105 protein-coding genes, 1 pseudogene and 2 CRISPR repeat arrays (1 of these 108 cut by a window edge) are annotated in these 111,526 nt (G+C 66.7%); of the genes and pseudogenes, 49 read left to right on the top strand and 57 right to left on the bottom strand.

Features of this window, described 5'->3' with window-relative positions; translation table 11 throughout:
• The 4 genes from A9G05_RS10055 to eat all read right to left on the bottom strand — a co-directional run.
• On the bottom strand, nt 1-720 hold the 5' portion of the coding sequence (locus tag A9G05_RS10055) for an ATPase domain-containing protein (RefSeq protein WP_069560836.1). The gene continues 714 nt to the left of window position 1, outside the view; the window shows 720 of its 1,434 coding nt (coding positions 1-720); it begins with the start codon at nt 718-720; its stop codon lies beyond the left edge, outside the window.
• 458 nt (nt 721-1,178) lie between these two features.
• Nucleotides 1,179-1,997, bottom strand: coding sequence for an ethanolamine ammonia-lyase subunit EutC (eutC, locus tag A9G05_RS10045; protein ID WP_069560834.1), 819 nt, complete (start codon nt 1,995-1,997; stop codon nt 1,179-1,181).
• 11 nt (nt 1,998-2,008) lie between these two features.
• Nucleotides 2,009-3,403: an ethanolamine ammonia-lyase subunit EutB gene (locus A9G05_RS10040; RefSeq protein ID WP_069560833.1), complete on the bottom strand. Its 1,395-nt coding sequence runs from the start codon at nt 3,401-3,403 to the stop codon at nt 2,009-2,011.
• A 49-nt stretch (nt 3,404-3,452) separates the two neighbouring features.
• Nucleotides 3,453-4,820, bottom strand: a complete 1,368-nt coding sequence (gene eat, locus A9G05_RS10035; RefSeq protein ID WP_069560832.1) for an ethanolamine permease — start codon at nt 4,818-4,820, stop codon at nt 3,453-3,455.
• Between the two features lie 354 nt (nt 4,821-5,174).
• Between eat and A9G05_RS10030 the strand changes: the two genes are divergently transcribed.
• The gene (locus A9G05_RS10030) at nt 5,175-6,227 is read left to right on the top strand and encodes an AraC family transcriptional regulator (protein ID WP_069560831.1); all 1,053 of its coding nucleotides are present in this window, start codon (nt 5,175-5,177) and stop codon (nt 6,225-6,227) included.
• A 523-nt stretch (nt 6,228-6,750) separates the two neighbouring features.
• Here the strand turns inward: A9G05_RS10030 and A9G05_RS10025 are convergent.
• Complete coding sequence (locus tag A9G05_RS10025) at nt 6,751-8,271, bottom strand: aldehyde dehydrogenase family protein (RefSeq protein ID WP_069560830.1); 1,521 nt, start codon at nt 8,269-8,271, stop codon at nt 6,751-6,753.
• Nucleotides 8,272-8,594: 323 nt separating this feature from the next.
• Between A9G05_RS10025 and A9G05_RS10020 the strand changes: the two genes are divergently transcribed.
• Nucleotides 8,595-10,499 (top strand): sigma-54-dependent Fis family transcriptional regulator, encoded by a 1,905-nt coding sequence (locus tag A9G05_RS10020; RefSeq protein ID WP_069560829.1) that lies wholly within the window; start codon nt 8,595-8,597, stop codon nt 10,497-10,499.
• A gap of 215 nt (nt 10,500-10,714) precedes the next feature.
• Here the strand turns inward: A9G05_RS10020 and phnX are convergent, their stop codons facing one another.
• The 3 genes from phnX to A9G05_RS10005 form a co-directional block, all read right to left on the bottom strand.
• Nucleotides 10,715-11,542 (bottom strand): phosphonoacetaldehyde hydrolase, encoded by an 828-nt coding sequence (phnX, locus tag A9G05_RS10015; protein ID WP_069560828.1) that lies wholly within the window; start codon nt 11,540-11,542, stop codon nt 10,715-10,717.
• Between the two features lie 19 nt (nt 11,543-11,561).
• The gene (locus tag A9G05_RS10010) at nt 11,562-12,887 is read right to left on the bottom strand and encodes an MFS transporter (protein WP_069560827.1); all 1,326 of its coding nucleotides are present in this window, start codon (nt 12,885-12,887) and stop codon (nt 11,562-11,564) included.
• 187 nt (nt 12,888-13,074) lie between these two features.
• Nucleotides 13,075-14,244, bottom strand: a complete 1,170-nt coding sequence (locus A9G05_RS10005) for a 2-aminoethylphosphonate--pyruvate transaminase (RefSeq protein WP_069560826.1) — start codon at nt 14,242-14,244, stop codon at nt 13,075-13,077.
• A 120-nt stretch (nt 14,245-14,364) separates the two neighbouring features.
• Between A9G05_RS10005 and A9G05_RS10000 the strand changes: the two genes are divergently transcribed.
• The 10 genes from A9G05_RS10000 to A9G05_RS09965 all read left to right on the top strand — a co-directional run bounded on the left by A9G05_RS10000 (nt 14,365) and on the right by A9G05_RS09965 (nt 26,087).
• Nucleotides 14,365-15,231: a LysR substrate-binding domain-containing protein gene (locus A9G05_RS10000; RefSeq protein ID WP_069560825.1), complete on the top strand. Its 867-nt coding sequence runs from the start codon at nt 14,365-14,367 to the stop codon at nt 15,229-15,231.
• A 49-nt stretch (nt 15,232-15,280) separates the two neighbouring features.
• Nucleotides 15,281-15,799 carry a hypothetical protein gene (locus A9G05_RS27180; RefSeq protein ID WP_139131116.1) on the top strand — a complete coding sequence of 173 codons (519 nt, stop codon included), beginning with the start codon at nt 15,281-15,283 and terminating at the stop codon, nt 15,797-15,799.
• Nucleotides 15,796-16,038 (top strand): hypothetical protein, encoded by a 243-nt coding sequence (locus tag A9G05_RS09995; RefSeq protein ID WP_069560824.1) that lies wholly within the window; start codon nt 15,796-15,798, stop codon nt 16,036-16,038. The genes A9G05_RS27180 and A9G05_RS09995 overlap by 4 nt, the downstream gene beginning before the upstream one ends.
• Nucleotides 16,039-16,310: 272 nt before the next feature.
• Nucleotides 16,311-17,123 (top strand): hypothetical protein, encoded by an 813-nt coding sequence (locus A9G05_RS27175; protein WP_139131115.1) that lies wholly within the window; start codon nt 16,311-16,313, stop codon nt 17,121-17,123.
• A gap of 15 nt (nt 17,124-17,138) precedes the next feature.
• Complete coding sequence (locus tag A9G05_RS09990) at nt 17,139-17,459, top strand: hypothetical protein (RefSeq protein ID WP_069560823.1); 321 nt, start codon at nt 17,139-17,141, stop codon at nt 17,457-17,459.
• Nucleotides 17,460-17,756: 297 nt separating this feature from the next.
• Complete coding sequence (locus A9G05_RS09985; protein ID WP_069560822.1) at nt 17,757-18,974, top strand: glycosyltransferase family 4 protein; 1,218 nt, start codon at nt 17,757-17,759, stop codon at nt 18,972-18,974.
• 113 nt (nt 18,975-19,087) lie between these two features.
• A complete protein-coding gene (locus A9G05_RS28060; protein WP_171902707.1) occupies nt 19,088-23,644 on the top strand; it encodes a calcium-binding protein in 4,557 nt (1,518 codons plus the stop codon).
• A gap of 179 nt (nt 23,645-23,823) precedes the next feature.
• Nucleotides 23,824-25,176, top strand: coding sequence for a UDP-N-acetylmuramate:L-alanyl-gamma-D-glutamyl-meso-diaminopimelate ligase (mpl, locus tag A9G05_RS09975; protein ID WP_069560820.1), 1,353 nt, complete (start codon nt 23,824-23,826; stop codon nt 25,174-25,176).
• Between the two features lies 1 nt (nt 25,177).
• Nucleotides 25,178-25,807, top strand: a complete 630-nt coding sequence (gene ubiX, locus A9G05_RS09970; RefSeq protein WP_044410813.1) for a flavin prenyltransferase UbiX — start codon at nt 25,178-25,180, stop codon at nt 25,805-25,807.
• Nucleotides 25,800-26,087 carry a YceK/YidQ family lipoprotein gene (locus A9G05_RS09965; protein ID WP_069560819.1) on the top strand — a complete coding sequence of 96 codons (288 nt, stop codon included), beginning with the start codon at nt 25,800-25,802 and terminating at the stop codon, nt 26,085-26,087. Before ubiX ends, A9G05_RS09965 begins: the two co-directional genes overlap by 8 nt.
• A 70-nt stretch (nt 26,088-26,157) precedes the next feature.
• Here A9G05_RS09965 and A9G05_RS09960 read toward each other — a convergent pair whose 3' ends face one another.
• From A9G05_RS09960 to A9G05_RS09930, 7 genes are all read right to left on the bottom strand, one after another.
• Entirely contained in the window at nt 26,158-26,625 is a 468-nt protein-coding gene (locus tag A9G05_RS09960; protein WP_069560818.1) for a YbaK/EbsC family protein, read from the bottom strand.
• A 22-nt stretch (nt 26,626-26,647) separates the two neighbouring features.
• Complete coding sequence (locus tag A9G05_RS09955; RefSeq protein WP_069560817.1) at nt 26,648-27,514, bottom strand: MBL fold metallo-hydrolase; 867 nt, start codon at nt 27,512-27,514, stop codon at nt 26,648-26,650.
• Between the two features lie 57 nt (nt 27,515-27,571).
• Nucleotides 27,572-28,183 (bottom strand): class I SAM-dependent methyltransferase, encoded by a 612-nt coding sequence (locus tag A9G05_RS09950; RefSeq protein ID WP_069560816.1) that lies wholly within the window; start codon nt 28,181-28,183, stop codon nt 27,572-27,574.
• Between the two features lie 91 nt (nt 28,184-28,274).
• A complete protein-coding gene (locus A9G05_RS09945) occupies nt 28,275-28,916 on the bottom strand; it encodes an oxidoreductase (RefSeq protein ID WP_069560815.1) in 642 nt (213 codons plus the stop codon).
• A gap of 32 nt (nt 28,917-28,948) precedes the next feature.
• Nucleotides 28,949-30,673: a C13 family peptidase gene (locus A9G05_RS09940; protein WP_069560814.1), complete on the bottom strand. Its 1,725-nt coding sequence runs from the start codon at nt 30,671-30,673 to the stop codon at nt 28,949-28,951.
• Between the two features lie 85 nt (nt 30,674-30,758).
• A complete protein-coding gene (locus tag A9G05_RS09935; RefSeq protein ID WP_021221502.1) occupies nt 30,759-30,971 on the bottom strand; it encodes a TM2 domain-containing protein in 213 nt (70 codons plus the stop codon).
• A gap of 120 nt (nt 30,972-31,091) precedes the next feature.
• The gene (locus A9G05_RS09930) at nt 31,092-31,547 is read right to left on the bottom strand and encodes a MaoC family dehydratase (protein WP_044410793.1); all 456 of its coding nucleotides are present in this window, start codon (nt 31,545-31,547) and stop codon (nt 31,092-31,094) included.
• 232 nt (nt 31,548-31,779) lie between these two features.
• Between A9G05_RS09930 and A9G05_RS09925 the strand changes: the two genes are divergently transcribed.
• The 3 genes from A9G05_RS09925 to A9G05_RS09915 are packed head-to-tail and all read left to right on the top strand — an operon-like array spanning nt 31,780 to nt 33,459.
• Nucleotides 31,780-32,142, top strand: coding sequence for a CidA/LrgA family protein (locus tag A9G05_RS09925; protein WP_069560813.1), 363 nt, complete (start codon nt 31,780-31,782; stop codon nt 32,140-32,142).
• 2 nt (nt 32,143-32,144) lie between these two features.
• Entirely contained in the window at nt 32,145-32,855 is a 711-nt protein-coding gene (locus A9G05_RS09920; protein ID WP_139131117.1) for an LrgB family protein, read from the top strand.
• A gap of 10 nt (nt 32,856-32,865) precedes the next feature.
• Nucleotides 32,866-33,459 (top strand): LON peptidase substrate-binding domain-containing protein, encoded by a 594-nt coding sequence (locus tag A9G05_RS09915; RefSeq protein ID WP_069560811.1) that lies wholly within the window; start codon nt 32,866-32,868, stop codon nt 33,457-33,459.
• 44 nt (nt 33,460-33,503) lie between these two features.
• On the opposite strand, the gene A9G05_RS09910 is transcribed toward A9G05_RS09915, so the two are convergent.
• Nucleotides 33,504-34,823 (bottom strand): bifunctional DedA family/phosphatase PAP2 family protein, encoded by a 1,320-nt coding sequence (locus tag A9G05_RS09910; protein ID WP_069560810.1) that lies wholly within the window; start codon nt 34,821-34,823, stop codon nt 33,504-33,506.
• Entirely contained in the window at nt 34,820-35,530 is a 711-nt protein-coding gene (locus tag A9G05_RS09905; protein WP_069560809.1) for a DNA-3-methyladenine glycosylase, read from the bottom strand. Before A9G05_RS09905 ends, A9G05_RS09910 begins: the two co-directional genes overlap by 4 nt.
• 113 nt (nt 35,531-35,643) lie before the next feature.
• Between A9G05_RS09905 and A9G05_RS09900 the strand changes: the two genes are divergently transcribed.
• Nucleotides 35,644-36,504: a class I SAM-dependent methyltransferase gene (locus A9G05_RS09900; RefSeq protein WP_069560808.1), complete on the top strand. Its 861-nt coding sequence runs from the start codon at nt 35,644-35,646 to the stop codon at nt 36,502-36,504.
• Between the two features lie 18 nt (nt 36,505-36,522).
• On the opposite strand, the gene A9G05_RS09895 is transcribed toward A9G05_RS09900, so the two are convergent.
• On the bottom strand, nt 36,523-37,746 hold the full coding sequence (locus A9G05_RS09895; RefSeq protein WP_069560807.1) for an alpha/beta fold hydrolase: 1,224 nt from the start codon (nt 37,744-37,746) through the stop codon (nt 36,523-36,525).
• Between the two features lie 299 nt (nt 37,747-38,045).
• Between A9G05_RS09895 and A9G05_RS09890 the strand changes: the two genes are divergently transcribed.
• The 11 genes from A9G05_RS09890 (at nt 38,046) to lipB (ending at nt 48,153) form a co-directional block, all read left to right on the top strand.
• Nucleotides 38,046-39,311: a glutamate-5-semialdehyde dehydrogenase gene (locus A9G05_RS09890; RefSeq protein ID WP_069560806.1), complete on the top strand. Its 1,266-nt coding sequence runs from the start codon at nt 38,046-38,048 to the stop codon at nt 39,309-39,311.
• Entirely contained in the window at nt 39,311-39,955 is a 645-nt protein-coding gene (nadD, locus tag A9G05_RS09885; protein ID WP_069560805.1) for a nicotinate-nucleotide adenylyltransferase, read from the top strand. Before A9G05_RS09890 ends, nadD begins: the two co-directional genes overlap by 1 nt.
• A gap of 22 nt (nt 39,956-39,977) precedes the next feature.
• Nucleotides 39,978-40,331, top strand: a complete 354-nt coding sequence (gene rsfS, locus A9G05_RS09880) for a ribosome silencing factor (protein ID WP_044410769.1) — start codon at nt 39,978-39,980, stop codon at nt 40,329-40,331.
• Between the two features lie 12 nt (nt 40,332-40,343).
• A complete protein-coding gene (gene rlmH / locus A9G05_RS09875) occupies nt 40,344-40,811 on the top strand; it encodes a 23S rRNA (pseudouridine(1915)-N(3))-methyltransferase RlmH (RefSeq protein WP_044410767.1) in 468 nt (155 codons plus the stop codon).
• A gap of 9 nt (nt 40,812-40,820) precedes the next feature.
• On the top strand, nt 40,821-42,722 hold the full coding sequence (gene mrdA, locus A9G05_RS09870) for a penicillin-binding protein 2 (protein ID WP_069560804.1): 1,902 nt from the start codon (nt 40,821-40,823) through the stop codon (nt 42,720-42,722).
• 38 nt (nt 42,723-42,760) lie between these two features.
• Nucleotides 42,761-43,864: a rod shape-determining protein RodA gene (gene rodA, locus A9G05_RS09865; RefSeq protein ID WP_170832283.1), complete on the top strand. Its 1,104-nt coding sequence runs from the start codon at nt 42,761-42,763 to the stop codon at nt 43,862-43,864.
• A 14-nt stretch (nt 43,865-43,878) separates the two neighbouring features.
• Nucleotides 43,879-44,889, top strand: coding sequence for a lytic murein transglycosylase B (gene mltB, locus A9G05_RS09860; RefSeq protein ID WP_069560802.1), 1,011 nt, complete (start codon nt 43,879-43,881; stop codon nt 44,887-44,889).
• Between the two features lie 3 nt (nt 44,890-44,892).
• Entirely contained in the window at nt 44,893-45,903 is a 1,011-nt protein-coding gene (locus A9G05_RS09855) for a septal ring lytic transglycosylase RlpA family protein (RefSeq protein ID WP_069560801.1), read from the top strand.
• A gap of 96 nt (nt 45,904-45,999) precedes the next feature.
• The gene (locus A9G05_RS09850) at nt 46,000-47,163 is read left to right on the top strand and encodes a D-alanyl-D-alanine carboxypeptidase family protein (protein WP_069560800.1); all 1,164 of its coding nucleotides are present in this window, start codon (nt 46,000-46,002) and stop codon (nt 47,161-47,163) included.
• Nucleotides 47,164-47,251: 88 nt separating this feature from the next.
• A complete protein-coding gene (locus A9G05_RS09845) occupies nt 47,252-47,530 on the top strand; it encodes a DUF493 domain-containing protein (protein ID WP_044410750.1) in 279 nt (92 codons plus the stop codon).
• Nucleotides 47,530-48,153 (top strand): lipoyl(octanoyl) transferase LipB, encoded by a 624-nt coding sequence (gene lipB, locus A9G05_RS09840; protein ID WP_083265565.1) that lies wholly within the window; start codon nt 47,530-47,532, stop codon nt 48,151-48,153. The genes A9G05_RS09845 and lipB overlap by 1 nt, the downstream gene beginning before the upstream one ends.
• A 67-nt stretch (nt 48,154-48,220) precedes the next feature.
• Here the strand turns inward: lipB and lipA are convergent, their stop codons facing one another.
• The 6 genes from lipA to leuS form a co-directional block, all read right to left on the bottom strand.
• Nucleotides 48,221-49,273 (bottom strand): lipoyl synthase, encoded by a 1,053-nt coding sequence (lipA, locus tag A9G05_RS09835; protein WP_069560799.1) that lies wholly within the window; start codon nt 49,271-49,273, stop codon nt 48,221-48,223.
• Nucleotides 49,274-49,397: 124 nt separating this feature from the next.
• Nucleotides 49,398-50,720, bottom strand: a complete 1,323-nt coding sequence (locus A9G05_RS09830; RefSeq protein ID WP_069560798.1) for a lytic murein transglycosylase — start codon at nt 50,718-50,720, stop codon at nt 49,398-49,400.
• 57 nt (nt 50,721-50,777) lie between these two features.
• Nucleotides 50,778-50,930 (bottom strand): alternative ribosome rescue factor ArfA, encoded by a 153-nt coding sequence (gene arfA, locus A9G05_RS09825; RefSeq protein ID WP_044410741.1) that lies wholly within the window; start codon nt 50,928-50,930, stop codon nt 50,778-50,780.
• A gap of 75 nt (nt 50,931-51,005) precedes the next feature.
• Entirely contained in the window at nt 51,006-52,043 is a 1,038-nt protein-coding gene (gene holA / locus A9G05_RS09820; RefSeq protein WP_069560797.1) for a DNA polymerase III subunit delta, read from the bottom strand.
• Nucleotides 52,044-52,089: 46 nt separating this feature from the next.
• Nucleotides 52,090-52,701: an LPS assembly lipoprotein LptE gene (gene lptE, locus A9G05_RS09815; protein ID WP_069560796.1), complete on the bottom strand. Its 612-nt coding sequence runs from the start codon at nt 52,699-52,701 to the stop codon at nt 52,090-52,092.
• Nucleotides 52,702-52,756: 55 nt separating this feature from the next.
• Nucleotides 52,757-55,378 (bottom strand): leucine--tRNA ligase, encoded by a 2,622-nt coding sequence (gene leuS, locus A9G05_RS09810; protein ID WP_069560795.1) that lies wholly within the window; start codon nt 55,376-55,378, stop codon nt 52,757-52,759.
• Between the two features lie 231 nt (nt 55,379-55,609).
• On the opposite strand from leuS, the gene A9G05_RS09800 reads away from it, so the two are divergent.
• Nucleotides 55,610-56,050: a hypothetical protein gene (locus A9G05_RS09800; RefSeq protein WP_069560793.1), complete on the top strand. Its 441-nt coding sequence runs from the start codon at nt 55,610-55,612 to the stop codon at nt 56,048-56,050.
• Nucleotides 56,051-56,075: 25 nt separating this feature from the next.
• Nucleotides 56,076-56,858, top strand: a complete 783-nt coding sequence (locus tag A9G05_RS09795; RefSeq protein ID WP_069560792.1) for a YdcF family protein — start codon at nt 56,076-56,078, stop codon at nt 56,856-56,858.
• A gap of 6 nt (nt 56,859-56,864) precedes the next feature.
• On the opposite strand, the gene lnt is transcribed toward A9G05_RS09795, so the two are convergent.
• From lnt to miaB, 5 genes are all read right to left on the bottom strand, one after another.
• The gene (gene lnt / locus A9G05_RS09790) at nt 56,865-58,385 is read right to left on the bottom strand and encodes an apolipoprotein N-acyltransferase (RefSeq protein ID WP_069560791.1); all 1,521 of its coding nucleotides are present in this window, start codon (nt 58,383-58,385) and stop codon (nt 56,865-56,867) included.
• A 93-nt stretch (nt 58,386-58,478) separates the two neighbouring features.
• Nucleotides 58,479-59,318 (bottom strand): HlyC/CorC family transporter, encoded by an 840-nt coding sequence (locus tag A9G05_RS09785; protein ID WP_069560790.1) that lies wholly within the window; start codon nt 59,316-59,318, stop codon nt 58,479-58,481.
• A gap of 19 nt (nt 59,319-59,337) precedes the next feature.
• The gene (gene ybeY / locus A9G05_RS09780; protein ID WP_069560789.1) at nt 59,338-59,796 is read right to left on the bottom strand and encodes an rRNA maturation RNase YbeY; all 459 of its coding nucleotides are present in this window, start codon (nt 59,794-59,796) and stop codon (nt 59,338-59,340) included.
• Complete coding sequence (locus tag A9G05_RS09775; RefSeq protein WP_069560788.1) at nt 59,789-60,808, bottom strand: PhoH family protein; 1,020 nt, start codon at nt 60,806-60,808, stop codon at nt 59,789-59,791. Before A9G05_RS09775 ends, ybeY begins: the two co-directional genes overlap by 8 nt.
• An 87-nt stretch (nt 60,809-60,895) precedes the next feature.
• The gene (gene miaB, locus A9G05_RS09770; protein ID WP_044410879.1) at nt 60,896-62,236 is read right to left on the bottom strand and encodes a tRNA (N6-isopentenyl adenosine(37)-C2)-methylthiotransferase MiaB; all 1,341 of its coding nucleotides are present in this window, start codon (nt 62,234-62,236) and stop codon (nt 60,896-60,898) included.
• A gap of 128 nt (nt 62,237-62,364) precedes the next feature.
• Between miaB and A9G05_RS09765 the strand changes: the two genes are divergently transcribed.
• Entirely contained in the window at nt 62,365-62,697 is a 333-nt protein-coding gene (locus A9G05_RS09765) for a DUF1820 family protein (protein ID WP_069560787.1), read from the top strand.
• Between the two features lie 12 nt (nt 62,698-62,709).
• On the opposite strand, the gene A9G05_RS09760 is transcribed toward A9G05_RS09765, so the two are convergent.
• The 4 genes from A9G05_RS09760 to A9G05_RS09745 form a co-directional block, all read right to left on the bottom strand.
• A complete protein-coding gene (locus A9G05_RS09760; RefSeq protein ID WP_044410710.1) occupies nt 62,710-63,258 on the bottom strand; it encodes a tetratricopeptide repeat protein in 549 nt (182 codons plus the stop codon).
• 174 nt (nt 63,259-63,432) lie between these two features.
• Nucleotides 63,433-64,722, bottom strand: a complete 1,290-nt coding sequence (gene hemL / locus A9G05_RS09755; RefSeq protein ID WP_069560786.1) for a glutamate-1-semialdehyde 2,1-aminomutase — start codon at nt 64,720-64,722, stop codon at nt 63,433-63,435.
• Between the two features lie 32 nt (nt 64,723-64,754).
• The gene (gene thiE / locus A9G05_RS09750) at nt 64,755-65,384 is read right to left on the bottom strand and encodes a thiamine phosphate synthase (RefSeq protein WP_069560785.1); all 630 of its coding nucleotides are present in this window, start codon (nt 65,382-65,384) and stop codon (nt 64,755-64,757) included.
• Nucleotides 65,381-66,178 (bottom strand): hydroxymethylpyrimidine/phosphomethylpyrimidine kinase, encoded by a 798-nt coding sequence (locus A9G05_RS09745; protein ID WP_069560784.1) that lies wholly within the window; start codon nt 66,176-66,178, stop codon nt 65,381-65,383. The genes thiE and A9G05_RS09745 overlap by 4 nt, the downstream gene beginning before the upstream one ends.
• Nucleotides 66,179-66,442: 264 nt before the next feature.
• Between A9G05_RS09745 and A9G05_RS09740 the strand changes: the two genes are divergently transcribed.
• The 3 genes from A9G05_RS09740 to A9G05_RS09730 all read left to right on the top strand — a co-directional run bounded on the left by A9G05_RS09740 (nt 66,443) and on the right by A9G05_RS09730 (nt 71,396).
• A complete protein-coding gene (locus A9G05_RS09740) occupies nt 66,443-68,833 on the top strand; it encodes a hybrid sensor histidine kinase/response regulator (protein WP_069560840.1) in 2,391 nt (796 codons plus the stop codon).
• A 105-nt stretch (nt 68,834-68,938) separates the two neighbouring features.
• Nucleotides 68,939-69,577, top strand: coding sequence for a TetR/AcrR family transcriptional regulator (locus A9G05_RS09735; RefSeq protein ID WP_069560783.1), 639 nt, complete (start codon nt 68,939-68,941; stop codon nt 69,575-69,577).
• Between the two features lie 169 nt (nt 69,578-69,746).
• On the top strand, nt 69,747-71,396 hold the full coding sequence (locus A9G05_RS09730) for an acyl-CoA dehydrogenase family protein (RefSeq protein WP_069560782.1): 1,650 nt from the start codon (nt 69,747-69,749) through the stop codon (nt 71,394-71,396).
• An 83-nt stretch (nt 71,397-71,479) separates the two neighbouring features.
• A CRISPR array of direct repeats spans nt 71,480-71,875; the repeat unit is 28 nt; unit sequence GTGTTCCCCACGGGTGTGGGGATGAACC.
• A gap of 91 nt (nt 71,876-71,966) precedes the next feature.
• On the opposite strand, the gene A9G05_RS09725 is transcribed toward A9G05_RS09730, so the two are convergent.
• Both A9G05_RS09725 and A9G05_RS27615 read right to left on the bottom strand, forming a co-directional pair.
• On the bottom strand, nt 71,967-73,118 hold the full coding sequence (locus tag A9G05_RS09725; protein WP_069560781.1) for an MFS transporter: 1,152 nt from the start codon (nt 73,116-73,118) through the stop codon (nt 71,967-71,969).
• 118 nt (nt 73,119-73,236) lie between these two features.
• The gene (locus A9G05_RS27615) at nt 73,237-73,380 is read right to left on the bottom strand and encodes a hypothetical protein (protein ID WP_160158606.1); all 144 of its coding nucleotides are present in this window, start codon (nt 73,378-73,380) and stop codon (nt 73,237-73,239) included.
• Nucleotides 73,381-73,525: 145 nt separating this feature from the next.
• Here A9G05_RS27615 and A9G05_RS09720 point away from each other — a divergent pair, with 145 nt between their 5' ends.
• The 8 genes from A9G05_RS09720 (at nt 73,526) to cas2e (ending at nt 82,055) form a co-directional block, all read left to right on the top strand.
• Nucleotides 73,526-76,213, top strand: coding sequence for a CRISPR-associated helicase/endonuclease Cas3 (locus tag A9G05_RS09720; protein ID WP_069560780.1), 2,688 nt, complete (start codon nt 73,526-73,528; stop codon nt 76,211-76,213).
• Nucleotides 76,210-77,763 carry a type I-E CRISPR-associated protein Cse1/CasA gene (gene casA / locus A9G05_RS09715; RefSeq protein ID WP_069560779.1) on the top strand — a complete coding sequence of 518 codons (1,554 nt, stop codon included), beginning with the start codon at nt 76,210-76,212 and terminating at the stop codon, nt 77,761-77,763. The genes A9G05_RS09720 and casA overlap by 4 nt, the downstream gene beginning before the upstream one ends.
• On the top strand, nt 77,760-78,281 hold the full coding sequence (gene casB / locus A9G05_RS09710) for a type I-E CRISPR-associated protein Cse2/CasB (RefSeq protein WP_069560778.1): 522 nt from the start codon (nt 77,760-77,762) through the stop codon (nt 78,279-78,281). The genes casA and casB overlap by 4 nt, the downstream gene beginning before the upstream one ends.
• A gap of 14 nt (nt 78,282-78,295) precedes the next feature.
• Nucleotides 78,296-79,429: a type I-E CRISPR-associated protein Cas7/Cse4/CasC gene (gene cas7e / locus A9G05_RS09705; protein ID WP_069560777.1), complete on the top strand. Its 1,134-nt coding sequence runs from the start codon at nt 78,296-78,298 to the stop codon at nt 79,427-79,429.
• Between the two features lie 2 nt (nt 79,430-79,431).
• Entirely contained in the window at nt 79,432-80,103 is a 672-nt protein-coding gene (cas5e, locus tag A9G05_RS09700; RefSeq protein WP_069560776.1) for a type I-E CRISPR-associated protein Cas5/CasD, read from the top strand.
• Nucleotides 80,078-80,689 (top strand): type I-E CRISPR-associated protein Cas6/Cse3/CasE, encoded by a 612-nt coding sequence (gene cas6e, locus A9G05_RS09695; protein WP_069560775.1) that lies wholly within the window; start codon nt 80,078-80,080, stop codon nt 80,687-80,689. Before cas5e ends, cas6e begins: the two co-directional genes overlap by 26 nt.
• Nucleotides 80,690-80,877: 188 nt before the next feature.
• The gene (gene cas1e / locus A9G05_RS09690) at nt 80,878-81,747 is read left to right on the top strand and encodes a type I-E CRISPR-associated endonuclease Cas1e (protein ID WP_256548335.1); all 870 of its coding nucleotides are present in this window, start codon (nt 80,878-80,880) and stop codon (nt 81,745-81,747) included.
• A complete protein-coding gene (gene cas2e, locus A9G05_RS09685) occupies nt 81,747-82,055 on the top strand; it encodes a type I-E CRISPR-associated endoribonuclease Cas2e (RefSeq protein WP_069560773.1) in 309 nt (102 codons plus the stop codon). Before cas1e ends, cas2e begins: the two co-directional genes overlap by 1 nt.
• Before the next feature lie 56 nt (nt 82,056-82,111).
• Nucleotides 82,112-82,628: direct repeats of the CRISPR family, unit length 29 nt; unit sequence GTGTTCCCCACGGGCGTGGGGATGAACCG.
• A 7-nt stretch (nt 82,629-82,635) separates the two neighbouring features.
• On the opposite strand, the gene A9G05_RS09680 is transcribed toward cas2e, so the two are convergent.
• Nucleotides 82,636-83,364 carry a hypothetical protein gene (locus tag A9G05_RS09680; RefSeq protein ID WP_069560772.1) on the bottom strand — a complete coding sequence of 243 codons (729 nt, stop codon included), beginning with the start codon at nt 83,362-83,364 and terminating at the stop codon, nt 82,636-82,638.
• A 123-nt stretch (nt 83,365-83,487) separates the two neighbouring features.
• Between A9G05_RS09680 and amn the strand changes: the two genes are divergently transcribed.
• Nucleotides 83,488-84,960 carry an AMP nucleosidase gene (gene amn / locus A9G05_RS09675; protein WP_371850559.1) on the top strand — a complete coding sequence of 491 codons (1,473 nt, stop codon included), beginning with the start codon at nt 83,488-83,490 and terminating at the stop codon, nt 84,958-84,960.
• Between the two features lie 148 nt (nt 84,961-85,108).
• On the top strand, nt 85,109-85,918 hold the full coding sequence (locus A9G05_RS28305; RefSeq protein WP_069560770.1) for a hypothetical protein: 810 nt from the start codon (nt 85,109-85,111) through the stop codon (nt 85,916-85,918).
• Nucleotides 85,919-85,978: 60 nt separating this feature from the next.
• Here the strand turns inward: A9G05_RS28305 and A9G05_RS09665 are convergent, their stop codons facing one another.
• Entirely contained in the window at nt 85,979-87,061 is a 1,083-nt protein-coding gene (locus A9G05_RS09665) for an MBL fold metallo-hydrolase (RefSeq protein ID WP_069560769.1), read from the bottom strand.
• A gap of 145 nt (nt 87,062-87,206) precedes the next feature.
• Between A9G05_RS09665 and A9G05_RS09660 the strand changes: the two genes are divergently transcribed.
• A complete protein-coding gene (locus A9G05_RS09660; RefSeq protein ID WP_171902708.1) occupies nt 87,207-87,776 on the top strand; it encodes a pseudouridine synthase in 570 nt (189 codons plus the stop codon).
• A 32-nt stretch (nt 87,777-87,808) separates the two neighbouring features.
• On the opposite strand, the gene A9G05_RS09655 is transcribed toward A9G05_RS09660, so the two are convergent.
• The 6 genes from A9G05_RS09655 to A9G05_RS09630 all read right to left on the bottom strand — a co-directional run bounded on the left by A9G05_RS09655 (nt 87,809) and on the right by A9G05_RS09630 (nt 91,331).
• Nucleotides 87,809-88,201, bottom strand: a complete 393-nt coding sequence (locus A9G05_RS09655) for a globin (RefSeq protein WP_044410677.1) — start codon at nt 88,199-88,201, stop codon at nt 87,809-87,811.
• 78 nt (nt 88,202-88,279) lie between these two features.
• A complete protein-coding gene (locus A9G05_RS09650; RefSeq protein ID WP_069560767.1) occupies nt 88,280-88,483 on the bottom strand; it encodes a DUF2788 domain-containing protein in 204 nt (67 codons plus the stop codon).
• A 191-nt stretch (nt 88,484-88,674) separates the two neighbouring features.
• On the bottom strand, nt 88,675-89,154 hold the full coding sequence (locus A9G05_RS09645; protein WP_069560766.1) for an Lrp/AsnC family transcriptional regulator: 480 nt from the start codon (nt 89,152-89,154) through the stop codon (nt 88,675-88,677).
• Between the two features lie 368 nt (nt 89,155-89,522).
• Nucleotides 89,523-90,410 carry a cation diffusion facilitator family transporter gene (locus tag A9G05_RS09640; protein WP_069560765.1) on the bottom strand — a complete coding sequence of 296 codons (888 nt, stop codon included), beginning with the start codon at nt 90,408-90,410 and terminating at the stop codon, nt 89,523-89,525.
• Nucleotides 90,407-90,910, bottom strand: a complete 504-nt coding sequence (locus tag A9G05_RS09635; RefSeq protein WP_069560839.1) for a DinB family protein — start codon at nt 90,908-90,910, stop codon at nt 90,407-90,409. The genes A9G05_RS09640 and A9G05_RS09635 overlap by 4 nt, the downstream gene beginning before the upstream one ends.
• Nucleotide 90,911: 1 nt before the next feature.
• Nucleotides 90,912-91,331 (bottom strand): polyribonucleotide nucleotidyltransferase, encoded by a 420-nt coding sequence (locus A9G05_RS09630; RefSeq protein ID WP_069560764.1) that lies wholly within the window; start codon nt 91,329-91,331, stop codon nt 90,912-90,914.
• 186 nt (nt 91,332-91,517) lie between these two features.
• Here A9G05_RS09630 and hrpB point away from each other — a divergent pair, with 186 nt between their 5' ends.
• Together hrpB and A9G05_RS09620 are read left to right on the top strand one after the other, a co-directional pair.
• Nucleotides 91,518-94,034 carry an ATP-dependent helicase HrpB gene (gene hrpB, locus A9G05_RS09625; protein ID WP_069560763.1) on the top strand — a complete coding sequence of 839 codons (2,517 nt, stop codon included), beginning with the start codon at nt 91,518-91,520 and terminating at the stop codon, nt 94,032-94,034.
• A 264-nt stretch (nt 94,035-94,298) separates the two neighbouring features.
• Entirely contained in the window at nt 94,299-95,060 is a 762-nt protein-coding gene (locus tag A9G05_RS09620) for an ABC transporter substrate-binding protein (protein ID WP_069560762.1), read from the top strand.
• A 4-nt stretch (nt 95,061-95,064) separates the two neighbouring features.
• On the opposite strand, the gene A9G05_RS09615 is transcribed toward A9G05_RS09620, so the two are convergent.
• From A9G05_RS09615 to A9G05_RS09600, 4 genes are all read right to left on the bottom strand, one after another.
• Complete coding sequence (locus tag A9G05_RS09615) at nt 95,065-95,484, bottom strand: VOC family protein (RefSeq protein WP_069560761.1); 420 nt, start codon at nt 95,482-95,484, stop codon at nt 95,065-95,067.
• A gap of 174 nt (nt 95,485-95,658) precedes the next feature.
• The gene (locus A9G05_RS09610; protein ID WP_069560760.1) at nt 95,659-96,321 is read right to left on the bottom strand and encodes a hypothetical protein; all 663 of its coding nucleotides are present in this window, start codon (nt 96,319-96,321) and stop codon (nt 95,659-95,661) included.
• Between the two features lie 57 nt (nt 96,322-96,378).
• Nucleotides 96,379-96,894 carry a metal-dependent hydrolase gene (locus tag A9G05_RS09605; protein WP_069560759.1) on the bottom strand — a complete coding sequence of 172 codons (516 nt, stop codon included), beginning with the start codon at nt 96,892-96,894 and terminating at the stop codon, nt 96,379-96,381.
• On the bottom strand, nt 96,891-97,445 hold the full coding sequence (locus A9G05_RS09600) for a cysteine hydrolase family protein (protein ID WP_069560758.1): 555 nt from the start codon (nt 97,443-97,445) through the stop codon (nt 96,891-96,893). The genes A9G05_RS09605 and A9G05_RS09600 overlap by 4 nt, the downstream gene beginning before the upstream one ends.
• Before the next feature lie 161 nt (nt 97,446-97,606).
• On the opposite strand from A9G05_RS09600, the gene A9G05_RS09595 reads away from it, so the two are divergent.
• On the top strand, nt 97,607-98,080 hold the full coding sequence (locus tag A9G05_RS09595) for an NYN domain-containing protein (protein ID WP_069560757.1): 474 nt from the start codon (nt 97,607-97,609) through the stop codon (nt 98,078-98,080).
• Here A9G05_RS09595 and A9G05_RS09590 read toward each other — a convergent pair.
• Nucleotides 98,044-98,562 (bottom strand): Lrp/AsnC family transcriptional regulator, encoded by a 519-nt coding sequence (locus tag A9G05_RS09590; RefSeq protein ID WP_069560756.1) that lies wholly within the window; start codon nt 98,560-98,562, stop codon nt 98,044-98,046. The genes A9G05_RS09595 and A9G05_RS09590 overlap by 37 nt on opposite strands.
• 157 nt (nt 98,563-98,719) lie before the next feature.
• Between A9G05_RS09590 and yedA the strand changes: the two genes are divergently transcribed.
• Nucleotides 98,720-99,616 carry a drug/metabolite exporter YedA gene (gene yedA, locus A9G05_RS09585; protein ID WP_069560755.1) on the top strand — a complete coding sequence of 299 codons (897 nt, stop codon included), beginning with the start codon at nt 98,720-98,722 and terminating at the stop codon, nt 99,614-99,616.
• A gap of 89 nt (nt 99,617-99,705) precedes the next feature.
• Nucleotides 99,706-101,022 carry a DEAD/DEAH box helicase gene (locus tag A9G05_RS09580; protein ID WP_069560754.1) on the top strand — a complete coding sequence of 439 codons (1,317 nt, stop codon included), beginning with the start codon at nt 99,706-99,708 and terminating at the stop codon, nt 101,020-101,022.
• A gap of 569 nt (nt 101,023-101,591) precedes the next feature.
• Here the strand turns inward: A9G05_RS09580 and A9G05_RS09575 are convergent.
• The 9 genes and pseudogenes from A9G05_RS09575 to A9G05_RS09550 all read right to left on the bottom strand — a co-directional run.
• Nucleotides 101,592-102,059 (bottom strand): PAS domain-containing protein, encoded by a 468-nt coding sequence (locus A9G05_RS09575; protein ID WP_069560753.1) that lies wholly within the window; start codon nt 102,057-102,059, stop codon nt 101,592-101,594.
• A gap of 3 nt (nt 102,060-102,062) precedes the next feature.
• Nucleotides 102,063-103,070, bottom strand: coding sequence for a response regulator (locus A9G05_RS09570; protein ID WP_069560752.1), 1,008 nt, complete (start codon nt 103,068-103,070; stop codon nt 102,063-102,065).
• Nucleotides 103,071-103,169: 99 nt separating this feature from the next.
• Nucleotides 103,170-103,781 (bottom strand): N-acetyltransferase, encoded by a 612-nt coding sequence (locus A9G05_RS09565; RefSeq protein WP_069560751.1) that lies wholly within the window; start codon nt 103,779-103,781, stop codon nt 103,170-103,172.
• 65 nt (nt 103,782-103,846) lie between these two features.
• Nucleotides 103,847-105,082: a TIGR03862 family flavoprotein gene (locus A9G05_RS09560; protein ID WP_069560750.1), complete on the bottom strand. Its 1,236-nt coding sequence runs from the start codon at nt 105,080-105,082 to the stop codon at nt 103,847-103,849.
• A gap of 309 nt (nt 105,083-105,391) precedes the next feature.
• Nucleotides 105,392-105,799 (bottom strand): lysozyme inhibitor LprI family protein, encoded by a 408-nt coding sequence (locus A9G05_RS26480; RefSeq protein WP_083272533.1) that lies wholly within the window; start codon nt 105,797-105,799, stop codon nt 105,392-105,394.
• 984 nt (nt 105,800-106,783) lie between these two features.
• Nucleotides 106,784-107,491, bottom strand: coding sequence for a hypothetical protein (locus tag A9G05_RS27110; protein WP_139131113.1), 708 nt, complete (start codon nt 107,489-107,491; stop codon nt 106,784-106,786).
• A gap of 142 nt (nt 107,492-107,633) precedes the next feature.
• Nucleotides 107,634-108,464 carry a M48 family metallopeptidase gene (locus A9G05_RS26475; protein ID WP_083265563.1) on the bottom strand — a complete coding sequence of 277 codons (831 nt, stop codon included), beginning with the start codon at nt 108,462-108,464 and terminating at the stop codon, nt 107,634-107,636.
• Nucleotides 108,448-111,150: a hypothetical protein gene (locus tag A9G05_RS27810; protein WP_069560749.1), complete on the bottom strand. Its 2,703-nt coding sequence runs from the start codon at nt 111,148-111,150 to the stop codon at nt 108,448-108,450. Before A9G05_RS27810 ends, A9G05_RS26475 begins: the two co-directional genes overlap by 17 nt.
• A gap of 35 nt (nt 111,151-111,185) precedes the next feature.
• A pseudogene (locus A9G05_RS09550) lies at nt 111,186-111,526 on the bottom strand (DUF2345 domain-containing protein); the annotation flags it as partial.

Genomic DNA, 111,526 nt, shown 5'->3' with positions numbered 1-111,526 from the left:
CCGTGGCGTGGCGTCCTCGGGCAGGGTCGGGCGGCTGTAGAGGGATTCCAGGCGCGGGTAGACCACCAGGCCGCTCTCGGTGATCTCGCATTCGTGCGGGCCGGACAGGGAGCCGCTGCCGCGGGTCTTGCGCAGGTGGATGCGACGCACCGAGCGGTTGCCCACCAGCTCCTCGCCCAGTTCGATGACGCCGTCGACCATGGTGTGCTCGGGGCTGCCGTCGTCGAGGCGGGCGCTGGTGAGGAAGAGCACGGTGCAGCCGGCAAAGGCGGCGTGGCCCTGCAGCTCGGAGATGAACTTCTTGGTGTCCATCGGCGTGTCCGCCTTGGAGCGGGCATTGAGCACGCCGTCGACGATCATCACCGTGGCCTTCTGCCGGCTGATCTCGCGGCGCAGCAGGCGTACCACTTCGTCGAGGCCTTCGTTCTCCAGGGTGTCGAAGGCGCTGACGAACTGGATCTCGTCACCGACCTTTGAGGCGTCGAAGAAGCTCAGGGTGGAGAGGAACTGGAACAGGCGCTCGTGGGTTTCCGCCAGGAGGGTGGCCACCAGCACACGGCCGCCGTTGCGCACGTGGTTGAAGCCGATCTGGTTGGCGAGGATGGTCTTGCCCGAGCCGGGACGGCCCTGGACGATGTAGGCCGCGCCGGCCACCAGGCCACCCTTCAACAGGGCGTCCAGGCCCTCGATCCCGCTGTGGAGGCGTTCTAGCTGTTCCAAGTTTCTGGCCTGCTTCTGTGCTGTTTCGCTCGTGGTAAGCCGCGCCGGCTGGCATGCCCCGTGTCCGGGGCGGGGGATTCTACGCGCCAGGGCGCCTGCCAGCGATAGAGTCGCCCGCCTCGGGCAAGTTCCGCCCATTTTCAGGGGGCCGGGCTGCCAGGCAGGCAGGTAGAGGGCGAGGGTGGCGCCCTGGCCCGGCAGGCTCTCCACGCGCAGGCTGCCGCCTTGCTGGCGGGTGAGGCCTCAGGCCTGGCTGAGGCCCAGGCCGGTGCCTTCGCCGAGGGGCTTGGTGGTGAAGAAGGGGGCGAAGATGCGCGGCGGGGCGGCTTCGCGGTCCTCGTCGGTGAACAGGTCCGCCAGGGGGCGGCCCAGCGCGTCGCCTGGTCGGGGTCAGCGGGCTCGCCGGCGCTGGGCGACGGGGAGGGCTCCATGGGCACCGGGCTCGTGTGAGGGCGGTGTCAGTCGCCTCCCAGCAGGAAGTTGCCGCGCGGGCCGCCTTCGGGGCCTTCCAGCACCGGCACGTCGGAGTCGTCCTTGAGGTTCACCCCGGAGAGCTGACGTCGGCAGGCTTCGCGCATCAGGTGCAACAGGCGGTGGGCGGCCAGTCCGTAGGAGAGGCCTTCCAGGCGCACGTTGGAGATGCAGTTGCGGCTGGCGTCGGTGAGGCCGACCCGGGGTGCCCAGGTGAAGTACAGGCCGAGGCTGTCCGGCGAGCTGAGGCCGGGCCGCTCGCCGATGAGGATCACCACCATGCGCGCCTTGAGCAGCTCGCCCACTTCGTCGGCCACGGCGACGCGGCCCTGTTCCACCAGGGTGATGGGGGCGAGGTGCCAGTTCTCGCTGGCGGCCTGGTCGAGGAAGCGCCGCAGGAAGGGCAGGGTGTGGCGTTGCACGGCAAGGGCGGACAGGCCGTCGGCGACCACCACGGCCAGGTCGTAGCCTTCGGGATGATTCGCGGCGTGTTCGCGCAGGCGCTCGGCGGAGGCGGCATCCAGGCGCCGGCCGAGGTCCGGGCGTTGCAGGTAGGTGTGGCGGTCGGCAGCGGCGCTGTGCAGGTGCAGGCTGGCGTGGCCGAGGCCCTCCAGTTCGGCGGCCAGGGCCGGGGTGTCCAGCGGCAGGTGCACGGCGTCGCGGGCCTGGGCGTGGGCGAACTGGAAGTCCAACTGGGCCTGGGTGGGCAGGCTGGTGCCGGCGCGCCCGAGGGCGATGCGTGCGGGGGTGAGGGCGCGCAGGGCCTGCCAGGGGTTGGCGGTGGCGGGGCGTTTCGGGTCGGTCATCGGGCCTCTCCTCAGGCGATTTTCCCCAGGGCGTGGCGGAAGGCCGGCGGTAGCTGCTCGCCGAGGCGCACGCGGCCGTCCTGCTGGCTGGCGATGCCCATGCGTTCCAGCCAGGCCTCGAACTCGGGCGCGGGCTTCAGGCCCAGGCTCTGGCGGGCGTAGAGGGCGTCGTGGAAGGAGGTGGTCTGGTAGTTGAGCATCACGTCGTCGGAGCCGGGGATGCCCATGATGAAGTTGATGCCGGCGACCCCGAGCAAGGTCAGCAGCATGTCCATGTCGTCCTGGTCGGCTTCGGCGTGGTTGGTGTAGCAGATGTCGCAGCCCATGGGCACGCCGAGCAGCTTGCCGCAGAAGTGGTCCTCCAGGCCGGCGCGGATGATCTGCTTGCCGTTGTAGAGGTACTCCGGGCCGATGAAGCCGACCACGGTGTTGACCAGGAACGGGTCGAAGTGACGGGCCACGGCGTAGGCGCGGGTCTCGCAGGTCTGCTGGTCGACGCCGTGGTGGGCGTTGGCCGAGAGGGCGCTGCCCTGGCCGGTCTCGAAGTACATGAGGTTGTTGCCGAGGGTGCCGCGCTTCTGCGACAGCCCGGCTTCGTAGCCCTCGCGGAGGATCTCCAGGCTGATGCCGAAGCTGCTGTTGGCCGCTTCGGTGCCGGCGATGGACTGGAACACCAGGTCCAGCGGCACGCCCTTTTCGATGGCCTGGATGGAGGTGGTGACGTGGGTCAGCACGCAGGCCTGGGTGGGGATCTCGTAGCGCTGGATGATGGCGTCGAGCATCTCCAGCAGGGCGCTGATGGAGGCGATGCTGTCGGTGGCCGGGTTGATGCCGATCATGGCGTCGCCGTTGCCGTAGAGCAGGCCGTCGAGGATGCTCGCGGCGATGCCGGCCGGGTCGTCGGTGGGGTGGTTCGGTTGCAGGCGGGTGGAGAGCCGGCCGCGCAGGCCCAGGGTGTTGCGGAAGCGGGTGACCACGCGGATCTTCTGCGCCACCAGCACCAGGTCCTGCACGCGCATGATCTTCGACACGGCGGCGGCCATCTCCGGGGTCAGCCCCCGCGCCAGGTTGCGCAGGGCCGCCTCGTCGGCGGACTCGCCCAGCAGCCAGTCGCGGAAGTCGCCCACGGTGAGGTGGCTGACCGGGGCGAAGGCGAGCCGGTCGTGGGTGTCGAGGATCAGCCGGGTGACCTCGTCCTGCTCGTAGGGGATCAGCGCCTCGTCGAGGAAGCGCTTGAGCGGCACCTCGGCCAGGGTCATCTGCGCCGCCACGCGCTCGGCGTCGCTGTTGGCGGCGACGCCCGCGAGGCAGTCGCCGGAGCGGGCCGGGCTGGCCTTGGCCATCACCTCGCGAAGGCTGTCGAAGCGCCAGGTCTGGCCGCCGACACTGTGGGAGTAGCTTGCCATCTCGATCTCCATCCGGGCCCCGCCCGGTTGGCTGGGCGGGGCATTGTCGTCACACGCGGCTGAGCAGGGCGTCTTCCGGGGCACTGGCGCGGTGGTGCGCGGTGAACTGGAACCAGACGAAGCCTGCCGCCATGAATCCCAGGAAGATTAGCCCGATGGTGGTATTGAACCAGGCCATGGCGACCAGGCAGACCACGGCCAGCACCAGGGCGATGGCGGGGACGACCGGGTAGCCGGGGGCGCGGAAGGTGCGTTCCAGGTTCGGTTCGCTGCGGCGCAGCTTGAACAGGCTGAGCATGCTGATGATGTACATGACGATGGCACCGAACACGCTCATGGTGATCATCGCGGCGGTCAGGCTCATGCCCTGCAGGTTCACCAGGCCGTCGCTGTAGATCGCGGCGATGCCCACCACGCCGCCGGCGATGATGGCGCGGTGCGGGGTCTGGAAGCGCGACAGCTTGGCCAGGCCACGGGGCAGGTAGCCGGCGCGGGCCAGGGCGAAGAACTGGCGGGAATAGCCGAGGATGATGCCGTGGAAGCTGGCCACCAGGCCGAACAGGCCGATCCACACCAGCATGTGCATCCAGCCGGAGTTCTCGCCGACCACAGCCTTCATGGCCTGGGGTAGCGGGTCGTTGATGTTGGACAGCTCGCGCCAGTCACCCACGCCACCGGCCATGATCATCACGCCGATGGCGAGGAACACCAGGGTCAGGATGCCGGCGATGTAGGCGCGCGGGATGGTGCGTTTCGGGTCCTTGGCTTCCTCGGCGGCCATGGCGGCGCCCTCGATGGCGAGGAAGAACCAGATGGCGAAGGGGATGGCGGCGAAGATGCCGGAGATGGCGCCGAGGTTGAACTCATTGCTGCCGGCCCAGCCGTTGAGCACGAAGTTGGAGAAGCTGAAGCCCGGCGCGACCACGCCCATGAACACCAGCAGCTCGGCCACGGCCAGCACGGTGACCACCAGCTCGAAGGTGGCGGCGATGCTGACGCCGAGGATGTTCAGGGTCATAAAGATCAGGTAGGCCCCTACGGCGGCCTGCTTCGGGTCCAGCTCCGGGTACTGCACGTTGAGGTAGGCGCCGATGGCCATGGCGATGGCCGGCGGGGCGAAGACGAATTCGATCAGGGTGGCGATGCCGGCGATCAGCCCGCCTTTCTCGCCGAAGGCCCGGCGGCTGTAGGCGAAGGGGCCGCCGGCGTGGGGAATGGCGGTGGTCAGTTCGGTGAAGCTGAAGATGAAGCAGGTGTACATGGTGGCGACCATCAGCGCCGTCACCAGGAAGCCCAGGGTACCGGCGGTGCCCCAGCCATAGCTCCAGCCGAAGTACTCGCCGGAAATCACCAGGCCCACGGCGATACCCCAGAGGTGCAGGGTGCCGAGCGTGGGTTTGAGTTGTGTCGTGCTCATCGGGACTCCTCAGCCCTCGCGGGCTTTGTTGTTGTTGGAAACCGCCTGTCCTCGGCGACGCTCGGCGCGCAAACACCCGCACAATCCATTGGGGGATGGATCGATGGTAGCCAGCGACCGGCCCCAGGACTTGACCGTGGGAAGCGCGGTGGCGCCTCTGCGGTCAAGTCGCGGCGGTGTTACCCATCGCCCCATGAAAAACGTGCTCCGGCCCGGTGCGCGCGGCCTCCAGCCTGCACAGGGAGGGTGCGAAGCCCTGGCCACGGTGCCTCCGGCAAGCCCCCTTCGGCTGCCGTGGACGAGGCATGGCTTTTGCTTGAACGGGTGATCAATTAAAGAACCCGGTACCCCGTGATGAGCCAGCCCCTGCTTTCATCCGCCAGCCTGCAGATGCCCCCCGCGAGCAACGTCGGCGTGCTGTCGGCGGCGGCCAGTGGCCTCGACCAGTTCATCACCCGCCAGGGCGGCGACCTGGACCTGGTGTTCGGCCGGTCCGGGATCGACCCCGAGCAACTGCGCCACCCGACCCTGAGCCTGGCGCTGCCCAACTACTGCGACGTGCTGGAGGAGGCCGCCCGGCAGTCGGGCTGTGACAACTTCGGGCTGCGCTACGGGCAGCAGTTCCAGCCCCGGGACCTGGGCTTGCTGGGGTATGTCGGGCTGTTCTCGGACACCCTGGAGGAGGCGCTGAAGAACTTCGCCGGCGCCTTCCCCTATCACCAGCACAGCACGCTGATCCGCCTGGTGGACTGCGGCGAGTGCTACCGCTTCGACTACCAGGTGCGCCACGGCGCCATCCTCGACCGCCGGCAGGATGCCGAGCTGACCCTGGGCATGGCGCTGAACCTGCTGCGCCACGTGCTGGGCCCGCAGTGGGCGCCGCGTGCGGTGGCCTTCGAGCATGAACGGCCGGAGGCGTGGCACGAGCATGGCGACGCCTTCGGCGCGCCGGTGCAGTTCGGCCGGCCGTGCAACTTCATGCTGGTACCCAAGGGGGACGTGCAGGGCAAGCCGATGCCGGAGCGCGACCCGAACCTGCTGTTCCTCTTCCAGGACGTGATCCACCGCCTGGGCGCCGGCGCCAATGTCCCCAGCCTGCTGGAGGAGCTGGGCACCCAGGTGCGCCTGGCCCTGTCCGAAGGCGAACCCTGCCTCGAGCGCATCGCCGAACGCCTGGAAATGACCCCCGCCGGCCTGCAGCGCCGCCTGCGGGAGCAAGGGCTGTGTTTCAGCCAGGTGGTGGAGCGTACCCGCCGCGAACTGGCGCTGCACTACCTGCGCCGCCGCCAACGCCCCATCTCCGAACTCGCCCCGCTGCTGGGCTACTCCGAGACCAGCGCCTTCTCCCGCGCCTTCCGCCGCTGGTTCGGCGTCAGCCCCCGGCAGTGGCGAGGGGACGCGCGCTAGGTCCTCGCGTACCACGCCGTTCTGTAGGGTGGGCCGGGCGGCGTTCCGCTTCAGCCCACCAGCGGTAACCAGCGTGGGCTGAAGCCCACCCTACGGGCGATGTCCCTGGTCCACCGGACAGCACCCCGTGCCCCTTTGTTTATGGCGCCTCGGCTACGGTGGTGGATCGATGAAGAGTGATCTACGCCACGGTCATGTCCGTAGGATGCGGTGAGCTGTGCGAACCGCATCGCTCCGTGCCCTGGCCCCGTAATGATGGGCTTCGCACAGCTCAGCCCATCCTACGTTTGTCGCTGCGCCCTTACCGAACAGCTCTTTGCGGTTGAAACCGCTCCCATACCTTCCCCAGGCCCCGTTGTTTATGGCGCCTCGCGTGGGGTGAATGGCGCTCTTCCCATCCACCATTTGGCGTTCGGCAATGGCTCCGGCGGTGGATCGGTGAAGCGCGATCCACCCTACGGCTGCCCGTCATTCGAAACGAAAAAACGCGGCCGAGGCCGCGTTTTTCGTGGGGCGGGTGGGGTCAGAAGAAGCCCAGGGGGTTGATGTCGTAGCTGACCAGCAGGTTCTTGGTCTGCTGGTAGTGGTCGAGCATCATCTTGTGGGTTTCGCGGCCGACGCCGGACTTCTTGTAGCCACCGAAGGCGGCGTGGGCCGGGTACAGGTGGTAGCAGTTGGTCCAGACGCGGCCGGCCTTGATGCCACGGCCCATGCGCCAGGCGCGGTTGATGTCGCGGGTCCAGAGGCCGGCGCCGAGGCCGAACTCGGTGTCGTTGGCGATGGCCAGGGCTTCGGCTTCGTCCTTGAAGGTGGTGACGCCGACCACCGGGCCGAAGATCTCTTCCTGGAAGACGCGCATCTTGTTGTGGCCCTTGAGCAGGGTCGGCTGGATGTAGTAGCCGGTGGCGAGGCTGCCTTCGAGCTTCTCGGCGGCGCCGCCAGTGAGCACTTCGGCGCCTTCCTGCTGGGCGATGTCGAGGTAGCTGAGGATCTTCTCGTACTGCTGCTGGGAGGCCTGGGCGCCGACCATGGTGTCGGTGTCCAGGGGGTCGCCGCGCTTGATGGCCTTCACCTTCTTCATCACTTCGGCCATGAAGGCCGGGTAGATGGATTCCTGCACCAGGGCGCGGGAGGGGCAGGTGCAGACTTCGCCCTGGTTGAAGAAGGCGAGGACCAGGCCTTCGGCGGCCTTTTCGATGAAGGCCGGTTCGGCCTGCATGATGTCTTCGAAGTAGATGTTGGGGCTCTTGCCGCCCAGTTCGACGGTGCTGGGGATGATGTTCTCGGCGGCGCACTTGAGGATGTGCGAGCCGACGGGGGTGGAGCCGGTGAAGGCGATCTTGGCGATGCGCTTGCTGGTGGCGAGCGCTTCGCCGGCTTCCTTGCCGAAGCCCTGGACGACGTTGAGTACGCCGGGCGGCAGCAGGTCGCCGATCAGTTCCATGAGCACGGTGATGCCCAGCGGGGTCTGTTCGGCGGGCTTGAGGACGATGCAGTTGCCGGCGGCCAGGGCCGGGGCGAGCTTCCAGGCGGCCATGAGCAGCGGGAAGTTCCAGGGGATGATCTGGCCGACCACGCCGAGGGGTTCGTGGATGTGGTAGGCGACGGTGCCGTCGTTGATCTCGGCGGCGCCGCCTTCCTGGGCGCGGATGCAGCCGGCGAAGTAGCGGAAGTGGTCGACGGCGAGCGGGATGTCGGCGTTGAGGGTTTCGCGCACGGCCTTGCCGTTGTCCCAGGTTTCGGTGACGGCGAGGACTTCGAGGTTCTGTTCGATGCGGTCGGCGATCTTCAGCAGGATGTTGGAGCGGTCCTGCACGGAGGTGCGGCCCCAGGCATCGGCGGCGGCGTGGGCGGCGTCGAGGGCCTTGTCGATGTCTTCGGCGGTGGAGCGGGGGAATTCGGCGATGGGCTGGCCGTTCACCGGGGAGGTGTTGGTGAAGTACTGGCCTTTGACCGGGGGTACGAATTCGCCGCCGATGTAGTTGCCGTAGCGGTCCTTGAAGGAAACGACGGCGCCGGGGGTGCCGGGTTGTGCGTAACGCATGGTCTATCTCCTTGGCTCTTGTGCTTGTTGGTGGAGGACGCGCCGAAGCGCTGTGAGTAGCATAGAGCAAGGGGCGGGCCAGACCAGCGCAAGCCCCGGCCGGCGTGGCTTGTGGCTATTTTCGGGGGTGTCGCGACTGTGTCGTTGTGGCAGGGCTGGTATAGGTCAGGTGACAGTTTGTCACGTATCTGGCACAGCCCGATGACCCATGGGTCATCCGGGCGTTGCAAAGGGCGTGGCGCTGGAGGATGCTGCGGCGACGTGGGTGCCCGTCCTGGGCGCCGGGCTGCCTCCCGGACCCCCGCTGCGGAGAACAACAAGACATGCACGACCACCTGAGCCGCCATGCTCAGCAAGTGCTGACCCTGGCGCAGGGCAAGGCCCAGTCGAGCGGGCCCGCTGCCGACCCTTCCATCGCCCGCTCCTGGCTGCGTTGCCTGGAGGACTACAACCTGGACCCGGCCCTGCCGCGCCCGCCCGCCGTGCTGGAGCACGCGCGGATGCTGGAGTGCCGCGAGCGCATGCAGCAGGTGCTGGAGATCGCCAACGGCGAGATGAACAGCCTCTATCACCAGCTCTCCGGTACCGGCCACGCGGTGCTGCTGACCGATGCCCGCGGTGTGATCCTCAACTGCGTGACGGCCGCGGCCGAGCGCAATGCCTTCGAGCAGGCCGGCCTGTGGCTGGGCGCCGACTGGAGCGAGGCCCGCGAGGGCACCAACGGCATCGGCACCTGCCTGGTGGAGCGCCAGGCGCTGACCATCCACCAGGACGAGCACTTCCGCAGCCTGCACACCGGGCTGACCTGCTCGGCGAGCCCGGTGTTCGACCCCCATGGCGAGCTGCTGGCGGTGCTCGACGTCTCCTCGGCGCGGCGTGCCATGTCCCGCCAGAGCCAGTTCCACACCATGGCGCTGGTCAACCTCTCGGCGAAGATGATCGAGAGCTGCTACTTCCTGCGCCGCTTCGAGGGCGAGTGGCTGCTGCGCTTCCACCTGCAGGCCGAGTACGTCGGCCTGTTCAGCGAAGGGCTGATGGCCTTCGACGGCGAGGGGCGCATCCGCGCGGTGAACCAGGGCGCCATCAACCTGCTGGACAGCAGCCGCGAGCGCCTGTTGGGCACCACGGTGGAGGCCTGCTTCGACTGCCGCCTGGACGACCTGCTGGCCCGCGCCCAGCCCCAACCCAATGCCAGTTGGCCGCTGCGGGCACGCAACGGCCGGGTGCTGCATGCGGCGCTGCGCGGCCAGGCGCCCCGGCCGATGCCGGTGGCCCCGCTGGTGGTGGAGCGCCCGGCGGCACCGGGCCTGTGCCTCGGGGATGAGGTGCTGCAGGCGGACTTCCGCCGGGCCGTGAAGGTCTACGAGCGGGACGTGCCGTTGCTGGTCAACGGCGAGACCGGCTCCGGCAAGGAGGCCTTCGCCAAGGCCGTGCACCGGGCCAGCTCGCGGGCCGAGCGGCCCTTCATCGCGCTGAACTGCGCGGCGATCCCGGAATCGCTGATCGAGAGCGAGCTGTTCGGCTATCGCGGCGGCAGCTTCACTGGCGCCCGCAAGGAAGGCATGCGCGGCAAGCTGCAGCAGGCCGACGGCGGCACGCTGTTCCTCGACGAGATCGGCGACATGCCCCTGGCCCTGCAGACCCGCCTGCTGCGGGTGCTGGAGGAGCGCCAGGTGGTGCCCATCGGCGGCGAGGCCCAGGCGGTGGACGTGCGCATCATCAGCGCCACCCACCGCGCCCTGGAGGCCCGCGTGCAGGCCGGCGACTTCCGCGAGGACCTGTACTACCGGCTCAACGGCCTGGTCATCGACCTGCCGCCGCTGCGCGAACGCAGCGACCGGGAGCCGCTGCTGGAGCACCTGCTGCGGGAGGAGGCGCGCGGCCAGGTGGTGCGCCTCGACGATGCCGCCCGCCAGGCCCTGCTGGCGCATCCCTGGCCGGGCAACGTGCGCCAGTTGCGCAACGTGCTGCGCACCCTGGTGGCGTTGTGCGAGGACGGGGTGATCCGCCTGGCCGACCTGCCCCGGGACATCCGCGAGCAGGCTGCACCGGTGACGCGGGCCGAAACGCCGGCCAACCCGCTGGACGATGCCGAGCGCGTCGCCCTGCTGGGTGCGCTGGAAAGCCAGCGCTGGCACATGACCCGCACCGCCGAGCAACTGGGCATCAGCCGCAACACGCTGTACCGCAAGCTGCGCAAGCACGCCATCGAGACGCGCAGCCTGTGACACGGCCTGCGTAGCCCGGGCTTCAGCCCAGGAACCCCAGCACGTGAAGAACCCGCCGATTGGCGGGTTCGTTCATTGCGGGGGCCCATCTGGGCGTAGGGGGGATGACGCTCTTTTCATCCACCAGCGGTGCTACCTGTGGCACCGGGCAGTGGCAGCCCTGCGGGCTGCTTGGCGACTGAAGTCGCCCCTACGGGTGCCCTCCAGCGGTTTCTTCACGCGCTCTGTGGCATTTCCCCCCGTGCCAGTCGGGCGTTGATGGCGTCGATCACCTTCGGCAGGTCGGCGATGGTGTCGATCAGGTAGTGCGGGCGGGCGCCTTCGAAGAGCTGGCCGATGCGCTGGCGCGCGCGCTCCAGTTCCGTGGGCGAGAGGGCCTTGAACTGCTCCCAGGTCAGGCCCAGGGCGTTGCCGGAGCAGGTGAGGGCCACTGTCCACATGCCGGCCCGGCGGCCTTCGAGGATGCCCGGCCAGGTGTCGTCCACCTTCACGCAGGCGGCCACGTCCTCAATGCCGAGGGCGATGACGTTGGCCAGGGCCTGGGCCGGGTGCGGGCGGCCGTTGGGCACTTCGTCGGTGGCCACCACGTGGTCGGCGATGTAGCCGTTGCCCCGGGCCAGCTCCACCACCTTGTCCATCACCGCCTTGGGGTAGCCGGAGCAGGAGCCGATCTTCAGGCCGCGCTGGCGCAGCGCGGCGATGGCCTCCAGGGCGCCGGGGATGAGCGCCGAGTGGACGCCGATCTTCTCGATCTGCAGCGGCATGAAGCGCTCGTAGATGGCCGTGACGTCGTCGTCGGTCGGCAGCCGGCCGAAGGCGGCGCGGTAGCGTTCGGCGATGGCGGGCAGGTTGCAGAGGGTGCGGATGTGGTCCCACTTGCCCATGCCCATCGGGCCACGGGCTTCTTCCAGGGAGACGGCGACGCCGAACTCGGCGAAGGCTTCGACGAAGATCTGCGTGGGGGCGAAGGAGCCGAAGTCGACCACGGTGCCGGCCCAGTCGAGCACGGCGGCCTGCAGGCGGGTGGGGTGTTGGTAGTTCATGGTGATTCTCCGTCGGGGTTCAGGTTCGGGCGTTGGCCAGACCGCCTGGGAGCGGTATGGCAGGGGGTGTTTCGGGTTGCGGCCGGCTGTTCCAGAACGGCACCAGCAGCAGGCTGGCCAGCAGGGCGGCGAAGGTGAAGGCGAGGAACACGGTGGTGGTGTCGAAGTAGCCCGGCAGCAGGCCGCCGAGGATGGCGCCCACCGAGCCGCAGCCGTTGACGAAGCCGGCGGCGGTGCCGGCCGCTTCCTGGGTGCCGAAGTCGACGGCGGCGGAGCTGCTGATCATCGAGTCCGGGCCGTAAAGGGTCATGCCCATGAGGAACAGCAGGCCCACCACCAGGTACAGGCTGCCGCTCTGCATGGCCGGTACGAACAGCGCGAGGCACAGGGTGAGGGCCGCCAGGCTGAATACGCAGGCGGGCATGCGGCGGGCGCCGAAGAGCCTGTCCGAGGCGATGCCGATGAGGATCGGCCCCACCAGCCCGGCCACTTCGAAGGCCGTGGGGACGATGGCGGAGGCCACCTTGCCGATGGCCGGCATCCGCTCGTAGACGATCACCGGGCCCCACAGGAGGATCGCGTAGCGCGCCGGCTTGAGCAGGAAGTAGGCCAGGCCCAGTGCCAGCACCGGCCGGTTGGCCAGCACCTTGCGCAGCACCCGCCAGTGCCCGGGGCGCACGGCGGTCGGGTCGGCAGCCGGCGTGCTTTCCAGCGGTGGCAGGCCGACGTCTTCCGGGCGGTTGCGTTGCAGCAGCCAGAACAGCACGGCCACGCCCAGCACCACCAGCGCGCAGGAGACGAACGCCGCGCGCCAGTCGTGGAACACGTCAAAGGCCCACCAGCCGGCGAAGGGCGTGGCCACCAGGCCGCCGAAGGCGTAGCAGGTGCTCCAGTAGCCCAGCACCCGGCCGCGCTCCTGGGTGGCGAAGAAACTGCCGATGTTCTTGCACAGCCCCGACCAGCCGGTGGACTGCGCCAGGCCCTGGATGAGCATGCAACTGACGAAGATCGGCAGGGTGGCGAAGGTGCCCATGGCCAGGGCCGCCAGGGCCGAGATCAGCAGGCCGCCGAAGACCACGACCCGTGGGCCGAAGCGGTCGGCGAACAGCCCCCAGGTGAACTGGCCCACGGCGTAGGCGCCGAGGTAGAGCGCATCGAGGTTGGCCATGGCGGCTTTGTCCAGCTCGAAGGTCGGGTCCTCGGCGATGCCGAGCTTGGCCACCGAGAAGGCCTTGCGGGTGAAGTAGAAGGCGGCGTAGGCCAGCCAGGTGATGAGGAAGATCTGGACCCGCCAGCGGTGCAGCGATTGCCAGCCGCGGGCGGTGGAGCCGGGTGAGGTGTGCATGGGTTCTGACCCCTGTGGACAGTGCATGAGGAGAGGTTGTTGTTCTTGTGGTGTGTCCTGGCTGTCTAAACGCCCGGCCTGGTCAGAAGGGCAGCGGTCGGGGCGTCAGGCGTGGGTGGGCTGTGCGCTAGGCAACTCCTCGCCGGCATTGCCGACAGGGGGCCGCGCCGGGGCGCGGCCGCTGGGGTCAGGCCGCCTGGCCGGGGAGGGTGACCTGCATGGCGGCGAGGCTGTCGGCGATGGCGGCCAGCAACTGGCGGACGATGGCCTCGTCGATCTGGCCGATGCAGCCGATGCGGAAGCTTTCCGCCTCGGTGAGCTTGCCGGGGTAGATGACGAAGTGGCGGGCCTTGAGTTCGTCGTAGAAGCGCTTGAAGGCGAAGCGGGGGTGATCGGGGCTGAAGAAGGTGGTGATGATCGGCGACAGCCAGCGGTCCTCCAGCAGCGTGCGGAAGCCCATCTGGCGCATGCCGGCCACCAGCACGTCGCGGTTGCGGGTGTAGCGCGCCAGGCGCCCGGCCACGCCGCCTTCCGCTGCGTGCTGGGCCAGCGCGGCACGGAACGCCACCACGCTGTGGGTGGGCGGGGTGAAGCGCCACTGGCCGGTGCGCTCCATGTAGCGCCATTGCTCCAGCAGGTCGAGGCTGAGGGAGTGGGCGCGCCCGGCGGAGGCCTCCAGCAGGCAGCGGCGGATGATCACGAAGCCGAAGCCGGGGATGCCTTCGATGCACTTGTTGGCCGAGGACACCAGCACGTCGAAGTCCACTGCCTGCACCGTGAGCGGCACGGCGCCGAACGAGCTCATGGCGTCGACGATCAGCACCTTGCCGTGCCGGCGTACCACAGCGGCGATCTCGGCCAGGGGGTTGAGGATGCCGGAGCTGGTCTCGCAATGGACCAGGAACACGCTGGTGACGTCCGGGTGGTCGCGCAGCAGGGCGTCCACTTCCTCCGGCTGGGGCGGCAGGTAGTCGCCCTTGTCGAGGCTGATGTGGGCACGGCCGAGGTAGTCGAGGATCTTGCCGGCACGCTGGCCGTAGGCGCCGTTCATCAGCACCAGGGCCTTGCCGTCGCGGGGGATGGCGGTGGCCAGGGCGGCCTCGACGGCGAAGGTGCCACTGCCCTGCAGCGGCACGCAGGCGTAGCGGTCGTCGTGCACGCCGGCCATCGCCAGGAGCTGCTGGCGCACCTCGGCGGTGACGTGGTTGAAGTCGGCATCCCAGGAGCCCCAGTCCTGCAGCATGGCCTCCTTGGTGGCGCGGGAGGTGGTCAGCGGGCCGGGGGTCAGCAGGTAGGGCTCGCCCAGCGCCGGAGCGGCCAGCGGGGCATGGGCAGTGGGGAATTCGGCGTGGGTCATGGTCATCTCCAGCGGATGCGGGGTGGCGGTGCTGGAGGGGATGAGACCCGTTTCAGAGAGATAACTGAAATCGATTTATGGTATTTCACTCAGAAGCTGAGCTTATTTATCGGGGGTGACATGTCGGTTTCCCAGGCCCAACTCAAGGCCTTCCATGCCGTGGCCGTGCACGGCAATTTCACCCGCGCGGCGGAGCAGCTGTTCCTCAGCCAGCCGGCGGTGTCCGACCAGGTGCGCAAGCTGGAGGAACGCTTCGGCGTGCTGCTGTTCAACCGCAACAAGCGCTCGGTGCAACTGACCGAACTGGGCGGGCAACTGCTGGCCATCACCCAGCGCCTGTTCGCTGCCGAGCGCGAGGCACTGGAGCTGCTCACCAGCTCCCGCGCCCTGGAAAGCGGCAGCCTCACCCTGGCAGTAGACGCGCCCATGCACCTGCTGCCGCACCTGGCGCGCTTTTGCGAGCGCTACCCCGGCATCCGCGTGCGGCTGGTGACGGGCAACAGCGACGAATCCCTGCGCCGCCTGTTCGACTACCAGGCCGACTTCGCCGTGCTCGGCCGCCCGGTGGACGACGAGCGGTTGATCAGCCACGTCCTCAGCAGCGGCCCCCTGGTGGCCTTCGTCGCCGACAGCCACCCCTGGGCTCCGCGCGAGTCCCTGCACCTGGCCGACCTGCACCGCACCCCGCTGGTGCTGCGGGAGGAAGGCTCCATGACCCGGCAGATGCTGGAGGACGAAATGCACCGCGCCGGCCTGGAAGTCCTCCCCGCCATCGAGGTGGAAGGCCGCGAGGCGGTGTTCGAAATGGTCATGGCCGGCCTCGGCGTCGGCATCGTCTCCGCCGCCGAACTCGGCGCCGGGCGCGGCGTGCGCGTCCTGCCCATCCTCGACTTCGAATCGCGCATGACGGAAACGCTGGTGTGCCTGAAGGAGCAGGGGGCGAGGCGGGTGATTGGGGCGTTTTTGGAGGGGGTGGGCGTAGAGTGAGCCGCCTATACGGTATGACAGTTATGCAAGAGCGTTCGGGAGACTAGATGTGGCATTCATGCTCAGCGAAATTGACCTTAGGCCAATGAGAGCAGGGGGACGGACTTTTCAAACGGCATTGGCCAACTGCAACTCGACGCAACCTCCCGAAAAAGGTGTTTATCGAGGCCAGCAAAGCGGCGCAGTCATCGAGGTCATATCTGCAGGAGGCACAGTTACGGCAGCATCGGAGGCGAAACTGGCGCTGTCGATCATCCGGCCCGTTCCAGTAGCGTTCAAGCGTATGGGAGACGGCGATGTTCCGTTGCCGGTAGACGAGATTTTCGTCCAGCAAGACAGCACCGAAAGCTTCAGGCGAATGGTGCTCAGTAATTTGTGTTTCGAAAAGGACCTGATGGGATTCTGGTTGCCTGTCGAGTTTTTCAGTTCCGGTACCCCACAAGGACCGGGCTGGGTGAGAGCGCTGGAGGATTGCATCGAGGGGGCCGTCCCAGTGACATGCGACACGGAGGCGATTTCTTTTACCGGACTTAGAGCGTTTCCATTCCTGGGAGGGCCAACAGCATGAAGAAATATAGCGAGGAAGAGCTGGTTCAGTTCCTGACTAAAGATGGTATGGAGCTTGACGGATATTTTGTTCTCGGGCCGGGTCGCACGGTGTGTGTCGTTCAGTTCAACCTGCTGTTCTTTAATCAGATATGTAATGACCTGCTTTACTTGCAGGTTGTGGATTTTCTGATGGCGAGGGGGCGCTACTTTGACGGGATGGATGCGTTAAGAAACGCTTATCCTGACGTCAAAACCTGATCTCTGTTCTTGATGGGGCTCTCTACAATGTGTGGGTAGGCGCTTTTTTCATACAAGATGTAATGTCGGGTTCTCCAGTTTTTTGTGTGCTTGCACTACGCATAAAATGATGGCGATTTTTATTGCGATTCGACTTCAAATTCTATGGGCAAGATACCTTGGTAATACAGTGGATTGATAAGGTGCTGATGGATTCAGTGTTCTTTTTTTCTGCGGGAGTGGAGTCTGGATTCATTTGGTGATGAGTGGTTCGTGGGCATGGAGTGTTGGGCGTGGAGAGTAGTTTTTTTCATGGTTTAGTCGTTCTTATGGGGCTGCATCATCAAGGTGATATGCCGGCTTGGGAGATAGTGCTCTATATAGTTAAAGAGATCGCTCAAGATGGAGGTCAAGCCGAATTTGACAACCTGCCGAGTTGGCTAAAGTTTGAGGTGGCCAATGAGTTAGAAGAATACAAGAAGGATGGATCGTGGAGAGTAATAATTAGTGGGGAGGTGAGGGATTATGGCGTATACGCGGACGCATTCATTGATAAGGTGGATTTTACGCCTTGGTCGTTTTTGAATGGCACGGGTTTCTGCCGGAACGCAGCAAGCGATGCCCGTGGCGAGTTTGAGAACAGCTACTTTCCAGAGTTGAGTGTGTATGAGCGATATATTTCGCCATATAAGCTGAGTGGGGTTCTTAACGTCGGCTGGGTCGATGTGTTTGGAGACATCCCAAGGCGACAGCCGTCGTACGCTTTGCTGGCGCGTCTTTCCGATGTACTGGAGAGCGTTTCGCCCTTCATTCCTTTTATGGGGTCAGACAGGGAGTTGCCACACTGTTTACAGTGTGGAGAGATAAAATATACAAGGAGTAGTGGTTCTTTTATTCGTAATTCTGAATTATGGATTCCGGCTGGTGACTTAATATACGCCTCTCCGCTTTCTATCGTTCACTCTATTCGTGAGCATCAGTACTGCCTTTCTGATGAATATATTGAGTGCTTGATGAGCGTTGATCTGCGACAGGCGTTCGATTCGAATAAAATATATAGAGATAGGTTGCAGAAGTCTGGCTGGCGCGGTACGCGCCTAACGTAAAGAGGGACGTGTCAAGTGGAGATGTTGTACGAGAAACACGCACCTCTGGACTTGGAACTGGTCAAGGTCCTCATTGGTGCTACGCCTGAAAGCTGGAACCAGATCGAGATGCACGCAGTACGGGTGGAGGAGGGCGAGTATCAGGGGCTAACTGTAAGGATCAGCAGCCCTGAGGGTAGACAGGACCTACTGGAGCCTGCGGATGAAGTGATCGATCTACTGTATCAACATCTGGATGTATTTCGTGAGCACGGCACACTGTGGCGAGAGCTCTTCTGTTCGGTGTTCCTGAAAGAAGACGGGAATTGGGGTTTCAAATTGAAATTTGAATATTGAGCTGTTGGATGTTTGCGTGCTGGATGTGTAAGCGTCATTTTCTATGTGGAGCTGAAAGTGGTTCGTAGGGCATTGTCCTTTAATAAAATAGGGGGTATTGAGTTTGTCCGCTGATAACCCTCTATCGACGGACTATCGCTCACCCATTCGTGAGCCGCATCACGCGCCCTGCTTTCCTTGCTCCCCCGTCCCGGTTCATCCTTCGCACCTGGCGCAATGCCATGATTTCTGGCCGGCTCGTGGTGGCAAGACCGCGAGCGGCAGCGAGGGAAGCACTGCAGAAGGAGTTGCAGCAGGATGCGTGTGTTGTTCATTCACCAGAATTTCCCGGGGCAATTCCGTCACCTCGCCGCCCACTTGGCGAGGCGGGACGATGTGGAGGTCCTGGCCATCGGTCGCGAGCAGGCGCCGGGACTGCCGGATGTGCGGTTGTTGCGCTACAAGCCCCACCGCAAGGCGAGTGCGCAGACGCACCCCTACGTGCGCAGCTTCGAGGATGGCGTGCTGCATGGGCAGCAGGTACTGCGCCTGTTGCTGGACCTGAAAGCCAAGGGCTACCGGCCGGATGTGGTGGTCGCTCACCCCGGCTGGGGCGAGAGCCTGTATGTGCGGGAGGCGTTCCCGTCGGCGCGGCTGATCCACTTCTGCGAGTACTACTACCGGGCCCAGGGGGCTGACGCGGGCTTCGACCCGGAGTTCCCGCTAGACACCCACGGGGCGGCGAGCATCCGCAGTCGCAACGCGCTGCACCTGCTGAACCTGGAGAACTGCGACCTCGCCATCACGCCCACTCGGTGGCAGCGCAGCCTGCACCCGGCGGCCTACCGTGACGGAATGCGGGTGATCCACGAGGGCATCGACACGGCCGGTTTGGGCCCGGACCCGGAGGCCACCCTGGCATTGCCCGATGGGCAGGTGCTGAGGGCCGGGCAGCCGATCCTCACCTATGTGGCGCGCAACCTGGAGCCCTACCGGGGCTTCCACAGCTTCATGCGGGCGCTACCGCGCATCCTCGCCGCGCACCCGGGGTGCCAGGTGGTGGTGGTGGGCGGGGATGAGGTCAGCTACGGCAGCCGGCCGAAGGATGCCGCCAACTGGCGCAGCAAGCTGTTGGCGGAAAACCCCATCGACCCGGCGCGCGTGCACTTCCTCGGCAAGGTGCCCTACGCCACCTACAAGCAGGTGCTGCAGGTGTCTGCCGTGCACCTCTACCTGACCTACCCCTTCGTGCTGTCGTGGTCCCTGCTGGAGGCGATGGCCAGCGGCTGCCTGGTGGTGGCGTCGGACACCGCGCCAGTGCGCGAGGTGATCGAAGACGGGCGCAATGGGCGGCTGGTGGACTTCTTCGATACCGGGGCCATCGCCGAGCGTGTCGTGCAGGCGCTGTCCGAGCCCGAGCGCTTCCAGGCCCTGCGCCAGCAAGCCCGGGCGACTGCCGCCGGCTATTCCACCCAGGCGGGGATCGCCGGGTATCTGGAGGCCCTCGGGCTCACCTCGGCTGCTGTCGGCGCCTAGGAGGGCGGGCCAAGCCCCACAGTCTTTTCACCCCGTACCTGTCGCTGGCCATGCCATGACGCCGGGTGCGGGCCTGTTCGGTCGTGGTGACCACCAAAGGAGCAGCTATGGAAATGCAGGGAACACAGGGTAACGACACGCTGATCGGCAGTGACGACAGCGATCGTATCGACGGATTGGGCGGGGACGACCGGCTGGTGGGTGGGGGCGGTAACGACACCCTGACCGGTGGCCTGGGCAATGACACCCTGGTCGGGGGCGCGGGGGAAGACGTCTATCGATTCGGTTTCGGCAGCGGGCGGGATGTGATCGAGGACGGTGGTGGCGACTGGGGCCGGAGCGTCCTCGCATTCGAGCCTGGCGTGCAGCCTGCGGACGTCACTTGCCGCCAGGTGAACGGCGATCTGGTGTTGACGCTGGCAACCGGGCGTGACCAGGTGATCCTGCGCAACTACTTCTACTCAGCCCAGCCAGGCTCCCCGGACGTCTTCGAGATCCGCTTTCCCGATGGCACCCTGTGGACGCCTTCGAGTGTGATGCAGAGGCTGGAACCCCAGGGGGCGCAGGTGGTGGGCAGCCCCGGCGCTGACACGCTGATGGGCACCGCCGGTGCCGACACGATAGAGGGCCGGGACGGCAACGACCTGCTGAACGGTGGTGCGGGTGATGACCTGCTGCTGGGCGGAGATGGCGACGACACCCTGGAAGGCAGCCTGGGTTTCGACACCCTCATGGGCGGGCTGGGCAACGACACCTACCGGCTGGTCGGGCCATGGGGGCAGGTGGTCATCGACGAACCCGTCTCGCTGGCCGGCGGCTTCGATGTGCTCGAACTCTACGACGTGGCCTCGACCGACGTGCGGGTCAATCGCGCCGGCAACGACCTGATCCTGCTGCGCCAGGGCAGCAGCGACCGGATCACCCTGAGCAATTACTTCAACGACGATGTCTTCGGACCCGAGGCCGTCGAGGAGATTCGTTTCTCCGACCAGCTCTGGCGGCCGTTGCAGGTGCTGGAAATGCTGCGCAACGGAACGCCCGGCAACGACAACCTGGTGGGAACCCCGCTCGACGATACCCTCGACGGTGGCCAGGGGGATGACCTGCTCAATGGCGGTGGCGGGAATGACCTGCTGCTGGGCGGTGCCGGCAACGACACCCTGGAAGGCAGCCAGGGGTTCGACACCCTGGTCGGTGGCACCGGGAACGACACCTATCGGATTACCGGCAGTTGGGGGCAGGTACTCATCGACGAGTTGCCTGTCCTGGAGGGCGGTTTTGACTCGATCGAGCTCGACGTACCCGCAAGCGACGTCATGTTCAGCCGTGCAGGCAATGACCTGATCCTGTCGCGTCGCGGCAGCAGCGACCAGATCATCGTCCGCAGCTACTTCAATCCGGACGTTTTCGCGGCCGAGGCCATCGAGGAGATTCGCTTCGCCGACCAGGTCCTGCGACCGCTCCAGGTCCTGCAGATGCTCGGCGGCGGCACCGCCGGCAACGATACGCTGGTGGGCAGTGATTTCTCCGACACCCTCGACGGTGGCCAGGGGGATGACCTGCTGGATGGTCGCGGTGGCAACGACCTGCTTATCGGCGGGGCTGGTAACGACATCCTGAATGGCGGCGCAGGTGATGACACCCTTGAGGGGGGCGATGGCGACGACTGGCTGGACGACGGCCAGGGCTACAACCGGCTCTCGGGCGGCCTGGGCAACGACACCTATGTGCTGGGCGAAGGCTACAGCGCCATCCTGGAAGTCGCTGGAGGCGGCATCGACACCGTGCGCAGCAGCGTGACCCATGTGCTGGGCTATGCGCTGGAGAACCTGGTGCTGACCGCCAGTGCCGATGTCGACGGCTATGGCAACGAGCTGGACAACGAACTGACCGGCAACAGCGGCAACAACCGCCTCAAGGGTGGAGCCGGCAACGACCGCCTGTACGGGCTGGACGGCAAGGACACTCTGGAGGGCGGGGCCGGTAACGACAGCCTCCACGGCGGCGCAGGCGACGACAGCCTGCTGGGTGGCGATGGCGATGATTGGCTGGACGGTGGCGAAGGCTTCGACCGGTTGGAAGGTGGGGCCGGCAACGACACCTATGTCGTCAACCAGGCTTCCGTATCGATCCATGAAGCCAGCGGAGCTGGCGTGGACACCGTGCGCAGCAGCGTCAGCCATGGCCTGGGCGCGGCGTTCGAGAATCTGGTGCTAACCGGTTCGGCGAACATCCAGGGCTTCGGCAACGAGTTGAACAACGAGCTGACCGGTAATGCGGGCAACAACAAGCTCGAGGGGCGTGACGGCAATGACCGCCTTGAAGGCGGTGCCGGCAACGACCAGCTCAGCGGTGGCAAGGGCGATGACGTCTACTTCTTCAGTCGCGGCTGGGGTCAGGACGTGGTCACCGACTATGGCGACGGTTTCGACAGCATCCAGTTCGCTGCCGACATCCTGCCGGGTGACCTCCAATTGATACACCAGGGTGACGACCTGCTCCTGAGCCTCAAAGGCACCTCTGACAGCCTGCGCGTGGTGGGGTACTTCACCGGCAACGGCGTGGGTGCCAATGCCATCGAGGAAATCCGCTTTGCCAATGGGGATGTCTGGACGATTACCCAGGTGCGCAATCTGGTATTGCAGGGGAGCGATGGCAACGACCTCATCAATGGCTTCAACACGGCTGATACCCTCGATGGCGGACTGGGCCACGACACCCTCTATGGCGCCGACGGCAATGACCTGTTGATCGGTGGCAGCGGCAACGACCTGCTGGATGGCGGTACCGGCAATGACACGCTGATAGGTGGGCTGGGTAACGACACCTACGTGGTCGACTCCCTGGGCGACGTGATCCAGGAGAGCCCGAACCAGGGCATCGATACCCTTGAATCCAGCATCAGCATCACCTCGCCCTTGCGGGCCAACCTCGAGAACCTGCGCCTGACCGGCAGCGCCAATCTCAATGGAACCGGTAACAGTGCCAGCAACCTGATCACCGGCAACCAGGGCGCCAACTACCTCAGGGGCAATGCAGGCAACGACACGCTCAGCGGCGAAGGCGGCAATGACACCCTGGAAGGCGGCGTCGGCAATGACGTCTACCGCTTCGCCCGGGGCTGGGGGACGGACACGATCGTCAACTTCGAAGCGGGCTCCAATGGCCTGGATGCCATCGAGTTCGCGGCGGGCATCCTGCCTGGCGATATTCAGGTTTCGCGCAGCAGTGCAGACTTGGTGTTGAGACTGGTGGGCAGCACCGACCGTATCACTGTCACCGGTTACTTCCAGAACGAGGGCATCACCACCTATGCGGTGGAGGAAATTCGCTTCGCCGACGGAACGCGCTGGAACCTGGCGACCGTCAAGTTACTTGCGCTGCAAGGCGAAAACGGCCACGACAGTCTCACTGGGTATGCCAGCGACGACATCATCAGCGGCGGGGCTGGCAACGACAGTATCTTCGGTGGCGACGGCAACGACACCCTCGACGGTGGTAGCGGCGCCGACCTGCTGGACGGTGGCAACGGCAACGACCGCCTGATCGGTGGTCCGAGCAATGACACCCTGCGAGGCGGCGCAGGTAACGATGTCTATGGGGTCGACTCCGAAGGAGATGTGATCGTCGATACCAGCGGCATCGATACGGTTGAAGCCAGCGTGTCCTATACCCTTGGTGCCGGGCTGGAAAATCTGAGGCTGTTCGGCGCCGCCAACCTCCAGGGCATCGGCAACGATCTGGACAACGACCTGATCGGCAACGCCGGTAACAACCTGTTGCAGGGCGGTGCCGGCAACGACTCGCTCGATGGTAGTTCGGGCAACGACCAGCTTCAGGGAGGTGAAGGCAACGACTATTACCGTTTCACCCAAGGTTGGGGTCAGGACGTGGTGGATGATGCGGCTGGCACATTGGATGTCATCGAGTTCACCGCGGACATCCGGCCTCGCGATTTCGCTATCAGCCATGAAGGTGACGATTTGCTGCTGCACCGGCTGGGCTCGTCCGACAGGCTACGTGTCGTGGGTTGTTTCGGTACCGGTACCGTCGAGCAGATCCGCTTCGCCGACGGCACCCAGTGGCTGCCGGAGCAGCTTAAGGCCCAGTTGCTTCTGGGTGGATTCGGCAATAACAGTTTGATTGGCTTCGCCAGCGATGACGTGCTCGATGGCAAGGAAGGCGACGACAGCCTGTTCGGGTTGTCCGGCGACGACTCGGTGCTTGGCGGCTCCGGCAACGATCTGCTAGACGGCGGTGCCGGGGATGACGTGCTCAGAGGCGACGCCGGCTCCGACACCTACCTGTTTGGTCGGGGTGACGGTCGTGACCTTATCAGCAACTACGATGCGGGCGTCGGCAGTGTGGACACCCTGCTGTTCGGCGAGAACATCCCGGTAGAGGCGCTCTGGTTCCGCCAGAACGGTAACGGTCTGGAAGTGAGCGTGGTCGGCGGCTCGGAGCAGGTAACCGTCTCCAGTTGGTACAGCGGCAGCGCCTACCACCTCGACCAGTTCAAGTCGGCCGACGGCAAGACGCTGCTGGACAGCCAGGTGCAGAGCCTGGTGGATGCCATGGCCGCGTTCGGCGTACCGCCGGGCGGCGAGGGCAATCTCACGGCGGCCCAGCGCGAGGAGCTGAACCTGGTGATCGCCGCCAACTGGCAGTGATCCCCTGAGCGCGTGACGAGGAGCCCTGCCAATTGGCGGGGCTTTTTCGTTTCGGGGTGGTGAATGAATCCGCCGGCCGATGCTCTACATGCAGCGTGGGATCAGGCCCGGCACGGGCCCCTGTGCTAACCTGCGCCAAGTTTTCCCGGGCCCCGGCGGCCCGTTTCCAGAGGTCATCCATGCATATCCACATCCTCGGCATCTGCGGCACCTTCATGGGTTCGCTGGCGGTGCTGGCCAAGGAGCTGGGCCATCGCGTCACCGGCTCCGATGCGAACGTCTATCCCCCCATGAGTACCCAGCTGGAGGCCCAGGGCATCGAGCTGATGCAGGGCTATGACCCGGCTCACCTGGAGCCGGCGCCGGACCTGGTGGTGATCGGCAACGCGCTGTCTCGCGGCAACCCGGCGGTGGAGCACGTGCTGAACAAGGGGCTGCCCTACGTCTCCGGCCCGCAGTGGCTGGCGGACCATGTGCTGCAGGGGCGTTGGGTGATGGCGGTGGCCGGCACCCACGGCAAGACCACTACCACCAGCATGCTGGCCTGGGTGCTGGAACACGCGGGCATGAGCCCGGGCTTCCTCATCGGTGGGGTGCCGCAGAACTTCGGCGTCTCCGCGCGCCTGGGCGGCACGCCGTTCTTCGTGGTGGAGGCGGACGAGTACGACAGCGCCTTCTTCGACAAGCGCTCGAAGTTCGTCCACTACCGCCCGCGCACCGCGATCCTCAACAACCTCGAGTTCGACCATGCGGACATCTTCCCGGACCTGGCGGCCATCGAGCGGCAGTTCCATCACCTGGTGCGGACCATCCCCGGCGAGGGGCTGATCATCCATCCCACTGCCGAAAGCGCCCTGGTGCGGGTGCTGGGCATGGGCTGCTGGACCCCGGTGCAGACCACCGGCGAGGGCGGCCAGTGGCGGGCGCGCCTGCTCAGCGAGGACGGCTCGCGCTTCGAGGTGCTGTTCGAGGGGCAGGTCGCCGGTACGGTGGACTGGAGCCTCACCGGCCAGCACAACGTGGCCAACGCCCTGGCGACCCTGGCTGCGGCGCGCCATGTGGGCGTGGTGCCGGAGCTGGGCGTGGCGGCGCTGTCGGCCTTCCAGAGCGTCAAGCGACGCATGGAGAAGGTGGCCGAGGTCAGGGGCGTGACCGTCTATGACGATTTCGCCCACCACCCCACCGCCATCGCCACCACCCTGGACGGCCTGCGCAAGCGCGTGGGCGATGCGCCGGTGATCGCGGTGATCGAGCCGCGCTCCAACTCCATGAAGCTGGGCGCCCACCGCGATGGGCTGCCCGAGTCGGTGAAGCTGGCTGACCAGGTGTTCTGGTACGCGCCGCCGAACCTCGGCTGGGACCTCGCCGCCACGGTGGCCGGCTCCAGCGTACCGACCCGCGTGTGCGATTCGCTGGAAACCATCATCGAGGGCGTGAAGGCCCTCGCGGTGCCGGGCACCCAGGTGGTGATCATGAGCAACGGTGGCTTCGGCGGCCTGCACGGCAAGCTGGCCCAGGCGCTGGAGGGCTGACATGAGCGGCCCTGAACGCGTCACCCTGGCGATGACCGGCGCCTCCGGCGCCCAGTACGGCCTGCGCCTGCTGGACTGCCTGGTGCGGGAGGATCGCGAGGTGCACTTCCTCATCTCCAAGGCCGCGCAGTTGGTGATGGCGACGGAGACCGACGTCACCCTGCCGGCCAAGCCCCAGGCGATGCAGGCGTTCCTCAACGAGTACACCGGCGCCACGCCGGGGCAGATCCGTGTGTACGGCAAGGAGGACTGGATGGCCCCGGTGGCCTCCGGCTCCGGCGCACCGGCGGCGATGGTGGTGGTGCCCTGTTCCACCGGCACCCTCTCGGCCATCGCCACCGGGGCCTGCAACAACCTGATCGAGCGGGCGGCCGATGTGGCCCTGAAGGAGCGCCGCCAACTGATCCTGGTCCCCCGCGAGGCGCCGTACTCCAGCATCCACCTGGAGAACATGCTCAAGCTGTCCAACCTCGGCGCGGTGATCCTGCCGGCGTCGCCGGGCTTCTACCATCAGCCGCAGACCCTCGATGACCTGGTGGACTTCGTGGTCGCGCGCATCCTCAACCTGCTGGACATCCCCCAGGACATGCTGCCGCGCTGGGGCGAGCACCATCGGGTGAGCGATGAATAACGGCGCACTCGCGCTGTTGCTGGCGCTGGCCCTGCCGGGCTGCGCCAGCGTCACCACCCTCAACGCCGCCAAGCCCGGTGCGCCGATCATCTACTCCGGCACCCGGCTCGATTGGTACGCCCTCCATGACGGTTGTTGCCCCATCGACCGTTTCGGCACCGAACCTCCGACCTGTCCGGCCGTCGACCTGCCCGCCAGCGCGTTGCTGGACACCCTGCTGCTGCCGCTTTCCGTGGCGGGGGAGCTGGGGATAGGGCTGGGGATTCGCGGCGGCAACTGATTGGGCGGGGGCGTGCTCCCGGGCTGAAGCCCGGGCTACGTCGCTGTCTGGCGCGAGCGTGAGCCGAGGCTCAGGCCAGGTCCTGGCACACGTCCACCCATTGGGCGGCGACGAGGTCGGCCAGGCGTTCGGGAGTGATGCGAACGGCGCTGTGGATGGCGCCGGCGGCGGGGACGACTTCTTCGAAGGCTTGCAGCGAGCGGTCACAGTAGACCGGCAGCGGGGTGGCCAGGCCGAAGGGGCAGACGCCGCCCACCGGGTGGCTGGTGAGGGCCTCCACGGTTTCGGCGTCGAGCATCCGCGCCTTGGCGCCGAAGGTTTCCTTGAACTTGCGGTTGTCGATGCGGGCATCGCCGCGGGCCACCACCAGCACGGCATCTTCGCCAACGCGGAACGCCAGGGTCTTGGCGATGCGGCCGGGCTCGACACCGTGGGCCTCGGCGGCCAGGGCGACGGTGGCGGTGCTGGTTTCGAGTTCGATGATCGCGATGTCCGGCGCCTTGCTGGCGAAGAAGGCGCGCACGGATTCCAGGCTCATGGGATCGGTCCTTGGTCGGGGGTCAGCACGCCAGGTCGCGGACGTCGGGCAGGCTGTCGGCAAGCCCGTAGCGACCCTTGGCGTCGCGGGTCACCCGGCCGATGGCGACGGCCGGGTCGTGGGTGAAGACCAGGCGGCCATTGCGGGCCAGCAGGTCGGCCAGCAGGGCTTCCTTCTCTTCGATCAGGCCCTCGGGGAAGCGGTCGTAGCCCATGGTGATGGGCAGGTGGACCCAGGGGGCGCCGGGGATCAGGTCGCCGCTGAACACCACCGGGCCATCGGGCATCTGCACTTCCGGCAGGAGCTGGCCGGGGGTGTGGCCATCGCTCCAGTGGAAGCGCCAGTCGGCGCCGAGGGTGGTGCTCTGTTCGCCGTCTTCCAGCAGCTCCAGCCGCTCGCTGGCCTGCAGCAGTTCCAGCAGTTCGGGAATGTAGGAGGCGCGGTCACGGGCGTGGGGTGTGCAGGCGCGCTGCCATTGGCGGCGGCCGGTGATGAAGCGGGCATTGGGGAACAGCAGGCGCAGCGGCTGGCCTTCTTCCCAGGGGGCGAGCAGGCCGCCGGCGTGGTCGAAGTGCAGGTGGGTGAGCAGCACCACGTCGATGTCGGCATGGCCGAGGCCCACAGCCGCCAGGCTGTCGAGCAATACGTGGTGGCTCTCCTGCACGCCGTAGCGCTGCTTCAGGTCCGGGGAGAAGAAGGCGCCGATGCCGGTTTCCACCAGCACGTTGCGTTCGCCTTCACGCACCAGCAGGGCGCGGCAACCGAGGTCGATGCGGTTGAGGGCATCCGGGGCCATCCAGCGCTCCCAGAGGGCGCGCGGGGCGTTGCCGAACATGGCGCCGCCGTCGAGTTTCTGGCTGTTGCCGGTGAGGGTGGTGAGGGTGCGCATGTCGGTCCCTGTCTGCGTGCGGAGCGGGCAAGGCTAACCCGAATGCCGGGGCGCCGGTCAATCCGCCCAGCCGCTGTAGACGAAGGTCATGGGGCGCGGGCCGGGCAGGTAGCGGGTGTTCAGGTCGCCGATGCGAAAGCCGCCGGCCTCGATCAGGCGGGGGATGTCGCGGTCCAGGTGGCAGCCCCCGGCCAGCGGTTTCCACAGCGGCGTGAGGCGTTGCTGCCAGCGCACCACGCCGGGGTCCGGGGCCAGGCCGTGCTCGGCGAAATGCAGGCGGCCGCCGGGCTTGAGCACGCGGCGCATTTCCCGCAGGGCGGCGACGGCGTCGGGGATGGTGCAGAGGGTGAAGGTGCAGACGATGCTGTCGAAGCGGCCGTCGTCGGCGCGGATCTCGCCCAGCTCCAGGGCGATGGTTTCCACCGGGATGGCGATGGCGGCGGCGCGCTGTCGGGCCAGGGCCTGCATCTGCGCGGCGGGATCGACGCCGGTCACCCGGCTGACCCGCTGCGGGTCGTAGAAGGCGAGGTTGAGGCCGGTGCCGATACCGATCTCCAGCACCTCGCCCTCGGCGTTGGGCACCACCTGGGAGCGGGTCTTCATGACGTGGCCCATGCCGCAGGCGTAGTCGATCAGGCGCGGCAGGATGTGGCGGTCGTAGAACTGCATGGGCGTTCCCTTCCTGGGGCTGCGGAGCTGTCCACCCTACAGGCGCGGTCGGTTGGGTGTCGCGGGCGTTCCGGCCAAGGCCTGGGGCGCTTCAGCGGCCCAGGCGGCGCAGTTCGTCCGATTCCACCACGCGGGTGCCTTCGCCGGTCTCCAGAGCCAGGCGCCAGAGCGCGCGGGCCAGGGTACAGGCTTCGATGCCCCGGTACTTGCCGGGGATCAGGCGCATCAGCGGGGCGGCGAGGCGTTCGCCGAGGCGGAACTCCTGGCGCGGGCCGAGCAGCAGGGAGGGGCGGGCGAGGGTGAGTTGCGGCCAGCCCTGGTCGCGCAGGGCGTCTTCCATCTCGCCCTTGACGCGGTTGTAGAAGACCGATGAGCCCCGGTCCGCGCCAAGGGCGCTGATGACCAGGTAGTGCCGTGCCCCCAGTTCAAGGGCGCGGCGGCCGACGGCCATCACCAGGTCGAGGTCGATGGCGCGGAAGGCCTCCTGGGAGCCGGCCTGGCGGATGGTGCTGCCCAGGCAGCAGAAGGCGGTGTCGATGGGGCCGCCGAGCTGGGGCAGCAGGTCGGCCAGCTCGCCCACCGGGTTTTCCAGGCGCGGATGGGCGGCGAGCGGGCGGCGCGAGGGGGCGAGCACGCGCTCGACGGTGCGCTCGTTGAGCAGGCGGTCGAGCAGGTGCTCGCCGGTGAGGCCGGTGGCGCCGGCGAGCAGGATGTGCTGGGGCGTCAGGTGCATGGTGGCTGTCTCTCCGCTGACACAGGTTCAGCTTAGTGGCTGGCCGGGGTTTTGGCCCCGTCCGCCGGCTTGTCGGCCAGTGCCTGCAGGGCCTGGTTGGCGCGCAGGCGCTTCCAGTGGGCGAGCACGGCCTTGGGAGCCCAGATCTGCGGTTCGGATGGTTCGAAGTCGTCCTCCTTCTCCCATTTGGCGACTGCCTCGCGGGCGAGCTTGAAGGCGCGCTGGAGGTCGTCGGTCTGGTTCAGGGCGTCGGCCAGCAGGGCGCGGCCGAAGTAGGTGAAGTCGTTGTCGTCGGAGCAGCCGAAGGACACGCGATCGGCACGGGCGGCGGTCATCACCAGGGTCTTGTCGTCCTTCAGGGCGGGGATGAAGCCGCCGGAGTAGCAGGCGGAGATCACCAGCACCTTGTGACGGTCGCGCAGGGGGGCGAGGAGGGTGGCCAGGTCGGCGGCGGCGAGGTCGGACAGTTGCAGGCCGGGTTGCTCCAGGGCGAGCTGGTGGTCGGCGGAGCCGTGGCTGGTGAGGTAGAGGAACACCAGGTCTTCCGGGCCGCTGCGCGTGGCCAGGGTCTCGACGGCGCGGGCGAGGCTCTCGCGGGTGGCCAGGGGGCGGTCGGCCATGTGGTCGCGGTGGTTCACCAGGGTGATGTGGCCACGGGCGGCGAAGCGGTCGCTCATCAGCTTGGCGGCGTAGTCGGCTTCCCGCAGGAACACGCTCTGGCGGCCATCGCCGCCCAGGCTCAGGCTGTACAGCTCGGGGGCCGGGGTGGACGGCGGGACGGCGCTGAGGGCCTCGTCCAGCAGGCGCCCCTGTTGCAGCAGGCCGACCTCCAGCGGGTCGGGCAGTGCCTGGCCGGCGGCATCGCGCACGCGGCGGCCGTTGCGCCAGGTGCCGCGCTCCTGCTCGCCGCTGGCCAGGGTGAGGGTGCCGTCGCCGGCGTAGCGACCGTTGGCGAAGCCGCCGACGTAGTGGCTGCCGTCGGCCAGGTGCAGGTCGCCCTGGCCGTGGTAGCGCCAGGTGCGGAAGGCGCCCTGGTAGTGCTCGCCGTCGGCACCCTTGTATTCGCCCTTGCCGGTCAGCGTGCCGTTGCGGAACTCACCGCTCCACACCGCGCCTTCGGCGTTCTGGTAGCGGCCCTTGCCGTTGAAGCGGTTGCTGGCGAAGCCGCCGCTGTAGCGGTCGCCGTCGCTGCCCTGGTAGTCGCCTTCGCCGTTCAGTTGGCCCTGCTTGAAGGTGCCGCTGAAGCGGTTGCCTTCGCTGTCGGTGAGCACGCCGGGGCCGTCGGGCTGGCCGTTGCGGAAGCGGCCCTGGTGCTCGCTGCCGTCGGGCATGCGCAGGGTGCCGAGGCCGTGGTACTGGTCGTTGCGAAAGCCGCCCTGGTAGACCATCTCACCTTGCGCGAGGCGGCCTTCGCCGTCGAAACGGTTGCCCTTGAAACCGCCTTCATAGACGGTGCCGTCGCGGTAGGTCATGCGGCCCTTGCCGTCGAACAGGCCGTCGCGGAACTCGCCTTCGTACGCCACGCCTTCCGGGCCGTGCCAGCGGCCCTGGCCATTGGCCTGGCCGTCCTTGAAGCGGCCTTCGAACCAAGTGCCATTGGTGTAGTCGAGGCGGCCGGGGCCTTGCAGCAGGCCGTCGACCACCTCGCCCCGGTAGCGGGCGCCATCGGGCAGTCGGGCGTCGGGCGGGGTGATGGGCTCGCCCTCGCCGCAGGCGGCGAGCAACACGGCAAGGCTGAGGGGAAGAAGGGCTTTCATCGGCAGTCCCTGGCTGAATGGCTGCCCTAGTGTGGCGTAAAAAAGCCCGCGTGAGCGGGCTTTTGTAGCGGACGTGTGAGGCCGATCAGGTCCACTGGGTGATCTTGTTGCCCTGTTTGTCGGTGAAGGCGCCGACGATGATCATGATGAAGTCGATCAGGGTCCAGATGCCCAGGCCACCGAGGGTGAGGATCTGCAGGATGGCGGTGCCGATCTTGCCGGCGTAGAAACGGTGGGCGCCAAAGGTGCCGAGGAAGAAGCAGAGCAGGAAGGCGGGCAGGATGCGCTTTTCGGTCATGGAACTGTCCTTGTAGACGGTGCGGTTGGAGAGTCCCCTGGGCGGGGTGGGCGGCATTCTAGCGAGACGAGACGCTCGGGGCGAGAGGCGCCGGCTGCTTTCGCAGCGGCGCCGGGGGCGTCAGACGAAGCAGAGGCTGAGGGACTCGGCGACGTAGGCCGGCTTGGCCTGGCCTTCGATCTCGAGGGTGGCGCGGGCCTTGATCAGCCACTGGCCGGGGTTCTTCTCGGTGACGTCGAGCACGGTGAGGGCCAGGCGTACCCGCGAGTTAACCGGCACCGGCTGGATGAAGCGGACGCTGTCCAGGCCGTAGTTGATGCCCATCTTCAGACCTTCGGGGAGCACCAGCAGTTTTTCCGACAGCACCGGGATCAGCGACAGGCTGAGGAAGCCGTGGGCGATGGTGGTGCCGAAGGGGGTGCGCTTGGCCTTCTCCGGGTCGACATGGATGAACTGGTGGTCGCCGGTGCATTCGGCGAACTGGTTGATGCGTTCCTGATCGATGGTCAGCCACTCGGAGTGGCCCAGGTCCTTGCCAATGTAGCTTTTCAGTTCTGCAACGGGTACGAACGGCATGCTTCATCCTCCGTGGACGGTTTTTTCTTCTTCTTGTGGCGGGCTGGCTCGCCCGACGCTTTGGCGTAGATCAGCACGGGGTTCGGGCCTGGTCAAGCCGGCATGGTCTCTGCGAATGGCGGGTTATAGCGGGCAGGGCAGGCGTGCCTATAATGGCCCACCCTGGTTCCGGCCCGTCTGCGACGGGCCTGCGGAGACGGAGCAGGGACGGAAGACTGTCTGGAGACCCCTCATGCTGCTGCGTGGCTTGACCTGGCTGGTGCTGTTCCAGTTGCTCGGCACCGGGCTGAACGCCCTGTTCCTGCACATGCTGCCCGGCCCCATCATCGGGCTGGTGCTGTTGTTCGTGTTCCTCGTCGTTCGGGGCGAGGTCGGGGAGCCGCTGACGGTGGCGTCCGGCGCCCTGTTGCGTTACCTGCCGCTGCTGCTGGTGCCGCCGGCGGTGGGGGTGATGGTCTACGCGCAGGCGATCTGGGAGGACGCCTGGGCGGTGGTCGGTGCGCTGGCGTTGTCGGCGTTCTTCACCCTGCTGTTCGTGGGGTGGCTGATGCAACGGTTGATCGACCGCCGCGACAGCGGGGAGGGCAAGGCATGAGCCTGGCATGGCAACCGGCCTGGCAGGCCGTGGTGCACCACCCGTTGTTCGGTGTGGGTCTTACCCTCGCCGCCTACCAGTTGGCCAGTTCGTTGTACGAGCGCTCCCGGCTGATGTTCCTGCAGCCGGTGCTGGTGTCGATGGCGCTGGTGATCGCGGTGCTGGTGCCGCTGGGCGTCGGCTATGACGAGTACCGCCAGAGCACCACGCTGCTCAACCTGCTGCTGGGCCCTGCCACGGTGGCGCTCGCAGTGCCGCTGTTCCTCAACCTCAAGCGCATTCGCCTGTTGTTCTGGCCGACGCTGCTGACCCTGGCCCTCGGCGGGCTGGTGGCCACGGCGATGGGCGTCGGCCTGGCCTGGGTGTTCGGCGCCGAGCACATGGTGTTGATGACCATGGCGCCCAAGTCGGTCACTTCGCCCATCGCCATGCTGGTGGCCGAGCAGATCGGCGGTGTGGCGGCGCTGGCGGCGGTGTTCGTGCTCATCACCGGGGTGGCCGGGGCCATGCTCGGGCCGGAGATGCTGCGCCGCGTCGGCGTCCACCACCCGGCCGCGCAAGGCATGGCGCTGGGTATTACCGCCCATGCGGTGGGCACCGCCCGTGCGCTGCAGGAGGGCGAGGAGTGCGGCGCTTTCGCGGCGTTGGCGATGAGCCTGATGGGGGTGGCGACGGCGGTGCTGCTGCCGTTGGCCGTGGCGATGATTGTGTGAGGGACGAGTGATGGAACTGCCGCTGTTTCCTTTGAATACCGTGTTGTTCCCCGGCTGCATGCTCGACCTGCAGTTGTTCGAGGCGCGCTACCTGGACATGATCGGGCGCTGCATGAAGCAGGGTGCCGGCTTTGGCGTGGTGGGCATCCTCGAAGGTGAGGAGGTCGGCAGCGCCGCCCATCGCATTGCGCCCCTGGGGTGCGAGGCGCTGATCCGTGACTGGCAGCAACTGCCCAACGGGCTGCTGGGCATCCGGGTCGAGGGCGCTCGACGCTTCACGGTCGAAAGCACGCGTGTGCAGGCCGACCAGCTCACCCTGGGGGATATCGCCTGGCTGGACGACGATGATGCCGACCGGCCGTTGCTGCCGGAGCACGCTGACCTGGCCGCGCTGCTCAATGCACTGGCCGAGCACCCGCTGGTGAAGGGGCTGGGCATGGGCGGCCTGGCCCACGGCCAGCAGGAGCTGGCCAACCAGTTGGCCTACCTGCTGCCGTTCTCCCTCGATGAGAAGCTGGAGTTGCTGGCCCTGGGCAGCCCGGATGCGCGGCTCGACCACCTGCAGACGCTGCTGAACCGCCTGCAGGGCGACGTCATCGCCTGATCACGCCGGGCGTGGCCCTTCTTTCGCCACGCCCAGGCGCCTTCCTATTTGTAGCGATACAGGCTGAAGGCCTCTGGCAGCGCCCAGGTGGCGAAGCCGCCGAGCAGAGCCAGTGCGGCCGGCAGCAACAGCCACCAGACCCGTGGACTCAGTGCCGGCAGCGAGGCCTGGCGCTGGATCAGTGCCAGCCAGCCGGCACACACGCAACTGGCCAGCAGGGCGCCGGCGATGATGTCGGTCGGCCAGTGCACCCCGAGGTAGACCCGCGACAGCGCGATGCTGGCAGCCGGCAGGCAGGCCAGCAGCATCCAGGTCAGGCGCAGGCGCGGCGGCTGGCCACGGCCGGCCAGCACCCCCAGCACGAGGAAGAATGCGAATGCGGCGGAGCTGTGGCCGCTGGGGAAGCTGAAGCTGCTCAGCGGTTCGGCCAGCACGTCGGGTCGGGCCCGGGCGAACAGGTGCTTGAGAGCGCCATTGGCCAGGGCGGTGGTGATCAGCGTGCCGCCGGCAAACAGTGCGTGGCGCCATTGCCGGGCCAGGAGCAGCAGGCCGGTGATCAGCGCGCCGGCGAAGAACTGGGTGCGGAAATCGCCGAGGCGCGTGACCAGCACCGCCAGGCTGTCGAGGGTGGCCTGACGTTGCTCCTGCACCAGTGCCATCAGGCCCTGGTCGAAGTCATGCAGGGACGACCAGCCGAAGAACAGCGCCACCAGCAGCACCAGGCTCAGGCCAGCGGCGAGCGAGGTGGCCCAGCGCTTGTGCCGCAGGCTGCCCTGGACGATCAGGCCGATCATCACCAGCACCGCGACCACCACCACGGCGGCCTCGCTCCAGAACCCCTCCGGCAACGGCAGGCGCAAGGCTGCTCCGGTGGCCCAGCCGGGCAGCAGGTAGGCCACGGACCAGCCGGCTGCTGCCACCAGGCTGACGACGGTGAAACGCAGCAGCGGCATGTCCAGCATGCCGGCCACCATGGGCAGCATGGGCCGCAGCGGGCCGATGAAGCGGCCCACCAGCAGACTGGCCACGCCGTAGCGCTGGAAGTAGGTCTCGGCCCCGGCCAGCCACTCCGGGTGGTGGCGCAACCCGGGCAGCCGGCGGATGTTCTGGTGGAAGCGCCGCCCCAGCCCGTAGGAGATCGCGTCCCCCAGCAGGCCGCCGAGGTAGCCTAGCAGCAGGGTCTCGCCCAGGCCCAGGGCGCCGCTGCCGGCCATGGCCGCCACGGCGAACAGCAGCACAGTGCCGGGCACGATGATGCCGGCGATGGCCAGGCATTCGACGCAGGCGATGGTGAAGATGGCCAGGCCCAGCCATTGGGGGTTGGCGCTGAGCCAGTCGGTGATGGCGTGCAGCCATTCGGTCATGCGGGCGTTCCTTCGATCAGGTGGTAGTGCTCGCCTTCGAGCTGCCCCCGGCGCAACGGGTTGCGCGTGCAGTGGCGGGCGTAGGTGGCGTCGACGAAGCGATAGGGCAGGTGCTCGTCGCGGCCGCTGGGGATGCCGAGGCGGGTGGTCTGGATGATGGCGGTGGGATGTGCGCCGGTGTCGTCGACGAACAGTCGGGCGGGGTCGAAGCGTTGCGCGTCCCAGTCCGGCACCTTCAGCCCCAGCGCCTTGCACAGCAGCGTCTGGCCGTTGCAGAGGCGCTCGGGCGGGCGCGGGCGACCCTGGGCATCGGGGTTGTTGGCCTGCATGACGGCCAGGGCCTCGGGGCCGGACACGGCATCCACCCAGGGATAGGCGGACTTGATCAGCACCGCGTTGCCGGGCCCCTGGGCGCTGAAGTTCAGCGAGTCGCCACCCCGGGCGTAATACATGTAGATGTGACCGCCATCGAGGAACAGCGCCCGGCGCTTCTCGGTGTAGCCGAGGGAGGCGTGGCTGCCTTTCTCGGCCAGGTAATAGGCTTCGGTCTCGATGATGCGGGCCGACAGCCAGCGCCCGTTGACGCGGTGGCGGATGACCTTGCCCAGCAGCTCGCGGGCCAGCACCTGGGCGTCGCGGTCGAAGAACCCGTCCGCCAGGGGGCGGGCGCCGGGCCAGGGCAAACTTAGGGTGGGATCGTCGGGCATGGGCTGTTGGTGGGCTATGGCTCGGAATAGGCTGGCGATTATACGGAAGCCCCGCTTGATCGAAGCTGAACGGCGGGGCGGGAACACACTCAGAAAAACAATAAGAGCCCGCCATGACCCGAGCCGTTCGCGCCGACAGCACCCACATCACCCCCAGTGCCCACTACACCGGCTATGTCTGGTACCGCCATCGCCTGGCCGAGGCGCCCTTCGCCACGGCGTTCGGGCGTTGGGTCCACGGCGCGCTCAGCCCTATCGCCTGGGGCGCGCGGGCGCTGTTCGGGCTGGACATCGAGCAGTTCCTGCTGCAGCGCCACCTGCTGATCGACGCCCGCCTGGAGCAGGCGATCCGTGATGAGGGCGTTGTGCAGGTGGTGGAAATCGCCTGTGGGCTCTCGCCTCGGGGGCGGCGCTTCTGCCTGCGCCATCCGCAGTTGCGCTATCTGGAGGCGGACCTGCCGCCGATGGCTGCGCGCAAGCGCCTGTTGCTGCACGCCGAGGGTTGGTTGAGCAGTCGCCATCAGGTGCGTGCGGTGGACATCCTCGCCGGGGAGGGCGCCCAGGGGCTGGAGGCGCTGTTCTCCGGCCTGGATACCGGGCTGCCGGTGGTGGTGATCACCGAGGGGCTGGTGAACTACTTCCAGTTGCCGGTGATCGAGGGCTTCTGGCGGCGCCTGGCCGAGCAGATGCGCAGCTTTCCCAGCGCGACCTACCTCACCGACCTCTACCCCGACCTGCGCGAGCACCCGCGCTACCGCCAGGTGCGCTGGGGCGTCGGGTTGGTGGGGCGGCTCACGCGCGGGCATTACCCGCTGCACTACCGCAGTGCCGAGGCCATCGTCGATGGCTTTTCCGCCTGCGGCTTCGACCGGGTCTCGGTGCTTGACCCAAGCGAGCCAGGGGCCGGGCTCGGCCTGGCACCCGGGCGCTGGCCCGCCCTTGTGCGGGTGGTGGAGGCCCGCACCGGGGCCTGAGCCCCGGTGGCCTGCCGATCAGGCGGCGGCTGCCAGTTGCGCCGGGCGGACGTGCTCGGCAAGGGCGGCGCTGGCGGCGGCGTCCATGTGGGTGAACACCAGGGACAGCGCGTCACCGGTCTGGCGCAGGGGCAGCAGGTCCAGCGCTGGCAGGCCCTCCATTGCCAGTTGCCAGCCTCGGACCGGCAACCCTGCCGGGAGCGCGCCCTGCAGGTGGGCACCGAAGAAACCCAGTTCCTGAACCTCTACCGGGAAGCTGCCCAGCTCGGCGTGATGCAGCCGGGCGGCGCGCTGTGCCGGCGCGAGCCGGAGCTCCTGGCGGCGCTCCATCTCATTGAGGCGGCTGCGGGCCAGGCGGGTCGCGCCGATGGGCGTGGCTGGCAGCGCCTGGTCGAGGAAGAAGGGGCGGTAAAGCTGGGCGCAGGCGTTGCGTCGCTCGAACTGAGCAAGGTGGTCGCCGTCGTGGATCAGCGCGCAATCGGCCTGGGTGCAGGCGGTGGTGAAGGCGGCGTGCTCCCAGGGCTGGGTGAAGTGGTCGAACTCGCCGGCCAGCACCAGGGTCGGGCACCTGGGGTAGTGCGTGAACCCGGCGAAGTCCAGCAGGCGGCGGCTGTTCTGCCGGTAGCGCTCGCGCTCGGCGCCGGTCAGGCGTTGCAGTTGGCGCAGCATGGCCTTGCGAAAGCCGGGGCTGATGCCGGTGCGTTCCAGTCGCAATGGGTTGATCAGGCCGGTCAGCGAGCCCTGGGCGAACTCCGCCAGGCGCTCCTCTTCCAGCAGGTGCAGGCTCTCCTCCAGCAGGGCGCGGGCGCCAGGGCGACCGAAGGTGGTCACACCCGCCAGCAGCAGGCGTGCGCAGCGCTGGGGATGGCGGCTGGCGAACAGCGCTGCCAGGGCCGAGCCGTAGGACAGGCCGATGGGCATCAGCGGTGGCAGCGCGAGGGCCTCGGCGAAGTCGGCGATCAGGTCGGCCAGCGCCTCCAGCCCCAGTTCCGGGGCCAGTTGCAGGTTGCCGCCCTGGCCGGGCAGATCGAGGAGGATCACCGGGTGGTGCTCCAGCAGTTCCTCCACCTCGGCGGCGAAGGAGCGAAAGCTCTGGAATGCGCCCCCCAGCATCAGGATGGGGAGACGGGTGTCGTGGGCATGGCGGGACCAGGCCTGGTAATGCAGGCGCCAGGTGCCTGTTTCGAGGACGGACGGGGGCGTGCCGAGCTGGTCGGCGTGGTAACCGGTGCGGTAATGCATGGCGATTCTCCGGCGCTCGGGCGCCTTGTTGTTGTTCTCGCCGCGGTTCGGGGCGCGGGGGCACGCTTTGAAGGTAAACACCGGTGACGATTTTGTTTACCCATCCTTCGGGCGGGGGCGGTGGGGTGGGGTGTGGGCGGGTGTCACCGTCTCGCCCCGGCCTGCGTGGCCTGGGCGTTCGGACGGGATTCGCCGATGCGCTGGAACGGGCTGTCTACCATCCGCCCGGCGCTGCTGGGCGGCGGGCGCACGCGCGGGCTATAATCGCCCACTTTTCCCAACCGCCAGACGCCGAGACCATGACCGAGTCCGTTCTCGATTACATGACCCGCCTGGGCCGCGCTGCGCGCGCCGCCTCGCGCGTGGCCGCCCGTGCCAGCACTGCGCAGAAGAACCGCGCCCTGCTGGCCGCCGCCGATGCCCTGGACGCCGCCCGTGCGGAGCTGTCCGCTGCCAACGAGCTGGATCTGGCCAGCGGCCGGGCCAATGGCCTGGAGCCAGCCATGCTGGACCGCCTGGCGCTCACCCCGGCACGCATCGACGACATGATCGAGGGCTTGCGCCAGGTGGCCGGACTGCCGGACCCGATCGGCGAGATCCGCGACATGCGCTACCTGCCCTCCGGCATCCAGGTGGGCAAGATGCGTGTGCCGCTGGGGGTGATCGGCATCATCTACGAGTCGCGCCCGAACGTGACCATCGACGCGGCCAGCCTGTGCCTGAAGTCGGGCAACGCCACCATCCTGCGTGGTGGTTCCGAGGCCATCCACTCCAACCAGGCCATTGCCCGCTGCATCCAGCAGGGCCTGGCTGACGCCGGCCTGCCCGCCGAACTGGTGCAGGTGGTGGAAACCACCGACCGCGCCGCCGTGGGCGCGCTGATCAGCATGCCGGAGTACGTGGACGTGATCGTCCCCCGTGGTGGCAAGGGCCTGATCGAGCGCATCAGCCGCGACGCCAAGGTGCCGGTGATCAAGCACCTGGACGGCATCTGCCACGTCTACATCGACATCGCCGCCGACCTCGACAAGGCCATCCGCGTGGCGGACAACGCCAAGACCCAGCGCTACGCGCCGTGCAACACCATGGAAACCCTGCTGGTACACCGTGGCATCGCCGAGCGTGTGCTGCCGCCGCTGGCCGCCATCTACCGCGACAAGGGCGTCGAGCTGCGTGGCGATGCGGCCACCCGCGCGCTGCTGGGCAGCGACGTGCTGGAGGCGACCGAGGACGATTGGCGCACCGAGTACAACGCGCCGATCCTGTCCATTCGCATCGTCGATGGTCTGGAGCAGGCCATCGAGCACATCAACACCTACGGCTCGCAACACACCGACGCGATCATCACCGAGAACTTCAGTGATGCGCGGCGCTTCCTCACCGAGGTGGATTCCGCCTCGGTGATGGTGAACGCCTCCACCCGCTTCGCCGATGGCTTCGAGTACGGTCTGGGCGCGGAGATCGGCATCTCCACCGACAAGCTGCACGCACGCGGCCCGGTCGGCCTGGAAGGGCTGACCAGCGAGAAGTACGTGGTCTTCGGCGACGGGCACATCCGCACCTGATGATCCAGCGTATCGGCCTCTTCGGCGGCACCTTCGACCCGGTCCACATCGGCCATCTGCGGGGCGCCCTCGAGGTGGCCGAGCTGATGGCGTTCGACCAGCTGCGGCTGATCCCCAGCGCCCGCCCGCCGCACCGCGAGGCACCGCAGGTATCGGCGGCCGACCGGCTGGCGATGGTGGAGCTGGCGGTGGCCGACCTGCCGCCGCTGCGGGTGGACGACCGCGAGCTGCGCCGCGAGCGGCCGTCCTGGACCATCGACACCCTGGAGTCGCTGCGGGCCGAAGTGGGCGAGTCCGACCAGTTGTTCCTGATGCTTGGCTGGGACGCCTTCTGCGGCCTGCCGGGCTGGCACCGCTGGGACGAGTTGCTGAGCCACTGCCACATCCTGGTGCTGCAGCGTCCGGATGCGGACACCGAGCCGCCGGAGGAGCTGCGCGACCTGCTGGCGGCACGCAGCGTGGCCGATCCGCTGGGCCTGAGCGGGCCTGGCGGACAGATTTCATTCGTCTGGCAGTCCCCGCTGGCGGTTTCCGCCACGCAGGTCCGCCAGTTGCTGGCCGACGGGCGCTCGGTGCGCTTCCTTGTGCCCGACGCGGTGCTGGCCTATATCCACGCGCACGGTCTGTACCGTGCGGCGAACTGATTCATCCGAGGTAATTGAACCGATGCAAAACGAAGAACTGGTCAAGATCGCCCTCGCGGCGCTTGAAGACATGAAGGCCCAGGACATCACCACCATCGATGTACGCGGCAAGACCAGCGTCACCGACTTCATGGTGATCGCCAGCGGCTCCTCCAGCCGCCACGTCAAGTCCCTGGCGGAGAACGTGCTGGAGAAGGTCAAGGAAAACGGCGTCCGCGCCCTGGGCAGCGAAGGCCTGGACGGCGGCGAGTGGGCCCTGCTGGACCTGGGGGATGTGGTCGTGCATGTGATGCAGGTCGCCACCCGCCAGTTCTACGACCTGGAGCGCCTGTGGCAGGGCGCCGAGCAGAGCCGCGCCCAGCATCCCCAGGAATAACGGAGCACCGCCTTGCGTCTGCGTCTGATCGCCGTCGGCTCGCGCATGCCCCGCTGGGTGGAGGAGGGCTGGAACGAGTACGCCAAGCGCCTGCCGTCCGAGCTGTCCCTCGATCTGGTGGAAATCCCCCTGACCACGCGCGGCAAGAACGCCGACGTGGCGCGGATGATCCGCCAGGAGGGCGAGGCGATGCTGGCCAAGGTCCAGCCTGGGGAACGCATCGTCACCCTGGAAGTCGAAGGGCGTGCCTGGAGCACCGAGCAACTGGCTGCCGAGCTCGACCGCTGGCGCCTCGACGCGCGTACCGTGAACCTCATGGTGGGTGGCCCCGAGGGGCTGGCGCCGGAGGTGTGCGCGCGCAGCGAGCAGCGCTGGTCGCTGTCGCCGCTGACCCTGCCGCACCCGCTGGTGCGGATTCTGGTGGGCGAGCAGATCTACCGCGCCTGGACCGTGCTCTCCGGGCACCCCTACCACAAGTAAGCCGTACCGATGCCGCAACCGATCCGCCTGAAGGACCACGAGAAGGATGCCCGCCTGGTGCGTCGGCGCGTCGTGGTGGGTGCCGTTGCGGTGTTGCTGCTGACCTGCGCATTGATTGCCCGCCTGTATTACCTGCAGGTGATCCAGTACGAGTACCACTCCACGCTCTCGGAAAATAACCGGGTGCATGTGCAGCCGATCCCGCCGACACGGGGGCTGATCTTCGACCGCAACGGCCTGATCATCGCCGACAACCGCCCCAGCTTCAGCCTGACGGTGACCCGCGAGCGCGCTGGCGACTGGAAGAGCGTGCTGGACGTGATCGTCGAGGTGCTGGAGCTGACGCCGGACGACCGCGCGCTGTTCGAGAAGCGCATGAAGCAGGGTCGACGCCCTTTCGAGCCGGTGCCGGTGCTGTTCGAGCTGACCGAGGAGCAGATCGCCCGCATCGCGGTGAACCAGTTCCGCCTGCCCGGTGTGGAGGTGGCTGCCCAACTGGTACGCCACTACCCGCAGGGCGCGCACTTCGCTCACTCGGTGGGCTACGTCGGGCGGATCAACGAGAAGGAGCTCAAGGAGCTCGACCCGATCAACTACAGCGGCACCCACCACATCGGCAAGACCGGAATCGAGCGCTTCTACGAGGACACGCTGCACGGCGAGGTGGGGTACGAGGAAGTCGAGACCAACGCCCGTGGCCGTGTGCTGCGGGTGCTCAAGCGCACCGACCCGAAGCCCGGCAAGGACCTGGTGCTGACCCTGGATGCGCACCTGCAGGAAGCGGCAGAGGACGCCCTGGGTGGGCGCCGGGGCGCCATCGTGGCCATCGAGCCATCCAGCGGCGATGTGCTGGCCATGGTCAGTCAGCCGAGCTTCGACCCGAACCCCTTCGTCACCGGCATCAGCTTCAAGCAGTACGCCGAGCTGCGCGATTCCATCGACCGGCCGCTGTACAACCGCGTGCTGCGCGGGCTCTATCCGCCGGGTTCGACGGTCAAGCCGATGGTGGCGGTGTCCGGTCTCGAAGCCGGGGTGGTGACGCCGGATTCACGGGTGTTCGACCCGGGCTACTACCAACTGCCCAACTACGATCACAAGTACCGCAACTGGAACCGCTCCGGTGACGGCTGGGTGAACCTGGAGGCCGCGATCATGCGGTCCAACGACACCTACTTCTACGACCTTGCCCACAAGATGGGCATTGATCGCCTGCACCAGTCCATGAGCCGCTTCGGTTTCGGCCAGAAGGTGGCGCTGGACATGTTCGAGGAAACGCCGGGTCTGATGCCCTCCCGCGACTGGAAGCGTTCCCGTTACCGCCAGGCCTGGTTCCCGGGGGAGACGCTGATCCTCGGCATCGGCCAGGGCTACATGCAGGCCACGCCGTTGCAACTGGCCCAGGCCACCGCGCTGATGGCCAACCGTGGCAGGTGGGTCCGCCCGCACCTGGCCAAGAGCATCGGCGGCGAGCCGCCGGTGGACGAGAACCCGATGCCCGACATCACCCTGCGCGACCCGAAGTTCTGGGACTACGCGCGCTCCGGCATGGAGCAGGTGGTGCACGGTGCGCGGGGCACCGCCCGCAAGGTGGGCGCCGCCTCCGTTTACCGCATTGCCGGCAAGTCCGGTACGGCCCAGGTGGTCGCCATCAAGCAGGGCGAGCGCTACGACCGCTCGAAGGTCCAGGAGCGCCACCGCGACCACGCGCTGTTCATCGCCTTCGCCCCGGCCGACGATCCGAAGATCGCCGTGGCGGTGATGGTGGAGAACGGCGAGTCCGGCTCCGGGGTGGCGGCGCCGGTGGTCAAGCAGGTGATGGACGCCTGGCTGCTTGGACCGGACGGCCAGCTCAAGCCCGAATTCCGCCCTGCAGGCGCGCCTGCGACCGCTGATGCGAGTATTCGCCGATGAACAGCAACTTCGACCGCACCCTGTCCAATGAAGACGTGATGCGCCGCCGGGCCAGCCTGCTGCAGCGCCTGCACATCGATGGCCAGTTGCTGCTGCTGCTGCTGTTGCTGGCGGTGGGCAGCCTGTTCGTCCTCTATTCCGCCAGTGGCAAGCACTGGGACCTGCTGATGAAGCAAGCCTCGTCCTTCGGCATCGGCCTGGCGGCCATGTGCGCCATCGCCCAGTTCGAGCCACGCTTCCTGGCCCGCTGGGTGCCCCTGGGCTACGCCGGCGGGGTGCTGCTGCTGGTGGTGGTGGACGTGATGGGCCACAACGCGATGGGCGCGACCCGCTGGATCAACATTCCCGGGGTGATCCGCTTCCAGCCGGCGGAGTTCATGAAGATCCTGATGCCGGCGATGATCGCCTGGTACCTGTCCAAACGGACCTTGCCTCCCAAGCTCAAGCACATCGTGGTCAGCCTGGCGCTGATCGTCGTGCCCTTCGTGCTGGTGGTGCGCCAGCCTGACCTGGGCACGGCGTTGCTGATCCTGGCCTCCGGCGCCTTCGTGCTGTTCATGGCCGGTCTGCAGTGGCGCTGGATCCTTGGTGCGGTGGCGGCGGTGGTCCCGGTGGCGGTGGGCATGTGGTACTTCGTGATGCACGACTACCAGAAGCAGCGCGTGCTGACCTTCCTCGACCCCGAGAGCGACCCGCTGGGCACGGGCTGGAACATCATCCAGTCCAAGGCGGCCATCGGTTCCGGCGGGGTATTCGGCAAGGGCTGGCTGCTGGGCACCCAGTCGCACCTGGATTTTTTGCCCGAAAGCCACACGGACTTTATCATTGCCGTCCTCGGCGAAGAGTTCGGGCTCGTGGGCATCTGCATCCTGCTGCTGGTCTACCTGCTGCTGATCGGGCGCGGGCTGGTCATCACCGCCCAGGCCCAGACGCTGTTCGGCAAGCTGCTGGCGGGCAGCCTGACCATGACCTTCTTCGTCTACGTGTTCGTCAACATCGGTATGGTCAGCGGTCTGCTGCCAGTCGTGGGGGTACCCCTTCCCTTCATCAGCTACGGTGGCACCCACCTGGTGACGCTGTTGTCGGGCTTCGGGGTTTTGATGGCGGTCCACACCCATCGCAAATGGATCGCCCAGGTTTGAAACGAGTGGAAGCATTGAACGTACTGCGTAGCTGGATGGTGCAAGGCGCCGCCGGGATCGGCCTGGCAGGCCTGCTGGGCCTCGCCGGCCCGGCCTTGGCAGGGGATTACGACGGCAGCCCGCAGGTGGCCGAATTCGTTTCGGAGATGACCCGCGATTATGGCTTCGCCGGGGAGCAACTGGTCGCCCTGTTCCGTGAGGTGCAGCGCAAGCAGGCCATCCTCGATGCGATCTCGCGCCCGGCCGAACGGGTCAAGCCGTGGAAGGAATACCGGCCGATCTTCATCACCGATGCACGCATCCAGAAGGGCGTGGCGTTCTGGAACCAGCACGCCGAGGCCCTGGCCCGTGCGGAGCAGGAGTACGGCGTGCCGGCCCAGGTGATCGTCGCCATCATCGGTGTCGAGACCTTCTACGGCGGCAACACCGGCAGCTACCGGGTGATGGATGCGCTGTCCACCCTGGGCTTCGACTACCCGCCGCGCGCGGACTTCTTCCGCAAGCAGCTCAAGGAGTTCCTGCTGCTGGCCCGCGAAGAGCAGATCGACCCACTCAGCGTTAAGGGGTCCTACGCCGGCGCCATGGGTCTGCCGCAGTTCATGCCGGGCAGCTTCCGTGCCTATGCCGTGGATTTCGACGGCGACGGTCATATCGACATCTGGGGCAACCCGGTGGACGCCATCGGCAGCGTCGCCAGCTACTTCAAGCGCCATGGCTGGGCCGCCGGTGCACAGGTGGTCAGCCGCGCCCAGGTGCGTGGCGAGCAGGCCGACGAGGGCCTCAGCGAAGGCCTTGAACCGACGAAAAGCGTGGGTGAACTGCGTGCCCTGGGCTGGGCAAGCGGCGATGCCTTGCGCGATGATCTCGCCGTCACTGCGTTCAAGCTCGACGGCGCCGATGGCCTGGAGTACTGGATGGGGCTTCCCAACTTCTACGTGATCACCCGCTACAATCGCAGCGTGATGTACGCCATGGCCGTGCATCAGCTTTCCGAATCCCTGGTCAAAGCGCGGGGCGGGCGTTAATCCATGCGGTCTCTTCCGATTCGAATTGCCACCTACGGCACCCTGGCCCTGTTGCTGGCCAGCTGCTCCAGCAGTCGCAGCCCCCAGTACACCCAGCCGGGTGGCCCGATCTCCGGGCCGGGCGACTACTCCCGTCCGCACAAGGATGGCGCGCCCTGGTGGGATGTGGACGTCTCGCGCATTCCCGATGCGGTGCCGATGCCCCACTACGGCAGCTTCAAGGCCAACCCCTACACCGTGATGGGCAAGACCTACTACCCGATGGCCGACGCCCGCCGCTACCAGGCCGTGGGCACCGCCTCCTGGTACGGCACCAAGTTCCACGGCCAGGCCACTGCCAACGGCGAGGCCTACGACCTCTATGGCATGACCGCCGCCCACAAGACCCTGCCGTTGCCCAGCTACGTGCGGGTGACCAACCTGGAGAACGGCCGCAGCGTGATCCTGCGGGTCAACGACCGCGGGCCGTTCTATTCCGACCGCATCATCGATCTGTCCTTCGCTGCGGCGAAGAAACTCGGCTATGCCGAGGTCGGCACCGCGCGTGTGAAGGTCGAGGGCATCGACCCCCATGAGTGGTGGGCTGCCCAGGGGCGTCCGGTGCCCATGGTGCTGGCCCAGCCGCAGCAGGTAGCCAAGCCCCAGCCGGCGCCTGCCACGCAAGCACCCATCGTGGCCGCCTCCACGGTCGAACAGTACACCCCGCCGCCTGAGCAGCACGCCGCTCCCGTGATGCCGGTGCAGATCGACTCAAAAAAAAACGCTTCACTCGGAGCCTCTGGCCTGTATCTCCAGGTTGGCGCCTTCGCCAATCCGGACGCTGCGGAACTCCTGAAGGACAAGCTCAGCTCGATGGTGGCTGCCCCGGTGTTCATCAGCTCGGTGGCCCGCAACCAGCAGATCTTGCATCGGGTGCGTCTGGGGCCGATCGACACTCAGGGTGAAGCCCAGCAGCTCCAGGACAGCATCAGGCTGGCGAACCTGGGTCAGCCGACCCTGGTCAAACCGGACTGACGCCGGACGGCGGACCCGGAGCAGTGCGCGGTTCCGGGGTCGCCCTCCTTCTTCCCGCAAGGGACTGTTTCACCTTCAACCAATTCAGAGAGACGGATGAACATCATCAGCTTCGCGAAACGCCTCCTACTGCCAGCCGCTCTGCTCATCGCCATGCCGGTGTCGCAGGCCGCCGAGCAGATCATTCCCGCCCCCCCGCAACTAGCTGCCAAGTCCTATGTACTGATGGACGCACAGAGCGGCCAGGTGCTGGTGGAGAACAATGGTGACGAGCGCCTGCCGCCTGCCAGCCTGACCAAGCTGATGACCGCTTACATCGCCACCCTGGAAATCCGCAAGGGCCAGATCGGCGAGAACGACCCGGTCACCATCAGCGAGCACGCCTGGCGCACCGGCGGCTCGCGCATGTTCGTCAAGGTCAACACCCAGGTGGCCCTGGGCGACCTGCTTCACGGCATCATCATCCAGTCCGGCAACGACGCCAGCGTGGCGGTGGCCGAGCACATCGCCGGCAGCGAGGACGCCTTCGCCGACATGATGAACACCACGGCCGAGAAGCTGGGCATGAAGAACAGCCACTTCATGAACGCCACCGGCCTGCCCAATCCGGAGCACTATTCTTCCGCCCACGACATGGCCCTGCTGGCCCGCGCGATCATCTACGAGGACCCGGCCCATTACGCCATCTACTCGCAGAAGGAGTTCCTCTGGAACAACATCAAGCAGCCCAACCGCAACCTGCTGCTGTGGCGTGACAAGACCGTCGACGGCCTGAAGACCGGCCACACCGACGAGGCCGGCTACTGCCTGGTGGCTTCCGCCGTGCGTGACAACCAGCGCCTGATCGCCGTAGTGTTCGGCACCAACAGCGAACAGGCCCGCGCCGCCGAGACCCAGAAGCTGCTGACCTACGGCTTCCGTTTCTTCGAGACCAAGACCTTCTACCAGAAGGGCGCCGAGCTGGCCAAAGCCCAGGTCTGGAAAGGTACCGCCCGCGAAGTGAAGGCCGGCCTGGCCAACGACCTGACCCTGACCCTGCCGAAGGGCCAGTTGCAGAAACTGCAGGCCGCCATGACCCTGTCGCCCCAACTGGTCGCTCCGATCAAGCAGGGTGACGTGATCGGCAAGGTCGAAGTGAAGCTGGACGACAAGGTGGTGCACAGCGCCGACCTGGTTGCCCTGGAAGCTGTCGAGGAGGGTGGTTTCTTCCGCCGCCTGTGGGATAGCATCCGCCTGTTCTTCTTCGGCCTGTTCAACTGAGCCGATCCCACCACTGACCCACTGCCGAAGCCCCGTACTCCACAGGAGACGGGGCTTCCGCCTCGCGGACTATGGGTCCGCCGCCGCCATGACCGATACCGACGTACAAGCCCCGAAAATCGAATTCCCCTGCGAGCGCTACCCGATCAAGGTGATCGGCGATGCCGGTGAAGGTTTCGCCGACCTGGTGATCGAAGTGATCCAGCGCCACGCCCCCGACCTCGATGTCACCACCCTGGTGGCCCGCGACAGCCGCAACGGTCGCTTTCTCTCCGTACAGGTGCTGATCACCGCCACCAGCGTCGACCAGTTGCAGGCGATCCACGTCGACCTGCGCGCCACCGGCCGTGTGCACATGGTGCTGTAGTGGCGCCCGAGCTGATCGTGCGTCGCCTCGGGCTGGTCGAGTACCTGCCCACCTTCGAGGCGATGCGCCGCCTGACGGCTGAGCGTAACGAGCAGACGCCCGACGAGATCTGGCTGCTGCAGCATCCCCAGGTGTTCACCCAGGGTCAGGCCGGCAAGGCCGAGCACCTGCTGGCGCCAGGGGATATCCCGGTGATCCAGGTGGACCGGGGAGGGCAGGTGACCTACCACGGTCCCGGTCAGTTGGTGGCCTACCTGATGCTGGACCTGCGCCGCCTCGGTCTGGGCGTGCGCGAGTTGGTCACCGCCATGGAGCAGAGCCTGGTGGACGTGCTGGCCACCTACGGCATCGAAGCGGCGCCCAAGGCCGACGCGCCGGGTGTCTACGTGAACGGCGACAAGATCGCTTCACTGGGCCTGCGTGTCAGCCGTGGCTGTTCGTTCCACGGCCTGGCGCTGAATGTCGACATGGACATGTCGCCCTTCTGGCGCATCAACCCCTGTGGCTATGCCGGGCTGAAGATGGTCCAACTGAAGGACCTGCTGGCGCAGCCCGCGCCCCTCGACGAGGTGGCGGAGCGCCTGGAACAGGCCCTGCGGGTGCGGCTCGGCTACGCCGGCTGACCTCATTGCCGCTGACATGAAAAAGCCCCCGCCGGCCTGCCGACGGGTGCTTTTCACTATGAGCGGATCAGTTCAGGTTGAGGGCCGGGATCAGGCTCTCGTCGGTGGACTGGCCGGGAACCGGCACCGGCGCAGCGAGGCCCAGGTTGTTCTTTTCGAATACGCGGTCGGCGCGGTAGCTGGAGCGCACCAGCGGGCCGGCGGCGACCTCCATGAAGCCCTTCTCCAGGCCGATGTCGCGGAAACGGTTGAACTCTTCCGGGCTGACCCAGCGTTGTACCGGCAGGTGGTTGCGGGTCGGTTGCAGGTACTGGCCGAGGGTGAGGATGTCGACGCCGATGGCGCGCAGGTCGTCCATGGTCTCGATGATCTCCTCGTCGGTCTCGCCCAGGCCCAGCATCAGGCTGGTCTTGGTCAGGACCGACGGGCGATGGCGTTTGGCGTGGGCCAGCACGCCGAGGGTCTTCTCGTAGCCGGCTCGGGGGTCGCGGACGATGTGGGTGAGGCGTTTCACCGTTTCGACGTTCTGGGCGAACACTTCCAGCCCCGAATCCACCACGCGCTCGATGGAAGGCAGGTCGCCGTCGAAGTCCGGCGTCAGCGCTTCGACCACCACCTGCGGGGTGCGCTCCTTGATGGCACGCACACAGGCGGCGTAGTGACTGGCGCCACCGTCGTCGAGGTCATCGCGGTCCACCGAGGTCAGTACGATATAGCGCAGGGCCATCAGCTCGACGGATTTGGCGGTGTTCTGCGGCTCTTCCAGATCCAGCCAGCCGTTGGGGTTGCCGGTGTCCACGGCGCAGAAGCGGCAGGCCCGGGTGCACACCGAGCCCATCAGCATGATGGTGGCGGTGCCGTTGGACCAGCACTCGCCCATGTTCGGGCAGTGGGACTCCTGGCACACGGTGCTCAGGCGGTGTTCGCCGACGTTGCGCTTGACCGCCTCGAAGCGGCTGCCACCGGGCGCCTTGACCCGCAGCCACTTGGGCTTGGGTTCGAACACCTGGGGCTCGGCGGAGTTGCGGCGCTTCTGGCCGTCCTTGATTGCGGTGATCCCCTGGGCCGTACGGAACTTCTCGCCACTGGCGACGGGTTTGGACGGACTGGTATCGGACATCGGACGGGCTCCGCTAGAGGCTGATCAGGCTGCCGCAGGGGGCAAGGAGGGTGGCGGATTCTACCACAAAGGTGGTGCCGTTCTGGCAGTCGCCGGGCCGCTCGGACCCGGCGAAAGGAAGGTGTCAGCGGCCGTTGCGCAACTGCAGCAGCAGGGCTGGAGTGGGGTAGCCGTCGGCGGGCCAACCCAGGCGCTGCTGGTAGCCGCGGATGGCCTTGCGGGTGTTGGCACCGATGATTCCGTCGGCAGCACCTGGGCTGTAGCCGCTGCTGGCGAGGGCTTCTTGTAGTTCGATGCGCTCGGTGCGGCTGAGGGGACGGTCTTCCTTCGGCCAGGCGCCGGTGATCTGCCCCGCACCGTCGAAGCGCTGGGCCAGCAGGCCCACGGCCAGGGCATAGGAAGAGGAGTTGTTGTAGCGCAGGATTGCGCGGAAGTTGTCCAGCACCAGGAAGGCCGGACCGCGATGGCCGGCGGGGACCAGCAGTGCGGCGCGGTCCTGGTCGAGGCCCGGTGCCAGGGGCACCTGGACCCCGAGCTGGCGCCACTCACCGACTGTCTTGCGGATGTCCGCGTCGGCCTGGGCGTAGTCGAAGCCGGCCGGCAGCCGCACCTCGGCGCCCCACGGTTTGCCCATCTGCCAACCGGAGGCCTTGAGGTAATGGGCGGTGGAGGCCAGGGCATCGGCGGTGGAGTTCCAGATGTCGCGGCGACCGTCGCCGTCGAAGTCCACGGCGTGGCTGTTGTAGGTGGTGGGGATGAACTGGGTCTGGCCCATGGCGCCGGCCCAGGAGCCGCGCATGCCGCTGGGCTGGATGTCGCCATGCTGGATGATGCCGAGGGCGGCGATCAGTTGTTCGTGGGCGAAGGTCGGGCGACGCCCCTCATAAGCCAGGGTGGCGAGGGAGCGGATCACCGACTTTTCGCCCATGAACTGGCCGAAGCTGCTTTCCATGCCCCACACCGCCACCAGGACCTGGCGGTCGACGCCGTAGCGGGCCTCGATGGCACTGAGCAGGGTGGCGTGCTGTTTCAGCAGGCCCTGGCCCTTGCGAACGCGGTAGGGCGACAGCGCGCCGTCGAGGTATTCCCAGACGGGGCGGGTGAATTCGGGTTGGCTCCGGTCGGCGGCGACCACGCTCGGGTCGGGGGTGACGCCGACGAAGGCCTGGTCGAGGATGGTGGCGCGGATGCCGGCTGCCAGCGCTTCCTGGCGGAAACGATCACGCCATTGCTCGAAGCTCTCGCCGGGCTGGGCGATCAGCGGGGACGGGGTGGTGGCCGTGCTCGACGGGCCGGGCGTGGCCAGCACGGCGGTGGCCGTGGCGGTACTGGACTGGGAAGCGGGCGCGGTGGCGGTGGGTGTTTCGGCGCAGGCGCTCAGGGCTGCGAGGGTGGAAGCCACGGCCAGGCTGCGGAGCATGGGGCCGGGGGCTGGTGCGCGGAACATGGACAGGTCTCGACGGCAGGCCAAACAAGCCGCGACCTTAGCACGGATGCCGGGTTTTCAGGCGGCCAGAAGCGAAGAAGCCTCCCAGTTACGGGAGGCTTCTCTGCGGTAGCTGCCTTTGCCTTTAAGTGGCTGTTCCTGGCGGCTGCGGAACAGGGGTTGGGCGACGATGCTCTTCGCCTTGTTGGGTTTCTTGCGTTGCTTGGCCATGGCCGACTCTCCACTGGGCGCCTGCGGATTTGCAGGCGCGCGCATCTTGCGCCCGCGTGCGGGCGATGTCCAGTGTCAGGCGGCGGGTATGGGCAGGCGCTGGCCGGCAAGGCTGAGGGCCAGGTGTGCCAGGCCGATCCACGGATCACCTGGGGCCTGCCCCTTGATCTGCGCATCGATGCGTTGGGCATCGCTGAGCAGTTGGTTCCAGCGAGAAGCCGGGTGACGTTGCAGGGCGCGGCTGACCAGTGGGCGGCGCTTGTCCCAGACCGGGGGGCGGGCCGAGGCGAAGGCTTTCTCCAGTGGCACGCCCTGGGCGTATTGCTGGGCGATGCCGGCCAGCTGACGCAGCTCACGAGCAAGGGCCCAGAGGATCACCGGGGTTTCCACCCCTTCGCCCCGCAGGCCTTCGAGGGTGCGCAGGGTGTGTGCGGGTTCGCCGTTGAGTGCGGCGTCGATCAGGCCGAAGACATCGAAACGGGCGCTGTCGGCAACGGCCGCCTGGACCGTGGCGGCGTCCACCTGAGCGCCTTCGGCAAGCAGCTTGAGCTTCTCGATCTCCTGGGCGGCGGCCAGCAGATTGCCTTCCACCCGGGCGGCGATCAGGTCCACCGCTTCCTGGCTCGCGGCCAGGCCGGCCTGGGCCATGCGCTGGCGGATCCACTGCGGCAGCTGGTGGGCGTCCACCGGCCAGATCTGGATGAACTGGGCGTCCGCGCCGTCGATCAGGGCCTTGGCCCACTTGGTCTTCTGCGTGCTGCCATCCAGCTTAGGCAGGCTGACCAGCAGGACGGTGTCTTCCGGCGGGCGGGCCAGGTATTCCATCAGGGCTGCTGCGCCCTTGTCGCCGGGTTTGCCGGAGGGCAGGCGCAGTTCGATCAGGCGGCGCTCGGCGAACAGCGACAGGCTGGCTCCGGCCTCCAGCAGCAGGCCCCAGTCGAAGTTGTTCTCGGCGTTGAACACCTGGCGCTCGCTGAAGTCGCGGGTTCGGCAGGCGCTTCGGATAGCGTCGCAGGCTTCCTGGCAGAGCAGAGGCTCGTCACCGCTGACGACATAGACGGGGGCGAGATTGCCTTGCAGGTGTTTGCTGAGCTGGGCGGCGTTGAGCTTCATGGGGGAGGGCTGCCCGGCTGCGCGATCACGCAACCGGGCGGAGCACTTACTTGATGGGCAACTGCAGCGGGGACTGCTGCGGCTGCTGCGCTTCTTCCGCGCGGCGGGCGGCTTCCAGCGCATCGGCTTCGGCCTGGGCTTTGGCTTCCGCCTGGGCCTGCAGCGTGTCCAACTGCTCAGGGGTGATCAGCTGCAGGCGCATGGCCACCTGCTGGATCATGTCGCGGCGCATTTCCTGGCGCAGTTGCGCGGATTCCTGATCGGAAGCGATCAGGTTGTTGCTGTCGTGCGTGTAGTAGCGCTGCACATCGACACGGTCCTGCATCAGCAGCAGGTCTTTCTGACCACCGCGGATCTCGTAGTCCAGGGTGTTGCTCAACTGGTACTCGGAGGTGCGCGAGTTTCCGCTGTAGCTGGCGGAGCGGCTTTCTTCCTGTTCGCGGGTCAGGACGATGCGGTAGGGCGCACCGGCGTGCACCTTGACGTGGCTGCGCTTGAGCAACTGGCGCAGTTGCTTGACGGTTTCGCCGTAGGTGTTGCGGGCGGTGACGTCCACTTCCTTGAGGGCGAACTGGGTGTCGCCGGTGCCGCGAAGCTGGAAGCCGCAGGCGCCGAGTGTCAGCGTCAGGCCCAGGACCAGCAGATTCCGTTTCTTCATCGTTGGTTTTCCCCTTGGCGAATCGCCGGGGCTGCGCGGCAGCCCCGGTGTGAAGTCAGTTGGCGACAATGTTGACCAGCTTGCCCGGGACCACGATCACCTTGCGGATGGTCAGGCCTTCGGTGAAGCGCAGCACGTTCTCGTTGGCGCGGGCGGTCGCCTCGACGGCCTCGCGGCTGGCGTCGGCCGCCACCTCGATCTGGCCACGGAGCTTGCCGTTGACCTGCACCACCAGTTGCAGGGTGTCCTGCACCAGGGCGCTTTCGTCGACCTTCGGCCAGGCCGCGTCGATGACGGCATCGGCATGGCCCAGTTCGCGCCAGATCTCATGGCAGATGTGCGGGGTGATCGGGGCCAGCAGCAGGGCCACGGTCTCCAGGCCTTCCTGGAGCAGGGCGCGGTCCTGGGCGTCCGCCTGCGGGGCCTTCTCCAGCACGTTCATCAGGGTCATCACGGCGGCGATGGCGGTGTTGAACTTGTGGTGCTGGCCGACGTCCTGGCTGGCCTGCTTGATGGCCAGATGGATGGCGCGGCGCACCTCCTTCTGGGCATCGGAGAGGGCGCTGGTGTCAAGCGCAGCCGGCAGGCCGGCATTGACATGGGCCTGGGCCAGGCGCCAGACGCGGCGCAGGAAGCGACTGGCGCCTTCGACGCCAGCGTCGGACCACTCCAGGCTCATGTCCGGCGGCGAGGCGAACATCATGAACAGGCGGCAGGTGTCGGCGCCGTAGGCGTCGATCATGGCCTGCGGGTCCACACCGTTGTTCTTCGACTTGGACATCTTCTCGGTGCCGCCGATTTCCACCGGCAGGCCGTCGGTCTTCAGGCGTGCGCCGATGACCTTGGCTTTGGCGTCACGCTCGACCTCGACATCGGCCGGGTTGAACCAGTCCTTGCCGCCGTTGGAGGCAGTGCGGTAGTAGGTCTCGGCGACCACCATGCCCTGGGTCAGCAGGTTCTTGAATGGCTCGTTGGAGCTGACCAGGCCTTCGTCACGCATCAGCTTGTGGAAGAAACGCGCGTAGAGCAGGTGCAGGATGGCGTGCTCGATGCCGCCGATGTACTGGTCCACCGGCAGCCAGTGGTTGGCAGCAGCCGGGTCGACCATGCCCTTGTCGTAGGTGGGCGAGGCGTAGCGGGCGAAGTACCAGGAGCTTTCCACGAAGGTGTCCATGGTGTCGGTTTCGCGCTTGGCCGCCGTGCCGCATTTCGGGCAGGTGCATTCGTAGAACTCGGGCATCTTCGCCAGCGGGCTGCCGGCGCCGTTCGGTACCACGTCTTCGGGCAGCACGACGGGCAACTGGTCCTCGGGGACCGGCACGTCGCCGCAGCTCGGGCAATGGATGATCGGGATCGGGCAGCCCCAGTAGCGCTGGCGGCTGATGCCCCAGTCGCGCAGGCGGAACTGGGTGCGCGACTGGCCGAGACCCTTCTTCTGCAGGGCCACTTCGATGGCGTCGAAGGCGCCCTGGAAGTCCAGGCCGTCGAACGCGCCGGAGTTGATCAGCTGGCCGTGCTCGCCGTAGGCGTCCTGCCAGGGAGCGGGGGTCTCGTCACCGGCGCTGGTGCGCACCACCGGCTTGACCGGCAGGTTGTACTTGGCGGCAAAGGCGAAGTCGCGTTCGTCGTGGGCCGGGACGGCCATCACGGCGCCTTCGCCATAGTTCATCAGCACGTAGTTGGCGACCCACACCGGAAGCTTCTCACCGGTCAGCGGGTGCTCGACGAACAGTGGGGTGGCCAGGCCTTTCTTCTCCTGGGTGGCGATGTCGGCTTCGGCGACGCCGCCGCGCTTGCACTCGTCGATGAAGGCCTGCAGCTCGGCGGCCTGGTCGGCCGGCAGCTTGGTCAGGGCGATGGCGGCCAGCGGGTGCTCGGCGGCCACGGCCACGTAAGTGGCGCCCATCAGGGTGTCGGGGCGGGTGGTGAAGACCTTCAGTACGCCGTCCTGGCCGATGCTGTCGGCGTCATAGGGGAAGCTGACCTCCATCCCGCGGGACTTGCCGATCCAGTTACGCTGCATGGTCTTGACCTGCTCGGGCCAGCCCGGCAGGTCGTCGAGGCTGCTGAGCAGCTCTTCGGCGTAGGCGGTGATCTTGAAGTAGTACATCGGGATTTCGCGCTTCTCGATCAGCGCGCCCGAACGCCAGCCACGGCCGTCGATGACCTGCTCGTTGGCCAGTACGGTCTGGTCCGCGGGGTCCCAGTTCACGGTGCCGTTCTTGCGGTAGATCACGCCCTTCTCGAACAGGCGGGTGAACAGCCACTGTTCCCAGCGGTAGTAGTCCGGCTTGCAGGTGGTGACCTCGCGGGACCAGTCGATCGCCAGGCCCAGGCTCTTCAGCTGGGCCTTCATGTAGGCGATGTTCTCGTAGGTCCACTTGGCGGGGGCGACGTTGTTCTTCATGGCGGCGTTTTCCGCCGGCATGCCGAAGGCGTCCCAGCCCATGGGCTGCAGCACGTTCTTGCCCTGCATGCGTTGGTAGCGGGCAATCACGTCGCCGATGGTGTAGTTGCGCACGTGCCCCATGTGTAGCTTGCCGCTCGGGTAGGGGAACATGGACAGGCAATAGAAGGTGTCCTTGCCGGCCTGCTCGCTCACTTCAAAGGATTTATGCGCGTCCCAATGGGCCTGCGCGGCGGCTTCGATATCACGGGGCTGGTAGTTTTCGTGCATGGCTACTTGCGCTGATAAATGGGCATCGGATCGCGGCCGTGAAGGGCGCTGAACCGCTTGCGAAACGTAAATTCAAGCGCCGTAGCATACATGAGCGCCGTTGGCAGAGGGAAACCCTGATTGTGCGGCGCGCGCGCCCCGCCGCCGTTTGTCGCGGCCATCCTGCGCGGGCTCTGGCGACCGCTAAGCTTCTGTTTCATGAGGGCGCTGCAGGGCGTGTCGAGGTGCTGCATGGTGGAGACGAGGCGGGCAGAAACGGCGGGTGGGCTGTATGAGCGTCTGCTGCATCGCCTGGCCCTGGCGCTGGACGAGGCGGATACGGCCGAACGGTTGCGCAACGAACACCCGAGCGAGCTGGAGCTCAAGGGGCTGACCCCCGCCGAGCTGGCGCTGATCCGGGCCTACCTCGACAAGGACCTCCATTGGTTGCGCGGTTGGCACGCTGCCGCCGAGGAGCTCGCCCTCATCGAGCAGCAACCCACCCGTGCGGCCAAGCCCGTGCGCAATTCCAAGAGCAGTCCGCCGCCGCGCGCGGCCAAGCCGCTGTTCAAGCGGCGGCAGCAACTGTTGTGCGCACTCTGTGGCGCGCCGGCCAATTGGCAGCGTGGCCAGGGCGTCCAGGCCTGCGCCACCTGCGGGTCCCAGCTTTTCCGCGCCGGCAATCCCCGTTAGGCTTCGCGCACCTTTGGAGGTGCCGATGCCGATTCGCTATCTGTTCAAACAACTGCTGATGCCGCCAGGCATCCTTTTGGTCCTGCTGTTGCTGGCCTGGTGGTGGCGCGTGCGTCGCCCCCGCCTGGCGCTCGCCTGTTTCCTGATGGGGTTCGGTGGCCTGTGGACGATGAGCCTGCCGGTGGCAGTGGAAACCCTGGCCGGCTGGCTGGAGACCGAACCGCCCTTGCAGGAGGCGCGTTGGGCCGAGCTGCCCGGGCGCGCCCAGGCCATCGTTGTGCTGGGGGCCGGGCGGGTGCGCGACGACCCTGCCTGGGAGGGCGACCAGCCCAGCCTGCTGGCTATGGAGCGCATGCGTTATGCCGCGCGGATCGCCAAGGCCACTCAACTACCGGTGCTGGTCACTGGCGGTTTCCACTACGGCCAGCCGCCCAGCGAGGCGGCGATCATGGCCGAGTCGTTCGAGCGTGATCTGGGCGTGCCGGTGCGCTGGCGGGAAGAGGCGAGCCGGACCACCTGGGAGAACGCCGTGGAGTCGGCGCGTATCCTCAAGGCCGAAGGTGTCGAGCGGGTGGTGCTGGTGACCCAGGCCTTCCACATGCAGCGCGCACGCTGGTGCTTCGAGCAGGCGGGGTTGGAGGTGGTCACAGCGCCGTCGTCGTTCCTGTCCTCTCCCAATTCACGGCCGTTCGGCGGTTGGCTGCCGGAGACGGTGGCGGTGTGGCACAGCGGGATGTTGCTCAACGAGGCGCTGGGCCTGCTGGCCTACCCGCTGGCGTACCGCCCGGGAGCGGTTGCCAGCGAGTGAGTCGGGTCAGACCGTCTTGGCGATGCGGCTGGCCAGCAGGGCCCAGCCGAACAGCAGGCCGCAGAGGATGGCCAGCGGCCAGGAGCGCCATTTCAGGTACGGGGTGAGGCCCTGCATGGGCTCCACCTGGCCGTAGAGCAAGGCCTTCTCGAACTGCGGGATGGCGGTTTCGATGCGGCCGAAGGGGTCGATCAACACAGTGACGCCGTTGTTGGTGGCGCGGATCATCCAGCGCCCGGCCTCCAGCGCCCGCATCTGCGCCATCTGCAGGTGCTGCAGCGGGCCGATGGAGGTGCCGAACCAGGTGTCGTTGGACACGGTCAGCAGCAGGTCGCTCTGAGCGGCCAGGTCGGCGGCGAACTCGGGGTAGACCACTTCGTAGCAGATGTACGGCGCGATCCTGTAGCCCTTGGCCAGCAGCGGCGGCTGGTCGGCGGGGCCGCGGGCGAAGTCGGACATGGGCAGGTCGAAGAAGGCGATCAGCCCGCGCAGCACATCCTGCAGCGGTACGTATTCGCCGAACGGCACCAGTTGCTGCTTGAGGTAGGTGCCCTGGCCGTCGCCGACCACGGTGATGCCGTTGTAGTAGCGCTTCTCGCCCCGCTCGTTGGCCTGGCGGATCGGTACGCCGGTGATCAGCGCGGCCTGGCGGTCGTGGGCGACGCGGCCCATGACGGAGAGGAAGCCTTCGGCGTGTTCCTTCAATACCGGTACGGCAGTTTCCGGCCAGATGATCAGGTCGGTGCGGCGCGCCGCCAGGGTCATGTCGCGGTAGAGCGCCAACTGGGCTTCCAGCTGCGCCGGGTCCCATTTCAGGTTCTGCTCCACGTTGCCCTGCAGGGCGACCACGTCGAGCTTCTCGCCCAGCGGTCGGGTCCAGGCGTGGTCCTTGAGGGCCAGCCCGGTGATCCAGGGGGCCGCCAGCAGACCCAAGGCGGCGATCAGGAACGCTGGGGCCCGGCGCAGGCGCACCAGGTTGACCAGCAGGGCAGCGCTCAGGGCGAGGGCGAACGACACCAGCCAGACACCGCCGAGCGGGGCCAGGCCCGCCAGGGGACCATCCAGCTGGCTGTAGCCGGCGTAGAGCCAGGGGAAACCGGTGAGGAACCAGCCGCGGAAGGTCTCCTGGGCCAGCCACAGCGCGGCGAAGGCCAGGGCGTCGGCCAGTGGGGCCTCGTTGCGGCGGAACCAGCGTGCCCAGAGCGCGGCGGGAATGGCGAAGAACAAGGCCACGCCAGCGCAGAAGCCAGCGGTGAGGAAGGCGGCCAGCGGCGCCGAGGCGCCGCCGTAGTCGTGGATGCTGACGTAGATCCAGCTGGTGCCGGCGATGAACAGGCCGAAGCCGTAGCACCAGCCCCGGCCGAAGGCGGCCTTGGGGCCGAGTCCGCGCAGGCCTAGGTAGAACAGGGCGAGGGACAGCAGCGACAGCGGCCAGTAGTCGAAGGGCGCCATGGCCAGCGGAGTGAGGGCGCCGGCGGCCAGGGCCAGCAGGTTGCCCGGCCAGCCGGGGCGGGTGATCCAGTTCATGCGCAATCCTTGGGCGGGGCAGTGGAGGGCCCGGAACGCCGCGCAGTCTAGCCGGGCCACGCCCGCGCCGGGAAGCGACGGGCGTGGGGGCGGTCAGCGGTTGATCGGGCTGAGGCGCAGCAGGTGCAGGCGGCGGCTGTCGGCGTTGAGCACGCGGAAGCGGAAGCCGCCGAACTCCGTGGTCTCGTTACGCTTGGGCAGGTGTCCGAAGGCACCCATGACCAGGCCGCCGATGGTGTCGAACTCGTCTTCGGAGAAGTCGGTTTCGAAGAAGCTGTTGAAGGTATCCACCGGGGTCAGCGCCTTGACGATGAAGTCGCCGCTGGGGAGCGGCTTGATGTAGCTGTCTTCCTCGACGTCGTGCTCGTCCTCGATGTCACCGACGATCTGCTCCAGCACGTCCTCGATGGTCACCAGGCCTGCCACGCCGCCGTATTCGTCGATGACCACGGCCATGTGGTTGTGGTTGGCGCGGAACTCGCGGAGCAGCACGTTGAGGCGCTTGGATTCGGGCACGAAGGTGGCCGGACGCAGCAGCTCCTTGATGTTGAAGGGGCGGTCGGGGTCCTGGAGGATCAGCGGCAGCAGGTCCTTGGCCAGGAGGATGCCCATGACGTCGTCCAGGCCTTCGCCGATCACCGGGTAGCGCGAGTGCGCGGCGTCGATGATGGCGGGGAGGAACTCGCGGGGTGTCTGGGTGGCCTTGATGCTGATCATCTGCGAGCGCGGCACCATGATGTCGCGCACCTGCAGGTCAGCCACCTGGATGGCACCCTCGACGATGGACAGCGCCTCGCTGTCCAGCAGTTTGTTCTGGTGGGCTTCGCGCAGTAGCTCCAGCAGCTCCTGGCGGCTTTTCGGCTCATGGGCAAAGGCCTGGGTCAGCTTTTCCAGCCAGGACCTGTGCCCGTTGCTCGATCGATCTTCGCTCATATGTCCTTGCTCGGGTTTCTCACTCGTCGTCGCGGTACGGGTCGGGGTGGCCGAGTTCGGCCAGCAGTTCCCGTTCCAGCGCTTCCATTTCTTCGGCTTCCTCGTCCTCGATGTGGTCGTAACCCAGGAGGTGCAGGCAGCCGTGAATCACCAGGTGCGCCCAGTGGGCATCGAGGGCCTTGCTCTGCTCGGCGGCCTCGCGGGCCACCACCGGGGCGCAGATCACCAGGTCGCCCAGCAGCGGGATGTCGAGGAACTCCTCGGGTACGTCGGCGGGGAAGGACAGCACGTTGGTGGCGTAGTCCTTGTGCCGCCAGGTGCGGTTCAGCTCGCGGCCCTCGGGCTCGTCCACCAGGCGGATGGTCAGCTCCGAGTCGCCCTGGCGCTGGCGCAGGGCCAGGGTGCACCAGCGGCGGAAGTCGGCTTCGCCGGGCAGGTCACTGGCCTCGCTGGCCAGTTGCAGGTCGAGTTCAAGCATCGGGGTTGATCGCACCCGGATCGTTGTCTGCAGGACGCGGCTTGGCCTGGCTGCGGTTGTCGTAGCGGTCATAGGCTTCGACGATGCGCTGCACCAGCGGGTGGCGGACCACGTCGTGGGATTTGAAGTGGGTGAAGGCGATGCCGGGCACGTCACGCAGCACGTCGATCACATGAGCCAGGCCGGAGCGGGTGCCCCGGGGCAGGTCGACCTGGGTGATGTCGCCGGTGATGACGGCCGTGGAGCCGAAGCCGATACGGGTCAGGAACATCTTCATCTGCTCGAGGGTGGTGTTCTGACTCTCGTCGAGAATGATGAAGCTGTTGTTAAGGGTGCGGCCACGCATGTAGGCCAGCGGGGCGACCTCGATCACCTGCTTTTCGATCAGCTTGGCCACCTGCTCGAAGCCGAGCATCTCGTAGAGAGCGTCATAGAGTGGGCGCAGGTAGGGGTCGATCTTCTGGGTCAGGTCGCCGGGGAGGAAGCCCAGCTTCTCGCCGGCTTCCACCGCCGGGCGTACCAGCAGGATGCGGCGCACCTGCTCGCGCTCCAGGGCGTCGACGGCGCAGGCGACGGCCAGGTAGGTCTTGCCGGTGCCGGCCGGGCCGATGCCGAAGTTGATGTCGTGGTCGAGGATGGACTTCACGTAGCGCTGTTGGTTGATGCCGCGCGGACGGATCATGCCCTTGCGGGTGCGCAGGGCGACGCTGGCTTCCATCTTGGGGTTGGCCAGCTCGTCCATGCCGGTTTCCCGGAGGAACAGGTGGACCATGTCCGGGGACAGCTCGGTGGCTTCGGTCTCACGGTAGAGGCGGCGCAGCAGGTGCTCGGTGGCCTGGGTGCGCTGGGGATCGCCCACCAGCTCGAACTGGTTGCCGCGGTTGCGGATCTCGATGGCCATGCGCTGCTCGATCAGCCGCAGGTGTTCGTCGAACTGGCCACAGAGGTTGGCGAATCGACGTGCCTCGAAGGGCTCCAGGGTGAAGCGGTGCAAATCCAGGGGTGCGTTCAATGTCGTGGGTTCTTGGTCGCCGTTGGCAGGTCAGGAGATGGAGCATAAACCCAGGTGCCCGGCTGCGGAAGCACGGGCACCGGGATTTCAGTGCAGTGTGTCCTCGATCAGCGTGCCGCGCAGGGAGTGGGGCAGGGCGTCGTCGATGTGCACGTCGACGAACTGGCCGATAAGGCGCGGATTGGCGCTGCGGAAGTTGACGATGCGGTTGTTCTCGGTGCGGCCCTGGAGCATGCCCGGGTCCTTCTTGGAGAAGTCGCTCACCAGGATGCGCTGGACGGTGCCGACCATGCGGCGGCTGTTCTCGAAGCCCTGCTGGTGGATGCGGGCCTGGAGGATCTGCAGACGCTGCTTCTTCACCTCTTCCGGGGTGTCGTCGGGCAGGTCGGCGGCCGGGGTGCCGGGGCGCGAGCTGTAGACGAAGGAGAAGGAGAAGTCGAAGCCGACGTCTTCCACCAGCTTCATGGTGGCCTCGAAGTCCTTGTCGGTCTCGCCGGGGAAACCGACGATGAAGTCGGAGCTGATGCAGATATCCGGTACCGCCGCCTTGAGCTTGCGGATGCGCGACTTGTATTCCAGTGCGGTGTGGTTGCGCTTCATCGCCGCGAGGATGCGGTCCGAGCCGGCCTGTACCGGCAGGTGGACGAACTTCACCAGCTCCGGCACTTCGGCGTGGGCCTGGATCAGCGCGTCGGAGAACTCCAGCGGGTGCGAGGTGGTGTAGCGGATGCGGTCGATGCCGTCGACAGCGGCGACCACGCGGATCAGCTCGGCGAAGTCGGCGATGCGCCCGTCGTGGGTCTGGCCGCGGTAGCCGTTGACGTTCTGGCCCAGCAGGGTGACCTCGCGCACGCCGTTCTCGGCCAGGTGGATCACCTCGGCCAGCACGTCGTCGAAGGGCCGGCTGACTTCCTCGCCACGGGTGTAGGGCACCACGCAGAAGGTGCAGTACTTGCTGCAGCCTTCCATCACCGAGACGAAGGCACTGGGGCCGTCGACGCGGGGCTCGGGCAGACGGTCGAACTTCTCGATCTCGGGGAAGCTGATGTCCACCTGGGGCGCGCGGGTGGTGCGCGCGGCGTCGATCATCTCCGGCAGGCGGTGCAGGGTCTGCGGGCCGAAGACCACGTCGACGTAAGGCGCGCGCTCACGGATGGCGGCGCCTTCCTGGCTGGCCACGCAGCCACCGACGCCGATCACCAGCTCGGGGTTCTGGCGTTTCAGCTCCCGCCAGCGACCGAGTTGCGAGAACACCTTCTCCTGCGCCTTCTCGCGTATGGAACAGGTATTGAGCAGGATGACGTCGGCCTCCTCGGCACGTTCGGTCATTTCCAGCGCCTGGTGTTCGCCCAGCAGGTCGGCCATGCGCGAGGAGTCGTACTCGTTCATCTGGCAGCCGTGGGTTTCGATATAGAGCTTCTTGGCCATGCACGTCAGGGTCGGGTGGTTCGAAGAACCGCGCATTATAGTCGCGGCCTGCCCGCGTTCCTAGGGTGGCGCGACCGGTCGCCGTGTTATGCTTCGCGCCCCATTTTTACCGCCGTACCGACCTTTACATGAGCAAGCACGAACCGATCTTCAAGGTGATCTTCCTCAACCAGGGCCAGGTCTACGAGATTTATGTCCGGCAGATCTTCCAGAGCGAGCTGTGGGGGTTCCTGGAGATCGAGGAGTTGGTCTTCGGCGAGCGCAACCAACTGGTGGTGGACCCCAGTGAGGAGAAGCTCAAGGCGCAGTTCGAGGGCGTGGTGCGCAGCTTCGTGCCGATGCACGCGATCATCCGCATCGACGAGGTGGAGCGCCTGGGCACGGCGAAGATCAGCGAGGCCAAGGGCACGGGCAACGTCATGCCGTTCCCCATGCCGCCCATGCCGGACAAGCGCAGCTAGGCGGCGCGGTATTCAGGGCAGGGGGGCGAAGGGCGATCCGCCGTCGGCGGTCTGCAGTTCGATGAGGTAGTTGCGGAAGATCTGCCCCAGCACCTGGGTGGCGATCTCCAGCTCGTCGGCGCGCATCTGGCCAGCCACCACGTCCGCCGAGTCCATCGCCTCGTCCGAGCCGTTCACTGCCGCCATCTTCAGCACGATGTAGGCCTGCACGTTGCTGGCCGGCACGCCTTCACCCCGGAAGAACATGTTGCCCAGGCGGAATTGCGCCTGGGCGTTGCCTTTCAGCGAGGCCTGCTCGAACCAGTTCAGGGCTTGCTGCAGGTCGCGTGGGGCGCGTTTGCCGTCGTAGTAGAACTCGCCCAGCTCGTACTGTGCGCCCGTGTCGCCGGCCTTGGCGGCCTGCTGGCAGTTGGACAGGGCTTCCTGGAGGTCTTCGGGGCGAGTGTTGAGGTTGCAGCGGCCGGACGCCGGGATCAGCAGCGAGTTGCCGCCGGCTTCGGCCAGCAGGGGAGAAAGGAGCAACAGGCTGCCCAATGTCAGGATGCGGCCGGTGCGGTTCATCAGATCACAGCGCCTCGGAAAGCAGAGCGGGCTCCCGCCCGGTCGGCGAAACGCGCCGACCGTCACATTATGAAATAAGCCGGGTGCTACTTACAAAGTCTTTGCACGCTTTTCCCGCACCCAAGCGGCAAGGCCGGTGGCCTGCACACCCGGGTGTAGGGATGGCGTAACGAATCAGCGCTTTTTCAGCTCGGCGAAGGCGCGTTCTGCGGCGTCCAGGGTGATGGCCAGTTCCTTCTCGCCGTGGGCGATGGAGGTGAAGCCGGCCTCGAAGGCGCTGGGGGCGAGGTAGACGCCGCCGTCCAGCATCAGGTGGAAGAAGCGCTTGAAGCGCTCCACGTCGCTGGCCATCACATCGTCGAAGGTGACGATGTCGTCGGCACCGCTGAAGTACAGGCCGAACATGCCGCCCGCCTGAGTGGTCACGAAGGGAATGCCGGCAGCGTCGGCGCGCTGCTGCAGGCCGTCGAGCATACGGGTGGTGTAGTCGGTCAGCTCGGCGTGGAAGCCCGGGCGGCTGATCAGCTTCAGGGTGGTCAGGCCGGCGGCCATGGCCAGCGGGTTACCGGACAGGGTGCCGGCCTGGTAGACCGGGCCCAGCGGCGCGATGCAGGACATGATCTCGCGCTTGCCGCCGAAGCAGCCTACCGGCATGCCGCCGCCGACGATCTTGCCGAAGGTGGAGAGGTCCGGGGTGACGCCGTAGTGGGCCTGAGCGCCACCCAGGGCGACGCGGAAGCCGGTCATCACCTCGTCGAAGATCAGCACCACGCCGTGCTGGTCGCACAGGCGACGCAGGCCTTCGAGGAAACCGGGAGCCGGCGGTACGCAGTTCATGTTGCCGGCGACCGGCTCGACGATGATGCAGGCCACGTTCTGGCCGACTTCACCGAGGGTCTTCTCCACCGCGCCGATGTCGTTGAAGGGCAGCGTCAGGGTGTGCTTGGCGAAGTCTGCTGGTACGCCGGCCGAACTGGGCACGCCCTGGGTCAGCAGACCGGAGCCGGCCTTGACCAGCAGGCTGTCGGAGTGACCGTGGTAGCAGCCTTCGAACTTGATGATCGCGTCGCGACCGGTGAAGCCGCGGGCCAGGCGGATGGCGCTCATGGTCGCCTCGGTGCCGGAGCTGACCATGCGCACCATCTCCATGGACGGCACCAGGGCGCAGACCAGGTCGGCCATCTCGGTTTCCATGGCGGTGGGCGCACCGTAGGAGAGGCCGTGCTGCAGTTGGCGGCGCACCGCGTCGAGCACGTCCGGGTGGCCGTGGCCGAGGATCATCGGGCCCCAGGAGCCGACGTAGTCCACGTAGCGCTTGTCGTCCTCGTCCGTCACGTAGGCGCCTTCCGCGTGCTTGAAGAACAGCGGCGTGCCGCCGACGCTCCGGAAGGCGCGGACCGGCGAGTTGACGCCGCCGGGGATGTGTTTCTGGGCGTTGGCGAACAGGGTTTCGGAACGGGACATGTCGAACTCTCTATGCAAGCGGTTGAAAGGGCTCAGGCCGGCGTGAACAGCGCACTGAAGGCGCGGGCGCGGCGTTCCACCTCGGCGGGGCCGTCGGCGGCGAACAGGGCGTGAATCACCGCCACCATGCTCGCGCCACGGGCGATCAGCGCGGGGGCGGTGTCCAGGGTCACGCCGCCGATGGCGACGATGGGCTGCTGGAAACGCTGGCGCGCCTCGTCCAGCAGTTCCGCCGTGGCGGCCGGCGCGCCGGGTTTGGTCTGGGAGTTGAAGAAGCGACCGAAGGCCACGTAGCTGGCGCCTTCGGCCAGGGCCGACTCGGCCAGGTCCAGGCGCGCATGGCAGGTGGCACCGATGACCGCGTGACGACCCAGCAGGGCGCGCGCTGCTGCGATGGAGCCATCGGTCTGACCCAGGTGTACGCCCACGCCCAGGCGGGCAGCCAGCTCGGCGTCGTCGTTGATCAGCAACTGCGCGCCGTAGCGGGTACACAGCTCACGCAGCGCCTCGGCCTCACGCAGGCGACGGGCCTCGTCGGAGGACTTGTCGCGGTACTGCAGCAAACGGGCGCCGCCCTTCAGGGCCGCCTCCACGTAGGGCAGCAGCCGGCCATCGGCGAGCAGCTGGCTGTCGGTGATGGCGTAGAGGCCGCGCAGCTTCATGAGCAGAAGTCCAGCGGCAGGCGGCGTGGCACGAACTGGCCGTGGCCCGGTTGCTCGGCGTCACGCAGGGTGCGCCAGGTGTAGTCCAGTGCCGAGCGCACCGCGCCGGGCAGGGCCTCGCCCAGGGCCAGGCGACCGGCCAGGGTGCTGGCCAGGGTGCAGCCGGAGCCGTGGTAGCTGCCGGGCAGGCGCTGGCAGGTGAAGGTGTGGCGTTCGCCATCTTCGGTGTAGAGGCGGTTGTGGACCTCGGCCTCGTCGCCATGGCCACCGGTGATCAGCAGGTTGCGGCAGAAGGGCAGCAGCTTCTCGGCGCATTCGTCGGCCGTGCCTTCGGGGAGTTCGGCCAGGATGCGCGCTTCCGGCAGGTTCGGCGTAGCGATGAGCGCCACCGGCAGCAGGCGCTCGCGCATCGCGTAGCCCACTTCGTCCTTGCCCAGTGCACCGCCGCCGCCGGCACGCAGCACCGGGTCGCAGACCAGCGGCACACCCGGCAAGCCCTGCATGATTTCCAGCACGGTCTCCACCATCTCCACCGAGCCCAGCATGCCCAGCTTCACGGCAGAGACCGGCAGATCGGCGATCACCGCACGGGCCTGGGCCAGCACCCATTCGCGGTCGAGCACGCGGAAGTCGGAAACGTTGACGGTGTCCTGAACGGTCAGGGCGGTCACGGCGGGAGCCGCGTGGCAGCCTTGGGCGATCAGGGCTTCAATGTCCGCCTGCAGACCGGCGCCGCCACTGGGGTCGTGGCCGGAAAGACAGAGGACGATAGGGCGAGAGGGGGTCGTTTTCATGGTGCGCGAGCTTACCACCTTTCCGCCGCCGGGTCGGCCCGCCGGACAGGGGCCCCGCCATCCGTCGAAAAGCGCTGAAAGGTCCGTTTGGGTGTGCCCGTAATGCCCATTCCAGAGCGGTTGAGGGGGATGGCAGAGTGCCTCCTATGGCGCCCCGATGCTGTGCTAGAGTGTGCGCATTCGAACAACCAGGCCCTGCGTGACGCTTCGGCTCCGGGAAGGAAAGGGACTTCCCGAGGCGTGCGACGGCCTTTGCGGGGCTTCATGCGTCACGTTCTCCTTTTCCTGTCCCTGTTCCTCTCCACCGCCGTGTTCGCAGTGGAGTTCGACGAGCACACCCGCCAACTGCCCCTCGGGTTGCACATGGACGTCTTCGAAGACGTCCGCGGCGATGCCACACTCGCCGACATCACCTCCCCCGCGCTGGATCGCAGCTTCCGCCGCAGCGACAAGCCCGTGCTCAATGCCGGCTATTCGCGCTCGGTGTTCTGGATCAGGCTCGACCTCAGCTATCGCCCGCGTGATCTCGGTGGCCAGCAGCCCTGGCTGCTGGAGCTGGCCTACCCGCCGCTGGACCACATCGAGCTCTACCTGCCCGACAGCGAAGGCGGCTACCGGCTCGCCCAGCGCACCGGCGACGGGTTGCCGTTCGCCAGCCGCGAGATCAAGCAGAACAACTACCTGTTCAACCTCAACCTGCAGCCCAACCAGCCTCAACGGCTTTATCTGCGGGTGAACAGCCAAGGCTCGATCCAGGTCCCGCTTACCCTCTGGTCGCCCCAGGCCTACATGGAAGAGCAGCCCGGGCGAATCTACGTGCTCGGCATCATCTACGGCGTGCTGCTGGTGATGCTCATCTACAACCTCTTCATCTACCTCAGCGTTCGCGACACCAGCTACCTCTACTACATCCTCTATATCGCCTCGTTCGGCCTCTACCAGATCTCCGTCAACGGCGCCGGCATCCAGTACTTCTGGCCCAACAGCCCCTGGTGGGCCAACGCCTCCACCCCGTTCCTGATCGGCTCCGCCGGGCTGTTCGGCTGCCAGTTCGCCCGCAGCTTCCTGCACACCGCCGACCACAGCCCCTGGATCGACCGCAGCCTGCTGGTGCTGATGGCCATCGGCGTGCTCGCCATGCTCCTGTCCCTGGTCGCCAGCTACGGCATCGCCCTGCGCCTGGCCACCACCCTGGCGCTGGTCTTCACCGTGGTCATCTTTGCCGCCGGCATCCTCGCCTGGCTGCGCGGCATGCGTGTGGCGCGCTATTTCATATTCGCCTGGAGCGCCTTCCTCGCCGGTGGGGTGATCAACACCCTCATGGTGCTCGGCTACCTGCCCAACCTCTTCATCACCATGTACGCCAGCCAGATCGGCTCCGCGCTGGAGGTGAGCCTGCTGTCCCTTGCCCTGGCCGACCGCATCAACGCCATGAAGGAAGAGCGCACCCGCATTCTCCAGGAGTCCGGGCGCAAGCTGGAGACGCTGAACCGCGAACTGGCCGAGAGCAATCGCCTCAAGGACGAGTTCCTCGCCACCGTCACCCACGAGCTGCGTACCCCCATGAACGGCGTGATCGGCTCCCTCGAACTGATGCAGACCCTCCCGCTCGACGTCGAGCTGGAGCAGTACCAGAAGACCGCCGCCAGCTCCGCCAAGGACATGATGCGGCTGGTCAACGACATCCTCGCCATGACCGAGCTGCAGGCCGGCAAGCTCTACCCCCGTCGCGAGACCTTCAGCCTGCGCGGCCTGTTCGACAGCCTGCGCGCCCAGTACGCCCCGCGCGCCGAAGAGAAGGGCCTGACCTTCGCCCTGGAGCTGGACGAAAGCCTGCCCGACACCCTCGAAGGCGATGCCGGCAAGCTTGGGCAGATCCTCGGCCACCTGCTGGACAACGCCGTCAAGTTCACCGCCCGGGGTGGCGTCATGCTGCGGGTCACCGGCCAAGGCCAGGAGCCCGGCGGCGTTCTGCGCCTGATGGTTGCGGTGGAAGACACCGGCATCGGCTTCTCCACCCCGCCCGATGGCAGCCTCTACAGCGGTTTCCGCCAGCTTGACGGCTCCATGACCCGTGCCTACGGCGGCCTCGGCATCGGCCTGGCCCTGGCGCGGCAACTGGTCGAGCTGCTCGGCGGTCAGCTCACCCACCGCTCCGAACCCGGCCAGGGCAGTTGCTTCCAACTGGCCCTCAGCCTGACTCGCCCCGCCCAGCGCGAGGCGGCCCCGATACGCCGCGCCGTCGCCCAGGCCCAGCGCCGCCCCGAGCAATGCACCGTGCTGGTGGTGGAGGACAACACCATCAACCAACTGGTGACCCGCGGCATGTTGCTCAAGCTCGGCTACCGCGTGCGTACCGCCGACAACGGCGCCGAAGCCCTCGAACTGCTGCGCCGCGAGCGCATCGACGGCGTTCTGCTCGACTGCCAGATGCCGGTCATGGACGGCTTCGCCACCTGCCGCGCCCTGCGCAGCCTGCCCGAATGCGCCGAACTGCCGGTGCTCGCCGTCACCGCCCACAGCCACAGCGGCGACCGCGAACGCTGCCTGGCGGCGGGCATGAGCGACTACCTCGCCAAGCCGGTGAAGTTCGAGGAACTGCGCACCCTGCTGCATGACTGGGTGCTTTGCCGCGCCGGCGAACATCCCGCCTGATCGGTCACCCACCGGCCGGAATGCCGCCTTCATCGTCGGGTTCCCCGCTTTCATCCAAAGTCTGAATCCTGATTCACTCACTGCCAGTGAATCAGGATTCAGACCATGTCCTACCGCGTCACCGCCCAACGAATCGACCGCGACCAGGCCCTGCGCCAACGCATCCTCGACTGCGCCCTGGCGCGGGTTGCCGAAGGCGGCTTCGCCGTCCTCACCATGCAGGCCCTGGCCGATGACGTCGGCATCGCCACCGGCAGCCTCTACCGCCACTTCCGCAACAAGGGCGAGCTGGCTGCCGAAGTCTTCGCCCGCGCCAGCCAGGTTGAAGTGGACGTGCTCAGCGAGCACCTGCGCGGCCCCGGCAGTGCTACCGAGCGACTCGCCAATGGTCTGCAACGCTTCGCCGAGCGCGCCTGGCACAGCCGCCAACTGGCCTTCGCCCTGATCGCCGAACCGGTGGAGCCGGAAGTGGACGAACAGCGCCTGCGCTTCCGCGAGGCCTATGCCGAGCGTTTCATCGAACTGCTCGAATCCGGCATCGCCAGCGGCGAATTCCAGGTCGAAGCCCCCGCCCTGGTCGCCGCCTGCCTGGTGGGCGCCATCTCCGAATCCCTGGTCGGACCGCTCTCGCCAGCCGCCCGTGCCGCCCGTGATGCCGACCAGTCGCGCAGCGAACTCGAAGCGGTCTGCCGGCACCTCGTCATCTTCTGCCTGCGTGCCGTTGGTGCGCACCCGCCTGCTTAGCAGGCCGTTGAACAACGTTAACGAGGCAGGCGATGCAAGGCGAAAACGGCCGAAAAAGCGGAGTTTACGTGCTGTAAATGAGCATTTTGATCGGACTCGCGCACGAGGGCGTTTTCAACGCCGCAGCGGCAACGCAGTTAGTTTTTCAACAGCTTGCTAGGAGGATTCCATGAGCCAGTCCCACTACGCCGAAACCCACGACGTGTTCAACCAGGTGCCCACCCTCGACGGCGCCAACCTCTACCGCCTCGACCTGCCCCTGCAGGAATGGACCCGCCGCTACGGCGCCGGCTGGGCCGAATCACGCCTCGACGTCTACGGTGCCCTGGCCGGCGGCCCGCTGATGCAGGCGGGCTTTCTCGCCAACGAACACAAGCCGGTGTTCAAGAGCCATGACCGCTACGGACATCGCGTTGACCTGGTGGAGTTCCACCCGGCCTACCACGAACTGATGCGCACCGCCGTCGAACACGGCCTCACCTCGCTGCCCTGGCAGGACCCGCGCACCGGCGCCCATGTCGCCCGCGCCGGCCTCACCTACCTGCACAGCCAGGCCGAGGCCGCCAGTGGTTGCCCGCTGACCATGACCTTCGCCGCCGTGCCCGCCATCCGCCTGCAGCCCAACCTCGCCGAGCGCTGGCTGCCGAAGATCCTCGCCACCGAATACGACCCGCGCAACGTACCCATGGAGCAGAAGCCCGGCGTCACCATCGGCATGGCCATGACCGAGAAGCAGGGCGGCACCGACGTCCGCGCCAACACCACCCGCGCCCACCCCATCGGCCTCGGCGGCCCGGGGGAGGCCTACGAGCTGGTGGGCCACAAGTGGTTCTGTTCCGCGCCCATGTGCGACGCCTTCCTCACCCTCGCCTACACCGACAAGGGCCTGTCCTGCTTCCTCCTGCCGCGCCACCGCCCGGACGGCAGCCGCAACGCCTTCTACGTCCAGCGCCTGAAGAACAAGCTGGGCAACTGGGCCAACGCCTCCAGCGAAGTGGAATACCGCGGCGCCCTGGCCTGGATGGTCGGCGAGGAAGGGCGCGGCGTGCCCACCATCATCGAAATGGTCGCCATGACCCGCTTCGACTGCATGGTCGGCTCCAGCTCCCTCATGCGTCAGGCGCTCACCCAGGCCGCCCACCACTGCGCCCACCGCAAGGTCGGCGGCAAGGTCCTGGCCGACCAGCCGCTGATGCAGAACGTCCTCGCCGACCTCGCCCTGGAGAGCGAAGCCGCCCTGGCCCTCAGCCTGCGCATGGGCCGCGCCCTCGACAACCTGCACGACGAGCAGGAAGACCGCTTCGCCCGCCTGGTCACCGCCGTCGGCAAGTACTGGATCTGCAAGCGCGCCCCCGAAATGGTCTACGAGGCCAGCGAATGCATGGGCGGCGCCGGCTACGTCGAAGAGACCATCCTCCCGCGCCTGTACCGCGAAGCCCCGGTCAACTCCATCTGGGAAGGCTCCGGCAACGTCCAGTGCCTGGACGTCCTCCGCGCCCTGTCCAAGGAGCCTGGCGTGCTCGATGCCCTGTTCAGCGAACTGGGCGACGGCCACGGCGACGCCCGCCTCGCCGCGCAGATCAACAACCTCAAGGCCGCCTTCCACGACACCGCCGACATCCAGTACCGCGCCCGCCAGCTCACCGAAGACGTCGCCGTCGCCCTCCAGGCCAAGCTCCTGCTGGAGGCCGGCAACGCCACCGTCTCCGACGCCTTCATCGCCAGCCGCCTCGGCGGCAGCGGCCGGGTCTACGGCACCCTCCCGCGCGGCATCGACGTCGAAGCCCTGGTCGCCCGCAGCACCCCGCACCTGGCCTGACGCCACCCTGGCAACAAGGGAAAACAGCCGGTAGATTTCCCGCTGCCGGCTTTTCCCTCTGGGATCAGCGGGTTACGGGAAGAGTGTTCCCCACGGGTGTGGGGATGAACCGGCGGATCTGGCGAAATCGGGTTTGCATGGGTCGTGTTCCCCACGGGTGTGGGGATGAACCCGATGCAGAGGAGAACGACCTGTGAAAACTCACGTGTTCCCCACGGGTGTGGGGATGAACCGACGCTGGCGGTGCGGATCTCGCCCTTGGTGTCGTGTTCCCCACGGGTGTGGGGATGAACCGCTCGTCGAGCAGGGCGTTGGCTTCCTGGATGTGTGTTCCCCACGGGTGTGGGGATGAGCCGAAGCGCCGCATCCCCGAGGGTGCGGTGAAAATGGTGTTCCCCACGGGTGTGGGGATGAACCGGGAGGACGGCCGGAGTCTCTGGAGGACAACTGCGTGTTCCCCACGTGCGTGGGGACGAACCCACCCCAAACCGGAATGGCCAGGCCCCACTGCGGGGCCTGCGTAGGATGGGGTGAGCTCGGCGAACCCCATCACCCAGCCGCGCCCCGGCCCTAGGCCGCCCGCTCCGCCAGCCGGCGCTGGCCGGTCAGCGCCGTGACCACGAACAGCGCCGCTGCCAGGCTCAGCGCCAGGGGCAGACCGTGGGGGCCGGTGCCCATCAACGCGCCGCTCAGCAGCGGCCCCACCAGGCTGCCGATGCCCCACAACATGCCCACGCAGGCGTTGGCCGTGACCAGGTCCTGCCCGCTGAAACGCTCGCCGATGCGCACCAGCGCCAGGGTGTAGACGCCCCCCGCCACCGCCCCCAGCAGCACAAGCGCCGGCCACAGCAGCGTGGGCCGGGTGATCAGCCAGGGCAGCGCCATGCCGATGCCCAGCGCCGCCACCCCGCAGACCAGGTGCAGGCGGCCGCGCTCGGTGCGGTCCGACAGCCAGCCCAGCGGCACCTGGCAGGCCATGTCGCCGGCCAGGATCACCGTCACCATCAGCGCCGCGATGCCCACCGCATAGCCATGGGCGCTGGCGTAGACCGGGAACAGCGACAGCACCACCGCATCGAAGAAGGCGAAGAACAGCACTCCCGTACACAGCGCCGGGGCCACCCGCAGGAAGCCCGCCAGCGAGAAGGTGCGCACCTCATCCTCGGCGGCCTGGCCCCAGCCGCCCGGCAGCCCCCGGGCCACCGCCGCCAGGGCCAGCAGGTTGGCCAGCACCACCAGTGCCACCAGCCAGGGGCTCTGCGCCCCGAGCAGGCCGATCAGCGCCGGCCCGCCCAACTGGCAGCCGGTGAAACAGGCGGCATAGAAGGCCACCACCTGGCCCCGCCTGGCCTCGTCGCACAGCACGTTGACCCAGGATTCCCCGAGGATCACCACCACCCCCATCGCCACCCCCAGCAGCAGCCGCGCCGCCACCAGCAGGGGCGTGGAGGTCGGCAGCTCCAGCGCCGCCACCGCCAGGGCGCAGAGCACGAAGCAGCCGAGGTACAACCCGCGTCCCGACAGGCGCCGGCACAGCGGCGCCACCAGAAACGCGGCCAGGATCATCCCCGCCGCCGGCATCGCACTCAGCACCCCGATCTCCAGGCTCGACGCACCGGCCTCCATCAGCCGCAGCGACACCAGGGGCAGCGTCGCCCCCATGCTCAGCCCAACCACCGACACGGCGAAGATCAGCACCAGCAGCAACACACGATGGTTCATTTCGACTCCCGCCCGCAGGTAACCGGCCCGGGCCTGGCCATGGATCAACGACAGAACGACACGCGCACGGACGCATGCCGGGAATGAGCGAAGGGAACGCCGCGCGACAGCGCAGGGCTCAGACGGGGAGGGCGGGAGGCGAGAAGGTGAAGGCGAACAGCACGCTGCGGCGACGCTTCAACAGGGCATCACGCGGCCAGGCATTGGCCGCCAGCGCCGGATCGGGCTGGGCAACAAGGGCCGGGTGCAGGGGCGTGAACATCGCAGCGGTCTTCGGTGGATAACGCGGGGCGCGCAGTCTATGCGGGGGCGGGGAGGGGGTCAATGCGTCGCAGCCGGGTGGAAACCCCTTGGAAGCGGCGGCGGTGCTGCAGTAACGTCGCCGGGTCGCTAAGCAAGGAGGCTGGATGGACACCGAACACCTTGTCGCATTTTCCGCCCTGTCGGCAGCGGCCCGTGGCCTCTGGGCCAAGAGTGGCGAGCCGACCGGTCATGGCCTGCTGGCGCACCTGCTGGATGTGGCCGCCGTGGTTGAAAGCCTGCTGGCCATCGAGCCCCCTTCCACCCGCCAATGGGCCGCCACGGCCTTCGGCCTCGACCCCACCGCCTGCCCCCGCTGGATCGCCGCCCTGGCCGGGCTGCACGACTTCGGCAAGGGCATTCCCGGCTTCCAGGCCAAGTGGAAGGAAGACATGCAGGCCGACCAGGCCCACGGCCTCGCCTTCTCCATCCTGGCCCAGCGGGTGGACCGCCACGACCTGGCCACCGCCGCCCTGCTGGAGTCTGTTCTGGACAGTCTTGCGGTGGCGTCATCCGACTGGTTGCAGCAGGTTGTGCGGGCCGTCAGCGCGCACCACGGCTATCACTTCCAGCCCACCGAGGTGCAGAACGGCACCCCGCCGGCCGAAGTGCCCGCCTGGGCCGCCGTGCGGGCAGAAGTGTTCAGCGCGTTCTGGCACCTGCTCGCCCCCCAGGGGCGGCCCAGTGCCGAGCGCCTGCCCCTGGCCGCCATCAACTGGCTGGCCGGGCTCACCAGCGCCGCCGACTGGATCGCCTCCAACCCCGAGTGGTTCAGCCTGGGCGAGCGCGGCTTCGACGACCTCCGCGCCTACTACGCCGATGCTGGTGAGCGTGCCCGTACCGCACTTGCGCGGATCGGCTGGCAGCCCTACCGCGGCCTGGCGCCTGAAGGGCTGGACACCGACGCCGCCCTGCGCCGCATCGTCGGCCGCGATGACCTCAGCGCGCGCCCCCTGCAACAGGCCGGCGACCGCCTGATGCACGGGGTGAACGAGCCCGCCCTGCTGCTGGTGGAGGCGCCCATGGGCGAGGGCAAGACCGAACTCGCCTTCCTCGCCCACCTGCGCCTGCAAGCGGCCAACCAGCACCGTGGGCTCTACGTCGCCCTGCCCACCCAGGCCACCGGCAACGCCTTGTTCCAGCGCGCCGGCACCTTTCTCGATGCCTTTCGCCAGGGCCCGCTGGACCTGCAACTGGTGCACGGCGGCGCCGCCCTGAACGACGACATCCAGCGCCTGCGCGGCATCGCCGAAGACCCGCAGGAAAGCCTCGCCGCCTCCGCCTGGTTCGCCCAGCGCCGACGCCCGCTGCTCTCGCCCTACGGCGTCGGCACCGTCGACCAGGCCTTGTTCGGCGTGCTCAACGTCAAGCACCACTTCGTCCGCCTCTGGGGCCTGGCCAACCGGGTGGTGGTGCTGGACGAAGTGCACGCTTACGACGCCTACACCAACGGCCTGATCGTCGTCCTGCTGCGCTGGCTCAAGGCCATGGGCTGCTCGGTGGTGCTGATGAGCGCCACCCTGCCCGCCGCCCGGCGCAACGAACTGCTGCGGGCCTGGGCGGTGGACGCCGCGAGCATCCCCGAGCAGGCTTACCCGCGCCTGCTGCTGGCGACGGGCGGCCAGGTACAGGGCGAGTCCTTCAAGGCCCGCGACCAGGCACCCATCCAGCTCGCCCCGCTGGGGGAGAGCCTGGAGGCCCTGGCCGAAGCCGCCCTCGACCTGCTGGCGGGCGGCGGCTGTGGCGCGCTGATCGTCAACACCGTGGAGCGGGCGCAGCAGCTCTACCGCCACCTGCGCGAGCAACTGGGGAAATCGGCCACCCTGCTGCTGTTCCACGCACGCTTCCCCGCCGACCAGCGCGCCCAGCGCGAGCGCGAGGTGCTGGCGGCCTTCGGCGCCACGGGCGAGCGACCGGCGCGGGCGCTGCTGGTGGCCACCCAGGTCGCCGAACAATCCCTGGACATTGATTTCGACTTCATGCTCAGCGACCTGGCCCCGGTGGACCTGCTGCTGCAACGCGCCGGCCGCCTGCACCGGCACACCCGAAGCGCACGCCCCGAGCGTCACCAGCAGGCCCGGCTGCATATCGCCGGGCTGGGACGCGAGGCCCCGCCGGACCTCAAGGACACCGCCTGGGGCTACGTCTACGACCCCTACATCCTCCTGCGCACCTGGGCCTTGCTGCGGGACGAGGCGCAACTCCAGCTCCCCGGTGATATCGACCGCCTGGTGCAGCTTGTCTACGGCGACGAGCCCCTGCCCGAGGACCTTGAGGACGCGATCCAGACGCAGATCGAGATCGAACGCTACGGCGAGTACCTGGCCCGGCTGAAGAAGGAGCGCCAGGAAGCGCAGAACATCGCCATCGACCCGCGCGACCCTCTGGACGAGGCCTACGCCAACAAGCCCAAGGGGCATGAAGAAGGCGAGGGCACCGGCTGGGAGAACAAGACCCGCCTCGGGCGCGAATCCATCACCCTGATTCCGCTGGAAGTGACCGCCGAAGGCTGGCGCCCGAGACTGGGCGAACCCGCCTTCGACCCCGCCAGTCCGGTGCCCGATGCCTTGGCCCGACGCTTGTGCGCGCGCCAGCTCAAGGTGTCCCGTACCGCCCTGGTCAAGCGCCTCAAGGCCGAACCCCCACCCGCCTTCCAGAACCCGCTGTTGCGCAATGCCTATCCTCTGCCCCTGCAGGCCGGGCTTTATGCCGACGCCGGGCTGCACCTGCGGCTGGATGACGAACTCGGGCTGGTCTACGAGCCCACCGAAGCCCCCAACAAGGAGCACCCATGAGCAAGGACTACTGCCTGCTGGACGAACCCTGGCTACCCGTGCGCCTGGCCGATGGCCGGGTGCTGGCGCTGGGGTTGCTGGAGGTCTTCGCCCGCAGTGGCGAGATCGTCGCCCTGGCCGACACCGCGCCGCCCAACCTGGTGGCGCAGTACCGCCTGCTGCTGGCCATCACCCACCGCGCGCTTTCGGCTCAAGGGGCCTGGAGCATCGGTGAGCGGGCCCGCTGGTACCGCGAGGGCCTGCCCCTGGAGGCGATCCGCGCCTACCTGGAGCAGTGGCGCGAGCGCTTCTGGCTGTTCCACCCGCAGTACCCCTTCATGCAGGTGCCAGCCCTGGCCCAGGCCGAGGAAACCCGTGACAAGCGCAAACCCTGGACGCAGATCGCCCTGGCCAGCAGCAGCGGCAACACCCCGGTGGTGTTCGACCACGCCCTGGACAGCGCCCCACAGGCGATCAGCCCGGCCCAGGCCCTGTCGACCCTGCTCGGCTTCCTGCAATTCACCCCGGGCGGGCTGGTGAAGGTGCTGCGCGATGCCGACAAGGCCGGCGCCCTGGTCAACACCGCTGCGTTCATTCCCGTCGGGCCGACCCTGGCCCAGACCCTCTGCCTGGCGCTGCACCCTGCCTTCAGGGAAGGGGACGAGCCCGACCTGCCGAGCTGGGAGCGCGAGCCGCCGAGCATCGCCGCATTGCGCGGCGAACCGGTGCTGGCCAGCGGGCCGAACGACCGCTACACCCGCCTGAGCCGGGCCGTGCTGCTGTGCCGTGAGGCCGAGGGCGACATCCGCTGGTTGCACTTCGCCGCCGGGCTGGCTCTGGGCGAAGACCCCAACGCCCCCGACCCCATGGCCAGCTTCCGAGAGGGCACCACGGGCCCGGTGCGCCTCAGCTTCAGCGACGGGCGCGCGCTCTGGCGTGACCTGCCGGCCCTGCTGCCCACCTCCGGCGGAGCGGGCCGTGCCGCAGCGGTCATGAACTACGCGGCCAGCCTGCACGCCAAACTCAAGCCTCGTGAGCATCACCAGCCTTTGCTGGCGGCCGGCCTTGCCAGCGACCAGGCCAAACTGCTGCGTTGGCGTCTTGAGCAATGGGAACTGCCCGCCAGCCTGCTGTGCGAGCCACAAAAAGCCCAGGTGCTGGGGATTGCCCTAGCCGCCAGCGAAGCCCTGTTCCTTGCCCTCAAGCGCCTGGCCAGTGGCCTGGTCGGCGAGACCCTGCCAGACCCCAACCACAAGGACACCCGCGCCAATGCTCGCAGCCGGGTGGAGAGCGGCCCGCTGGCTGCCAGTTACTTCGCCGAAACCGAGCGCGGTCTGGCGCCGCTGTTGGCGGCGCTGGACGCCGGGAATCTGGAACAGGCCCACAGCGACTGGCTGAACACCTGCCGCCGGGCCGCCGAGTGCGCCTGGGACCACCAGTTGGCCGGCCTTGGCCGGTCCCCCCGCGCGGTACGGGCCGATGCCCGCTACTGGCCGCGTTTTCGCGCCCTGTTGAACACCCAGGCGCCACGCCCCGAACCCGTTGCAACCGACAAGGAGGCCGTTTCGTGAGTGACCACACCGACTCGTTCATCGCCCACCTGGAGGCGCTCAAGGCTCGTGACCGAGGCGCCCTGGCGGCGCTGCGCCACAGCCTGGCCTTTGCGCCCGGCAGTTACCCGCGTGCCTACCCGTATGTGGAGCGTTTTGCCGGCCATGCCGCCCATGAGCGGGACGCGCGGCGCCTGGCGCTGTATGCGGTGGCAGGCTTGTTCGCCCTGCATCCGCAGCAGGCTGCCCAGAGCCTGGGCAGCGCGCTGGGAGAGCTGTACCGCGACGGCAGCGGCAGCATCGAGGGGCGCTTCATCGCCCTGCTCGGTGCCGATGCCGAGAACATCGTCGAGTACCTGCGTCAGGCCATCAGCCTGCTGGCGGCCAAGTCCATCGGGCTGGACTACGGCTGCCTGCTCGACGACCTCACCCAGTGGATGAACCCCGGCCACGACCCGGGCCGGCTGCGCCAGCGCTGGGCCCGCGACTTCTACCGGGCTGCCCAGCCCACCCCCGACGCCCCCCTTGAAACCGCGTAAAGGATGACCCGTTCATGAGCCTGTTCCTCGAATTCCACCTGATCCAGAACTTCGCCCCCTCCAACCTCAACCGCGACGACACCGGCGCCCCCAAGGACGCGATCTTCGGCGGCCAGCGCCGCGCGCGGGTCAGCAGCCAGTGCTTCAAGCGCGCCATCCGCCTGGCCGCCAGCCAGCACGAGCTGCTGTCCGAGGCCCATCGCGGCATCCGCACCCAGAAGCTCAAGGCGCTGCTGCTGGAGCGCCTGGCCGGGCGTGACCCCGAACAGGCCGAGGGCAAGGTGGAGGCTGCCCTGGGCGCCGCCGGCCTCAAGCTCAAGGACAACGGCAGGACCGAATACCTGCTGTTCCTCGGTGAGGGTGAAGTGGCCGCCTTCGCCCAGCTCATCGAACAGCATTGGGACGCGCTGCCGGTCGGCGGCGACAAGAAGAGCAAGAAGGACGCCAAGGCCAGCCTGCCCGCCGAGCTGGTGAAGCAGGCCAAGGCCCTGCTCGACGGCGGCAAGGCGGTGGACGTGGCGCTGTTCGGGCGCATGCTCGCCGACCTGCCGGCGGCCAACCAGCACGCCGCCTGCCAGGTCGCCCACGCCATCAGCACCCACCGCGTCGAGCGCGAGTTCGACTACTTCACCGCCGTGGACGACAAGGGCGACGAGGACGAGACCGGCGCCGGCATGATCGGCCAGGTGGAGTTCAACTCCGCCACCCTCTACCGCTACGCCGTGCTCGACCTGCACAAGCTGCTGGACAACCTGCAGGGCGACCGCGAGCTGACCCTGGCCGCCGTCGAGGCCTTCGTGCGCGCCCTGGCGCTGGCCATCCCCAGTGGCAAGCAGAACAGCTTCGCCGCCCACAACGCCCCGGAGTTCATCGGCGTCAGCCTGCGCCACGCCACCCCGCTGAACCTCGCCAACGCCTTCGAGAAGCCCGTGGCGCCGCGCCAGGACCAGGCCCTCACCGAGCAGTCCGTCGAGCGCCTGGCCACCTACGAGGCCAAGCTCGCCGCCGTCTACGCCAGCCCCGAGGACCAGTGGCTGAGCCTCGACCTCACCGGCCGCTGGCCCACCGACAAGGGCACCCCGGCCAGCAGCCTCGCCGGCCTGGCCCAGGCCGTGCGCGAGCGGGCCGCTGCCGCACTGGAGGGCTGACCATGGCCACGTTGCTGCTGTGCCTCAAGGGGCCGTTGCAGTCCTGGGGCACCACCAGCCGCTTCGACGAGCGCGACACCCAGTTGGAACCGTCCAAGTCCGGCGTGCTCGGGCTGGCCTGCGCCGCCCTGGGCCGTGACCGCCGCGAGCCGGTGGATGACCTCGCCGCCCTGCGCATGGGCGTGCGGGTGGAGCAGGAGGGTGTGCCCATGCGTGACTACCAGACCGCCACCGGCGTGGTCATCGCCGCCAGCGGCAAGGCGGACCTGGGGCGCACCGTGGTGAGCCCGCGCTTCTTCCTCGCCGATGCTGCCTTTCTCGTCGGCCTGGAGGGCGACCGGGCGTTGCTGGCGCGCATCCACGCGGCCCTGGCCCGCCCGGTGTGGCCGCTGGCCCTGGGGCGCAAGAGCTTCGTCCCGTCGCTGCCGGTGTACCTGCCCGATGGTCTGCGGGACGAGCCCCTGGAGCAGGCGTTGGCCACCTGGCCCTGCCTGCTCACCGGCCAGGTGCCGGAGACGCCCCGGCGGGTGCTGCTGGAGCACCCCAGCGAGGGCAGCGTGCGCCTCGACCAGCCCGTGGCGCCCTTCGCCGAGCGGCGCTTCGGCCCGCGTTTCGTCAAACCCGACCTGTACTTCACCGGAGCCGCCCATGTACCTGACCCGTCTGCGGCTTGACCCGCGCAGCGCCCTGGCGCGGCGTGACCTGGCCGACCCCTACGAGATGCACCGCAGCCTGGTGCGGGCCTTCGTCCGTGATGCGCAGCAGACGCCACCGCGTTTCCTCTGGCGCGTCGAGCCGACCGCTGCCTGGGGCAGCCCCGAGCTGCTGGTGCAGTCTGTCGAAGCAGGCGACTGGTCCTTTCTGGCCGGGCAGCCGAACTACCTCAAGGGCGAGGTGGAAACCCGCGAGTGGGCCCCTGAAACCTGGGTGCGCGAGCAGGCGTGCTTCCGCTTCCGCCTGTTCGCCAACCCCACCGTCACCCGTGACGGCAAGCGCCTCGGCCTGGTGGGGGAGGAGGCCCAGTTGGCCTGGCTGGCCCGCCAGGGCGAGCGCCTGGGCTTCAGCGTCGAAGCGGCGCTGGTGACCGGCAGCGAACTGCTCAGGAGCCGCAAGGGCGACAGCCGCATCAGCCTGCTGCGGGCCTGCTTCGAAGGGCGCCTGCGGGTGCGTGATGCCGGCGCCCTGGCCACGGCCCTGTGCGCCGGCATCGGGCCGGGCAAGGCCTTCGGCTGCGGGTTGCTGAGCCTGGGGAGGGGGTGATGCTGCCGCCGCTCACGGGGGCCTCTAAAAACGTAGGCGAGGCAGTCAGCGCAAGGCGAAAACAGGCGAAAAAGCGCAGTTTACGTGCGGTAAATGAGCATTTTGAGCCTGTTTTTAACGCCGCGATGACAACGCAGGTAGTTTTTAGAGGTGCCCTCAAGCCGCTGCCGATGAAGGACCGTGTCCCCATGGTCTTCATTCGCTATGGGCAGATCGACGTGCTCGACGGCGCTTTCGTGGTGATCGACAAGAACGGCGTGCGCAAGCACATCCCGGTGGGCTCGGTGGCCTGCATCATGTTGGAGCCCGGCACACGCATCTCCCACGCGGCGGTCAACCTGGCCGCCACCGTGGGGACGCTGCTGGTGTGGGTGGGGGAGTCCGGGGTGCGCCTCTACTCCAGCGGCCAGCCCGGCGGTGCGCGGGCCGACCGCCTGCTCTACCAGGCACGCCTGGCCCTGGACGACGAACTGCGGCTGAAGGTGGTGCGCAAGATGTACGAGGTGCGCTTCGGCGAGCCCGCGCCCGCCCGGCGCAGCGTCGAGCAGTTGCGCGGCATCGAGGGCGCCCGGGTGCGCGGCACCTACAAGCTGCTGGCCCAGGAGCACAAGGTGAACTGGCAGTCGCGCAACTACGACCGCCAGCAGTGGGAGGCGGCAGATATCCCCAACCGCTGCCTCTCCGCCGCCACCGCCTGCCTCTACGGCATCACCGAGGCAGCGGTGCTGGCCGCCGGCTATGCCCCGGCGGTGGGCTTCATCCACACCGGCAAGCCGCTGTCCTTCGTCTACGACATTGCCGACCTGTACAAATTCGAGACGGTGGTGCCGCTGGCCTTCCGCATCGCCGCCAAGGCCCCGGCCGAGCCGGAGCGCGAGGTGCGCCTGGCCTGCCGCGACCTGTTCCGCTCGGACAAGCTGCTGGGTCGCATCATCCCGCTGATCGAAGAGGTGCTCGCAGCCGGCGGTATCCACCCGCCCGAGGCGCCGCCGGAGTCCGTACCGCCGGCCATCCCCAACCCCGACAGCCCCGGCGATGCCGGCCACCGGAGCCGGTGATGGCCTTTCTCACCGTGGTCACCGAGAACGTCCCGCCACGCCTGCGCGGGCGCCTGGCCATCTGGCTGCTGGAGGTGCGCGCGGGGGTGTACATCGGCGACGTCTCGCGGCGCACCCGGGAAATGATCTGGCAGCAGCTCGAAGCCGGGTACGAGGACGGCAGTGTGGTCATGGCCTGGGCCAGCCAGAACGAGTCCGGCTACGACTTCCAGACCCTCGGCAGCAACCGCCGCGAACCGGTGGACCACGACGGCCTGCGGCTGGTGGCCTTCCTGCCACCGACCACCGCAGATTCCACACCCAAATAATCGGTAGATTTTCAGGAGGTGATTTTTATCTTTGAGAACAAGGGGTTGCAGTTGGTGTGTTCCCCACGGGCGTGGGGATGAACCGGAGTGACTGAGCCATGGCAACCAGAAAAGAGAGTGTTCCCCACGGGCGTGGGGATGAACCGCAGAACTGATGCGCATGTCCTTCCTCACTCAGGTGTTCCCCACGGGCGTGGGGATGAACCGTCGGCGCAGCGGTGTGCGATGTCGATCTTCATGTGTTCCCCACGGGCGTGGGGATGAACCGCTGGTCCCCCCGGACGGCATGACTGCCCTCGGGTGTTCCCCACGGGCGTGGGGATGAACCGGCGGCCTCGTTGCTCGATGAGCTGACCAAGCTGTGTTCCCCACGGGCGTGGGGATGAACCGAACGCGCCCCAGATCCATGTCGTGCAGTCGATGTGTTCCCCACGGGCGTGGGGATGAACCGTTCGCATCACCCGCGAGCAGGGACACCGGCACGTGTTCCCCACGGGCGTGGGGATGATCCAGAAGAGCCAACCAGACTGCCGAAGGTCGAAGCCTGTTCCCCACAAACGTGGGGATGAGCGTCGCGACCCTACCGCCGCTGCCAGATCTTCCGGCCGCCCTGGTCTTCGGTCACCAGGTAGGGGGCGCTGAAGCGGTAGCGGGTGGCGGGCTGGTAGTCGGTGCCGCCGTCGGGGCGGACGAGGAGGATGCCGTCGGTGGTCTGCCATTGGCCGGCGTACTGGAGGGTGCCGTCGCTGTCGTAGCTCCAGTCGGAGCCGCCGCCGACGGAGCGGCTCCATTGCTCGACGCGGCCGTCGGGGGCGAGGTGCAGGGTGAGCACCGTGTTGAAGGAGGCGAAGCTGGCGCCACCGCTGTTGATGATGTCTTCGTGGACCCAGGTGCCGACCAGCGCCGGGTCCAGGGTGCCGGCGCCGGTGCGGGTGGTGCCTGTGGCGTGTGAGGGGCTGCGCTGGAACAGCGCCTGGCGCTCCAGCACCTGGCCGCTGACGGGGTCACGGGCGGCGAGGTGGGCGTTGAGCTGGTCGTTGCCGTAGGTGGCGGCGAGGGTGGCGATCACCTGGTTGGTTTGCGGCAGGACGATCTCGGCGTTGAGTACCTGGCCGTCGTACTGGCCGCGCAGGTCCAGTTGCAGGGTGCCGTTCTCGGAATAGCGGCCGGTGACGACCTGGCCCTGCTGCTGCAGGTCGAGCACCGTGTTGGCGCCCGCCAGGTCGGCCTGGAAGCGGCCATCCAGCTCGCCGGCGAACAGTGGGGTGCTGGTGGCAACGGCGAACAGCAGGCTGGTCAGGCGGTGCATGGCGGCGGGCCTCGCGGGGGCGGTCGGGCAAGCATAGACGCAGCGGCACGCGCTGCTCGGCTTGGCCGCCGAAGGGTGATGGGCGCAAGATAGCCCCCTGTACGCCCAGACAGGATGCACCTCGTGACCCCGGATTCCGTCGAGTTTCTCGTTGTCCACACCGCCGAAGAGGCGGTCGACCGCCTGACCGCCCTGCATCAGCGGGCCACCACGGCCCTCAGCCAGGCCCTCAAGCTCTTTCTCAAGTCCCGCACCGAGCCGAGCGCCGAGCAGCGCGCGCTGTTCCGCTACCCGGAGCTGCGGGTCACCTACCGTTGCCAGGGCGAGGTGCCGTCCACGGTGCGCGCCTACGCGAAGATCCAGGTGCCGGGCACCTACAGCGTCACCGTCACCCACCCCGATGCCTTCCGCAAATACCTGCTGGAGCAACTGCGCCCGCTGATGAGCGACTTCACCGTGCAGGTGGAGGTGGGCATGAGCCAGCGGAACATTCCCTATCCCTACGTGGTGGAGAGCGGCGATGAGCTGGCCGGCACCGATGTGACCGCTGCGGCGCTGGCGCGGGTGTTCCCCAGCACGGACCTGTCCGCCGCCACCGATGGCGTGGCCGACGGGCTGTACGACTGGGAGAGCGCCGAGGAGCTGCCCCTGGCGCTGTTCGATGCGGCGCGGGTGGACTTCTCCCTGCGCCGGCTGGTGCATTACACCGGCAGCGACTGGCGCCATGTGCAGCCGTGGATTCTGCTGACCAACTACCACCGTTACGTCGACCAGTTCATCCAGCACGGGGTGACCCTGCTGCGCGAGGACCCGCGCTTCGTGAGCATGGTGCTGCCCGGCAACGTGCGGGTGGACCGGGACATGGACGAGGCGACGGTGCAGGCGATGATCGACGGCGTGGTGTGGCACCGCTACCAGATGCCGGCCTACCACCTGATCGCCAACGACGGCCACGGGGTGACGCTGGTGAACATCGGCGTCGGTCCGTCCAACGCGAAGAACATCACCGACCACCTGGCGGTGCTGCGCCCGCACTGCTGGCTGATGATCGGACACTGCGGCGGGCTGCGGCAGTCGCAGACCATCGGCGACTACGTGCTGGCCCACGCCTACATGCGCCGCGACGGCATCCTCGACCGGGTGCTGCCGCCGCACATCCCGCTGCCGGCCCTGGCCGAGGTGCAGCAGGCCCTGCAGGACGCGGCGGCGCTGGTCACCGGCGAGCGCGGCGAGGACCTCAAGCGGCGCCTGCGCACCGGCACGGTGCTGACCTACGACGACCGCAACTGGGAGCTGCGCTGGGCCCAGGAGCGTCCGCTGATCAACCTCTCGCGGGCAGTGGCGGTGGACATGGAGAGCGGCACCATCGCCGCCCAGGGCTATCGCCTGCGGGTGCCCTACGGGACGCTGCTGTGCGTCTCCGACAAGCCGCTGCACAGCGAGATCAAGCTGCCCGGCTCGGCGAGCGCCTTCTACCAGCGTGCGGTCAGCCAGCACCTGCGCATCGGCATCGCTGCGCTGGACCTGCTGCGCAACCAGCTCACTTCGCTGCACTCGCGCAAGCTGCGCAGCTTCGATGAGCCGCCGTTCCGCTGAGCCGCTCCTGATGACACAGGGCCGCATGATGCGGCCCTTTTTCTGTCCGTACTGAAAAGTCGGACGACCTTCAGTGAACGGCTCGCCAGTCGCGTGCTCGGGTTTCGATTTAAGCTGCGGCCCCCCAAGGACGAACGAGGTGACACCGATGGAACAGACCCAACACTTACTTGCAGCATTCTGGGAGCCCTTCAGTTTTCTCAGCCTGTTCGCCTGGATCAGCGGTGCGCTGCTGCTGGGCACGGTCGCCGGCCTGGTGCTGGCGATCCTGCTGCAGCGTGGTGGTTGGCTGGCCCGTAGCAAGCGCTGGCACCACTGGACGCTCAAGTTGTACTTCCTGCTGCTGCCGCTGGCCGGGGGCATGCTGGGGTTCCAGGGCGGGCTGCTGTACAGCGGCCAGCAGCAGATCAACCGGCACCTGGACAGTTACACGCCGGCAGTGCAGCGACTGGCCGATGACACCTGGCAGGACTTCCAGGCCTATGTGGCAGCCCAGGACGAGCGCCAGCTCCAGGCTCTGCGCGGTTCCAGCGTGCAAGCGGCGCTCAATCAATTGGCGCTGGAGTACCTGCGCGGCGAGCAGCAGGAGGAGGCCGATGCCCGGGCCGAGGCGTCGCTGGCCGAGCGCCTGGCCCTGGACCTGCTCGATCGCCTGCGGGCGAGCCTGATCGGCAAGGCCGTGGGCCAGATGGCGGTGAGCGAGGCGGCAAACTACAGCGGGCTCAATAAACAGGTGCTGGCCGGGGTGCTCGATGCGCGCGTGGAGCAACTGTTCCAGGCCGAGTTCCTGCTGGACCTGCTGAAGCGCCAGGTCGGCCATGTGTTCAAACCGTTCTACATCGCGCTGCTGCTGCAGCTCGGCCTGCTCGTGGCCTTCATCGCTGGGGAGTGGGCGGTTTCACGCTGGCTCCGCCAGATTCCCTCCGCTGCCCAGGTGCAGCCGGCTGCCCTGGCCTGAGGCTGGGTGGGCTTCAAGCAAACGGGCCGCGTGATGCGGCCCGTTTCGTTGGGGGATGGCTTAGCTGCCGCTGGCCTGGGCGAGGCCGGTTGCGGTATCGCGGTCCAGCGCTGGCACCTGCCACTGGTAGCCGGGGCTGGGGACGCGGAAGCGATCCGGGTCCACTTGCCAGTATTCGAGGGCCTTGGCCAGCTCGCGGGGCGGGTCGAACTGCCCTTCGTCGGTGAGCTGGAAGGTGCCGAAGTGGATGGCCAGGCTGTGCTGGGAGTCCAGTTGCTTGTGGGCCTGCACGGCGTCGTCCGGGTTCATGTGGTTGTCGCGCATGAACCAGCGCGGGGCGTAGGCGCCGATGGGCAGGGCGGCGAAGCGCAGCGGCCCGAAGCGCTGGTGGATGAGGCGGAATTCCGGCCCCAGCCCGGTGTCGCCAGGGAACAGCAGTGGCCCGTCCGGGGACTCCAGCACGAAGCCCAGCCACAGGGTGCGGTTGGTGTCGCTGCGGGTGCGCGCCGACCAGTGCTGCACTGGCACGCCGTTGAGGGTCAGTCCGTCGCCCAGGGGCAGGGCCTGCCACCAATCGATCTCGTCGACGCGGGCGAAGCCGGTCTCGCGGATCAGCGGGCCGTTGCCCAGGCCGGTGACCACGCGGGCCAGGGGGAAGCGCTCGGCGAGGCTGCGCAGGGTGTCCAGGTCGAGGTGGTCGTAGTGGTTGTGGCTGACCAGGATCAGGTCGATGGGTGGCAACTGGTCCATGGTCAGGCCGGCGGCCTGGTGCCGGCGCGGGCCGATGAAGCTGAACGGGCTGACCCGTTCGGACCACACCGGGTCGGTGAGGATGTTCAACCCGCGGTGCTGGATCAGCAGCGTGGCGTGGTTGATGTAGGTGACGCGCAGCTCGTCGCCCTCTACGCGGGCGGGCACTTCGGGGGTGAAGGCCGGGGTGGGCTGCTCGACCCAGTCGGGGCTCTTCTCGCGGTTGAGCTGCCAGCGCATGAAGGACCAGAAGTCCTTGTGCGGCTTGGGTTCGATGTTCTGGAAACGCTGGCCGTCGAAATGATCGCTGACGGGGCCCTGGTAGGGCGTGCCGGCACAGCCGGCGAGGGTCATGAGGCTGATCAGCCAGGTGGGGCGCAACGCGCGGGGCATGGTGTCCTTACTCTTGCGGCGGGGAGGGGCACAACCTAGCATGCGCCTCCGCTCCCCTGTCCATTTCCGCTGGTAACCAGGCATGTCGCGCCCGCCCCGTCCTTCCCGCTCTGCTTCCCGTCGCCCTCAGGCCGCTCCGCGCCGGGTGGCCAAGGCGCCGCCGGTGGAGCCGCGCCTGGTGCTGCTGAACAAGCCGTTCGACGTGCTCACCCAGTTCAGCGACGACCAGGGCCGGGCGACCCTGAAGGACTTCATCGACCAGCCCGGCATCTACCCCGCCGGGCGCCTGGACCGTGACAGCGAGGGGCTGCTGTTGCTGACCAACGACGGCCGCCTGCAGGCGCGCATCGCCGACCCCAAGCACAAGCTGGCCAAGATCTACTGGGTGCAGGTGGAGGGCACGCCCGACGCGGCGCAGTTGGAGCGCCTGCGCAACGGGGTGGAGCTGAACGATGGGCCGACGCTGCCGGCCGAGGCCCGGCTGATCGAGGAGCCGGCGCTGTGGCCGCGCAACCCGCCGGTGCGCTTTCGCAAGAGCGTGCCGACGGCCTGGCTGGAGCTGGTGATCCGTGAGGGGCGTAACCGCCAGGTGCGGCGGATGACGGCGGCGGTGGGCTTGCCGACCCTGCGTCTGGTGCGGGTTCGCATCGGCCCCTTCGGCCTCGATGGCCTGGAGCCGGGGCAATGGCGCGAGGTGCCGGCGCGGCTGGACTGACACCCGCCGCAGCGCGGCGGGCCGTCGGTGGATCAGTAGTGGGACTTGATGACGTTGATGCCCTTGGTGAGCACTTCGCGCCAGGCGGCGCGCACGCCGTCATCGGCCTGCTTGTCGTGCTCGCTGATGGTGCTCAGCAGGGCGTCGACCCAGAGGTCGTAGTACTCGGGGCGGATGTCGAAGCCTTCCCGGGAGTGGCTGGCGCCCAGGGCGCGCAGCTTGGTGTCCGGCATGCCACGGGCATACATCACCAGGTTGAGGATGCCGTGGCGCAGCAGGTGCTTCTGCGCGGCCATGTCGGTGTTGGCGAACTTCGCGCGGATCATCGGTGAGCTGGCGAGGAACAGTTTGTAGAACGTGTCGAAAAAACCGGAACTGGCACAGCAGCGTCCATAGCTCTGCATGACGCGATCGGTGGCGTTCATGTGTTCTCCTGGGCAACGGTGAACGAAACCGCCCGAGCCCCCGCCATCAGGCGGTCCGGACGGATCGGGTGAGGTTGGCTACACGCCTTCGAGGCCGCCGATCACCAGCGACTTGATCACGAAGCCGAGCACGCCGAGGCCGAGGGCGAGGAACAGGATGAAGGTGCCGAACCGTCCGGCCTTGGACTTCTTGGCCAGGTCCCAGACGATGAACGCCATGAACAGCACCAGGCCGGCGATCATCGCCGTCATCATCCATTCTTCGAATTTTTCGGGGCTCATTGGTCAACCTCGTACAGCGAAACGATTCAGACCCGGCCGCGAGCGACCAGGCTTGGATGCCGTGGAGGGCGAGGGATGCGGTTAGTCGTTATACGAGCCGGCAGGCTCTTATGGGCGAAACCACGCGGGGCACAGCAAAGGCGGGGCGCATTATACGCGATGCCCGCCGTTGCGCGCTGCCACTCATTGGTTCAATTGCGCAGATGCTCCAGGGGCAGCTCGGTGCTGCTCAGCACCTGGTTGAGTACGAAGCTGGAGCGCACGCTGGTGACGCCTTCGATGCGGGTGAGCTGACCCAGCAGGAACTGCTGGTAGTGGTCCATGTCCGGTACCACCACCTTGAGCTGATAGTCCGCCTCCATGCCGGTGACCAGGCAGCACTCCAGCACCTCGGGGCATTGGCGGATCACCGACTGGAAGTGCTCGAAGCGTTCCGGGGTGTGGCGGTCCATGCCGATCAGCACGTAGGCGGTCAGGCTGAGGCCCAGCTTCTTGCGGTCCAGCAGGGCGACCTGGCGGATGATGTAGCCGTCGTCCTCCAACTGCTTCACCCGGCGCGAGCAGGGTGAGGGTGACAGGCCGATGCGCTCGGCCAGCTCCTGGTTGGAGATGCGGGCGTCGCGCTGCAATTCGGCGAGGATCTTCAGGTCGTAGCGATCGAGTTTTTCCATTTCTGGCGCCTTTTTATTTTTAATTGCTGATTGTCTTATGATTTTAGTGAATCGTTGCGCAGATGATAGTTCAGTCAGCAATTTTCGCAATCCTCTGTCGCGCCGCCCGACGTAAGATTCTTTCCAGTTTCACGGCCCGGACTCATGTCCAACCGACCCGCCCAATCAGGTGCGTCGGCGCCGCCGAATCCACCGGTTCGAGCAGGCCCCCGGGTCCGCACTGCCCAACCAGGCAGGCGACGAAAGCAGCGACACAATCGCCAGCACAGGACGAATTACCCCGCGAGGAGGCCCATGGAACGGGCCTCCTTTTTTTATGCCTGCAGTTTGGGGAGCGCGGAGAGGGGCCGCCGGCGCAGCGAAGCCGCCTAGTTGCCCTTGACCACCTCGATGGGGGCGGCGTGGACCAGCACATCGGCGCGGGGGTAGGTCTGGCGGATGGCCTCCTCCACCTGTACGCACAGCGCGTGGGCTTCGGACAGCGGCATCTCGCCGGGCAGCTCCAGGTGCAACTGCACGTACCAGTAGTGGCCTGAGACGCGGGTGCGCAGGTCATGGGCGCCAAGCACGCCGGGCACGCCACAGGCCAGTTGGTGCATGTGTTCGCCCACCTTGGGGTCGATCTCCTGGTCCATCAGCACGCCGATGGATTCGCGGGCGATGCCGATGGCGCTCCACAGGATGTAGGCAGCGATGCCCAGACCGAACAGCCCGTCCACCTGGTCCCAGCCCAGGCTGGTGAGGACCAGGGCCAGCAGGATGCTGCTGTTGAGCAGCAGGTCCGAGCGGTAGTGCAGGGAGTCGGCGCGCACCGCCGTGGAGTGGGTGATGCGGATGACGCGCCGCTGGAAGGCCAGCAGGGCCATGGTCAGCACCAGCGACAGCAGCATCACCGCAATCCCCAGCGCCTGGGCGCCTAGGGGTTGCGGGTCGCGGATCTGCTCCACCGCCTGCAGGCCCACCAGTACGGCGCTGGCGGCGATGAACAGCGCCTGGGCCAGGCCCGCCAGGGATTCCGCCTTGCCGTGGCCGAAACGGTGGTCGTCGTCCGCCGGCTTCAGGGCGAAGCGCACTGCCAGCAGGTTGAGGAGCGAGGCAGCGCTGTCCAGCAGCGAGTCGGTCAGGCCGGCCAGCAGGCTGACCGAGCCGCTCAGCCACCAGGCCACGGCCTTGGCCAACACCAGGGTGAGGGCGACCGAGAGCGAGGCAGCGGTGACCTGGCGCAGCAGGCGGGCGTGGTGTTCCAGCGCGGTCATGGCTGCTTCGGCGTGTAGTAGAGAAGGTCCAGGACCGGGGTTTCCAGGCCGAGGGCGCTCATGGCTGCGGTGACCTGGCCGCGGTGGTGGGTCCCGTGGTTGACCAGGTGGGAGAGGATCTCGGTGTGGCTGCGCTGGAAGCGGTCGCCAGCCATGTTGCGGTATTCCAGGGGCGCCAGCAGGGCCTCGTCGTCCTGCCCGGCCAGCCAGGCGCGCCACAGGCCCACGCCTTCGGCCAGCACGGCGGCCAGTCCGGCGCGGTCGGGTGCGGCCTCGGCATCCAGGCGCTCGAACGGGCGTGGCAGGTGCAGCACCCGGGCGAACCAGATGCGGTCGGCCACGGCGATGTGGTTCAGGGTGGTGTGGATGGAGCCGAAGAACAGCCCGCAATCCGCGCGATAGCGCGCCTCGTCGAGGCCCTCCAGGCTCGCCAGCAGGCGCCGGTTGGCCCACCCGTGGTAGGCCAGGAGCCGGTCGTGGTGGCTGGCGAGGGCACGCATGTCAGGCGGCCGGGGCCAGGCCATAGGCAGCCAGTTGTTCCAGGCTGCCGGTGTGGCGGATCAGGCGCGGGTCGTCCAGCGGCAGGCTGCGGCCGGTGTCCTGCTCGATGATCGCCTTCAGACGGGCGTTATCGATCTGGCCGTCGCTGCCGATGGCTTCGCGCAGACGCTCGGGGGCAACGTGGGCGGTCTCGTTGCCCGGCAGGTAGATGGCGCCGGTGGCGAAGTCCACGCCGAAGGCGATCAGGCCGGGGATCACGTAGAACAGCACACCGATGGCGTTCAGCGCGGCCACCACCGGGTCGATCTTGCCTTCGATCTGGCCACGGCGATCCGGGAAGAACAGCGTGCCGCAGGCGGTCAACTGGGTCAGCAGCGCGGCGGCGACGGCGCCGCCGATCAGGCGGGATTTCAGGCGCATAAACGGCTCCATTGAGAAAAATGGCGTCACTATACCAAGGCGTTCGGGGCAAAACCCGAAGCACACCTGAGACCACACGAAAGGGCTGGCGGTTCGCCCCTGGGGCTCCGCTGAAAACGTAGGCGATGACAGCGCAGATAGTTTTTGGCGGTGCCCTATAATCGCCGCCCTGCGTTGGAGCCACCCATGAAATCACTCCCCATCGATGCCGTACTGCCCGCCCTGCGCGAGGCACTGGCCGGTCGCCATGAGGCGGTGCTCGAAGCCCCGCCCGGCGCGGGCAAGACCACCCGCGTCCCCCTTGCCCTGCTGGACGAGCCCTGGCTCGCCGGGCAGACCATCCTCATGCTGGAGCCGCGCCGGCTGGCCGCCCGCGCCGCTGCCGAGCGTCTGGCCGCCGAGCTGGGCGAGGGCGTTGGCGAGCGGGTGGGCTACCGCATCCGCCTGGAGTCGAAGGTCGGCCCGCGCACCCGCATCGAGGTGGTGACCGAAGGCATCCTCGCCCGGCGCCTGCAGGACGACCCGGCGCTGGAGGGCGTCGGCCTGGTGATCTTCGACGAATTCCACGAGCGCAGCCTGGATGCCGATCTGGCCCTGGCGCTGACCCTCAACGGCCGCGCGCTGCTGCGCGATGAGCCGCTGAAAGTGCTGCTGATGTCCGCCACCCTGGAGGGCGAGCGCCTGTCGCGGCTGCTCGACGACGCCCCGGTGGTGCGCAGCGAAGGCCGCATGCACCCGGTGGAGGTGCGCTGGGGGCGCGCCAGCCAGCCGGGCGAGCATCTGGAGCCCCGGGTGGTGCAGACCGTGTTGCAGGCCCTGGCCGACGAGCCCGGCAGTCTGCTGGTGTTCCTCCCCGGGCAGAGCGAGATCCGCCGGGTGGCCGAGCAGCTCGGCGAGGCCCTGGCCGGGCGTGACGACATCCGCCTCTGCCCGCTGCACGGCGAGCTGGACCTGGCCGCCCAGCGCGCCGCCATCGAGCCGGCGCCGGCCGGCACGCGCAAGGTGGTGCTGGCCACCAACATCGCCGAGACCAGCCTGACCATCGACGGCGTGCGCGTGGTGGTGGACGCCGGCCTGGAACGGGTGCCGCGCTTTGACCCGTCCAGCGGCATGACCCGCCTCGACACCCAGCGCATCGCCCGCGCCTCTGCCATTCAGCGTGCCGGTCGTGCCGGCCGCCTGGAGCCTGGCGTGTGCTACCGGCTGTGGTCGGAGACCCAGCACGATCAACTGCCGGCCTATGGCACGGCGGAAATCCTCCAGGCCGACCTCACCGGCCTGGCCCTGCAACTGGCGCGCTGGGGCGTGGAGCCCGGCGAGCTGGCCTGGCTCGACCTGCCGCCGGCGGCGGCCTACGCCCAGGGCCGCGACCTGTTGCAGCGGCTGGGCGCGCTGGACGGGCAGGGCAGCCTGACCCGCCACGGCCAGGCCATGGCCGAGCTGCCGGCCCACCCGCGCATCGCCCACCTGCTGCTGCGCGGCCAGGCCCTCGGCCTGGGCGCCCTGGCGTGCGACGTGGCAGCGTTGCTGGGGGAGCGCGACATCCTCCGTGGCGGCGGTGCCGACCTGCACAGCCGCCTGGCCCTGCTGGCCGGCGAAAGCCCGGCCGCACGTGGCGCCCGGGGCGGTGTGCAACGTGCCCGGCAATTGGCCCGGCAGTTCCGCAGCTACCTGCGCGGGCAGTCCGGCGAGGCCGTGGCCGACCCCGAGCACCCGCGCTGGCTGGGCTGCCTGCTGGCCTTCGCCTACCCCGACCGCGTGGCCCAGCAGCGTCGCGCGGGCGGCGGTGAATACCGCCTGGCCAACGGCCGCGCGGCGCTGTTCACCGAGCCCGATGCGCTGATGAAGTGCCCCTGGCTGGTGATCGCCGACCTGGGCAGCCGCCAGGGGCAGCGCGAGGAGCGCATCTACCTGGCCGCCGAGCTGGACCCGCTGCTGTTCGAGGGGCCGCTGGCCGAACAGGTCGACACCCTGGACGTGCTGGACTGGGACGAGCGCGAGGGTGCGATGCGCGCCGAACGCCAGCGCCGGGTCGGCGAACTGGTGCTGGCCCGCGAGCCCCTGGCCGCGCTGGACGAAGCCGCCCGCACCCGCGCCCTGGTGGCCCTGGTGCGGCGCAAGGGCCTGGAGCTGCTGCCCTGGACCCCGGAGCTGCGCCAATGGCAGGCGCGCATCGCCCTGTTGCGCCGGCTGGACCTGGCCGAGCGCGGCAGCAGCGACTGGCCGGATGTCAGCGATGCCGCCTTGCTGGCGAGCCTGGACGACTGGCTCGGCCCCTGGCTGGGCAAGGTCAACCGCCTGGCCCATTTCGCCAACCTGGACCTGGCCGGCATCCTCACCGGCCTGCTGCCCTGGCCGTTGCCCCAACGCCTGGACGAACTGGCCCCGCGCACCCTGGCGGTGCCCTCGGGCTCGTCGATCCGCCTGGACTACAACGAGGAACCGCCGGTGCTCGCCGTGCGCCTGCAGGAGCTGTTCGGCCTGGCCGACACCCCGCGCATCGCCGGTGGCCGCCAGGTGGTGAAGCTGCACCTGCTGTCCCCGGCGCACCGCCCGGTGCAGGTCACCCAGGACCTGGCGAGCTTCTGGCGCACCACCTACGCGGACGTGAAGAAGGACCTCAAGGGGCGCTACCCCAAGCACTACTGGCCGGACGACCCGCTGGTGGCCGAGCCGACCGCCCGCGCCAAGCCCAGGCGCTGATCGGGGCGCAGCGGGTGGCAGCAGCACCCGCTCTGCGCTGTCCAGACGACCCCGGCGGGGTATGACCAACTGGGTGCCGACGACCAGCAGGCAGAGCAGGAGACGGTCCAGCGAAGTGAGGGGCAGCGGCTATGCTTCAGGGGGCCCAGGCCGCTGCGCAGCGGCCTATCGGGCCGGTCGGAGGTTGTGCTCCAGCATTCGAGGCCGAGCCGAACGGCAAGGGAATTGCAGGCTTTGCCGCTGCGTTCGTTCCCGGGAGCCGGCATGCGCAAGTTCGCTTTTTCTTTCATCCTCACGAGCCTGGCCCTGTTGCAGGACAGCCCGCTACGGGCCGATGACCCGCCACCGCTGCGGGTAATGACCGACTACTGGCCGCCCTTTCGCATGGAGGGCGAGAACGGGCGCATCACCGGTCTGGACATGGACCTGCTGGCCGAGTTGCAGCGGCGCACCGGGCTGCGCTTCGAGGTGCAGCGCGCCCCCTGGGCCCGGGGCCTGGCGGCGCTGGAGGGTGGCACTGCCGACCTGATGACCGGGCTGGCGCGCACCCCGGAGCGCGAGCGCTACATCGACTACCTGGCCCAGCCCTACTACGCCTGTGCGCCGCGCCTCTACGCCTCGCCGGAAACGGCACCGCGCATCCGCCGCTATGCGGACCTCAAGGGGCCCACCATCGGTTTCGTGCTGGAATCCGCCTATTTCGAGCCCTTCGATTCGGACCGGAACCTGGTCAAGTTCGGCGTCAACAACGAAGTGCAACTGCTGCAGATGCTCGCCCTCGGGCGCTTGCAGGTGGTGATCGGCTCTGATTGCCAGGTGGACTACGCATTGCGCGACCCACACCTGGCCGGGCGCATCCAGCGCACGGGCTACCAGCCCGACGCGCGCACCGACCTGTACATCGGCTTCTCTCGCCAGCGACCGCTGACGGCTGAGCGCCAGCGCATTGCCAAGGCGCTGGAGCAGATGCAGGCGGAGGGCTGGGTACAACGGGCGGCGGCGCGTTACCAGCCACCCCGGGAATGAAGGCTCAGTCCACCACCAGCTCGAAGTCCTGGCTGAGGTCCCAGAACGTCGCTTCCACCTTGTGCCCGTCCAGGTCACGGACGAAGCAGCCGTAGTAGGGCGCGCCGTATTCCTCGCGCGGGCCCGGCGCGCCGTCGGGGCGGGCTCCGGCAGCGACGGCGGCCTTGTAGAAGGCGTCCACCGCTTCACGGTCCGGGGCGAAGAAGCCGATGTGGGTGCCGTTGCCGACGCTGGCCGGGGCACCGTTGAAGGGGCGCTGAATCCAGAACTCCGGGTACTCGCGGCCGTAGGCCACTGCGCCGGGGTGTTCGAGGACGCGGCGACAGCCGAGGGTGGCCAGCACCCGGTCGTAGAAGGCGACGGCGCGGTCGAAGTCGTTGCTGCCCAGGGATATGTGGGAAAGGATGCTCGGGTTGCTTTCCATGGCGGGTTCTCCTTCAGGGGACCCACCGAGCCTAGCAGGCTGTGGAAAACCTGACGGGATTGCCGCTGCGGGGTCGAAAGCGCCCTCAAATGCTCATTCACCTCACCGCAAGTTGCGCTCCGGGGCTGTGTCGCCTTGCCCGTCCCGGGATATCGATAGCCTGCGAGCCGCTTTTCAGCGCTCCGCCGCCGGTTCCGCCAGGAGGCTGAACAGCCGGTACATCAAGACGCTGGCGAACAGTTGGAGGCCCGCATCGAGGCAGCCGGCCAGCAAGCTGCCGAGGGGGTCGGGGGGCTCGCCGAGCTGTTCGCCGACCCACCACTCGAAGCCCCACATCGGCCCCACCGCCAGCAGCAGGCAGCAGAAGACGGTGACGAAGTGGCCGCCGGTCATGCGGTAGCTCTCCTTCATCGCCTCCATGGGGGCGAGGCCGTTGATCACCAGGAGCAGCTCGGCAAAGGCCAGGCGGCCCATGATCCACAGGCCCGGCAGGATCATCAGCGACAGCCCGAGCATCACCAGCAACGTGGTGAAGGCCGCCAGTACCGCGTAGCTCGGCCAGCGCCACAGGGCCATGGCCCAGAGCTGCTGGCGGCGCAGGCGCAGACCGCAGTTGCGGCTGTCGACGAAGAGGATCAGTGCGCCGGTGTACATCGGGTAGAAGAACAGCCGGATCAGCAGTTGCACCGCCGCCGGCGTGGGGCCTTCGAACCACAGCGCGGCCAGTTGCTGGACCAGCGCCTCAAGGAGGATGAACGGCAGGCAGAGCAGGGCGATCTGACTGGCATGCCGGCTGAAGAAGTAGCAGGAGTCGCGCAGCAGGAGGACGGGATTCATCGACGGGCGCCAGAATTCAGGGCTGTAAACGAACTCTAGACGATGCCCGGCAACGTCTCAAAAACGCACTGGCACGCTGCTTTGGCGCTGCCGTCGACAGGCCAGCCAGAGGGCGCTCGCCAGCAGCCCGAGCTCCAGCAGGAAGGACGGGTGGAGGATGAAGTTCAGCCACCAGGGCGAGTAGCGCGCGGTGACGGTGGCCAGGGCGAAGGGCTGGTCGACCCAGGGCGCCAGCCACCAGATGTCGCCCACCACGCTGTCCAGCATCAGGTGCACGCAACCGTTGAGGCTGAACAGCACCGCCAGGGCCGGCCAGCGAGCCTGGCGGGCGCGGCTCCAGGCGAGCAGTGCCAGCGCCAGCAGGCTGAACCAGACCACCGGCCAGTGGCTCCAGTAGCGGTGGTGGTGCTGCTGGCCGCCGTCCACCAGGTGGAAATAGAGCATGTCCAGATCGGGGGCGAAGGCCCCCAGCAGGGCGGTGCCCAGCCACAGGCGCGGGCTGCAGGCGAGGGGGCGCAGGCGCTCCAGGGCGACGCCCAGCAGGTAGCCGGTGGGCAGGTGGGCGACGATCATGCGTCCAGTTCCGCCAGCAGCGTGGCGCAGTCCAGCACCCGGCCGTATTCCCCGGCGAGGTTGGCCATCGCCATGTCGTGCACCTCCTCGGCGGTGCGCAGCCGGCCGCACCAGTCGGGCTTGGCGAAGGTGTAGCAGGCGTCGCTGACCACCGTGGTGGCGAAACCCAGGCAACTGGCGCTGCGGGCCGTGGCTTCCACCGAGTTCTCGCTGGCGACGCCGACCACCACCACTGCGCGCAGCCCGCGCACATGCAGCCAGCGCTCCAATTGGCTGTGGGCAAAGGCATCGGTGACGTTCTTTTCCAGCACGGCTTCCTCCGCGCGGGGCTCGAAGGCGTCCTGGAAGCGCGCGCCGTCCTGGCCCGGTGCAAACACCGAGGCGGGGTCGCGGGACATGTGGCGGATGTGCACCAGTGGCCAACCGCGTTGGCGCCACAGGGCCAGGAGCTCGGCCATGCGGGTTTCGGCCTCAGGGTGGTTGCGGGGCGTGGCGACCCGCTGGATACCGCGTTGCTGGTCGATGATGAGCAGGGCTGCCGGGGTGTGCATGTGCGTGCCGTCCTTTGCGTGGCGAGAGGGGCGATTCTGCCCGCGCCCGTGGGCGCCGTCAGCCCCCGGTGTACAGATTGGGGCCAACTCGGCAGGCGCGAGGGCACCGTGGGCTGGCATACTGCCGCCCTTGCCGCTGTTCACCGCTCCCGAGGTTCCCCGTGAAGAAGATCGCCCTGTTCGCCGATGTGCAGAACCTCTACTACACGGTGCGCCATGTCTACGGTTGCCACTTCAACTACAGCGCGTTGTGGCGCAGCCTGTCGGAGCAGGGCTGCCTGGTGGAGGCCACCGCCTACGCCATCGACCGGGGCGACCCGCGCCAGCGGCAGTTCCAGCAGATCCTCCGCAATCTGGGCTTCCAGGTCCGGCTCAAGCCGTTCATCCAGCGCGCCGACGGTTCGGCCAAGGGCGACTGGGACGTGGGCATCACCATCGACGTGCTGGACGCCTGCGACAGGGCGGACTGCATCGTGCTCGCCTCCGGCGATGGCGACTTCGACCTGTTGCTGGAGCGTGTCCGCAGTCGCGGCCTGGAGGCCATCGCCTATGGCGTGCCCGGCCTCACCGCGCAGTCACTGGTGCGTGCCGCCAGTCATTACGTGCCGATCGACGGCGATTTGCTGCTGCGCTGAGCCTCCGTCGCCTTGCGCCGGACCGGTTCGGCGCGGGGGGCCTGCACCTGCAGGGGCGCGGGGATGCGCTGCTCGAAAGGGGTGGAGAGGATCAGCGAGGTCTTGCTGGCGCCGTACTGGCTGAGGTGGTCGAGCAGGTCCTGCAGCTCCGGCATCGAGGCCACGGCGGCCTTCATCAGCACGCAGGCATCCCCGGTGATGCGGTGGCACAGGGCGATCTGCGGGATGCGCGCCAGGGCTTCGAGGGTGCGCTTGGAGTCGTGGTCGGTCAGGCGCAGCTCGATGACGCACTCGATGGGCAGGCCGATCTTCGCCAGATCCACCGAGGCGTGGTAGCCGGTGATCACCCCGGCGCTTTCCAGCTTGGCCACCCGGTCCGCGACGGCGGGGGCGGAGAGATTCACCCGCCGGCCCAGCTCGGCGAAGGTGGCGCGGCCGTTCTCCATCAGGGCGGCGAGCAGCAGGCGGTCGTACTTGTCCATGAGGGCTCCGGGTGCTTCTGTGGAAAACAAGGTTGGTTCGTGTAATTGCCTTTTTTTCAAAGGCTCATGCCCATAACAAGAAGGTTTTTATTCTTATTGAGGCAGTGGAGCCTTGCATAGAATAGTTGACCCTGTCACCGGAACGACGAGTCCTGCCATGTCTTCGCGCGCATCGCCGCTGTTGCTGATCGCCTCCTTCTTCGCCCTCTACGTCATCTGGGGCTCCACCTACCTGGCCATCCGCATCGGCGTGGAATCCTGGCCGCCGCTGCTGATGGCCGGCGTGCGCTTCGTCATCGCCGGCGGGCTGCTGTTCGCCTGGCTGCGCTGGCGCGGTGCGCCGATGCCGAGCCGGCGCGAGTGGAAGGCCGGTGCAGTGATCGGTGTGCTGCTGCTGAGCTGCGGTAACGGTGGCGTGACCCTGGCCGAGCACCTGGGCGTGGCCTCCGGCGTGGCGGCGCTGGCGGTGGCGACGGTGCCGCTGTTCGCCCTGGTGTTCGGGCTGATCTGGGGCCAGCGCACCAGTGGCCTGGAATGGGCTGGCATCGCCCTGGGCCTGGTGGGCATCGCCCTGCTCAACCTGGGGTCCAACCTGCAGGCGAGCCCTCTGGGGGCTGCGCTGATCCTCTTCGCGGCGGCCAGTTGGTCTTTCGGTTCGATGTGGAGCAAGCAACTGCCGCTGCCCGCCGGCCCCATGGCCAGCGCGGTGGAGATGCTCGCCGGTGGCGTCGTCCTGCTGCTGGGCAGCGCGCTGAGCGGCGAGCGCATGACCAGCCTGCCCACGCCGGCCGGCTGGGGGGCACTGGCTTACCTGGTGGTGTTCGGCTCGATCATCGCCTTCAGCGCCTACCTCTACCTGCTCAAGCACGTGCGCCCGGCTGCGGCCACCAGCTACGCCTACGTCAACCCGGTGGTGGCGGTGCTGCTGGGGGTGAGCTTCGCCGGCGAGCACATCGGCGCTGAGGAGGGGCTGGCGATGCTGGTGATCATCAGCGCGGTGGTGCTCATCGGCCTGCCCCAGTGGCGTCCGTCCCGCGCCAGCGCCCGGGCCTGAGTGCTGCGGCACGCCGGGCGCCAGCCCAGCGTGCCGGCGAGGCCGCAAGGCCCTAGAATGTCGGCTTTCCATCCTGCCGGCTGTTTTCCATGACCTTTGCATCCCTTGGCCTGATCGAACCCCTGCTGCGCGCCCTCGACGGGCTCGGTTACCAGACCCCCTCACCGGTCCAGGCCGAGGCGATACCCGCCGTGCTCAAGGGGCGCGACCTGATGGCCGCGGCCCAGACCGGCACTGGCAAGACCGCCGGCTTCGCCTTGCCGCTGCTGCAGAAGCTCACCCAGGAAGGCCCCCAGGTGGCGGCCAACTCGGTGCGCGCCCTGGTGCTGGTGCCCACCCGCGAACTGGCCGAGCAGGTCCACCAGAGCCTCCAGGCCTACGGCCAGCATCTGCCCCTGCGCACCTACGCGGTGTACGGCGGGGTCAGCATCAACCCGCAGATGATGAAGCTGCGCAAGGGCATCGACCTGCTGGTGGCCACCCCGGGCCGCCTGCTCGACCTGTACCGGCAGAACGCGGTGAAGTTCAGCCAGTTGCAGGCGCTGGTGCTGGACGAGGCCGATCGTATGCTCGACCTGGGCTTCGCCCGTGAGCTGGACGAACTCTTCGTCGCCCTGCCGCGCCGCCGGCAGACCCTGCTGTTCTCCGCGACCTTCTCCGATGCCATCCGCCAGATGGCCCGCCACCTGCTGCGTGACCCGCTGAGCATCGAGGTCAGCCCGCGCAACGCGGCGGCCCGCAGCGTGCGCCAGTGGCTGGTGCCGGTGGACAAGAAGCGCAAGACCGAACTCTTTCTGCACCTGCTGGAGCAGCACCGCTGGCGCCAGGTGCTGGTGTTCGCCAAGACCCGCAAGGGTGTCGACCAGTTGGTGGAGGTGCTGCACGCGCGCGGCATCGCCGCCGACTCGATCCATGGCGACAAGCCCCAGCCCTCGCGCCTGCGGGCTCTGGAGCGGTTCAAGGCCGGGGAGGTGGACGTGCTGGTGGCCACCGACGTGGCGGCCCGTGGCCTGGATATCCACGACCTGCCCCAGGTGGTGAACCTGGACCTGCCCATCGTCGCCGAGGACTACGTCCACCGCATCGGCCGTACCGGGCGTGCCGGGGCCACCGGTGAGGCGGTGTCGCTGGTGTGCGCCGACGAGGTGGAGCTGCTCTCGGCCATCGAGGTGCTGATCCGCCAGACCCTGGAGCGCCGCGAGGAGCCGGGTTTCGAGCCGGACCACCGGGTGCCGGTCACCGACGCCAGCGGCGCCATCCTGAAGAAGCCGAAGAAACCCAAGAAGCCCAAGGAGCCGGCGGCCGGTGGCAAGCCTGCGCGCCTGGGCAACTGGATCGACAGCGAGAAGCCCAAGGTCAAGGCGGTGCGCAAGAGTCCCGGCTTCTCCCGTGGCAAGAAGGGCTGACCCGCTTTGGCGCGCCCCGGTTCGCCGGGGCTGGCGTTATTGCCAATTGGAATTTGCGCGCGCCGCTCAATAACCGATCAACCTGCTCCAGCCCCCGCCGCGCTTGGCCCCGCTAGGCCTTTCCACGAGTTATCCACAATCCGTTCCACAGAAAATGGGGGCAGAAAACCCACCCTGCGGCATCCCGCCGCTCTGGCTCGCGGCCTCGAAACGCAGCGCTGGGTATTGCCTTTTCCCGCGTCTGATGGCAGGCACCAGTTCGTCGCCAATCCCTTGGGAAATTTCCCTTTTTCGTGCGCTGTACGAATTCTGCTCGCTGGCTCAAAAGCCAGTATTCATGGGGCTTTAAGGCGGTTCTCTACGAGTTGTCCACAGGCTCCTCCACAGTTTTTGTGGGCAGCTTCGGGCTTGCCTGGAGCCGGTTGATCTGGTAGCCGGCAGGTGGTTTCGATGTTTCGGATTTGTACGAAAAATGATCAGTTCGAGCGGGGGCCGGTCCCTGCTGGGGTCGAGGCCGGCATCCACCCGCTGTCCACATGGTTATCCACAGGTTCTGTGAATAGTCGGGGTCAGGCTTCGCCACCTTTGCTGGCACGCAGGGCGGCGGCCTGGCGCTTGTAGCGGGCCACTTCGGTGACGTCGTAGATGACGATGCACAGGTGATCCACCTGGCCGTTGGCGCCCCCCAGGGGGAGCAGGGTGACGTTCTGGTACATGAAGGCTTCCTCGCCGGTGATCGGCTGGTAGTTGTCGAAGCGCATCAGGTACGGGCGTTGCTCCCACAGGCTGAAGGCCCGGGTGCCCAGTTGCACCACGCTGTCCACCTTGCGTCGCAACCAGGCTTCGTCGATCTCGGCGAACAGCTCGAACAGCGGCTTGCCGTGGACCTCGTCGGGGCCGAGGCCGGAGTGGTTCTCCATGAAGCTGTTCCACACCTCGACGCGGTACTGGCGATCCACCACCACCACGCCGACGTCGATGCATTGGACGATGTCCAGCAGCCAGTGGATTTCCTTGATATCGATCTGTGCTGGCATGGGTCAGTCCATCAGGTAGCGGATCTTGTGGGTGAGGCGCGGAATGGCCTCTTCGGTGAACAGCACCAGCAGGTCGAAGTGGATGTCGTGGCCCTCCAGGCTGTAGCTGATCTCCACCGCCAGGGTTTTCTTCCAGCGACTGCGGTTGAGCTGGATCAGCCGCTCGATGGAGGCGTGCTGGCCCAGCAGCTGCGGGTGGCCCTGGGAGAAACGCACGTCGATCTGCTCGGCGATGCCCGCCAGGCAGGCGCCGATGAGGATACTGGCGAGGTCCAGCAGCATCTCCGAGGTTTCGTTGTCGTCCGCCGGCTGCCAGCGCAGCAGGCGCGCCATGTCGGCGATCTCCGAGTCGTGGAACAACAGCAGTGCCTCGCCAGCGATGGCATCGCCGATGAAGCCCTGGCACACCGCGCTCAGGCGCTCGCCGCGCTGGGCATCGGCCAGGGTCATGTGCAGTTCGCTGACTTCGAAGATGTTCACGTTGGGCACCGGCAGTTGCACGAACACACCGAGTACCTTGGCCAGCAGCGCGGCGGCGCGGCCCATGGCGACGTTGGTCACCTCGCGCAGGGCGTCGCGGAAGTTGACCTTCAGCGACAGCTCCTCGCGGGGCGGCAGGTCCACCGGCGGGGCGTCGTCGGCCGGCGGGCGCATCAGCCCCAGGCGCAGCAGGGTGGCGCGCAGTTCGTCGGGGTCGGCAGGCTTCTTGATGAAGGCCAGCGCACCGAGCTCCATCACCCGGCGCTGGGCTTCGTCCTGAATATCGCCGGACACCACCACCACGCGGGCCTTGAGGCCCTCGGCGCGGATCTGGGCGAGTACCTGGTAGCCGTCCATCACCGGCATCGTCAGGTCGAGCAGCACCACCAGGCCAAGGCCCTGGCGGATTGCGGCCATGGCTTCTTCCCCGTGGTTGGCCTGGGTGATGGACACCGGCCATTCCGGGGGCAGCGCGCGGATCAGTTGCTTGCGCGCCATCATCGAGTCGTCGCAGACGAGAAGGGGGATCACTGAGCGGTTCCGCCGTGGACTGCTGGGAGGTGAAAACAAGCATAGACGCTGTGACGAGCGCCCCGGAAGCCGTCTTGTACCTTCCGTGTGGGGTGTTCTTCAGCGCGCGTCGAGGGGGCGCACCATGAAGCGGTGGGCGGGGATGCCGGGCACGCCGGACGGGCGCTCCAGCATCACCCGAAAGCCCAGGCGCTCGTACAGTGCCTGGGCGCGTGGGTTGGCGGCGGAAACATCCAGCGCCGCGCGGTGGTGGCCCTCCAGACGGCCCAGGTGCAGCAGGTGATCAATCAGTTGGCAGCCGATGCCCTGGCCGGCCAGGTCCTCGGCCACGCCAATGTGGGTGAGGTAGCAGGCATCGCGCGGTGGCGGCTGGATCACCTGCTCCAGTTGCAGGCCCCGACGGATCACCGCTGGGGCGCCGAGGTGGTAGAAGCCGAGGATCTGGCCCAGCGCCGCCAGGCTGTTGGCCAGGTTGCGGGCACCGCTGAAGGTCGCGCCGGTGGCGACGATGCGCCCGTCCAGCTCGCCGACCCAGTGCACGTCATGGCCGAACTCGCCGGCCGGGCGGGCCAGCGTCCAGCGCAGGAAGTCGAGCGCGTGGCGTTTGCCACGGCTGAAGGCGTAGTCGAAGGCAGCCGGGCCGGAGCGGTAGACCAGCGGGGCGATGGCGGGGGCATCAGCGGCGACGGCGGGGCGGAAGGTCAACGGCATGGTGACTTCGACTGCGCGGGGGAGAGGCGAAATCTAGCACGATGGTCCCGTTTTCCAAGTGGCCGTTACGTCGGCGCGTCGATCCCCAGCCAGTCCAGCATGCCGAGGCCAGCACGTCGGCCACTGGCGAAGCAGGCGGTGAGCAGGTAGCCGCCCGTGGGGGCCTCCCAGTCGAGCATCTCCCCGGCGCAGAAGACCCCGGGCACATCCTTCAGCATCAGGCCCTCGGTCAGCGCCTCGAACGGCACGCCGCCGGCGGAGCTGATGGACTCATCCAGCGGGCGTGGGCGCACCAGGGTGAGGGGCAGGCGCTTGATCACGGCGGCCAGTCGCGCCGGGTCCTGGAAATCCGCCTGGCTGGACAGCTCCCGCAGCAGGCCGGCACGGGCGCCATCCAGGCCCAACTGGCTGTGCAGGTGCTTGGCCATGGAGCGTGAACCCCGGGGACGGGCGAGGGCGGCGCGGACTTTTTCCACAGGCTGGTTGGGCAGCAGGTCGAGGTACACCGTGGCCAGGCCATCCCGGTTGATGCGTTCGCGGATCGCGGCAGACAGCGCATAGACCAGGCTGCCCTCGACGCCCTGCTCGGTCAGCACGAATTCGCCCTGGCGCGGCGGCGCGTCATCCAGGGCCATGGCTACCGGCTTGATCGGTGCGCCGGCGAACTTCTCCTTCAGCAGCGCGCTCCAGCCCGCCACCTCGAAACCACAATTGCTCGGCTGCAGGCGCCGCACCGGCACGCCACGGGCTTCCAGCAGCGGCACCCAGGCTCCGTCCGACCCCAGCCGTGCCCAACTGCCGCCCCCCAGGGCCAGCAGGCAGGCGCTGGCCTCGACGCGGACTTCCCCGTCCGGCGTGGCCAGGCGCAGCGCACCGCCCTCGGCCCAGCCGAGCCAGCGGTGCCGGGTGCGGACCTGCACCCCCAGCTCGCGCAGTCGCTTGAGCCAGGCCCGCAGCAGCGGCGCGGCCTTCATGTCCGTGGGGAACACCCGCCCGGACGTCCCGACGAAGGTGTCGATCCCCAGGCCATGGATCCACCCCCGCAACGCCTCGGCATCGAACCCGTCCAGCAGGGCGGCCATTTCGTCCCGTCGCTCGCCATAACGGCCCAGGAAGGGGGCCAGCGGCTCGGAGTGGGTGATGTTCATCCCGCCAACACCGGCCAATAGGAACTTGCGCCCCACCGAGGGCATGGCGTCGTAGAGATCGACACGTACACCGGCACGGGCCAGGACTTCAGCGGCCATCAGGCCGGCAGGGCCGCCGCCGACAACGGCGACGCAGGGGAGGGGCTGGGTCATGAAAGGCAGGGGGCTGGCTGGAATGGCGCGCATTCTAGCAGGGGTGATGGCTGGGGCGGTGGGGAGGGATGTCAGGGGCTAGTTCGAACAGCCCAGCGCGTTTTCTTCGTCACAGTTCAATACTTGAAACAAGGGGGTGAGATTGATGGTTATATCTTTCACGCACTCGATGTGTGCTTCTTTGTTTGGTTTTAGCTTTGGTTGCGGGGACGGTAATGTCCGATCTTTCTGTGTCGTGTTTGTTGTGGGTGTGGCAATAATATTTTTGTAAATATTGAGCCTGATGAGTTTGCTTCGAGCTTCGCCTTGTTAGATGTTGGCAGTTACTTCGTCTAGAAATTTTATCCTGTCGTAATTAAGTTTTGTTGTGCAGTTGTCTAGCGTTGTTTGATAGGCCTCTGCCGTCTCCTCTATTTGAAAAGCCTCAAGCTTGCAATCTGCATCGCGTAGTCTCAACCACGCTCGTTGCGCGGTTTTCAGTGTCTCGGTGTACTGTGTTGAAAGTTTGGGATGATTGATATATTGGATTTTTATTTTCCCGAAAGTGTTTTTGTACGTTAGATTCAGGAGGGTGTCGGATTTGTCTTTTCTATATTTTGCGCATTGCGCGACCTGCTGAGAGATTTTAATTTCTGTGCATGGATTTTCAGTGGCTTGCCCAAGCAGTGGCAGTACCAGAATTAATAGCGCGATTGAGGTTTTTTCTTTTGTGTTCATGGTTGGTCTGGTCTGAGTGGGGTTTATTGTTGTGTCTTGCAGTCAGCTCTTCTTTTGGCGCGTAAGGGAATTTTTGCTGACCTTCCAGTGTTCTCCATGTCTTCTATGTATTCGTGATAGAAGTGACATGCGGTGTCTTTCATGCCTAACTCCCAATAACCATCAGCAAGATTTATTTTGGTGACTATTCGATCCGGGAGTCCTTGGCAGCGCGCCGGATGAACGCACCTGAAAAATACTCGCGTCCTGCAAATACTTATAACCACTATCGAATATGACTAAAGATCACTTGGCTATTTATCTTGGTCCGCAAGATATTTTTTGATGGCGCCTGCGTTCTTATAAGCGCAGTGGGTTGCTTTTTTTGTCTCTAGATAGATGCCCTCATAGCAGCTTTGGAGTTTTGGGTCCTGAGGGTCGCTAGGAAAGAAAATGAGTGACAATGTGTCTCCCTCCGAAATGATAGGTATCGCTAATGTTGAATATAAAACGCCATTGAAGTGATTGCTTGAAATGGGGCTTCTAGTTAGAACGTACATTGTTTTCCCAGCTCTGCTGGGTGTTTTCCAATCGTAAAGGAATACTGAGGTAATTTCTTCGCCCTCAATCTTCCAAATGTATTTAAGGTCGGCCTTTAGGGGGTGGACTTGGACGTAAAAAATTTCGCCTGCTGCTATGTGTGCTTCTGAAATGCTGTTTTTGAAATTGCTCTTCAAAAAATATACGATCATTTTTTTGTTGTCTTCAGATACCACTACCGGAGGGTGAAGCTCTCCGATGTAACGTGGGGCGGGTGCAGTCGCAGTTAGTGCTAGCGCTTTGTTTGTTAAGGTTAAGGATAGAGTTAGTATGCGGAATAGTGTCTTTAGATGTATTTTCATCCGTAAGTGTTTTCGAGGTTATTGGTAAGTATGCGGAGCCAAAATTTTTTAGCTTTCGATTTTAATGGTGGGTAGTGCTGGTTTGAAGATGTTGTTGTTATTGCTAAAAATTAATTTTCCTTAAGTAACGCTCTGCAGCTTTCGTGGAAAGCTCTTTCTGAAAAAGCAATGCCATAATAAGTTGGGGTGTTATGCATTTTTTCTCAAATATCCACCTATTTGGGTCGGTGCTTTCTAGTTCATTAACTATTACGCTAATTGGGTCGCCTGCAATGCTTGATAGGCATGAGCCATAATATTCTTTGAACGAATTTCTCGCGAGATCATTGCTTTCTAGCAACTCTTTGTAATTAATTGATTTTATCGGCACAGGTGGGCTTTTAAAGAAAACGCCCCTTACAGCTAATTCTCCAGAAAATGCTATCGTTTCTTCGCGAGAAATATCGAGGGTGTCACTTAAAAGATTTATGAAAATTTTCCGATCAACACAAATTGCCGTATCAGGGCTGCAGAAGTAAAAATTCAATAAAAGATGCTCATTTGCAATTGCTGCGCCACGAAATACTTTCAGCCCTCCCTTGTTGTGAACAGATTTATTTGGGATTAGTTCGTTGTTGTGGCTTTTGCGTATTCCATTAATTTTTATGTCAAGCTCGTAGAAGTCTTGTCCTGTGTCTATTAAGTTTGCTTCTATTATTTTATTTTCTAGTCTGGATTTTATGGATAGTTCTTCTTCTGCATGACTGTTCAGGGTGAGGGTGGCAACTACAAATATAAAAATTAATCGCTTAATTAAGTGTTCTCTCTTCATCCTATGTTTTCTTGAATTGATCGCTGTCATTAATGGCTGTCATTGGTGGAGAGCTATTGCTTTTTCAAGGTCTTAATTAAAAATTACAATATGTCGGATATTTTTATCCAGGGCTGGTTTTTTGATTGTATCTTGTTGGGGGTTATGGTGAGCGCTCGTAAACTCTTTGGGGTATGGTTTTTTCTCTTTTCTCAGTTGACATGAGAATTCTGTATTTTCTATAGCTCTCACGTGCTTCTTTGAATTTTTTTGCACTCCAGTAAGTGTCGGCTAAATTCAGCCATGCGGCCGTTCTCTCTGGTCTTTCTTCTAATATTTTTCTTAGAAAGTTAATGGCAGTTTCTGGTTGGCCTGAAAGCTGTAAAAAAGAAGCATATTTCTCTATGAAGTCACATATTTCATTGCCGCTAGCTGAATTTTCTATCCAGTGCATGGGCATATTTTCTGCGTAGGGCTTCATTATTGTTATCGCACCCTGTTTGTCACCCTTCTGATATAGGTTTTGGGCTATCTCATGAGTTATTTTAAGCGTTTCAAGAAAATTTTCTTTGTAGCTTCTGGTGTGTGCTTCTTGTAAAGAATATATATCTGTAAATGTAACTCCTAAGCCGCATATTCCAAATGTGTCAACTTCTATGAATATGGTTGATTTGCTTCTTTTTTCTAGGGTTATGGGTGGGGTATTGGATGAGGCTTCCTCATAGCTAAAATATGATGACTTGAACGGATAGAGTTTGCCTTTAATTGCTTTTCCAGTGTCTTTGAGTTTAGCCATGATTATGCAGTTTCCTGCAGTGGCACCTCCTGCAGGTCGGCCTCCCGCTATTGCGAGTAGCGTATATGTGTTTTCGGTTTTTGATAAGCTTATTATGCCTTGATTTGACTCGTACAAATTTATGGATGTGTGTGCGAGTGAGGTGTTTGTGTAGGCTATTATTATAAGGGTGATAATTTTTTTAATAATTTTCTTCATTTTTTAGAAGCTCCTGAGCTTTGAGATTTTCGGATATGAATCTCTCGGCTACACCTTCCTGCTGAGCGATTGAGTTTTTGGAGAAATAAAATAGTTGGCCAGCCTTCTCGCCTTCTAGAATTCGTCGTCCTCTTTCTTTGTAAATGGCATCTATTAGAGTTGAATCATAGGTTTTTGTCTCTTCGTGGGGGATGGTTAGTGAGTTTATGGCATTTATTATTATCGATGAGCCAGGGCCCTGCTGGACAGCAGTAGACCAAACTACGTCGTTCATAGTGTGTGAGTGATACCTTAAATCTATCTGTGTGGTATTGAGTACTTTCTCTATTTGAATGTCATAATGAGTGATTTTTATGAATTCGTGCTCAACGCTTTTGAATTCACTTGGGTAAAGATTAACTAGGTTTTTCCATTTTTGTGTAAAAATCTCTGACCCTGGTGTAAGTCCTTCAAATTCTGATGACCAAGGGAACTGAGACCAGTTAATAAATTTTTTTACAGTCCCGCCGACAATTGCACTGCCATCGGTGAGAGTAACTTTGCTAGTCATTTGATAAGAGCCATAAGAGACGCCCCCAGCATCTCCAATACCACCTGAAACAGTTTGTGAGCCTCTGCCTCCTGTTTCGTAGGAACTGGATAGTCCGCCTAGGTCATAGTCCCTTCTCTTTCTCCTGTTCACTTTATTGAAGTTCCCAACTATTCCTGGCGCTTGAAAATGCCAAGCCTTCCCATCGTCACTAATCCCATGCTTGCCCGCCATCTCCGCCCACCAACAAAGTTCCTTGATGCGCTCCTTCTCACTTGCCCAATTGAGATTCGGATCAATACCCGGGAGATGCCCCATCAGGGGATCCAGTTCGTCCCATTTATCGGGTTTCCAGTACCACTCGCTTTCATAGTGAGTCACCAGTTGTGCGATGGATTGGGCGTGCCAGGGTTTTGCCAGGGCGGGGCCTATTTCCTGGGCGGTCAGCAGGCCCTTGGCGCCGCCGGGACGAATGATGTCGTACAGGCGCGCCTTGATCGGGCCCTGGTCTTCCTGGCTGACCAGGGCGCGGTAGTTGGCGCTTTCTTCGTTGGTAAGCCGGCGCCAGGCTTCGTAGAAGTAGGTGGCTTTGCCAACGGGACTGCCGGTTTCCTGGATGAAGTCGTAGCCCTCCCACTCCCAGGGGCTGTGGCGGGTGGTGATGAGGTCCTGCTCGGCCAGCCAGCCGCTGATGGGGTTGCCGTTGTTGTCGGCGAGCAGGTTGTCCAGCCGCCACCAACGGGTCGTGGTGGGCGTGGCAGTGCCGGGTAAGGGGGTGTTCTCTTGCAGCTTGCTGTCGGCTGAGAGTCCGTCCAGCAGGCTTTGCGGGATGATCAGGTCGACGCCCACGGTCGTTCCGGCGTCGCTGATCTTCGGGGGATTGCTGGCGTTGATGTCGTCGCGGTGGGGGATGAGTTTGCTCGCGTTCTTGTGGACCTTGAGCAAGGTCTTCTGCTCATCGGGAAGGCCGGCAGCCCAGGCTTGGCTTTTGGCGATGAAGGCCGGTACGTCTTCGCAACTGAACACTTCCAGGTGCAGCAGCCGTTGTGGACTGCGGTCGTTTTCGTTCTGGTAGTGGCCCAGGTGCCCGATCAGTTCGCCAGCCTTGATCGGGTGGGGCGTCGGCAGGACGTACACCTTGTCCAGCTTGGGCGCCGAGCGCGTGCTTTCAAGCGAGCCGAGATGCACGAAGCCCTGGATGTTCCCTGCGCTGTCGGGCGAGAGGGGGGCTATGTCCTTGCCATCCACGATTTCTTTCAGCTTGCAGTAGGTTCCCGTCGAGGACTCCAGGCGGAATGTCGCACCCAGGGGCAGTACGCCGACGATGGGGTCATCACGGCGACCGTTGCCGTTCTTGCGTACGTTGAGCCCTTTTTCCGGCGCCAAGGTGGGCTCCTGGTCGTTAGCCCGCTCGCCGACCAGAAAGATGCCGGCCTCGGCTGTCTGCTCCATCTCCCCGGGGAAGACCCACATGTTCTCCGTGATCGCCACGGCGGGCAGGGTGCGGCCTTCCACGACCGCCAGGAGCCTGTACCACCCACTGTGGATGGGGTGGGCGTCGCCGACCCTGACCTTGCTGCCCTTGGGGATCAGCGCGACGACCCGGCCGGTGCGTGGCTCGGCCCTGATGCGCAGCCCCTTTACAGGGTCCGTGGCCTTGTCCGCCTTCACCTTGTAGAGGGTTTCCCCCATGAAGGCTGGAGGGTTTGGGGCGTTTGTGCCGGTGTAGCCCTCCCAGTTCAGCAGGTGCATGTAGAGGCTGAAGAAGGTCAGGGACGGCGGCGGTTCGGGGGCCGTGCCGGCTGCTGTCGGTTTTGCCGGCGCTTCCAGGTGATGCTTGACCAGCACGAAGCTTCGGGAAAAGACCGCATTGAAGGATGCGCCAGCGGAGGTGAAGTACTGGCTTTCTGGGTGGCGCGTGTCGATCCGGTAGGCGATCACTTCGCCGTCGGCGATGCAGCACACCTGGGATTGATCGAATACCGCCTCGGTCTCGCCATCGAAGTGAACCCCACCGTGCCATTGGCCGTTCGCGCCGACCGGGTAATAGCCGCCACTTGCCTGGGCCATTGCCGTCAGGTGTTGGATGGGGTCGAGTTTCCCGGCCTTGGGCTTGAAGGGAAAACTCCAGTTCTTGACCTTCGTTGTGTCGCTCATGTCTACCGGTCCTTGAGTCATTGCGTCCTGAGCGCTCAGCTCGAGAAGTTGAACATCCGTTTTGGCTGCTGGGGCTCTGTGGGTGTGTTCTGCAGGGCTTTCTCCAGCTCACTGCCTGCCTTGGCTCGATCCGCCTTGCCCGGCAGCACCGGTGGCTTGATGCCGATACCCGAGCCCTTGCCCGGTGCCCCGCCGGCGTTGAGCTTGGCCAGCGGGCCGCTGACGGTGACGCCGCCGGGGTCGAGCTTGATGAAGCTGCCGCCGGCCTGGAGGGTCAGTTCCATGCCGGCTTCGATCACCAGCTTCTGCCCGGCCTTGAGGTGGATTTCCTGCCCGGCTTCCACGAGCCGGTTGCTGCCGATGCGGATGTGCTGCT

Source organism: Pseudomonas sp. ENNP23 (genome assembly GCF_001728945.1).
In the GTDB taxonomy this organism is placed as follows: Bacteria; Pseudomonadota; Gammaproteobacteria; order Pseudomonadales; family Pseudomonadaceae; genus Metapseudomonas; species Metapseudomonas otitidis.
The sequence above is the reverse complement of the archived record's forward strand: the minus strand, read 5'-3'. Positions and strand labels throughout refer to the sequence as shown.

Bases quoted from the DNA above. Each gene is read 5' to 3' on its own strand.
- rsfS (WP_044410769.1), top strand. From the start codon at position 39,978: ATGCAAAACGAAGAACTGGTCAAGATCGCCCTCGCGGCGCTTGAAGAC.
- A9G05_RS09665 (WP_069560769.1), bottom strand. From the start codon at position 87,061: ATGCCCCGCGCGTTGCGCCCCACCTGGCTGATCAGCCTCATGACCCTC.
- lnt (WP_069560791.1), bottom strand. From the start codon at position 58,385: ATGAACTGGATCACCCGCCCCGGCTGGCCGGGCAACCTGCTGGCCCTG.
- A9G05_RS09795 (WP_069560792.1), top strand. From the start codon at position 56,076: ATGCCGATTCGCTATCTGTTCAAACAACTGCTGATGCCGCCAGGCATC.
- A9G05_RS09915 (WP_069560811.1), top strand. From the start codon at position 32,866: ATGGAACTGCCGCTGTTTCCTTTGAATACCGTGTTGTTCCCCGGCTGC.
- A9G05_RS09960 (WP_069560818.1), bottom strand. From the start codon at position 26,625: ATGAGCCTGGAATCCGTGCGCGCCTTCTTCGCCAGCAAGGCGCCGGAC.
- A9G05_RS09630 (WP_069560764.1), bottom strand. From the start codon at position 91,331: ATGCGCCTGAAATCCCGCCTGATCGGCGGCGCCGTCGCCGCCGCGCTG.
- A9G05_RS09600 (WP_069560758.1), bottom strand. From the start codon at position 97,445: ATGCACACCCCGGCAGCCCTGCTCATCATCGACCAGCAACGCGGTATC.
- A9G05_RS10020 (WP_069560829.1), top strand. From the start codon at position 8,595: ATGCACGACCACCTGAGCCGCCATGCTCAGCAAGTGCTGACCCTGGCG.
- A9G05_RS09995 (WP_069560824.1), top strand. From the start codon at position 15,796: ATGAAGAAATATAGCGAGGAAGAGCTGGTTCAGTTCCTGACTAAAGAT.
- A9G05_RS09575 (WP_069560753.1), bottom strand. From the start codon at position 102,059: ATGCCAGCACAGATCGATATCAAGGAAATCCACTGGCTGCTGGACATC.
- A9G05_RS28060 (WP_171902707.1), top strand. From the start codon at position 19,088: ATGCAGGGAACACAGGGTAACGACACGCTGATCGGCAGTGACGACAGC.
- A9G05_RS09830 (WP_069560798.1), bottom strand. From the start codon at position 50,720: ATGTTCCGCGCACCAGCCCCCGGCCCCATGCTCCGCAGCCTGGCCGTG.
- A9G05_RS09645 (WP_069560766.1), bottom strand. From the start codon at position 89,154: ATGGAAAAACTCGATCGCTACGACCTGAAGATCCTCGCCGAATTGCAG.
- A9G05_RS09890 (WP_069560806.1), top strand. From the start codon at position 38,046: ATGACCGAGTCCGTTCTCGATTACATGACCCGCCTGGGCCGCGCTGCG.
- A9G05_RS09635 (WP_069560839.1), bottom strand. From the start codon at position 90,910: ATGCGTGCCCTCGCCAGCCACCACGACCGGCTCCTGGCCTACCACGGG.
- A9G05_RS09985 (WP_069560822.1), top strand. From the start codon at position 17,757: ATGCGTGTGTTGTTCATTCACCAGAATTTCCCGGGGCAATTCCGTCAC.
- A9G05_RS09910 (WP_069560810.1), bottom strand. From the start codon at position 34,823: ATGACCGAATGGCTGCACGCCATCACCGACTGGCTCAGCGCCAACCCC.
- A9G05_RS09855 (WP_069560801.1), top strand. From the start codon at position 44,893: ATGCGGTCTCTTCCGATTCGAATTGCCACCTACGGCACCCTGGCCCTG.
- yedA (WP_069560755.1), top strand. From the start codon at position 98,720: ATGTCTTCGCGCGCATCGCCGCTGTTGCTGATCGCCTCCTTCTTCGCC.
- lipA (WP_069560799.1), bottom strand. From the start codon at position 49,273: ATGTCCGATACCAGTCCGTCCAAACCCGTCGCCAGTGGCGAGAAGTTC.
- cas6e (WP_069560775.1), top strand. From the start codon at position 80,078: ATGTACCTGACCCGTCTGCGGCTTGACCCGCGCAGCGCCCTGGCGCGG.
- A9G05_RS09560 (WP_069560750.1), bottom strand. From the start codon at position 105,082: ATGACCCAGCCCCTCCCCTGCGTCGCCGTTGTCGGCGGCGGCCCTGCC.
- A9G05_RS09845 (WP_044410750.1), top strand. From the start codon at position 47,252: ATGACCGATACCGACGTACAAGCCCCGAAAATCGAATTCCCCTGCGAG.
- lptE (WP_069560796.1), bottom strand. From the start codon at position 52,701: ATGAAGAAACGGAATCTGCTGGTCCTGGGCCTGACGCTGACACTCGGC.
- A9G05_RS10005 (WP_069560826.1), bottom strand. From the start codon at position 14,244: ATGACCCACGCCGAATTCCCCACTGCCCATGCCCCGCTGGCCGCTCCG.
- A9G05_RS09730 (WP_069560782.1), top strand. From the start codon at position 69,747: ATGAGCCAGTCCCACTACGCCGAAACCCACGACGTGTTCAACCAGGTG.
- A9G05_RS10000 (WP_069560825.1), top strand. From the start codon at position 14,365: ATGTCGGTTTCCCAGGCCCAACTCAAGGCCTTCCATGCCGTGGCCGTG.
- A9G05_RS09765 (WP_069560787.1), top strand. From the start codon at position 62,365: ATGAGCAAGCACGAACCGATCTTCAAGGTGATCTTCCTCAACCAGGGC.
- holA (WP_069560797.1), bottom strand. From the start codon at position 52,043: ATGAAGCTCAACGCCGCCCAGCTCAGCAAACACCTGCAAGGCAATCTC.
- A9G05_RS27810 (WP_069560749.1), bottom strand. From the start codon at position 111,150: ATGAGCGACACAACGAAGGTCAAGAACTGGAGTTTTCCCTTCAAGCCC.
- A9G05_RS09900 (WP_069560808.1), top strand. From the start codon at position 35,644: ATGACCCGAGCCGTTCGCGCCGACAGCACCCACATCACCCCCAGTGCC.
- A9G05_RS10040 (WP_069560833.1), bottom strand. From the start codon at position 3,403: ATGGCAAGCTACTCCCACAGTGTCGGCGGCCAGACCTGGCGCTTCGAC.
- A9G05_RS09930 (WP_044410793.1), bottom strand. From the start codon at position 31,547: ATGCCGTTCGTACCCGTTGCAGAACTGAAAAGCTACATTGGCAAGGAC.
- A9G05_RS09655 (WP_044410677.1), bottom strand. From the start codon at position 88,201: ATGAACGCCACCGATCGCGTCATGCAGAGCTATGGACGCTGCTGTGCC.
- thiE (WP_069560785.1), bottom strand. From the start codon at position 65,384: ATGAAGCTGCGCGGCCTCTACGCCATCACCGACAGCCAGCTGCTCGCC.
- A9G05_RS09735 (WP_069560783.1), top strand. From the start codon at position 68,939: ATGTCCTACCGCGTCACCGCCCAACGAATCGACCGCGACCAGGCCCTG.
- A9G05_RS10030 (WP_069560831.1), top strand. From the start codon at position 5,175: ATGAGCCAGCCCCTGCTTTCATCCGCCAGCCTGCAGATGCCCCCCGCG.
- A9G05_RS09745 (WP_069560784.1), bottom strand. From the start codon at position 66,178: ATGAAAACGACCCCCTCTCGCCCTATCGTCCTCTGTCTTTCCGGCCAC.
- A9G05_RS09580 (WP_069560754.1), top strand. From the start codon at position 99,706: ATGACCTTTGCATCCCTTGGCCTGATCGAACCCCTGCTGCGCGCCCTC.
- nadD (WP_069560805.1), top strand. From the start codon at position 39,311: ATGATCCAGCGTATCGGCCTCTTCGGCGGCACCTTCGACCCGGTCCAC.
- A9G05_RS26475 (WP_083265563.1), bottom strand. From the start codon at position 108,464: ATGAAGAAAATTATTAAAAAAATTATCACCCTTATAATAATAGCCTAC.
- A9G05_RS09940 (WP_069560814.1), bottom strand. From the start codon at position 30,673: ATGAAAGCCCTTCTTCCCCTCAGCCTTGCCGTGTTGCTCGCCGCCTGC.
- phnX (WP_069560828.1), bottom strand. From the start codon at position 11,542: ATGAACTACCAACACCCCACCCGCCTGCAGGCCGCCGTGCTCGACTGG.
- A9G05_RS10010 (WP_069560827.1), bottom strand. From the start codon at position 12,887: ATGCACACCTCACCCGGCTCCACCGCCCGCGGCTGGCAATCGCTGCAC.
- A9G05_RS09760 (WP_044410710.1), bottom strand. From the start codon at position 63,258: ATGAACCGCACCGGCCGCATCCTGACATTGGGCAGCCTGTTGCTCCTT.
- hrpB (WP_069560763.1), top strand. From the start codon at position 91,518: ATGAAATCACTCCCCATCGATGCCGTACTGCCCGCCCTGCGCGAGGCA.
- A9G05_RS09720 (WP_069560780.1), top strand. From the start codon at position 73,526: ATGGACACCGAACACCTTGTCGCATTTTCCGCCCTGTCGGCAGCGGCC.
- A9G05_RS27110 (WP_139131113.1), bottom strand. From the start codon at position 107,491: ATGAAGAGAGAACACTTAATTAAGCGATTAATTTTTATATTTGTAGTT.
- casA (WP_069560779.1), top strand. From the start codon at position 76,210: ATGAGCAAGGACTACTGCCTGCTGGACGAACCCTGGCTACCCGTGCGC.
- hemL (WP_069560786.1), bottom strand. From the start codon at position 64,722: ATGTCCCGTTCCGAAACCCTGTTCGCCAACGCCCAGAAACACATCCCC.
- ubiX (WP_044410813.1), top strand. From the start codon at position 25,178: ATGAGCGGCCCTGAACGCGTCACCCTGGCGATGACCGGCGCCTCCGGC.
- A9G05_RS09565 (WP_069560751.1), bottom strand. From the start codon at position 103,781: ATGCCGTTGACCTTCCGCCCCGCCGTCGCCGCTGATGCCCCCGCCATC.
- mpl (WP_069560820.1), top strand. From the start codon at position 23,824: ATGCATATCCACATCCTCGGCATCTGCGGCACCTTCATGGGTTCGCTG.
- A9G05_RS09725 (WP_069560781.1), bottom strand. From the start codon at position 73,118: ATGAACCATCGTGTGTTGCTGCTGGTGCTGATCTTCGCCGTGTCGGTG.
- A9G05_RS09945 (WP_069560815.1), bottom strand. From the start codon at position 28,916: ATGCACCTGACGCCCCAGCACATCCTGCTCGCCGGCGCCACCGGCCTC.
- A9G05_RS09935 (WP_021221502.1), bottom strand. From the start codon at position 30,971: ATGACCGAAAAGCGCATCCTGCCCGCCTTCCTGCTCTGCTTCTTCCTC.
- A9G05_RS09785 (WP_069560790.1), bottom strand. From the start codon at position 59,318: ATGAGCGAAGATCGATCGAGCAACGGGCACAGGTCCTGGCTGGAAAAG.
- A9G05_RS09955 (WP_069560817.1), bottom strand. From the start codon at position 27,514: ATGCGCACCCTCACCACCCTCACCGGCAACAGCCAGAAACTCGACGGC.
- A9G05_RS27615 (WP_160158606.1), bottom strand. From the start codon at position 73,380: ATGTTCACGCCCCTGCACCCGGCCCTTGTTGCCCAGCCCGATCCGGCG.
- miaB (WP_044410879.1), bottom strand. From the start codon at position 62,236: ATGGCCAAGAAGCTCTATATCGAAACCCACGGCTGCCAGATGAACGAG.
- A9G05_RS09925 (WP_069560813.1), top strand. From the start codon at position 31,780: ATGCTGCTGCGTGGCTTGACCTGGCTGGTGCTGTTCCAGTTGCTCGGC.
- A9G05_RS09605 (WP_069560759.1), bottom strand. From the start codon at position 96,894: ATGATCGTCGCCCACCTGCCCACCGGCTACCTGCTGGGCGTCGCCCTG.
- cas5e (WP_069560776.1), top strand. From the start codon at position 79,432: ATGGCCACGTTGCTGCTGTGCCTCAAGGGGCCGTTGCAGTCCTGGGGC.
- A9G05_RS09615 (WP_069560761.1), bottom strand. From the start codon at position 95,484: ATGGAAAGCAACCCGAGCATCCTTTCCCACATATCCCTGGGCAGCAAC.
- A9G05_RS28305 (WP_069560770.1), top strand. From the start codon at position 85,109: ATGGAACAGACCCAACACTTACTTGCAGCATTCTGGGAGCCCTTCAGT.
- A9G05_RS09590 (WP_069560756.1), bottom strand. From the start codon at position 98,562: ATGGACAAGTACGACCGCCTGCTGCTCGCCGCCCTGATGGAGAACGGC.
- rodA (WP_170832283.1), top strand. From the start codon at position 42,761: ATGCGCCGCCGGGCCAGCCTGCTGCAGCGCCTGCACATCGATGGCCAG.
- cas1e (WP_256548335.1), top strand. From the start codon at position 80,878: ATGGTCTTCATTCGCTATGGGCAGATCGACGTGCTCGACGGCGCTTTC.
- A9G05_RS10025 (WP_069560830.1), bottom strand. From the start codon at position 8,271: ATGCGTTACGCACAACCCGGCACCCCCGGCGCCGTCGTTTCCTTCAAG.
- A9G05_RS09965 (WP_069560819.1), top strand. From the start codon at position 25,800: ATGAATAACGGCGCACTCGCGCTGTTGCTGGCGCTGGCCCTGCCGGGC.
- mrdA (WP_069560804.1), top strand. From the start codon at position 40,821: ATGCCGCAACCGATCCGCCTGAAGGACCACGAGAAGGATGCCCGCCTG.
- A9G05_RS09680 (WP_069560772.1), bottom strand. From the start codon at position 83,364: ATGCACCGCCTGACCAGCCTGCTGTTCGCCGTTGCCACCAGCACCCCA.
- A9G05_RS09640 (WP_069560765.1), bottom strand. From the start codon at position 90,410: ATGACCGCGCTGGAACACCACGCCCGCCTGCTGCGCCAGGTCACCGCT.
- A9G05_RS09905 (WP_069560809.1), bottom strand. From the start codon at position 35,530: ATGCCCGACGATCCCACCCTAAGTTTGCCCTGGCCCGGCGCCCGCCCC.
- A9G05_RS09650 (WP_069560767.1), bottom strand. From the start codon at position 88,483: ATGAGCCCCGAAAAATTCGAAGAATGGATGATGACGGCGATGATCGCC.
- cas2e (WP_069560773.1), top strand. From the start codon at position 81,747: ATGGCCTTTCTCACCGTGGTCACCGAGAACGTCCCGCCACGCCTGCGC.
- leuS (WP_069560795.1), bottom strand. From the start codon at position 55,378: ATGCACGAAAACTACCAGCCCCGTGATATCGAAGCCGCCGCGCAGGCC.
- eat (WP_069560832.1), bottom strand. From the start codon at position 4,820: ATGAGCACGACACAACTCAAACCCACGCTCGGCACCCTGCACCTCTGG.
- A9G05_RS09740 (WP_069560840.1), top strand. From the start codon at position 66,443: ATGCGTCACGTTCTCCTTTTCCTGTCCCTGTTCCTCTCCACCGCCGTG.
- A9G05_RS09895 (WP_069560807.1), bottom strand. From the start codon at position 37,746: ATGCATTACCGCACCGGTTACCACGCCGACCAGCTCGGCACGCCCCCG.
- A9G05_RS09850 (WP_069560800.1), top strand. From the start codon at position 46,000: ATGAACATCATCAGCTTCGCGAAACGCCTCCTACTGCCAGCCGCTCTG.
- A9G05_RS09620 (WP_069560762.1), top strand. From the start codon at position 94,299: ATGCGCAAGTTCGCTTTTTCTTTCATCCTCACGAGCCTGGCCCTGTTG.
- A9G05_RS26480 (WP_083272533.1), bottom strand. From the start codon at position 105,799: ATGAACACAAAAGAAAAAACCTCAATCGCGCTATTAATTCTGGTACTG.
- A9G05_RS09800 (WP_069560793.1), top strand. From the start codon at position 55,610: ATGGTGGAGACGAGGCGGGCAGAAACGGCGGGTGGGCTGTATGAGCGT.
- eutC (WP_069560834.1), bottom strand. From the start codon at position 1,997: ATGACCGACCCGAAACGCCCCGCCACCGCCAACCCCTGGCAGGCCCTG.
- ybeY (WP_069560789.1), bottom strand. From the start codon at position 59,796: ATGCTTGAACTCGACCTGCAACTGGCCAGCGAGGCCAGTGACCTGCCC.
- cas7e (WP_069560777.1), top strand. From the start codon at position 78,296: ATGAGCCTGTTCCTCGAATTCCACCTGATCCAGAACTTCGCCCCCTCC.
- A9G05_RS09950 (WP_069560816.1), bottom strand. From the start codon at position 28,183: ATGCAGTTCTACGACCGCCACATCCTGCCGCGCCTGATCGACTACGCC.
- A9G05_RS09610 (WP_069560760.1), bottom strand. From the start codon at position 96,321: ATGAATCCCGTCCTCCTGCTGCGCGACTCCTGCTACTTCTTCAGCCGG.
- arfA (WP_044410741.1), bottom strand. From the start codon at position 50,930: ATGGCCAAGCAACGCAAGAAACCCAACAAGGCGAAGAGCATCGTCGCC.